The organism is Cupriavidus sp. FW305-F7, from assembly GCF_058782875.1.
This window is the reverse complement of record NZ_JBYSYC010000008.1, coordinates 1-115,343: the sequence shown is the minus strand read 5'-3', so window position 1 is coordinate 115,343 and position 115,343 is coordinate 1. Positions and strand designations below refer to the sequence as shown.

At 67.0% G+C, this 115,343-nt stretch carries 89 protein-coding genes, 1 tRNA gene and 3 pseudogenes (1 of these 93 running past the window's edge); 45 read left to right on the top strand and 48 right to left on the bottom strand.

Annotated features, from left to right (window positions below):
- A protein-coding gene (locus AC3WL8_RS09945) for a bifunctional diguanylate cyclase/phosphodiesterase (RefSeq protein ID WP_035817987.1) crosses the window boundary here: on the top strand, nt 1–2,603 show its 3' portion. It extends 40 nt beyond the left edge of the window; only the last 2,603 of its 2,643 coding nucleotides appear in the window; its start codon lies off the left edge, out of view; the stop codon is at nt 2,601–2,603.
- A 383-nt stretch (nt 2,604–2,986) separates the two neighbouring features.
- On the opposite strand, the gene AC3WL8_RS09940 is transcribed toward AC3WL8_RS09945, so the two are convergent.
- Together AC3WL8_RS09940 and AC3WL8_RS09935 are read right to left on the bottom strand one after the other, a co-directional pair.
- A complete protein-coding gene (locus tag AC3WL8_RS09940; protein WP_211980484.1) occupies nt 2,987–4,306 on the bottom strand; it encodes an McrC family protein in 1,320 nt (439 codons plus the stop codon).
- Complete coding sequence (locus tag AC3WL8_RS09935) at nt 4,303–7,170, bottom strand: DUF8426 domain-containing protein (protein ID WP_492378218.1); 2,868 nt, start codon at nt 7,168–7,170, stop codon at nt 4,303–4,305. The genes AC3WL8_RS09940 and AC3WL8_RS09935 overlap by 4 nt, the downstream gene beginning before the upstream one ends.
- A gap of 296 nt (nt 7,171–7,466) precedes the next feature.
- Here AC3WL8_RS09935 and AC3WL8_RS09930 point away from each other — a divergent pair, with 296 nt between their 5' ends.
- Nucleotides 7,467–8,147, top strand: coding sequence for a PIN domain-containing protein (locus AC3WL8_RS09930; protein ID WP_211980483.1), 681 nt, complete (start codon nt 7,467–7,469; stop codon nt 8,145–8,147).
- A 197-nt stretch (nt 8,148–8,344) separates the two neighbouring features.
- Here AC3WL8_RS09930 and AC3WL8_RS09925 read toward each other — a convergent pair whose 3' ends face one another.
- Together AC3WL8_RS09925 and AC3WL8_RS09920 are read right to left on the bottom strand one after the other, a co-directional pair.
- Entirely contained in the window at nt 8,345–8,584 is a 240-nt protein-coding gene (locus tag AC3WL8_RS09925) for a DUF1484 family protein (RefSeq protein WP_492378217.1), read from the bottom strand.
- Between the two features lie 163 nt (nt 8,585–8,747).
- Nucleotides 8,748–8,969, bottom strand: a pseudogene (locus AC3WL8_RS09920) (transposase); the annotation flags it as partial.
- 142 nt (nt 8,970–9,111) lie between these two features.
- On the opposite strand from AC3WL8_RS09920, the pseudogene AC3WL8_RS09915 reads away from it, so the two are divergent.
- The 3 genes and pseudogenes from AC3WL8_RS09915 to AC3WL8_RS09905 form a co-directional block, all read left to right on the top strand.
- Nucleotides 9,112–9,241: pseudogene (locus AC3WL8_RS09915) on the top strand (IS110 family RNA-guided transposase); the annotation flags it as partial.
- Nucleotides 9,242–9,380: 139 nt separating this feature from the next.
- Nucleotides 9,381–9,755 (top strand): hypothetical protein, encoded by a 375-nt coding sequence (locus AC3WL8_RS09910; protein WP_492378216.1) that lies wholly within the window; start codon nt 9,381–9,383, stop codon nt 9,753–9,755.
- Nucleotides 9,756–10,715: a PD-(D/E)XK motif protein gene (locus tag AC3WL8_RS09905; RefSeq protein ID WP_492378215.1), complete on the top strand. Its 960-nt coding sequence runs from the start codon at nt 9,756–9,758 to the stop codon at nt 10,713–10,715.
- On the opposite strand, the gene AC3WL8_RS09900 is transcribed toward AC3WL8_RS09905, so the two are convergent.
- From AC3WL8_RS09900 to dnaA, 4 genes are all read right to left on the bottom strand, one after another.
- Nucleotides 10,682–10,855: a type I restriction-modification system subunit M N-terminal domain-containing protein gene (locus AC3WL8_RS09900; protein ID WP_249221221.1), complete on the bottom strand. Its 174-nt coding sequence runs from the start codon at nt 10,853–10,855 to the stop codon at nt 10,682–10,684. The genes AC3WL8_RS09905 and AC3WL8_RS09900 overlap by 34 nt on opposite strands.
- A 209-nt stretch (nt 10,856–11,064) precedes the next feature.
- Nucleotides 11,065–13,590 (bottom strand): DNA topoisomerase (ATP-hydrolyzing) subunit B, encoded by a 2,526-nt coding sequence (gene gyrB, locus AC3WL8_RS09895; RefSeq protein WP_492378214.1) that lies wholly within the window; start codon nt 13,588–13,590, stop codon nt 11,065–11,067.
- A 229-nt stretch (nt 13,591–13,819) separates the two neighbouring features.
- A complete protein-coding gene (gene dnaN, locus AC3WL8_RS09890; RefSeq protein ID WP_492378213.1) occupies nt 13,820–14,935 on the bottom strand; it encodes a DNA polymerase III subunit beta in 1,116 nt (371 codons plus the stop codon).
- Nucleotides 14,936–15,303: 368 nt separating this feature from the next.
- Complete coding sequence (dnaA, locus tag AC3WL8_RS09885; RefSeq protein ID WP_153955238.1) at nt 15,304–17,061, bottom strand: chromosomal replication initiator protein DnaA; 1,758 nt, start codon at nt 17,059–17,061, stop codon at nt 15,304–15,306.
- A gap of 818 nt (nt 17,062–17,879) precedes the next feature.
- Between dnaA and rpmH the strand changes: the two genes are divergently transcribed.
- From rpmH to yidC, 4 genes are all read left to right on the top strand, one after another.
- Entirely contained in the window at nt 17,880–18,014 is a 135-nt protein-coding gene (gene rpmH / locus AC3WL8_RS09880) for a 50S ribosomal protein L34 (RefSeq protein WP_008650850.1), read from the top strand.
- 173 nt (nt 18,015–18,187) lie between these two features.
- A complete protein-coding gene (rnpA, locus tag AC3WL8_RS09875; protein WP_085959671.1) occupies nt 18,188–18,652 on the top strand; it encodes a ribonuclease P protein component in 465 nt (154 codons plus the stop codon).
- 10 nt (nt 18,653–18,662) lie between these two features.
- Nucleotides 18,663–18,974: a membrane protein insertion efficiency factor YidD gene (gene yidD / locus AC3WL8_RS09870; protein WP_013958492.1), complete on the top strand. Its 312-nt coding sequence runs from the start codon at nt 18,663–18,665 to the stop codon at nt 18,972–18,974.
- Nucleotides 18,975–18,995: 21 nt separating this feature from the next.
- The gene (gene yidC, locus AC3WL8_RS09865) at nt 18,996–20,663 is read left to right on the top strand and encodes a membrane protein insertase YidC (protein WP_211980482.1); all 1,668 of its coding nucleotides are present in this window, start codon (nt 18,996–18,998) and stop codon (nt 20,661–20,663) included.
- A 106-nt stretch (nt 20,664–20,769) separates the two neighbouring features.
- Here the strand turns inward: yidC and AC3WL8_RS09860 are convergent, their stop codons facing one another.
- The 6 genes from AC3WL8_RS09860 to AC3WL8_RS09835 all read right to left on the bottom strand — a co-directional run bounded on the left by AC3WL8_RS09860 (nt 20,770) and on the right by AC3WL8_RS09835 (nt 26,671).
- Nucleotides 20,770–20,934 (bottom strand): rubredoxin, encoded by a 165-nt coding sequence (locus AC3WL8_RS09860; RefSeq protein WP_035817912.1) that lies wholly within the window; start codon nt 20,932–20,934, stop codon nt 20,770–20,772.
- Complete coding sequence (locus AC3WL8_RS09855) at nt 20,931–21,806, bottom strand: metal-dependent hydrolase (RefSeq protein WP_492378212.1); 876 nt, start codon at nt 21,804–21,806, stop codon at nt 20,931–20,933. Before AC3WL8_RS09855 ends, AC3WL8_RS09860 begins: the two co-directional genes overlap by 4 nt.
- A gap of 47 nt (nt 21,807–21,853) precedes the next feature.
- Nucleotides 21,854–22,816, bottom strand: coding sequence for an alpha/beta fold hydrolase (locus tag AC3WL8_RS09850; protein WP_492378211.1), 963 nt, complete (start codon nt 22,814–22,816; stop codon nt 21,854–21,856).
- A complete protein-coding gene (locus AC3WL8_RS09845) occupies nt 22,813–23,703 on the bottom strand; it encodes an SDR family NAD(P)-dependent oxidoreductase (RefSeq protein ID WP_492378210.1) in 891 nt (296 codons plus the stop codon). The genes AC3WL8_RS09850 and AC3WL8_RS09845 overlap by 4 nt, the downstream gene beginning before the upstream one ends.
- A 61-nt stretch (nt 23,704–23,764) precedes the next feature.
- A complete protein-coding gene (locus AC3WL8_RS09840) occupies nt 23,765–25,339 on the bottom strand; it encodes a flavin-containing monooxygenase (RefSeq protein ID WP_492378209.1) in 1,575 nt (524 codons plus the stop codon).
- A 258-nt stretch (nt 25,340–25,597) separates the two neighbouring features.
- Nucleotides 25,598–26,671, bottom strand: coding sequence for an AraC family transcriptional regulator (locus AC3WL8_RS09835; RefSeq protein ID WP_211980477.1), 1,074 nt, complete (start codon nt 26,669–26,671; stop codon nt 25,598–25,600).
- 114 nt (nt 26,672–26,785) lie between these two features.
- Between AC3WL8_RS09835 and AC3WL8_RS09830 the strand changes: the two genes are divergently transcribed.
- The 7 genes from AC3WL8_RS09830 (at nt 26,786) to AC3WL8_RS09800 (ending at nt 35,188) form a co-directional block, all read left to right on the top strand.
- Nucleotides 26,786–27,391, top strand: coding sequence for a hypothetical protein (locus AC3WL8_RS09830; RefSeq protein ID WP_492378208.1), 606 nt, complete (start codon nt 26,786–26,788; stop codon nt 27,389–27,391).
- A gap of 8 nt (nt 27,392–27,399) precedes the next feature.
- The gene (locus AC3WL8_RS09825) at nt 27,400–28,995 is read left to right on the top strand and encodes a GMC family oxidoreductase (protein ID WP_492378207.1); all 1,596 of its coding nucleotides are present in this window, start codon (nt 27,400–27,402) and stop codon (nt 28,993–28,995) included.
- 268 nt (nt 28,996–29,263) lie between these two features.
- On the top strand, nt 29,264–30,238 hold the full coding sequence (locus AC3WL8_RS09820; protein ID WP_013958482.1) for a TetR/AcrR family transcriptional regulator: 975 nt from the start codon (nt 29,264–29,266) through the stop codon (nt 30,236–30,238).
- 205 nt (nt 30,239–30,443) lie between these two features.
- Nucleotides 30,444–31,340, top strand: a complete 897-nt coding sequence (locus tag AC3WL8_RS09815) for a DUF1571 domain-containing protein (protein ID WP_492378206.1) — start codon at nt 30,444–30,446, stop codon at nt 31,338–31,340.
- A gap of 250 nt (nt 31,341–31,590) precedes the next feature.
- Nucleotides 31,591–32,943: a DUF2957 domain-containing protein gene (locus AC3WL8_RS09810; RefSeq protein ID WP_492378205.1), complete on the top strand. Its 1,353-nt coding sequence runs from the start codon at nt 31,591–31,593 to the stop codon at nt 32,941–32,943.
- 37 nt (nt 32,944–32,980) lie between these two features.
- Nucleotides 32,981–34,261: a DUF2957 domain-containing protein gene (locus AC3WL8_RS09805; RefSeq protein ID WP_492378204.1), complete on the top strand. Its 1,281-nt coding sequence runs from the start codon at nt 32,981–32,983 to the stop codon at nt 34,259–34,261.
- 87 nt (nt 34,262–34,348) lie between these two features.
- On the top strand, nt 34,349–35,188 hold the full coding sequence (locus AC3WL8_RS09800) for an OmpW/AlkL family protein (protein WP_492378203.1): 840 nt from the start codon (nt 34,349–34,351) through the stop codon (nt 35,186–35,188).
- A 65-nt stretch (nt 35,189–35,253) separates the two neighbouring features.
- Here AC3WL8_RS09800 and AC3WL8_RS09795 read toward each other — a convergent pair whose 3' ends face one another.
- The 3 genes from AC3WL8_RS09795 to AC3WL8_RS09785 all read right to left on the bottom strand — a co-directional run bounded on the left by AC3WL8_RS09795 (nt 35,254) and on the right by AC3WL8_RS09785 (nt 41,211).
- Complete coding sequence (locus tag AC3WL8_RS09795; RefSeq protein ID WP_013958477.1) at nt 35,254–36,741, bottom strand: efflux transporter outer membrane subunit; 1,488 nt, start codon at nt 36,739–36,741, stop codon at nt 35,254–35,256.
- A 2-nt stretch (nt 36,742–36,743) separates the two neighbouring features.
- Nucleotides 36,744–39,896, bottom strand: a complete 3,153-nt coding sequence (locus tag AC3WL8_RS09790; protein ID WP_013958476.1) for an efflux RND transporter permease subunit — start codon at nt 39,894–39,896, stop codon at nt 36,744–36,746.
- Between the two features lie 64 nt (nt 39,897–39,960).
- Nucleotides 39,961–41,211, bottom strand: a complete 1,251-nt coding sequence (locus AC3WL8_RS09785; protein ID WP_013958475.1) for an efflux RND transporter periplasmic adaptor subunit — start codon at nt 41,209–41,211, stop codon at nt 39,961–39,963.
- Between the two features lie 615 nt (nt 41,212–41,826).
- On the opposite strand from AC3WL8_RS09785, the gene AC3WL8_RS09780 reads away from it, so the two are divergent.
- Complete coding sequence (locus tag AC3WL8_RS09780; RefSeq protein ID WP_153955225.1) at nt 41,827–42,570, top strand: TetR family transcriptional regulator; 744 nt, start codon at nt 41,827–41,829, stop codon at nt 42,568–42,570.
- A 9-nt stretch (nt 42,571–42,579) separates the two neighbouring features.
- On the opposite strand, the gene AC3WL8_RS09775 is transcribed toward AC3WL8_RS09780, so the two are convergent.
- Complete coding sequence (locus AC3WL8_RS09775; RefSeq protein ID WP_194946867.1) at nt 42,580–43,674, bottom strand: ABC transporter substrate-binding protein; 1,095 nt, start codon at nt 43,672–43,674, stop codon at nt 42,580–42,582.
- Between the two features lie 296 nt (nt 43,675–43,970).
- Between AC3WL8_RS09775 and AC3WL8_RS09770 the strand changes: the two genes are divergently transcribed.
- Together AC3WL8_RS09770 and AC3WL8_RS09765 are read left to right on the top strand one after the other, a co-directional pair.
- Nucleotides 43,971–44,645, top strand: coding sequence for a response regulator (locus AC3WL8_RS09770; protein ID WP_013958472.1), 675 nt, complete (start codon nt 43,971–43,973; stop codon nt 44,643–44,645).
- Nucleotides 44,646–44,647: 2 nt separating this feature from the next.
- Nucleotides 44,648–46,114, top strand: coding sequence for a sensor histidine kinase (locus tag AC3WL8_RS09765; protein WP_013958471.1), 1,467 nt, complete (start codon nt 44,648–44,650; stop codon nt 46,112–46,114).
- 3 nt (nt 46,115–46,117) lie between these two features.
- Here AC3WL8_RS09765 and AC3WL8_RS09760 read toward each other — a convergent pair whose 3' ends face one another.
- The 13 genes from AC3WL8_RS09760 to AC3WL8_RS09700 all read right to left on the bottom strand — a co-directional run bounded on the left by AC3WL8_RS09760 (nt 46,118) and on the right by AC3WL8_RS09700 (nt 62,702).
- Nucleotides 46,118–47,587 carry a dihydrolipoyl dehydrogenase family protein gene (locus AC3WL8_RS09760; protein WP_013958470.1) on the bottom strand — a complete coding sequence of 490 codons (1,470 nt, stop codon included), beginning with the start codon at nt 47,585–47,587 and terminating at the stop codon, nt 46,118–46,120.
- A gap of 67 nt (nt 47,588–47,654) precedes the next feature.
- Entirely contained in the window at nt 47,655–48,551 is an 897-nt protein-coding gene (locus tag AC3WL8_RS09755; protein WP_492378202.1) for a patatin-like phospholipase family protein, read from the bottom strand.
- 22 nt (nt 48,552–48,573) lie between these two features.
- Nucleotides 48,574–48,996 carry a PaaI family thioesterase gene (locus AC3WL8_RS09750; protein ID WP_492378201.1) on the bottom strand — a complete coding sequence of 141 codons (423 nt, stop codon included), beginning with the start codon at nt 48,994–48,996 and terminating at the stop codon, nt 48,574–48,576.
- 50 nt (nt 48,997–49,046) lie between these two features.
- On the bottom strand, nt 49,047–50,105 hold the full coding sequence (locus AC3WL8_RS09745; RefSeq protein ID WP_492378200.1) for an AbrB family transcriptional regulator: 1,059 nt from the start codon (nt 50,103–50,105) through the stop codon (nt 49,047–49,049).
- Nucleotides 50,106–50,229: 124 nt separating this feature from the next.
- Nucleotides 50,230–51,744 (bottom strand): tripartite tricarboxylate transporter permease, encoded by a 1,515-nt coding sequence (locus AC3WL8_RS09740; protein ID WP_492378199.1) that lies wholly within the window; start codon nt 51,742–51,744, stop codon nt 50,230–50,232.
- A 32-nt stretch (nt 51,745–51,776) separates the two neighbouring features.
- Nucleotides 51,777–52,250, bottom strand: coding sequence for a tripartite tricarboxylate transporter TctB family protein (locus AC3WL8_RS09735; protein WP_153955222.1), 474 nt, complete (start codon nt 52,248–52,250; stop codon nt 51,777–51,779).
- A gap of 215 nt (nt 52,251–52,465) precedes the next feature.
- A complete protein-coding gene (locus AC3WL8_RS09730; RefSeq protein ID WP_013958464.1) occupies nt 52,466–53,434 on the bottom strand; it encodes a tripartite tricarboxylate transporter substrate binding protein in 969 nt (322 codons plus the stop codon).
- 326 nt (nt 53,435–53,760) lie between these two features.
- Nucleotides 53,761–54,609 (bottom strand): ChaN family lipoprotein, encoded by an 849-nt coding sequence (locus AC3WL8_RS09725; RefSeq protein ID WP_492378198.1) that lies wholly within the window; start codon nt 54,607–54,609, stop codon nt 53,761–53,763.
- A 163-nt stretch (nt 54,610–54,772) separates the two neighbouring features.
- Nucleotides 54,773–57,970: an efflux RND transporter permease subunit gene (locus AC3WL8_RS09720; RefSeq protein WP_492378197.1), complete on the bottom strand. Its 3,198-nt coding sequence runs from the start codon at nt 57,968–57,970 to the stop codon at nt 54,773–54,775.
- Nucleotides 57,971–57,973: 3 nt separating this feature from the next.
- On the bottom strand, nt 57,974–59,212 hold the full coding sequence (locus tag AC3WL8_RS09715; RefSeq protein WP_492378196.1) for an efflux RND transporter periplasmic adaptor subunit: 1,239 nt from the start codon (nt 59,210–59,212) through the stop codon (nt 57,974–57,976).
- A gap of 259 nt (nt 59,213–59,471) precedes the next feature.
- Entirely contained in the window at nt 59,472–60,137 is a 666-nt protein-coding gene (locus tag AC3WL8_RS09710; RefSeq protein WP_249221219.1) for an MOSC domain-containing protein, read from the bottom strand.
- A 138-nt stretch (nt 60,138–60,275) separates the two neighbouring features.
- On the bottom strand, nt 60,276–61,448 hold the full coding sequence (locus AC3WL8_RS09705; RefSeq protein ID WP_041228251.1) for an MFS transporter: 1,173 nt from the start codon (nt 61,446–61,448) through the stop codon (nt 60,276–60,278).
- Nucleotides 61,449–61,676: 228 nt separating this feature from the next.
- The gene (locus tag AC3WL8_RS09700; RefSeq protein WP_211980463.1) at nt 61,677–62,702 is read right to left on the bottom strand and encodes a D-2-hydroxyacid dehydrogenase family protein; all 1,026 of its coding nucleotides are present in this window, start codon (nt 62,700–62,702) and stop codon (nt 61,677–61,679) included.
- 461 nt (nt 62,703–63,163) lie between these two features.
- Here AC3WL8_RS09700 and AC3WL8_RS09695 point away from each other — a divergent pair, with 461 nt between their 5' ends.
- The gene (locus tag AC3WL8_RS09695) at nt 63,164–65,020 is read left to right on the top strand and encodes a phosphoenolpyruvate carboxykinase (GTP) (RefSeq protein ID WP_492378195.1); all 1,857 of its coding nucleotides are present in this window, start codon (nt 63,164–63,166) and stop codon (nt 65,018–65,020) included.
- Nucleotides 65,021–65,081: 61 nt separating this feature from the next.
- Here the strand turns inward: AC3WL8_RS09695 and AC3WL8_RS09690 are convergent, their stop codons facing one another.
- On the bottom strand, nt 65,082–65,756 hold the full coding sequence (locus tag AC3WL8_RS09690) for a response regulator (protein ID WP_013958455.1): 675 nt from the start codon (nt 65,754–65,756) through the stop codon (nt 65,082–65,084).
- Nucleotides 65,753–67,159 carry a cache domain-containing protein gene (locus AC3WL8_RS09685; RefSeq protein ID WP_492378194.1) on the bottom strand — a complete coding sequence of 469 codons (1,407 nt, stop codon included), beginning with the start codon at nt 67,157–67,159 and terminating at the stop codon, nt 65,753–65,755. Before AC3WL8_RS09685 ends, AC3WL8_RS09690 begins: the two co-directional genes overlap by 4 nt.
- A gap of 407 nt (nt 67,160–67,566) precedes the next feature.
- Between AC3WL8_RS09685 and AC3WL8_RS09680 the strand changes: the two genes are divergently transcribed.
- The 3 genes from AC3WL8_RS09680 (at nt 67,567) to AC3WL8_RS09670 (ending at nt 70,527) form a co-directional block, all read left to right on the top strand.
- On the top strand, nt 67,567–69,636 hold the full coding sequence (locus AC3WL8_RS09680) for a carbon starvation CstA family protein (protein WP_492378193.1): 2,070 nt from the start codon (nt 67,567–67,569) through the stop codon (nt 69,634–69,636).
- A 23-nt stretch (nt 69,637–69,659) separates the two neighbouring features.
- A complete protein-coding gene (locus AC3WL8_RS09675; RefSeq protein ID WP_013958452.1) occupies nt 69,660–69,854 on the top strand; it encodes a YbdD/YjiX family protein in 195 nt (64 codons plus the stop codon).
- Nucleotides 69,855–70,077: 223 nt separating this feature from the next.
- Nucleotides 70,078–70,527 carry a YMGG-like glycine zipper-containing protein gene (locus AC3WL8_RS09670; RefSeq protein WP_013958451.1) on the top strand — a complete coding sequence of 150 codons (450 nt, stop codon included), beginning with the start codon at nt 70,078–70,080 and terminating at the stop codon, nt 70,525–70,527.
- A gap of 294 nt (nt 70,528–70,821) precedes the next feature.
- On the opposite strand, the gene AC3WL8_RS09665 is transcribed toward AC3WL8_RS09670, so the two are convergent.
- Nucleotides 70,822–71,004, bottom strand: coding sequence for a hypothetical protein (locus tag AC3WL8_RS09665; protein ID WP_492378192.1), 183 nt, complete (start codon nt 71,002–71,004; stop codon nt 70,822–70,824).
- A 200-nt stretch (nt 71,005–71,204) separates the two neighbouring features.
- Here AC3WL8_RS09665 and AC3WL8_RS09660 point away from each other — a divergent pair, with 200 nt between their 5' ends.
- Nucleotides 71,205–72,152 (top strand): LysR family transcriptional regulator, encoded by a 948-nt coding sequence (locus tag AC3WL8_RS09660; RefSeq protein WP_492378191.1) that lies wholly within the window; start codon nt 71,205–71,207, stop codon nt 72,150–72,152.
- A 73-nt stretch (nt 72,153–72,225) separates the two neighbouring features.
- Here the strand turns inward: AC3WL8_RS09660 and AC3WL8_RS09655 are convergent, their stop codons facing one another.
- The 4 genes and pseudogenes from AC3WL8_RS09655 to AC3WL8_RS09640 form a co-directional block, all read right to left on the bottom strand.
- Nucleotides 72,226–74,913: a DNA topoisomerase III gene (locus AC3WL8_RS09655; protein WP_211980458.1), complete on the bottom strand. Its 2,688-nt coding sequence runs from the start codon at nt 74,911–74,913 to the stop codon at nt 72,226–72,228.
- A gap of 147 nt (nt 74,914–75,060) precedes the next feature.
- Entirely contained in the window at nt 75,061–75,465 is a 405-nt protein-coding gene (locus AC3WL8_RS09650) for a thioredoxin domain-containing protein (RefSeq protein WP_153956046.1), read from the bottom strand.
- Nucleotides 75,466–75,533: 68 nt separating this feature from the next.
- A pseudogene (locus tag AC3WL8_RS09645) lies at nt 75,534–76,357 on the bottom strand (DNA-processing protein DprA); the annotation flags it as partial.
- A gap of 62 nt (nt 76,358–76,419) precedes the next feature.
- Nucleotides 76,420–77,601 carry a LysM peptidoglycan-binding domain-containing protein gene (locus AC3WL8_RS09640; RefSeq protein WP_211980457.1) on the bottom strand — a complete coding sequence of 394 codons (1,182 nt, stop codon included), beginning with the start codon at nt 77,599–77,601 and terminating at the stop codon, nt 76,420–76,422.
- Between the two features lie 160 nt (nt 77,602–77,761).
- Between AC3WL8_RS09640 and def the strand changes: the two genes are divergently transcribed.
- The 11 genes from def to AC3WL8_RS09585 all read left to right on the top strand — a co-directional run bounded on the left by def (nt 77,762) and on the right by AC3WL8_RS09585 (nt 88,822).
- A complete protein-coding gene (def, locus tag AC3WL8_RS09635; protein WP_013958444.1) occupies nt 77,762–78,268 on the top strand; it encodes a peptide deformylase in 507 nt (168 codons plus the stop codon).
- A gap of 152 nt (nt 78,269–78,420) precedes the next feature.
- Nucleotides 78,421–79,434, top strand: coding sequence for a methionyl-tRNA formyltransferase (gene fmt / locus AC3WL8_RS09630; RefSeq protein WP_211980456.1), 1,014 nt, complete (start codon nt 78,421–78,423; stop codon nt 79,432–79,434).
- Nucleotides 79,435–79,622: 188 nt separating this feature from the next.
- Complete coding sequence (htpX, locus tag AC3WL8_RS09625; RefSeq protein WP_013958442.1) at nt 79,623–80,483, top strand: zinc metalloprotease HtpX; 861 nt, start codon at nt 79,623–79,625, stop codon at nt 80,481–80,483.
- A gap of 133 nt (nt 80,484–80,616) precedes the next feature.
- Nucleotides 80,617–82,038, top strand: coding sequence for a 16S rRNA (cytosine(967)-C(5))-methyltransferase RsmB (gene rsmB / locus AC3WL8_RS09620; RefSeq protein WP_153956042.1), 1,422 nt, complete (start codon nt 80,617–80,619; stop codon nt 82,036–82,038).
- Nucleotides 82,039–82,047: 9 nt separating this feature from the next.
- Nucleotides 82,048–82,950, top strand: coding sequence for a DUF4390 domain-containing protein (locus AC3WL8_RS09615; RefSeq protein ID WP_013958440.1), 903 nt, complete (start codon nt 82,048–82,050; stop codon nt 82,948–82,950).
- Nucleotides 82,947–85,379 carry a sensor histidine kinase gene (locus AC3WL8_RS09610; RefSeq protein ID WP_492378190.1) on the top strand — a complete coding sequence of 811 codons (2,433 nt, stop codon included), beginning with the start codon at nt 82,947–82,949 and terminating at the stop codon, nt 85,377–85,379. The genes AC3WL8_RS09615 and AC3WL8_RS09610 overlap by 4 nt, the downstream gene beginning before the upstream one ends.
- Before the next feature lie 52 nt (nt 85,380–85,431).
- The gene (locus AC3WL8_RS09605; RefSeq protein WP_211980452.1) at nt 85,432–86,142 is read left to right on the top strand and encodes a response regulator; all 711 of its coding nucleotides are present in this window, start codon (nt 85,432–85,434) and stop codon (nt 86,140–86,142) included.
- 52 nt (nt 86,143–86,194) lie between these two features.
- Nucleotides 86,195–86,270, top strand: a tRNA-Phe gene (locus AC3WL8_RS09600).
- 296 nt (nt 86,271–86,566) lie between these two features.
- Complete coding sequence (locus AC3WL8_RS09595; RefSeq protein ID WP_492378189.1) at nt 86,567–87,058, top strand: hypothetical protein; 492 nt, start codon at nt 86,567–86,569, stop codon at nt 87,056–87,058.
- A gap of 107 nt (nt 87,059–87,165) precedes the next feature.
- Nucleotides 87,166–87,786 carry a LysE family translocator gene (locus tag AC3WL8_RS09590; RefSeq protein WP_211980450.1) on the top strand — a complete coding sequence of 207 codons (621 nt, stop codon included), beginning with the start codon at nt 87,166–87,168 and terminating at the stop codon, nt 87,784–87,786.
- Between the two features lie 301 nt (nt 87,787–88,087).
- A complete protein-coding gene (locus AC3WL8_RS09585) occupies nt 88,088–88,822 on the top strand; it encodes an aquaporin (protein ID WP_013958435.1) in 735 nt (244 codons plus the stop codon).
- Here AC3WL8_RS09585 and AC3WL8_RS09580 read toward each other — a convergent pair.
- Nucleotides 88,806–90,431, bottom strand: a complete 1,626-nt coding sequence (locus AC3WL8_RS09580; protein WP_492378251.1) for a carbohydrate porin — start codon at nt 90,429–90,431, stop codon at nt 88,806–88,808. The genes AC3WL8_RS09585 and AC3WL8_RS09580 overlap by 17 nt on opposite strands.
- A 528-nt stretch (nt 90,432–90,959) precedes the next feature.
- Here AC3WL8_RS09580 and AC3WL8_RS09575 point away from each other — a divergent pair.
- The 3 genes from AC3WL8_RS09575 to dinB all read left to right on the top strand — a co-directional run bounded on the left by AC3WL8_RS09575 (nt 90,960) and on the right by dinB (nt 94,286).
- The gene (locus tag AC3WL8_RS09575; protein ID WP_211980449.1) at nt 90,960–92,096 is read left to right on the top strand and encodes a TRAP transporter substrate-binding protein; all 1,137 of its coding nucleotides are present in this window, start codon (nt 90,960–90,962) and stop codon (nt 92,094–92,096) included.
- A 151-nt stretch (nt 92,097–92,247) separates the two neighbouring features.
- Nucleotides 92,248–93,153 (top strand): EamA family transporter RarD, encoded by a 906-nt coding sequence (gene rarD, locus AC3WL8_RS09570; RefSeq protein ID WP_153956038.1) that lies wholly within the window; start codon nt 92,248–92,250, stop codon nt 93,151–93,153.
- Between the two features lie 53 nt (nt 93,154–93,206).
- Nucleotides 93,207–94,286 carry a DNA polymerase IV gene (dinB, locus tag AC3WL8_RS09565; protein ID WP_211980447.1) on the top strand — a complete coding sequence of 360 codons (1,080 nt, stop codon included), beginning with the start codon at nt 93,207–93,209 and terminating at the stop codon, nt 94,284–94,286.
- A 74-nt stretch (nt 94,287–94,360) separates the two neighbouring features.
- On the opposite strand, the gene AC3WL8_RS09560 is transcribed toward dinB, so the two are convergent.
- A complete protein-coding gene (locus AC3WL8_RS09560) occupies nt 94,361–95,380 on the bottom strand; it encodes a DUF2272 domain-containing protein (protein ID WP_492378188.1) in 1,020 nt (339 codons plus the stop codon).
- A gap of 239 nt (nt 95,381–95,619) precedes the next feature.
- Nucleotides 95,620–95,898 (bottom strand): HU family DNA-binding protein, encoded by a 279-nt coding sequence (locus AC3WL8_RS09555; protein ID WP_012354324.1) that lies wholly within the window; start codon nt 95,896–95,898, stop codon nt 95,620–95,622.
- A gap of 1,175 nt (nt 95,899–97,073) precedes the next feature.
- On the opposite strand from AC3WL8_RS09555, the gene AC3WL8_RS09550 reads away from it, so the two are divergent.
- Nucleotides 97,074–97,589, top strand: a complete 516-nt coding sequence (locus AC3WL8_RS09550) for an SET domain-containing protein (RefSeq protein WP_211980445.1) — start codon at nt 97,074–97,076, stop codon at nt 97,587–97,589.
- A 43-nt stretch (nt 97,590–97,632) separates the two neighbouring features.
- On the opposite strand, the gene AC3WL8_RS09545 is transcribed toward AC3WL8_RS09550, so the two are convergent.
- The 4 genes from AC3WL8_RS09545 to phhA all read right to left on the bottom strand — a co-directional run bounded on the left by AC3WL8_RS09545 (nt 97,633) and on the right by phhA (nt 101,629).
- Nucleotides 97,633–99,261: a sensor histidine kinase N-terminal domain-containing protein gene (locus AC3WL8_RS09545; protein WP_371827381.1), complete on the bottom strand. Its 1,629-nt coding sequence runs from the start codon at nt 99,259–99,261 to the stop codon at nt 97,633–97,635.
- A gap of 128 nt (nt 99,262–99,389) precedes the next feature.
- Nucleotides 99,390–100,094 (bottom strand): response regulator transcription factor, encoded by a 705-nt coding sequence (locus tag AC3WL8_RS09540; protein WP_211980444.1) that lies wholly within the window; start codon nt 100,092–100,094, stop codon nt 99,390–99,392.
- Between the two features lie 156 nt (nt 100,095–100,250).
- Nucleotides 100,251–100,550 carry a 4a-hydroxytetrahydrobiopterin dehydratase gene (locus AC3WL8_RS09535; protein ID WP_041228247.1) on the bottom strand — a complete coding sequence of 100 codons (300 nt, stop codon included), beginning with the start codon at nt 100,548–100,550 and terminating at the stop codon, nt 100,251–100,253.
- A gap of 149 nt (nt 100,551–100,699) precedes the next feature.
- The gene (gene phhA / locus AC3WL8_RS09530) at nt 100,700–101,629 is read right to left on the bottom strand and encodes a phenylalanine 4-monooxygenase (protein WP_013958425.1); all 930 of its coding nucleotides are present in this window, start codon (nt 101,627–101,629) and stop codon (nt 100,700–100,702) included.
- Nucleotides 101,630–101,798: 169 nt separating this feature from the next.
- Here phhA and AC3WL8_RS09525 point away from each other — a divergent pair, with 169 nt between their 5' ends.
- From AC3WL8_RS09525 to pbpC, 4 genes are all read left to right on the top strand, one after another.
- Nucleotides 101,799–102,284, top strand: coding sequence for an Lrp/AsnC family transcriptional regulator (locus AC3WL8_RS09525; protein WP_013958424.1), 486 nt, complete (start codon nt 101,799–101,801; stop codon nt 102,282–102,284).
- A 109-nt stretch (nt 102,285–102,393) separates the two neighbouring features.
- Nucleotides 102,394–108,465 (top strand): alpha-2-macroglobulin family protein, encoded by a 6,072-nt coding sequence (locus AC3WL8_RS09520; protein ID WP_492378187.1) that lies wholly within the window; start codon nt 102,394–102,396, stop codon nt 108,463–108,465.
- Nucleotides 108,462–109,166, top strand: a complete 705-nt coding sequence (locus tag AC3WL8_RS09515) for a lysoplasmalogenase (protein ID WP_211980442.1) — start codon at nt 108,462–108,464, stop codon at nt 109,164–109,166. The genes AC3WL8_RS09520 and AC3WL8_RS09515 overlap by 4 nt, the downstream gene beginning before the upstream one ends.
- Entirely contained in the window at nt 109,163–111,388 is a 2,226-nt protein-coding gene (pbpC, locus tag AC3WL8_RS09510; protein ID WP_249221215.1) for a penicillin-binding protein 1C, read from the top strand. The genes AC3WL8_RS09515 and pbpC overlap by 4 nt, the downstream gene beginning before the upstream one ends.
- Here pbpC and AC3WL8_RS09505 read toward each other — a convergent pair.
- On the bottom strand, nt 111,378–112,301 hold the full coding sequence (locus AC3WL8_RS09505) for a LysR family transcriptional regulator (protein WP_041228246.1): 924 nt from the start codon (nt 112,299–112,301) through the stop codon (nt 111,378–111,380). The two genes, pbpC and AC3WL8_RS09505, sit on opposite strands and share 11 nt — an antisense overlap.
- Nucleotides 112,302–112,401: 100 nt before the next feature.
- On the opposite strand from AC3WL8_RS09505, the gene AC3WL8_RS09500 reads away from it, so the two are divergent.
- A complete protein-coding gene (locus AC3WL8_RS09500; protein WP_211980441.1) occupies nt 112,402–113,415 on the top strand; it encodes an aldo/keto reductase in 1,014 nt (337 codons plus the stop codon).
- A gap of 59 nt (nt 113,416–113,474) precedes the next feature.
- Nucleotides 113,475–114,428, top strand: a complete 954-nt coding sequence (locus AC3WL8_RS09495) for a delta(1)-pyrroline-2-carboxylate reductase family protein (RefSeq protein ID WP_013958418.1) — start codon at nt 113,475–113,477, stop codon at nt 114,426–114,428.
- Here the strand turns inward: AC3WL8_RS09495 and AC3WL8_RS09490 are convergent, their stop codons facing one another.
- Together AC3WL8_RS09490 and AC3WL8_RS09485 are read right to left on the bottom strand one after the other, a co-directional pair.
- Complete coding sequence (locus AC3WL8_RS09490) at nt 114,429–115,061, bottom strand: TetR/AcrR family transcriptional regulator (RefSeq protein WP_492378186.1); 633 nt, start codon at nt 115,059–115,061, stop codon at nt 114,429–114,431. It abuts the gene before it with no gap.
- A 140-nt stretch (nt 115,062–115,201) separates the two neighbouring features.
- The coding region (locus AC3WL8_RS09485) for a transposase (RefSeq protein ID WP_492378250.1) at nt 115,202–115,343 on the bottom strand (142 nt) is incomplete at its 5' end.

Sequence of the window (115,343 nt, the reverse complement as noted above, 5' to 3'; positions counted from 1 at the left end):
AGCGCCTGCACCAGGTCTTTTCCCCGTTGAACCTGGCGGCGGCGGCGTGGCTGATTGCAACATGGGCGTTCGCGGCGTTTCAGCTCGTGAGCGAGCGGGACCGCTTGCTGCACGACGCCGCGGAGCGTACCCAGGCGCAGGCCCAGGCGTTCGGCGCGTACTCGAGATCCAGCATCCTGCGGCTGTCCGAGTTCCTCCTCGACCTGCGGGCCAGTTGGCTGGTCGGCCAGCCGGGATTCATCGACATGGTGCGTGAGCGGGAGAACTTGGTGGTGGACCTGTCGTTCCAGGTGTCGGTGATCGACAAGCATGGCCTGCTCATCTACTCGTCCATCGCCCCGCCCGCGCCCGGCCAGAAGGTCGACCTGAGCGGGCGCGAGCATTTCCGGGTCCATCAGAACGCGGGCGGGCGCGACATGCTGTTCATCAGCGACCCGGTGAAGGGCAAGGTCTCGCGCAAATGGTCGATCCAGTTCACGCGCCCCATCCTGCGCGCGGGCAGCTTCGACGGGGTCATCGTGGTCTCGGTCAGTCCGGAGCAGTTCGCCAGCTTTGCGCAGTCGTTCACAAACCGCGATGGCGAAGTGGCGTCGGTCATCAAGACTTCCGGCCAGGTCCTTGCGCGCGTGCCGGCCATGGAGGGCACGCTGGCCAGGGCGGTCAGCAACAGGCCGTACCTCGCCAGCGGGTCGCCCCAGTCTGGTAGTTATCGGGCGGTGTCGGGCTCCGAAGGCGTGGAGCGGGTCTTCGGCTATTACCGTTTGCCGGAGTTCGGGCTCAATTTCGTGGTGGGCGAGTCGGTCGGCCTGGTGCTGGCGCCCTACGAGGTCTATCGCCGCGTTGCCCTGGCCGGTGCCATTGCTTCCACGCTGCTGCTTGGCCTGTTGTACTACAGCCTGCGCCGCTCCATGGGGGAGCGACAGCGCCATATGGAGGAGATGCGGCTGGCTTCGCTGGTCTATTCGTCCAGCAGCGAGGCCATGGTGGTGACGTCGCTCGATGGCACCATCATCGACGTGAATCCGGCCTTTGCCGCCGCCACCGGCTATACAGCCAAGGAGGTCAAGGGCCGCCCGGGCTATATCGTCAGCGGGGCAGGCAATGTGGCAGGGCTGGTCGAGCGCCTGCGGGCCACCGTGGCAGCCAAGGGCAGATGGAGCGGCGAATTCTCGATCCGCCGCAAGGACGGCAGCGAGTTTCCCGCCTACCTGACCGTGGATACCTACCTGGCCCACGCGTATGGCGAGCGCCGCCGCGTTGCGCTGATCCATGACATGACCGAGAAACGCCAGGCGGAGGAAGTCATCCGGCACCAGGCGAATTTCGATGCGCTCACGGATCTGCCCAACCGCCGCCTGTTCTTCGACCGGCTGAGGCAGGAGATCGAGCGTTCGCGCGGCACGCAGGATGTGCTGGCGCTGCTGTTCATCGACCTGGATCGCTTCAAGGAGGTGAACGATACCCTCGGCCACGACCAGGGCGACCTGTTGCTGCTGGAGGCGGCGCGGCGTATTGCGGCATCGGTGCGCGCGTCGGATACCGTGGCGCGGCTGGCCGGCGACGAGTTCACCGTGATCCTGTCCGCTGTGGGCGATGCCGGCGTTGCCGGGGGCATTGCCGAGGCCATCCTGGAGCGGATTGCCGCGCCTTACCACCTGGCCGGCGAGCTGGTGGTGGTGTCGGCCAGCATCGGCGTGGCGACCTACCCCAAGGACGCCGACAACGCCGAGGACCTGCTGGTGTGCGCCGACCAGGCGATGTTTGCCGCCAAGGAGGAGGGCCGCAATCGCTGGAAGGTCTTCACCCAGGCGCTGCTGCAGGCGGAGAGGGAGCGCCTGCGCATCACGCAGGACCTGCGCACGGCGCTGGCGTCCGGCCAGTTCGCGCTGCACTACCAGCCCATTGTCGATCTGCGCACGGGCAAGGTCTGCAAGGCCGAGGCCCTGATCCGCTGGGACCATCCGGCGCGCGGGCCGATCCACCCGGCCGATTTCATTGCCGTTGCGGAGGAATCCGGCCTCATCATCGACATCGGCCGCTGGGTGCTGACCGAAGCGCTGGACCAGCTTGCGCGCTGGCAGGTGCTGCTGGGCAAGGGCTTCCAGATCTCGGTCAACAAATCACCAGTGGAGTTCTGCGCGCCTGCGAGCGGGCCCGAGTCCTGGTCCAGCATGATCGAGCGCAGGAACGTTCCGGTGGGCAGCCTCGTCATCGAGATCACCGAAGGCTCGCTGATGGAGCAGAACGCCGATGTCATGGACCAGCTCTCCCGCTTCCAGGCGGCCGGCATCGAGATCGCGCTCGACGACTTCGGCACTGGCTACTCGTCCTTGTCGTACCTGCGGCGCCTGGACATTGACTACATCAAGATCGACCAGTCCTTCGTCCGCTCGCTGACGCGGGGCCCGGACGACGTGGCCTTGTGCCGCGCCATCATCAGCATGGCGCATGCGCTGCGCATCCGCGTGATTGCCGAGGGCGTCGAGACCGAGTCGCAGCGCGACATCCTGGTGGCTGCCGGCTGCGACTACGGGCAAGGCCACTTCTTCTGTCCGCCGGTGGAGGCCAGCGCGTTCGAGGCCTACGTGAGCGCCGTGACTTGAGGCGGGCGGCGTCCTTCGGTGCCTTGGTCGGGGCTCGTCTGGGCTTCGTGCTTGCGTCTCCAGCCGCGAGTTCTTGTAGGCGATCTCCAACACGCGGGAGAAGTGCTTTTGACTGCGTCGACGGCCCTGCCGAAGAACCCCTTTGCCGTGGCGCAGACCTTCGTAACGACGGGCAGAATCGCAGACGCTATCGGCGCCGGCAGGCTCTGCACGCGGATGCCCGTTGCTACGGAAAGCAGCTGAAGCGTCGAATAGGCGGCAATGACCACGGAGAAGCCTGCCGACACGCCGGTACCAGCCACCAGCTTTAGCGCGGCGTTAAGGCCGTTTGTCAGGATCTCGCTGGTGGCCTTTCGCCTGGCTCCGTGAGTATTTCGCTGCGATCAGTGGATGGGTGTTGAAGGAGTATTGAATCCTATGTAGCTAGGAGCTGCTCTCAACGGAAGCCCAGTCACCCCTCCATCAACCAGGCGCGCCAACTCGAGGTCGAAGGGCAGCACCCAAAGACTAAGGTCAGCACTGAACCGAAAGGCCGGCAATGGATGTTGAAAGGCCTGGCGGCGAGGATAGATAAGCGCCAACTCTCCTTTCCCCGCGAGGTACTTTTGACCGTAGGCATAGAGCTGATAGAAGTCCGCCTGGCTCAGGCCGTAGGCACCTGCCTTATTCCCGGCATCCAGCAACTTCCACTTCGTATCCAGCACCCAACGCTCCCCCTCATGCTCTATCAGCAAGTCCGGGCGCAGTTGGAACATGGTCGCGCCATCGTGCTCGCATAGTGATTGGCGGGAGGCCTGGGCAGTAAGCCGCGCCCCCGCTGCCAAGTCAAGTTGGAGTCGCGCCGCAACATATCGCTCGAACAGCTTTTCCATCGGGAACAGCAAGCTGATGCCGTACGACTTTCCAACGACAGAGAATGGCATCTGGCGCGACAGCACCAGTTCGCACCATGGCTTAACCGCCTGATAGTGCGCCATCAGGCGGTCTGTCCGCCAGCGCTTGAAATCTTCGTCAATGCTCGCGCTTCTAGGAACGTCCTGAAATAGTGCTCGCAACTCCTGCGCAAGCCGCCAACTTGTTGGGTTTTGCGTTTGCTGACAGATGAACTCAACGGCCTGCTTCAGCAGGCGGTTCTCCGCGCGATCTGGCGAGAAGACGTCGTGACGTGTCTGGAAAATGTGCTGGCGCCCCAGAGGCTGACGCATCTGTCGAACGGCATCCAACTGGCCGCGTAGATGGCGCTCCTCCGCCTCAACGCGCAAATAGTCAGACCGCACACCGCGTTTCACTAGATGGTCCAACGCGGACAAGAATTGTGCGATCACCCACTCCGTCAACGGGGAATCAAACCGTTGAAGTGAAGTCTCACCTACCTCGCGAACGGGAAGGTCCATCGCGCCTGCAATCATTCGGCGCAACAGCGCCCGGCTCTTGCCGACGTCGCAGGTTCCATCGTCATGCTTGGGAAGAATCTCCACTCGGGTGCCGCAGGGCGTCTCGACAACGCCGACGTAGTTGTCGAGCCTTAACCAGCGACGATCCTCAACTTGCAGCAGCGACGAGCCTGATGGACTCAGTTCCGCATTCAAGCGGCATAGCCACTCAAAGGCAGTGGCAGATACCTGAGCCCGATCCAGAGAGTTTGCCGCAAGAGGCGCCATCGTCAGCCTGGCGTACTCCCGCACCGTGACAAAAGTGGTCACTCAGCCATGACTCCGCCATGCTCAATGACCCCCGCATACGCTTCAGCGAGCAAGAACGCAGCCTCATTGATCATCCAGCGCTGGTTCTGATCCGTGACGCTTACGCCCTCGCCAAAGAGCTGCGCTACGTTACTTGCAGGCTTCTGAATGAACCGGTGTGCTGCCACCTTCCGATGATCGTTGAGGACCCATTGGATACGCTGCCAATCCTCGAAGAAATATTCCTGAAGCAATGGGATGAGCTTCGACTGAAACACTTCACCCAGAGCCTCTATCGTCGGTGTGTCGACCAGAGACATGAAGTATGCGTGGCCAATGCAATGGTCGCGGTCAAGCAAGAGCTCAATCCGTTCGTTCATGACGCGCAGCATCGCACCCACGTTCACGCCGGAAATCTCCACCGCATCCAGCAGTTCCGGTCTCGGCGGCATCTCGCGGAAGCTGAAGCGGCGCCGCAACGCAAGATCCAACCCAGCCAGTGAGCGGTCCGCCGTGTTCATCGTGCCGATCAAGTAAAGGTTCGCTGGTACGCTGAAGCGCTCCTTAGAGTAGGGCAAGATCACCTCAAGGGCTTCCGCATTACCTGCACGTTTCGAAGGCTCGATCAGCGTGATTAGCTCGCCTAGGACACGTGATACGTTGCCGCGGTTGATCTCATCGATGATCAGGACTTTGGCATCTCGCGGCGCCGGACCTTCATCGTCGGCGGGGGAAGTCGACCGAGCACGGGTTAGGCGTTCGACCAGCGCAGGGAGTATGTTGTTGTAGCCATTGACTAGGTAAGGCTCCAGAGATGACTCGGACACCTTCTCGAACACCCGCTTTTCCTTGATGTCTTCGATGGTTAGCTCACCCCGGCGCACATAGTCCGCAAGCATCTTGAGCATCCGCATGCTGAATGCCAACTCATTTCCGTTTGGCTTCTTCAACTCCAGGACGTCTGCCGATGCGTTCGTGACGCTGTAGGCGCGTCCAAACACCTCACCCACGTGGTATGGTGCACCGCTAGGTACACGCACACCACTAGCTGGCTTCGTCTGAAGCAGCGCTTCCAGCTTCTCCATTTCAATTGCGCCCGGACGAAGCTCATACAGTGTCATCTGACTAAACTGATTTGCCATCAATTGATCCAGCGGCAACGACGGCTTATAGACGCGCAACCACCGAACTGCACGACACTGCCCGTAATTGTCACCTTGCTCGTCGCGCTTCAGGCGTTGGTAGTCCCCGGTAATCTCGCCAATCGCGCGGAACTTAGTATTGCCGTCCGTTACCACGACTAGGTCTCCGATCTTCATCTTGAGTACGAATGTGGAGACGGCGGTGATTGCGTAGGCATCCTCAGCGACGACGGTCCCGGCTTCCTGAAAGCACCTGATGATGTCGTCTCGCGTCTTGCTCCCGCCAAAGTCGATCGTCCCACCGTAACCATGCAGGGCATAGCCCTTGTCGATGCACTCATCAAAAATGTACGCATCGCTTCCCAGCGTGTTGCCCAAGGACATCTTCCATACCCTTCGGCCCTTGAGATCAAGAGGCGCCTCTGCTGCCTTTGTCACCTTCGCGGCGGCCGCCTCACAGAGACTTTTGAAGACGCCATCCACGACCGAGTAGGTTAGCTGCCCGTCTTCAGTATTTTCTGCACGTATGCCTTCCACAAAGTCTTCGTAACTGAAGCTCTGATGAAAAGTGACGAAGCGCACGTGCCCAGCCTCGACGAGCGAATCGAAGTGTCCCTTGATGGCAGCGCGGTCGGAGCGATTCGCAGCGAGAAATTCCGGGGCAAGAATCTCCAACGCCGTGTTGATCGTTTCGTATGTCTTTCCTGTACCTGGAGGACCGAAAAGTATCTGGTTGAGCGGGAGCGATTGATTCATATTCTTGTGTGTATCCGCTGAGTGTTCGACTACATCCGCTTCGTCTGTACTGTCATACGCATCGCATAGAGCCAAGAGGGCCTCCATGTCGGGCACCACGACCTTAACCATGGCGCTGCCCACAGCAAGCGTCGGCGCGTTAGCGGCAATATTGCTGCTCCGCGTTCTAGTCTCCGAATAGGATTCCACGTCCCGTAGTTGCGACCGAATTGAAGCAAGCCAGGAGCCGGCACTGAGATAGATCGTTGTCTTCTTGTTATCGAGCGCGAGGGCGATTTGACGCCCACTGGACGTCGAATATCCAGCCATCTTCTGGGTTGCTGGCTTGACCGGCGTAAAACGGTCAGACTGATCCAGAAATGCCTTGGCCTCGTCAGTGGTGAGCTCGGTGCTAAGCTTGTCTTGGACATTCGCCCACACCGAATCACCGTACTCGAAGATGCCCCAGCCGTTGTCATGCTCCATGAGTTCCCGCTGGAGCGTGGAGACCTTCTTCTGCTTACTTCCCACTGCAGCCTGCAGGTACTCCAGCTTTAGCACAGGCAAAATGGTCGGATGCTGTCGATCCTGATAAAGGAAGGCGAGCTTCCATTTGACGACCTGCCCAAGGTCAACTTCATCGATTGCCTCGAGATTACCTGTGCTGGCGGCGTTGGCAACCTGAACAACTTTGCTGAGGACCTGAGCAAAAGCTGCCTCAGGCGTATCGCCATACTTGGCGTACCACGCGTATTGTTCCCCGTAGTATCGGTCCCCGTCTCGTTTTGCCTCGCCAGGCTTCTTTCGTGAGTAGATCCCAAACTTGAATGCGGACCCTCCCCACACCGATCCCAGCGCTTCGGTTTTCGCCTCAAGCCAGTAAACAAAGCAGTCTTGGTTTCCTGCTTCGCTGTACTGCTGCAAGCTCATACTGGAGAGTTCTTCCAGAGGCCACCGGTTGAGAAATGCATCCCATTGCGCATTGCGAGATTCTATTGGCTCGTTCATTTGGGGGCACAGAATTATTGTTGTGTACTGCCGGCAATTCGAGATCACTAACGTGGCACCCCTGGGGGCGGACCGTTCGACATCGACGACTGCTTTCGCGGAAGTATACTGGGCCAGTCGCTTTTCTGCGTAGCAGGCGAGCTTATCCGCCACGATATTCACCACTCGCCTTGAGGGCGAAGTGAAGGACCGCCTATTTGCAATCCAACTGGAGTGGGGTGTGATGAACCACGTGCGATTCGTCGTACACTTCAGATACGATCCCCTCACCCCCTTCGTTGATACTGGCAGAGGCCATGGCGAAACATCTGCTCCTCGTCGATTTCGAGAATGTATCGAAACTCGACCTATCTCCGCTCGACGATAGCTACGAGACTTTGATCTTCGTAGGAAACAAGCAGCAGCCACCAAAACGGCTCACCAGACAAAATGGGAAATTCTGCCGAATCGACTTTCAGAAGATCGAAGGGAGCGGTCGCAATGCGCTGGACTTCCATATTGCATTTCATTTGGGCCGGACTTTTGAGACCGCACGTGACAGGGTGTGCTTCGTGCTCTCAAACGACAAAGGCTATGACCCGCTGCTGAGCTACCTCAACCAGAATGGCCTCAGTTGCCGGCGGATCAGCAGTCTTGATGAACTCGCGATACCCCCAACCAAAGACACATCACCATCCCCTGCAGATCCGGAACGAACCGTTTGCCCTAAGTGCAAACGCGCAAGCACGATCGAACATCACGGCGGCAGATGGTGTACGTACTGCGGCCGCTTTGCCTCACCGCCAGATCAGCGACAGTTGCCGTCGAGCACACTACGCGATAGCGGCGCACGAGCAAAATCAGTAATCAGGTTTCGGCCCGTCACACTAGGATCAAGATCGGGCCTGCGATGTACACGCTGCAGCCAGCCAATGGCGCCTGGCGACGGGGTGTATGACGATGGGGAATGGACCTGCTGGGGCTGTGTTCGTCGCTAGGTAGGAACAACGAATGCCCTGCGGCAAGTAAACACAATGACGCGCCGGCGCCGTATCGGACTCGCCCTATTCGAGTGAAGCTCCGGGCTTATGGAACGCCACCGTACCAGGATACAAACGGCGCGAGACCAGTTGACTCGCGCCGTTTGCTTTCCAGCGCTGCTCATCCGTTGGGCGGGTAAGCAGGCTCTCCCTCGTCAGACCAATGCCTGCAGGCGGTCGGCGGTGTCGACCAGCTGTTGCCTGAGCGGCAAAAGCAGGGCGTGGAGGCCGATGCTTTGGGGGATGGTGTCGCTCTGCAGCTCCAGCAAGGTCAGGAAGGACTGAAGGCCGGCGGTGACGCGCAGGATGTCGTCAGTGGCTTCGAGGATGCGGCCCTCTAGGGTGACGGCCTCCGCGAGAGCTCCCCCGCCAAGGCCCGCCCGAAGAGGGCGCATGGCGCACGGACGAAAGGATACTACTGATAGCTTCGTCCCGTGCACCGTTGCAGCGTTAAATCACCGGCGCGGTGTTAGTTCTTCAGTCGCGAGGCCGTGCGGGGCATTTGCGACGCGAGGGAGGTGTCAGGAATTCTGTGTGCTGAGGTCGGTTAAATAAATCTCAGCGTAGGGCGTTGGTGAAGCGGTCACCGAAGAGAATGGCGAACTGGTTGGCCGCTTGTTTCCAGGTGATGGGCGGCATCTTCCAATCCTTCTCGATGTTGCGCAAGGCCAGGTACAGCAGCTTGCTGGCGGCTTCGTCGCTGGGGAAGTGGCCCCGGTTCTTGACGATCTTGCGCAGCTGCATGTGCATGCTCTCGATGGCGTTAGTAACCGGCATGATAGGAACCGGTGCCCGTCCTCTCCTCACCGCGTAACTTGGTGTATGGTTCGACCATCCGGGACAAGGGGCACCGGGGAGCACTTCGGGTGGGCAGGCCGTTCATATACGTTGAGCTGCGAGCTCGTGTTAGTAGTTGGCCGCCGAGGCGACCGGCAACACGATCGCCATCGCGAACGTGCTGACAGGTCATGTCGGCAAGGTGATTTGTCGCCAACCCCTTGCAAGTCCGCCTGATCGCTGAAGCCCGCGTGAAGACGGATAAGATCGCAGCTTGGCGGTCTCGACAACGGAGCGGCCGCCAACGATGTAGACCCCGACCGCTACATCGACAAGCGCTCAGGCAAGAAGAACATCCTGTTCGAAAATGTGCCTATTGAGACAGTCATCGATGGACTGCTTGAGCGGCTGCGAATGGGCGACGGAGATGACGCCGTGCTGAGGGTGGGCTGCGTTCTCGCATTGCGACAACTCATAAAGGACGGACAGACTCACGCTGATGTCTTTATTATCGGCGAACTCGTGGCGCAAACTCGTAGTAAGACGAAGGCTGGCGCTATTAACCAGGTTTTCCAGGGCAAGAATCCCGACACTACGGACCGCTCACAGTTGCTGTATAGCGGTGACCGAGACTTTGCATCGGCAAGCCGCGTTTCGTTGCATCTTCGCGCTTTCAATCTGCTGAACGCAAAGACGAAGACGCCGGAGGAGCAGGGCGTGCCATGGTTCGCCATGCACGTGCCGGAATCGCTCAAGAAGCGACTGCTGATACAAGCGGAGGGCGTGTAAGTGCAGGCTTCTCTGTGGCAACAGTTTCAGGCGCTTGGAAAATCTAATGAGGGAGAGGCATCGAGGACAATCCGGTGCGGTGCCGGACAACGGCATCTCCTGCTGAAAGGCGAGCGTGACGAACCGATTCTTTTGCTCGCGACTGCACAAAGGCGCTCGCCCAGGGCGCCTATCAGGCTTAAGCACGTCAGCATCCAGTTTGATGCTCGCTACGAGGTGACCGCCACTGACACCGGGAAATCGTCGAGCGAATGGTTTTGCAAGGTCGCGTGTGATGCCGGCAGCGCGTCGTTGCATGGCTACTTTGTCGAACTACTTGCGGCGACAGCAAACTCTCTTCCAGGTCAACTCGATGACTCAGCGGTTGATGAGGCCGTCGAGGCGCTGATGGAACTGTTCCGAAAAATGGCGACGCCCTCACGGGCATCCATGACGCGGCTCTGGGGAGAGTTGCTTCTCATCAATGCCTCGTCGTCACCACAAAGGATGGTGGACGCGTGGCATGTCGCGCCAACCGACGATTTCGATTTCGCCACTGACGGTTTCGGGATTGAGGTGAAATCGACGACCGGCACACTTCGAGAGCACGAATTTTCGCTGCGGCAGGTCCGGTCCGAACGGCCCGATGACTTCATAGCCAGTGTTGTTCTTCGCAGCAGCGCAGACGGTTTATCGGTCCTAGACCTTGCCCGACGCATCTCGCCGCAACTCTCAGACGCGGGGCAAGCAAAGCTGTGGCAACTGGTTATCGAGACCTTGGGCGACGACGCTGAGTCGACCGAGTGGCAAGCGTTTGATGTGGCGTCTGCGACAGCATCGATTGTGCTAGTGCCAGCTACACTTATACCGGCCCCTTCTATTGCTCCGGGCGATGCTCAGGTCGTGTCGGACGTTCGCTTCAGGGCGCAGATTGGAATTGTCTGCAGTCAACATGCTGTGCCAGTTTCAACTCTCCTTTGAATTCGTAAGGTATGGCCGCCGTTCGGTAGCCGGCCTTCGATGCCCGCACCCGTCGGACGGTTAGCCGCCTTGTTCTCTTCGAGCGTGTGGGCGTCGTCGAGGCGGCGAATGAACAACAGGTAGGTGATTTGTTCCAGCACCTCCGTCGGGTGGAAATGCCTCCAGACCAGAAAGCGTTCCAGATAGCGTCGATTTGGTTTTTGAGTTCAGATTGTGCACGTGCTCGCGGGAATCCGCGGAAGGCGGCGGGACGAACCGCCATATATCCGAACTATCAATAAAAAAGACCCATAAGTTTCTAATCTTATGGGTCTTTTTTTTTCAGGTTATGCGTCTATCTACAGGCAGTTCAAACATCAATATTCCGAGCCACCAACGCATTAGATTCGATGAAATTCCGCCGCGGCTCCACCTCATCCCCCATAAGGGTGGTAAAGATCTGGTCAGCCGCAATAGCATCCTCAATCTGCACCTTCAGCAAACGGCGTTGGGTAACATCAAGCGTAGTCTCAAACAGCTGCTCAGGGTTCATCTCACCAAGACCCTTATAGCGCTGACGCGAAACGCCACGCTCAGCTTCGGCAAGCAGCCATTGCATGGCCCCGTGGAAGTCGTTGACAGTCTGATCGCGCAGCTTTTCGCCTTCACCCCGCTGCACCTTAGTCCCTTCCGGAGTCAGCCCTTGGAAAGTCTTAGCAGCATTGGAAAGCGCGGCGTAATCAGCACCATGAACAAAGTCCGCATCCAGATGCGACAGCCGCACGTTGCCATGATGGCGCCGCGCAATCATCAACCGATGCTTATCCGTCTTCTCATCAAACTGCGCATAGACGTCAGCGGTACCGTCGTCATTCACGGCAGCCCCAATCAACGTCTTGGCATGCATCTCAGCCAGCTTAGCCTTCAGCGCCACGGCAGACGCCTCAGCGGCAGCAGCGCTATCGAGATCCAGCGCCACCCCATCAGCAATCGCGCGCAGGGCATCGGTATCAACCACACGTGACAGGCGAGAGATCACGCCTTCAGTCAGCTGATACTGCCGCGCCAACTCAGTCAGCGCATCCCCATTGATCTCCGTACCATCCGGCCGCACCAGCACAGCCTTCTCCATCGCCAGCTTCAGCAGGTAGGCATTGAGCTCGACATCGTCCTTGATATAGCGCTCTTCCTTGCCGTGCTTGATTTTGTACAGCGGCGGCTGCGCGATATAGACATAGCCGCGCTCGATGATGTCGGGCATCTGACGGTAGAAGAACGTCAGCAGCAGGGTGCGGATGTGCGAGCCGTCCACGTCAGCATCGGTCATGATGATGATGCGGTGGTAGCGCAGCTTGTCCAGGTTGTAGTCGTCCTTGCCGATGCCGGTGCCCAGTGCGGTGATCAGCGTCAGCACTTCCTGGCTGGACAGCATCTTGTCGAAGCGGGCGCGCTCTACGTTCAGGATCTTGCCCTTCAGGGGCAGGATGGCCTGGAACTTACGGTCGCGGCCTTGCTTGGCGGAGCCGCCTGCGGAGTCGCCCTCCACCAGGAAGAGTTCTGACAGGGCGGGGTCTTTTTCCTGGCAGTCGGCCAGCTTGCCGGGCAGGCCCATGCCGTCCATCAGGCCCTTGCGGCGGGTCATTTCGCGGGCCTTGCGGGCGGCTTCGCGGGCGCGGGCGGCGTCTACGATCTTGCTGCAGATGATCTTGGCGTCGCCCGGGGTTTCCAGCAGGAAGTCGCTCAGGGCCTTGCCGACGAGTTCTTCCACGGGCAGGCGCACTTCGGACGAGACCAGCTTGTCCTTGGTCTGCGAGCTGAACTTGGGCTCGGGCACCTTGACGGAGAGCACGCAGGACAGTCCTTCGCGCATGTCGTCGCCGGTGGTTTCCACCTTGGCTTTCTTGGCGACTTCATTCTCTTCGATGTACTTGTTGATGACGCGGGTCATCGCGGCGCGCAGGCCGGTCAGGTGGGTGCCGCCATCCCGCTGCGGGATGTTGTTGGTGAAGCAGAGCACCTGCTCGTTGTAGCCGTCGTTCCACTGCATGGCCACTTCCACGGCAATACCGTCTTTTTCGGTGTTGGCGTAGAAGATGGTAGGGTGCAGCACGCTCTTGGAGCGGTTGATGTACTCGACAAAACCCTTCACGCCGCCGGAGAAGGCAAAGTCTTCCTCCTTGCCGGTGCGCTGGTCGACCAGCTTGATGTGCACGCCGTTGTTCAGGAACGAGAGCTCGCGGATGCGCTTGGAGAGGATCTCGTAGTGGAACTCGACGTTGGTGAAGATTTCTTCGTCGGCCAGGAAGTGCACTTCGGTGCCGCGCTTGTCGGTGGCGCCGATGATCTTCATCGGCGAGACTTCAACGGACTGGCCGTCGGGGCCGGTCACGGTCTCGACGATGCGGTTCTGTACGTCGCCCTTGGCGAATTCGATCAGGTGGACCTGGCCGTCGCGGCGCACGGTCAGGCGCAGCCACTTGGACAGGGCGTTCACGCAGGACACGCCCACGCCGTGCAGGCCGCCGGACACCTTGTAGCTGTTCTGGTTGAACTTGCCGCCGGCGTGCAGCTCGGTCATGGCGATTTCCGCCGCGCTGCGCTTGGGTTCGTGCTTGTCGTCGAACTTGACCAGGGGCGGGATGCCGCGGCCGTTGTCGACGATGGAGATCGAGTTGTCGCTGTGGATGGTGACCTGGATCTCGGTGCAGTAGCCGGCCAGCGCTTCGTCGATGGAGTTGTCCAGCACCTCGAAGACAAGGTGGTGCAGGCCGGTGCCGTCGGAGGTATCACCGATATACATGCCCGGGCGCTTGCGTACCGCCTCCAGGCCTTCCAGGATCTGGATCGAAGAGGCTCCGTAGGTGTTTTCCTGCTGCGGGTTCTGCTGTTCGGTCATGTCTTTCTACTCACGGCAATGGCGGAATTCGGGCCGGGCCGGCATAGCGGCGGGGCGCGAAAGGGTCCGCATGGCGGGTTACTAAAAACGGCAAAAGGGGCGGATCGTCGTTTCGATCCTGCCCCCGCTGCGGGATGGTCATCCCCAGGACGTCCCGGCCTGGGCCAGGTGTCGTTGCGTGCCGTTTGCTGCTCCGGTTCTTGTCTGGTCTGGTCCTGTTACCGGATCATCAGATGCGCATCGGCATGACGACGTACTTGAAGTTGTCGTCTTCCGGCACGGTAATCAGCGCACTCGAATTCGAGTCGCCGAGGCTGACCTGCACCTGCTCGCTCTTCAGGTTGGCAAGCACGTCAAGCAGGTAGGTCACGTTGAAGCCGATATCGAGCGCGTCGCCCGAGTAATCGAGTTCCAGCTCTTCCTGCGCCTCTTCCTGGTCGGCGTTGGTGGAGCTGATCTTGAGCATGTGCGTGTCGAGGATGCAGCGCACGCCCTTGAATTTGTCGGTCGTCAGGATCGCGGTGCGTTGCAGCGCCTGCTGCAGCCGCACGCGGTCGATGGCGAAGGCGTTCTTGTAGCCCTTGGGGATCACGCGCTGGAAGTCGGGGAACTTGCCTTCCACCAGCTTTGAGATCAGTTCGATATTGGCGAACGTGAACTTGACCTGGTTGGCGGCCAACTGCACCCGCACCGGATCGTCGTTGTCTTCCAGCAGGCGCTGCAGTTCCAGGATGGTCTTGCGCGGGATGATGACTTCCTGGCGCGCGCCCACGCCGACGGCTTCGGTTTCCAGCTCAACGCCGCAGTACGCCAGGCGGTGGCCGTCGGTGGCGACTGCCATGACTTTCTTGCCTTCCACCACCAGCAGCATGCCGTTCAGGTAGTAGCGGATGTCCTGCTGCGCCATGGCGAAGTGGACCATTGCCAGCAGGTGCTTGAAGGTCTTCTGCGGCAGGCTGACGCTGGCGTTGAATTCGCTGGCTTCGGCAACGGTCGGGAATTCCTCTGCGGCCAGCGTCTGCAGTGCGAAGCGGCTCTTGCCGGATTGCACGGTCATGCGCTTGTCGTTGAGCGACAGGGCCACGTCGCCGTCAGGCATGGCGCGCAGGATGTCCAGCAGCTTGCGCGCGGCCACGGTGGTGGCAACGCCGTCGCTGCCAACGCCGCATTCGGCGTGCGTGGTGATCTGGATCTCGATGTCGGTCGAGAGGAAGGATACGTTGGACCCGGACTTGCGAATCAGCAGATTGGCCAGGATCGGGAGGGTGTGGCGGCGCTCCACGATGCCGCTCACGATTTGCAGCGGACGCAGCAGATTGTCTCGCGAGGTTTTGACCAATTGCATTGAATTTATCCTTCGTCGTTTGTAATCGGCGACCGCAGAACGCAAACAACTCCAAATTCACTTAGGAATCAAGGAGTTAATGTGCCATTGTACCAAGGATAAGCCGCTGCGGTGAAGCGGGGCGGGACCGGCCGGCGGGCCAGCTGTGCACAAAAAGCCACGCTGGCGCAAACCGCACTTGCCATCCCGTCCCGACTCACCGCAAAGCCTTATCAGTGGCCATTTTCCGGACACTTGCCCCGGCGACGCTGACGTTAATTCCCCAGGCGCCACGGGATGTCCGTGGCGCGCACCCTACAGTATGCCAGCCCCGAGGGGCCGACCCTTCAAAACGCCTTCCCGGGGGTACCCCGGGCATCGGCCATGCATCAGCCCTTGAGCGTTTGCTCCAGCACGTGTAACTCGTGGTTCAGCTGCGCGTCCTTGCTGCGTTCGTCGGCGATCTTGCGCACGGCGTGCAGCACGGTGGTGTGGTCGCGGCCGCCAAAGAGCTCGCCGATTTCGGGCAGGCTCTTCTGCGTCAGCTCCTTGGCCAGGTACATCGCAATCTGGCGCGGCCGTGCAATATTGGCAGGCCGCTTTTTCGAGTACATGTCAGCGACCTTGATGTTGTAGAAATCCGCGCAGGTCTTCTGGATGTTCTCCACAGAGATCTGGCGGTTCTGCACGGTCAGCAGGTCCTTGAGCGCTTCGCGCGTCACCTCGATGGTGATGTCCTTGCCGTGGAAGTTGCTGAACGCCAGGATCTTGCGCAGCGCACCTTCCAGCTCGCGCACGTTTGAGCGCAGGTGCTTGGCGACGAAGAAGGCAACCTCTTCGGGCACGTTGACGCTTTCCGCGGCGGCCTTCTTCATCAGGATGGCCACGCGCATTTCCAGCTCGGGCGGCTCGATGGCCACGGTCAGGCCCGAGTCAAAGCGCGAGATCAGGCGGTCGTCGATGCCGCTGATTTCCTTGGGGTAGGTATCGCTGGTGATGATCACCTGCGCCCGGTTGGCAATCAGGGCCTCGAAGGCATAGAAGAACTCTTCCTGCGTGCGGTTCTTGCCGGAGAAGAACTGGATATCGTCGATCAGCAGCAGGTCCAGCGAGTGGTAGTAGCGTTTGAACTCGTCGAACGCCTTGCGCTGGTACGCCTTGACCACGTCGGAGACGTACTGCTCGGCGTGGATGTAGCGGATGCGCGCGCGCGGGTTCTCCAGCAGCATGTAGTTGCCGATGGCGTGGATCAGGTGAGTCTTGCCCAGGCCCACGCCGCCATAGAGATACAGCGGGTTGTACGACTTGCCCGGGTTGTTGGCCACCTGGATGGCCGCGGCACGAGCCAGCTGGTTGGCTTTACCAGTGACGAAGTTGTCAAAGGTCAGGATCGGGTTCAGGCGCGAGCGCTCATGCACCGTGTCGCTGGGCTGGTGGCCGGGCATCGGCGTGGCGCCGCCCATCTGCTGGTGGGGCTGATGGGACGGGTGCGGCTGCTGGGGTTGCTGCGGCTGCACGCGGTAGGAGCGGGCGCTGGCCTCGGCGGGGTCCATGTGGACCACGTCGATCTCGCCCATGTCGGCGCCGTGCTGCGGGTGATGCTGGCCGGGGTGCTGGCCGCCCATGCCTGGGGCCTGCGCACGCGCGCCGGCCGGGACCGGGGCTGCGGAGGGCATGCCGACCGGATTGCCGTACTGCGGCTGGCCCATGCCGTACGCGGCTGGGGTGGGGTACTCGCCATAGCCAGGCTGGCCGGGCATGGCAAACGGGGCCTGGCCGCCCATCGGCTGGGCGCCGGGATAGCCGGCCATGCCCGTACCCGGTGCTGCGTGGCCGTCCATGCCGCCCGGGCCCATGCCGGGCTGGGCCGGCTGCATATAGGCAGCGGCACGGCCCGACGCGGCGGGATCCAGCACGAACTGGACGCTGACCTGCGCTTCCCAGTACTCGCAGGCAAGTGCGGTGATGCGCCCCGAAAACTGGCTCTTGACCCAGTCCAGCTTGAAACGGTTGGGCGCGGCAATGCGCAGCGCGTGCGTTTCTTCATCGAACGCAACGGGCGCCAGCGGCTTGATCCACGTTTTGAACTGTTGCGGCGTCAGCTCGCGCTCTAATTGCGCTGCTGCCGCCTGCCAGAAATCTTGCATTGTTTGTTTTTTGGTAATCGTACCCGGCCGCAATTAAGCGGTTCCCCCGGCACGCCACAAGCAGCATCTACGCCGCGCGATCCGGGCCATCCTTACCGTATTAGGAATCAGTTCCGTCCGGTGAGACCTCCGCAGCATGCCAATGCAGCCGCCAGCGAACCTTCAGGTTCGCTGCACTGGCGTGCGTTCAGTCATGCGTTGCCGCGGTGGGAGCCCGGGTTGCGCCTGCGCCACGCAGCCCGTGTTGTGTTTGGACCCGGATTGTACCCCCGCCCCTGAGTTATCCACAAAGGATAAGTCTGTGGACAACTTGTGCAAATGCAGTGGATTTGTGTGCACAACCCTTGCTGTGATGCGGCTTTCCGGGGTGCGGAAACGGGCAAAATCTCAGGCAAAACAGGGACTTCGCCTGTGGATGACTGCGATGGAGGTGGCCCTCGGGACACATGCAGTTACCCACCGATCATTGTGGACAATGGCGCACCACGGGCCCCAGGGCGCTGTGGCAATTGTGCCCTTGCACACAGACTTGTGCCTTGACAGCGCCGGAGAAAATCGTTTAAATGGCGGGTTCTGCGATGCGGCAGGGGATCACGTATGCGCATCGCCGGGTCTGGCCTGTTCGTGCCGTCCGCGCCCACAGGCCACCCCGCCTGCAGCGCGCGCCATTCGGCCGGCAGCAAAGACAGAACCAGAATCGTCGGATACGCCGCGGCAGTTTCTTGCTTGCGGCAGCCCCATGCGAACCATACGCGGCGGCCACGGCACCCCGGCACCGGCCGGAGTCGGGCGAGCCAAGATCAACCAGAGAGTGCAACATGAAACGTACCTACCAACCTTCCGTTACCCGCCGCAAGCGTACCCACGGTTTCCGCGTGCGCATGAAGACCCGCGGCGGCCGTGCCGTCATCAACGCACGCCGCGCCAAGGGCCGCAAGCGCCTGGCCATCTGAGGCCCGGGCGACCGGCCTGACGGCGCGCCCGGCGCCGGCTGCAGCGTACCGCAGCCGTGCCGCGCAGCCGTCAATGCCCACCGCCTCGGCTTCAGGTCGGCCGGCCGCTTGCCGCAGGGCGCCGCTTTTGCGCCAGCAGTAGTATTCGCCAGCGCTCACCAGTGTCACCCAGCGTGTCAGCCCATGCCTTCCCCAAAGCCGCGAGGCTAACAAAGACGGATGAGTTTTCATCCGTTTTTGCTTTGCGGCCCCGGCGGCGCAGCCCGCATTTCGTGCTCTACGTGCGCGCCAATGACCGTCCGGAAGGCCGGCTTGGCGTGGTGGTCGGCAAGAAGTTCGCGCCGCGCGCGGCTGAGCGCAACCTGGTGAAGCGCATGGCGCGCGAGCTGTTTCGCCAGCGCCGTGAGCACCTGGCGGGGCGCGATGTGCTGCTGCGCCTGCAAGCCAAGTTTCCGCGCGCGGAATTTGCGACGCGCGCGGCGGTCCGAAGGGCATGCGCGGCGGAAATCGCCAGCCTGCTCGACGTAGCGGCCAAGCCGCTGCCGCCACCCGCACCGCCTGCCTCGCCTTCGGCACCGCCACCCGCGGCGCCACCGGCGAGCCCCTCGCAAAGCCAGCCACCAGGCCTTCCGGCCTGAACCGCCTGCCATGAAGCGAATCCTGCTCGCCCTGCTGCGTATCTACAAGATCGCCCTGAGTCCTTACCTGGGCTCGCAGTGCCGCTTCCTGCCGACCTGTTCCGACTACGCCCGCGACGCCGTCATCCATTACGGCGCCGCGCGCGGCAGCTGGATGGCCGCCTGCCGGCTGTGCCGCTGCCATCCTTTCGCCCAAGGCGGGTATGATCCCGTGCCGGGCACGCAAGCTGACGACACTGCCAGGCCGGACACCCACGCGGGCCGTTCCGTCCATGCCGCCGCAGGCCATGCGCCTGTTGCGATCCGTCTGCCCAGACCCTGATTTCTCCGACCACAGCCAGACATGGATATCAAACGCACCATCCTCTGGGTCATCTTCTCGATGGCCCTCGTGCTGCTCTACGACAACTGGCAGCGCTCCCAAGGCCATGCGTCGATGTTCTTCCCGAGCACGACGCAACAGGCCGCTTCGGCGCCCGCCGCCAGCGGCGCTGCCGCCCAGGGCGACGTGCCCAAGGCCAACGTGGCGCCAGGCGCAGCGGGTACCGCTGCCCCGGCCGCGCCGCAGGCCGCGGCCCAGCCCGCCGGCGAGAAGATCGTGGTAACCACCGACACGGTGCGCGCCGAGATCGACACCGCCGGCGGCATCGTGTCGCGCCTGGAGCTGCTCAAGGAGCATGAGAAGGACGGCAAGCCGGTGGTGCTGTTCGAGCGCGACAACGTGCGCACCTACATGGCACGCTCGGGCCTGATCGGCGGCGACCTGCCCAACCACACCACGGTGTTCACCGCCGCCCCTGGCCCGCGCTCGCTGGACGGCGCCGAGCAGCTGGAAGTGGCGCTGACCGCTGAGAAGAACGGCGTGAAGCTGGTCAAGACCTATGTGTTCCACAAGGGCACCTATGTGGTCGACACCAAGTTCGCGGTGACCAACGCGGGTGCCGCGCCGGTCTCGCCGACGCTGTACCTGGAACTGGCGCGCGACGGCAGCAAGGTCGAGCAGTCGCAGTTCTACAGCACCTTCACCGGCCCGGCCATCTACACCGACGCCGACAAGTACCACAAGATCAGCTTTGAAGATGTGGCCAAGGGCAAGGCCAGCGTGCCGGCCGCCGCCAACAATGGCTGGGTGGCGATGGTGCAGCACTACTTTGCCTCGGCCTGGATCCCGCAGACCAGCAAGGAGCACAGCTTCTACGTCCAGCAGATCGACCCGAACCTGTACCGCGTGGGCGTCCAGCAGCCGCTGGGTGAACTGGCCCCGGGCGCCACGGTGACCACCGATGCACGCCTGTTCGCCGGCCCGCAGGAAGAGCACATGCTCGAGAAGATCGCCCCGGGCCTGGAGCTGGTGAAGGACTATGGCTGGCTGACCATCCTGGCCAAGCCGCTGTTCTGGCTGCTGGAGAAGCTGCACGGCTTCCTGGGCAACTGGGGCTGGTCGATCATCGCGCTGACGGTGCTGATCAAGCTGGTGTTCTTCCCGCTGTCGGCGGCAAGCTACAAGTCCATGGGCAAGATGAAGGACCTGCAGCCGCGCATGACGTCGATCCGCGAGCGTTACAAGAACGACCCGCAGAAGATGAACCAGGAGATGATGGGGCTGTACAAGACCGAGAAGGTCAACCCGCTCGGCGGCTGCCTGCCCATCGTGATCCAGATCCCGGTGTTCATTGCGCTGTACTGGGTGCTGCTGTCGTCGGTGGAAATGCGCGGCGCGCCGTGGCTGGGCTGGATCCATGACCTGTCGGTGCCGGATCCGTTCTACATCCTGCCGATCGTGATGGCCGTGTCGATGTTCGTGCAGACCAAGCTGAACCCGACCCCGCCGGACCCCGTGCAGGCCAAGGTCATGATGATCATGCCGCTGGTGTTCTCGGTGATGTTCTTCTTCTTCCCGGCCGGCCTGGTGCTGTACTGGGTGGTGAACAACATCCTGTCGATCGCCCAGCAGTGGCAGATCAACCGCATGCTCGGCAAGGGCAAGGCGGCAGTGGTGGCCAAGAGCTGAAGCTGTTGCAAGTTGCGGTAAGCGAAAAGCCCGGCAGTGATGCCGGGCTTTTTGTTTGATGGATCGGGGTGCTGACAGCCATCACCCCTCATTGGCCACCGCCCGCCTATAGCGCAACCATGTCGAAATCCGCTTTTGCCATGCCGCAGTCCGGGCAGCTCCACTCCAGCGGGACCGCGCCCCACGGTGTGCCGGGCGCGATCCCGTGCTCGGGCATGCCGAGCGCTTCTTCGTAAACGAATCCACAGATACGGCACTGCCAGATGGTCATGTGGCCCCCCGCAGCGAGGGCGCACGGGTAGAGACGCCGGCGGCGCGCGCGGTGTCTTCGATCTCTTCGACCAGCGGGGCGATGCGTGCCAGTTCGGCGCGGTTGTCGTCGTCCCACGGATGGAAGCCCGGGCGGAAGTAGCTGAGCCATTCCGGGATCATCTTGGGCAGCACGGCGGGCGAAGCCCACAGGAAGCGCAGCACGCCGCCAAACCCGGTCAGCTTGTTGCGGCAGCCCTTGTCGCCCATCACCAGCGCGATGTGGAACACGAACACCATGGCCCAGAACGTCACGGTGGTGGTGAGCATGGTGAAGGTGCGCAGGAAGTAGCGGTAGGGGCCGGGCTTCATCACCGTGTTCCAGACATCGTAGGCCACGGCCTTGTGCTCGGTTTCTTCCAGCGCGTGCCAGGTCCACACCTGCCGGTAGCCGGTCTCAGAGGCCGCGCCCATGTGGCGCGGATCCTGCAGCAGGCCACCGGCCAGCATCGCGGTGTAGTGCTCCAGCGCGATGGTGTGGGCCAGCTGCCAGGACTTGGGCAGGATCTTGCGCAGCAGGTCCAGCAGTTTCCACACCGTGCGATCCAGCGCCGCGGCGGGCAGGCCGGCGTCTTCCATCAGCCGGTTGTAGAGGATGTGCTCGCGCGTGTGCATCGCTTCCTGGCCGATAAAGCCGGCGATGGCGCGGCTCAGTTCGGGGTCTTTCACCTGGTCGCGGTAGTTGCGCACGCTGTCCATGAAGAAGCGCTCCCCGGCGGGGAAGAAGATCGACAGCGCGTTGATGAAATGGGTGATGTGACGGCCCCGTTCGTGCCAGTCGCTGATGCGTTCTGGCGGCAGGTGGGGACGCACGTCGCGGCGGACTGGCATCATGGCGGTCTCCTTGGGTGAAGGCCGGCGCGTGTTGCGCCGGTGGGAATTCATTGGGCTGCCAGGAACGGCAGCAGGTCTGCGGCCACGCGTTGCGGGTCTTCTTCCATCGGCACGTGGCCAAGCCCCGCGTAGCGGCGCAGCTGCGCACCGGGGATGCGCTCGGCAAAGGCCTGCGCGTGAGCGGGCGGGATCCAGCGGTCGCGCTCGCCCCACAGCACCAGCGTGGGCGCGCGCACGCTGCCGAGCAGGTGGGTGTCAAGCTGGGCAAAGTCGAGCTTGGGCACCATCTTGCCGACGGCCTCGCGGCTGCCTTCGGCGTAGAAGAAGTCGACGTAGCGGCGGAAGGTGGACTCCGGCACGCGCGAGGCATCGCCATAGACATCGCGCGTGGCGGCGCGGATGATGAACTCGGGCAGCATCCACGGTGCCGACCAGCGCACCGGCGCATGGCGGAACAGGTCGATGTAGATCGGCAGCCGCATCGGGAAGCCGGCGGCGTCGATCAGCACCAGCTTGTCGACCGCATCGGGCCGGCGCACCGCCAGGTCCCACGCGATCAGCCCGCCCAGCGAGTTGCCGATGATGCTGGCGCGGCGCACGTTCACCGCAGCCAGGAAGGCATCGATGAAATCGCGGTAGCGGTGCACGTCCATGGTTTCGATGCGGCCGCGCGCATCGCGCAGCGGCCCGGTCAGCCCGAACGGGGCGATGTCCAGCCGCAGCACGCGATAGCGCTGCGCCAGCACCGGCACAATCCCTTGCCACGTATGCAGCGAAGCGCCGAAGCCGTGGATCAGCACCAGGATCTCGCCGTCGGCGGGGCCTTCGTCGGTGTAGTGCACCATCGCATCCAGCACGCGCACCCAGCGCGAGGCCGGCAGCGCATGGCGCTGCGCCAGCGTGGCGCGCGACAGGCTGAACAGCCCTACGCGGCCTTGCCCGAACCAGCGCGTCAGTGCCCCCGGTGGCGCCAGCAGCGCGGCATCCTGTTCTATCGCGAGCCGGTTCACGGGCGCTCTCCCTGGCCAACCGAGGCCGGTGCCGCAGCGGGGCCCAGATCGCGCTTGCGGCGCGTCTCGCGCACCACCAGTGACTGGTAGGCAGCCGGCAGCAGCCGCGCCATGGCATCGGCGGCATAGGCGTCGGGTCCGATCAGCACGCGCCGGCGGTTGCGGCGCACGCCTTCCAGGATCACGCGCGCGGCCTTATCGGGCGAGGTGATGAAGAACTTCTCGAACTCATCCTTGCCGTGCTGCGCGTCGCGCACCAGGAAGCCGTTGACGCTGGATGACACGCGGCTGGCCTGGGCGATATTGGTCTTGATGCCGCCCGGGTGCACAGTGGTGGCCGACACGCCGCAGTCCATCAGGTCCAGCTCCTGCCGCAGCGATTCGGTGAAGCCGCGCACCGCGTACTTGCTGGCGTTGTAGGCGCCCATGCCGGGCTGGGCGAAGATGCCGAAGATGCTCGACGTATTGACCACGTGGCCGTCGCCGCTGGCCTTCAGGTATGGCAGGAAGGCCTTGGTGCCATACACCACGCCCCAGAAGTTGATGCCCATGATCCATTCCAGGTCGTCGTAGCTCATGCCCTCGACGGTGCTGGATAGCGCCACGCCGGCGTTGTTGAAGATCAGGTTGATGCGGCCGTGCGATTCGGCGGCCGCGGCGGCCCACGCATAGACTGCGGCGCGGTCGGCCACATCCACGGTGTGTTGGGTGATGCGGGCCTGCGGTGCGGCGGCCATGGCCTGGGCCACCGTCTGCGCCAGCCCGGCCTCATTGCGGTCTGACAACGCCAGGTGGCAGCCCTGCCGTGCCAGGGCCACCGCCAGCGCGCGGCCGATGCCCGAGCCGGCGCCGGTGATCGCGGCAACCTTGTTGCGGAAGTCCTTCATGTCCGGTCTCCTTCCGGTGATGTCGTTCTTTTGGGTGTGAATCGGGGGGAATGCGTGTGCGTCAGGCACCGGCGACCGTGGCGATATCGGCCGACCCGGGCTGCATTGCGGTCTCGTCCGGCAATGCGCGCCGCACCGGGTACAGGTCGTAGTCGGTCATGCGAAAGCTGGCCGTGGCGCGGCGAAACTGCCAGGTGAAGCCCGGCCACAGCGTGGTGTTGCGGCCGCTGCGCGGGTCGATGTACCAGCTGGCGCAGCCGCCGGCGGACCAGATCGCATGGCCCAGCCGCGCCTGCAGCCGTTCGTTGAAGCGGCGCTGCACCGGCTCGCGCACGTCCACCGCCTGCACGCCTTCGCGGCGCATCTGCTGCAGGGCGTCCGCGATGTAGGCCACCTGCGACTCGATCATGAACACCATCGAGCTGTGGCCCAGGCCGGTATTGGGGCCCACCACGAAGAACAGGTTGGGGAAGCCCGCCACGGTGGTGCCCAGGTAGGCCTGCGCGCCGTCGCGCCAGGCATCGACCAGGTCCACGCCGTCAAGGCCGGAGATCACGCCGCGCGGCATCGGGTCGGTGGCATGGAAGCCGGTGCCCAGGATGATGCAGTCCGCGGGCCGGCGCGTGCCGTCGCGCAGCACCACCGCGTCGCGCTCAACGCGGGCGATGCCGGTGGTGACCACGTCCACGTTGTCGCGCGTCAGTGCCGGGTAGTAGTCGTTGGAGATAAGCACGCGCTTGCAGCCGATGGTGTAGTCCGGCGTCAGCGTTGCGCGCAAGGCGGGGTCGCGCACCTGCCTGGCCAGATGGCCGCGTGCGACGCGCTCCACCACCTTCATGATCTTCGGATGCAGCACAAAGCCCAGCACGCGCGATTCCAGCATCCAGTAGATGCCGGTGCGCACCAGCGTCTGCGTGAACGGCAGGCGGCGGAACAGCCAGCGCTCGGTCGCGCTGACCTCGCGGTCCGGCTTGGGCATGATCCACGGCGGGGTGCGCTGGTACAGGTCCAGCTGCGCCACCTGCGGCGCGATCTGCGGCACGAACTGGATCGCGCTGGCGCCGGTGCCGATTACGGCCACGCGCTTGCCGGCGAGCGCATAGGCGTGGTTCCAGTGCTGCGAGTGGAAGCACTCGCCCTCGAACGAGTCCAGACCGGGGATATTGGGGTAGGAAGGCCGGCTCAGCCCGCCCATGCCGGAGACCAGCACGCGCGCCCGGACCACCTTGCCGTCGGCCATCTCCAGGCGCCACACCTGCGCGGCTTCGTCCCAGGCGGCGTGGTGCAGTTCATGGTGCAGGCGCAGGTGCGGGCGCAGGCCGAAGCGGTCGGTGCAGCCTTCCAGGTAGGCGCGGATCTCCGGCTGGGTCGAGAACATGCGCGACCAGTCCGGGTTCGGCGCGAAGGAAAAGGAATACAGGTGCGACTGCACATCGCAGGCGCAGCCCGGGTAATGGTTGTCGCGCCAGGTGCCGCCGACGGAGCCGGCCTTCTCGAAGATCAGAAAGTTGCGCTCGCCGCGCTCGCGCAGCCGTATCGCCATGCCGAGGCCGGCAAAGCCACTGCCGATGATGGCAATGTCTGTGTGCTCAAGGGCAGGGGATGCCTGCTGCGGCAGCTCCGCGGGTGCATTCATGGGCGCTCCTCACCGTTATTACAGTGTTTATTGTGACATTGATGGATGTCATCGTAGGAAGCGCAGGGCACGTGGTCAATGCCGTGAGTTGAAGGATGGTTCTAATTTTTTGGGATTTCCAGAGGCGTTTGACGCACATGAAACAAGGCGATGCCGCCCCGGAGGCGCTTGCGCCGTGGGATTCGGTCGTGCGTTTGAAACCGGGAGATTTTTTTCAGGTTTCGCGGATCACGAAGGCGTGGCCGCAACATTCAGGCACTAGGCGGCCTGTCCCTTGCGCCGCCAGCCGTGCGGCGTTTCACCGGTCCAGCGCTTGAAGGCGTGGGTGAAGGCACTCTGCTCGGAATAGCCGAGCCGCATCGCGCACTGCGCCAGGCTGATGCCGGGATCGGCAAGATACTGCTGCGCCAGCGCGCGCCGCACGTTATCCACAAGCTGTGAATAACTGATGCCCTGCGCCTGCAGCCGCCGCTGCAGGGTGCGCACGGGCATGCCCAGGTGCGCTGCCACGTCGGCAATCGGCAGTTCGCCCTGCGGCAGCCGCCCGCTGATATAGGCACGCGCCTGCGCCAATGCGTCGGCCCCGGCCGGCACGATCTGCTGCAGCTGGGTATCGGCGATGCGCGTCATCTGCGCCTGCATGCCCGCGTCGGCCTGCAGCGACGGCAGGTCCAGCAAGGCCCGTTCGATATGCATGGCATGGCGCGCGGCGTTGAAGACCACGGGGCAGCCGAACACCTCGGCATGCAGCCGGGTATCGGCGGGCGCGGGATGCGGGAATTCCACCTGCGTGGCCACGTGCTGCTCACCGATCAGCCAGCGCGCGAACACCACCCAGGTTGCCATGTGCAGCTCATGCGCATGGCGCGACAGCGGGCCATGCCGGGCTTCCCAGGTCATGCAGGCGGCATGCGGCGTTTCAATCAGGCGGGTGCCGCCGATATCGTTGGCCAGCACCTCATAGCGGATGCCTTGCAGGATGGCGTCGCGCACGGTGGGCGTGGTCAGCACCACGTAGCCCATCTCGGCATAGTGGCGCGGCGCGAAGGCGGCGCCGGCGCGCAGGCCGACATCGGGATCGCCGGTGACCTGCTCCAGCCAGTCGAGCAGCGCCAGGTAGGCCGCGCCGGGAATGCGCGTGGCGGTCTGCGCACCGGTGGCGTGCAGCAGCTCGGGCGGCACGCCGACGGCGCGCAGCTGTTCGGCCGGGGCAATGCCCTGGCGCGCGCCGTGGTCGAGCACGGCGCGGAGGTAGGCGAGCGAGACGGTGCCCGATGCGGTGCCCGCTGGCGCACCACTGGCACCGCCGTCGGGCTGGTTGGCGCGTGGCATCAAATCACCTGTCGTGCGGGATCAAGACCGGGCACCGATCTTTATCCAAACTCCGGGTAGCGTCAATGCGGGCCTGCCCCGCCTGAATACAAGAGACCGACGCATGGAGACAATATGCCCCCCAATCATCCACACCGCCGTGCGGATGCCGATGCCGAGGCGCTGCACGCGCTGACGCGGCGCGGCTTCCTGAAAGTCGGCCTCGGCTTCTCGGCCGCGCTGGCCTGTACCGCGCTGGTGCCGTCGCTGGCCGGCTGCTCGTCGGCCCATCCCGCGCCGCAGGCCGGCATGACCTGGCTGCGCCCGGAAGACGTGGCGATGCTCCGCGCGCTGCTGCCGGCCATCGTCACCGAACTGGCCGAATCCCCGCCGCAGCGGCGCGCGACCCTTGAGCAGGACGCGCTGCGCAATATCGACGCAACCTGCGCCGCGATGGGCGCGGGCGCGCAAGCCGAGTTGCGCAAGCTGTTCGGCCTGCTTGCCAGCATGCCGCTGCGCTGGGCGCTGACCGGCATCCGCCAGGACTGGAGCGCGGCCACGCCCACGCAGGTGCAGGCCTTCCTGGCGCGCTGGCGCGCCAGCCGCCTGGCCACGCTCAATGCCGGCGCGGTGGTGCTGGTCAAGCTCACCAGCGTGAGCTACTACGTGTTGCCGGCCGCGTGGGCTGGCAGCGGCTATCCCGGCCCCAACGCGGCCGTCTACAAGGCGCTGCACGCCTGATCCCCGACATGGCCATCGACAATCTCTACGATGCCGGCATCGCCGCCGGCTGGAAGGTACTGGACGCCGCAACCTTCACCACCACGCGCACGCTGGATGCCGACGTCGTCATCGTCGGCAGCGGCGCGGGAGGCGGCATCAGCGCCGAGGCGCTCAGCCGCGCGGGCCTGCGCGTGGTGCTGCTGGAAGAGGGGGCGCTGCGCACCTCGGACAGCTTCCGCGACATGGACGAGAATCGCGCCTATCGCGAGCTGTACCAGGAGGCCGCGGCCCGCACCACTGCCGACGGCGCCATCGCCATCCTGCAGGGCCGCTCCGTCGGCGGCAGCACCACGGTCAACTGGTCATCGAGCTTCCGCACGCCGCCGCAGACGCTGGCGCACTGGGCCACGCATCATGCCGTCACCGGCCACAGCGAGGCCGACATGGCGCCGTGGTTCAGGAAAGTGGAAGAGCGCCTGGGCATCGCGCCCTGGGCGATGGCGCCCAATCCCAACAACGATGTGCTCAAGCGCGGCTGCGAGACGCTAGGCTGGGAATGGCATGTGATCCCGCGCAATGTGAAGGGCTGCTGGAACTCCGGCTATTGCGGGCTGGGCTGCCCGGTCAATGCCAAGCAGTCGATGCTGGTATCGACCATCCCCGCGGCACTGGCCAGCGGTGCGACGCTGGTGCACCGCGTTCGCGTGCGCACGCTGGACCATGACGGCAAGCGCGTGCAGTCGGTCACGGGCGAGGCGCTGGGCGCCGATGGCTACACGCCCACCGGCGTCGGCGTGATCGTGCGGGCCAGGCACTTCATCGCCGCCGGCGGCGCCATCAACACGCCGGCGCTGCTGCTGCGCTCGCGCGTGCCGGACCCGCATGAGCGGCTGGGATTGCGCACGTTTATCCATCCGGTGAATATCACCATCGCCAAAATGCCGGAGCGCATTGATCCCTATTATGGCGCACCGCAGTCGATCGCTTCCGACCACTTCCAGTGGAGGGACGGCGCGACCGGGCCGATGGGCTACAAGCTGGAGGTGCCGCCCTTGTTCCCCGGCATCAGCGCGGGCGTGGTCAACGGCGTGGGCGAGGCGCTGCGCCGCGACATGGCGCAACTGCCCCATACCAACGCCATGCTGGCACTGCTGCGCGACGGCTTTGTGCCAGAGAGCACGGGCGGGCGCGTGCGGCTGGCGCCCGACGGCAGCCCGCTGCTGGACTATGAGATGAGCGACTACGCCTGGGACGGCGTGCGGCGCGCATGGCTGAGCATGGCACAGGCGCAGTTCGCTGCCGGTGCGGCGCGCGTGCGGCCCGCTCACCTGGACGCCGCCGAGTACCGCAGCTGGCCCGAGGCGCGCGACGCCATCGCGCAGTTGCCGCTCAAGCCGTTCCGCACCGCGCTGTTCACCGCGCACCTGATGGGCGGCTGCGGCATGAGCGACGATGCGCGCGGCGGCGTGGTGGACAGCCATGGCAACCACCACCAGCTGGCCAACCTGTCGGTGTTCGACGGTTCGGTGTTTCCGACCAGCGTGGGGGCCAACCCCCAATTGTCAGTGTTCGCGCTGACGGCGCAGAATGCGGACGCGCTGGCACGGAGCCTCACGTCATGAGGTATTGGCCGCGCAAGCCTGCAATGTCCTGCATTGCAGGCATCCGGCATGCCTGCTCCATGCAGGCGGCGGGCGACATTGTTGTGCGATTCCCCACACCAGTGGCGCAATTAGAATGCCCACTCCAATTCAGGTCTTGTGAAACGCTCGAAGCGGTGGATAGGCTTCGTACAGCTGTTTCAAGCATCCGTATGCCGTCAGAGCAGGGAGCGGAACAGCGTAGCAAATTGCTAAGGGGTTTACGGCAGCAACGAAGAGAGACGCCCCCATGAAGACCGGCAAAAGCTCGGCTGGAGACACCAAGGCCCGGATTCTCGACGCCACGGAAAAGTTGTTTACCGAGGTCGGCTATGAAGCCACCTCGCTCAGGCAAGTCACGTCGCGCGCCATCGTCAACCTGGCCGCCGTGAACTACCACTTCCGCAGCAAAGACATCATGATGCACGCGGTACTGAGCCGGCGGCTGGATCCGCTCAACGCGCGGCGCCTGGCGCTGCTCGATGCGTGCGAAGCGCGCTGGCCCGGCAACAGCATCCGCTGCGAGCACGTGATGGGTGCACTGTTCGTGCCCGCGCTGCAGATGGCACGCGACCCGTCGGTAGGCGGGCCGTCGTTCCTGCGGCTGCTCGGGCGCGTGTATTCGGACACCTCGCCCTTTATCCAGCAATACCTGCTGGAGCACTACGCCCCGGTGTACGGGCGCTTCTTCGACGCCTTCTCGCGCGCCATTCCGGGGCTGCCGCGGCATGAGCTCGGCTGGCGCCTGCAGTTTGCGCTCAAGGCGCTGGCCGGCGTGCTGGCCGGCGAAGAGCTCACCAGCCTGCTGCCGGTGTTCACGCAGGGCCGGCAGATGAGCGATGCGCACGTGCTGGCGCAGCTCACTGCCATGGTGGAAGCCGTGCTGAACGTGGCGCAACCCAGTGCGGACGACTTCTCGGCCCTGCAGTCGGTATTCGAGCTCGGCGAGCAGCAGCAGGCCGAGCAGCGCGCCAGCAGGCTGGCCGCGGCGCAGTCTGCCGATGAACTTAGTGCAAGTTGCGCCGCGATGGCGGCAACCATGGACGATGCAGCCAGCCAAACCGCCGCCGCCCTCGGCAAGGCCCGCATCAGCGCACGCACCGTGCGCAATGAGGGCACCAAACGCTCAGCCGTGACCAGCATGCCGGTCCGCGCGCGCGAGCAAACCGTGAGCTTCCCCAGCAACCCGCTGGATGACTGGATGCGAATGCGCACCAGGACATAGCGACGCGCGCCGCGCCCGGTTACCGCCGGGCCGGCGCCACCGCCCTCACGCAAAACTGAAACGTCGATCCATCCAGCGAGGCCACGCACAGGCCCCGCGGACCCCGTGCGCCTTATTGGATTTTCCAAGAGCGCGGCGGTGGTCCCGTTCGCCCTGCGCTGCCCGCGCTCCGCCTCCTGGCGGACATCTTGAGGAGGAAGCTGCCATGTCGATCCAACCGCTTTACCTTGCCGCCGTCGCCGGTGCCGTTATCGGACTGCTGGCTGCGCCACTGGCCATTCCCCCCGTGGCCATGGCCCAGACGGCCACCACCACCGCCGCCGCGGGCACGGGCTATGACGGCCAGACATCCGCACAGCAAGCCGCACTGTTCTCGCGCCAGGTCGCCAGCGGCGAACTCGCGCGGTTGTCCGATGAGCAGGTGCTGGCCGTGTTCCAGGCGCTGCAGCCGGATGCGCTGCTGAAATGGGCCCGCGCCGAGATGAACCGCTATCCCGAGTACGAGTACTGGATGTCGCGCCAGGAACGGCTCAACAACCAGTGGCAGGACCAGCCCGCGAGGATGCAGATCCGCTACCGCCATCAGCCGCGCCAGCTCTATGCGAAGTGGTTGCCCGGCGGCGCGCAGTCGGGCCAGGAAATCATCTACGACGAAACCCGCCGCAAGGACGAGATGTACGGCCACCTGGGCGGCGTGCTGGGCTTCACCTCGATGTGGATCGGACTGGACGGCACGCTGGCGCGCTCGCAGTCCAACCACACTGTGCGCGACCTCGGCTTCCAGTTCGTGCTGTCGATGCTGGAGCGCGACGCGAAGTCGCTGCGTGCCGCCGGCCTGCCCGAGAAATACAGCAAGGCCGAGATCGTGCAGGAGCAGGGCGTGCGCATGGTGGCGCTGACCTGGGACCTGCCGGCCGGCGCGCCGCAGTACTACGCCAAGAAGGTGCAGCTGATGCTGGACCTGAAGCATCCCTATGTCCGCGTGGAAACCGCCTGGGATGCCGACGGCAACATGGTCGAGAAGATCGTGTTCGACAAGCTGGTGCGCAAGACCTTCGAGGCCTCGGCATTCGATCCCGCCAATCCTGACTATCGCTTCTGAAATGTGGCAAAGCGGCGCGCACCGTGCGTTTGAATCGGTGGCCGCGCCGCTTCGCCGCGCAGTCCGTGCAACACCCGCAATCCACCGCCACATGCGGCATGCACGCCAGGCGCGCCTGTTTGGAACGGCCGCTCTATTGACGCAAAAACACGCGAGCGGCGAGAGTCGCCGCACCCGGGAGGGATCCGGCCGCAGAGCCGGACACCAGATCCAGAACCAGGGGTCGCCAGAAAAAATCAGGAGACAGGCAATGACCATGTCGATGCTTCGACGCAACACTTTGGTTTTGACAGGGGTGAGCCTTGCCGCGGCGCTGGCCGGCTGCGGTGGCGGCGGCGACGAAGAGGCGCCGCGCGCCAGCACGCAGGCACCGCCGCAATGCGCGAACACGGGCACGTGCCCCACGCAGGGACCGGTCACCATCGGCGGCCCGCCGGGGTCGTTGTGCCCGGCGGCACTGGACTACAGCACCACCTTCACCGGCGGCTCCGGCGCGGGTGAACTGGTCAAGCTGCGCTTCGACACCGCGGCACGCACCTACCAGCTGGAGATCATCGAGTCGCCGGTGCCCAAGCAACCCGGCAGCGTGAGCCCGACGCGCGCGGGCGTGACCTTTACCGGCACCTTTGCCAACATGACCTCGCTGCCGACCGCCGAGCAGAACCGCTGCGCAGTTGCGCTGCAGACAGCCACGGCGTCCGACGGCACCTCGCAGGCCAATATCGACAGTGCCAGGCCGCCGGTGATCTTCCTGGGTAATGGCGTTGCCGGCGGCGGCATCCCAGGTGCCACCATCTCCTATCCAGGCGTGCTTGGGCTGGGCGCGATCCCCGCCACCACGTTCCCGTTCTACCCGGTACTGGCATTCGCACAGACCGAGACCGATTTCACCAGGGTGGCCGGCAGCTACAACCTGCTGGGCTACCACCAGGTGCCGTCCGGCGGCTCGCTGACTTCGTCGAGCCACTTCACGCCTGCGACCGCGCAGACCACCGAGACGCTCAACGCCGACGGCAGCTGCACCGTCGTGGCCGGCAGCTGCCTCAGCACTGGCAACAGCTGGAAGCTGCGCAGCGCCGACGGTGCCTTTGAAAGCAGCAATGCTGATGGCAGCCGCCGTTACCCGTCGTTCCAGAGTGCGGCCATCACCAACAACAACGCCAGCCGCGCCAAGGGCCTGATGGTGGTGGGCAAGCTCAACGGCGCGCTGGTGCCACTGCTGGTGCGCACCGGCTACGCGCAGATCTCGCTGCTGCCGCTGACGGTCAATGTCGACGACGAGTCGGGGCTCGCCCTGATGGCGCCGGCGAAGTCGCTGGCCAGCGGCCAGCTCGACGGCGGCTATATCGGCTCGGGCAGCGATTTTGTCTACACCGCCTCGCTGGTCAAGGGCGCGCGCGTGGAGCTGCTGGACCCGATGACGATGAACCAAACCGGCGCCTTCCAGCTCGACTTCACGCAGAACGCGCCGGGCATGATCGCCACCACCGACAACAGCGGCACCAGCGGTGCGCTGATCGCCAGCGGGCGCGTGTTCAGCCACCTGTCCGGCACCGGCAGCGCCAGCCCGACCTTCCGCGTCGGCGTGCTGGCAGCACCCTGAGTCCACCAAGAAGACACAAGACCGAGGAGACCACACCATGCAACCCCATCGAATGATCCTGCTGCGGGCCTCGCGCCCATCCACGGTGCCGGCGCGTGCGCTGGCCGTGGCCGCCACTGCCATGCTCGCCGCTTGCGGCGGCGGCGGCGGCGATGACGCGCCGTCCACGCCGGCCGCGGTGCAAACGCGGCTGTGCCCGGCATCGCTCGACTACTCCACGACCTTCACCGGCGGCACCGGCTCCGGCGAGTTGGTGAAGGTGCAGATCGACACCACCAGGAAGACCTGGCAGGTGACCTTCCTCGATTCTTCCGTGCCGCGCCAGACCGGCACCGTGCAGCCCACGCGCAGCGACCCCACCAACGGCCAGAACGTGATGCGCGGCACGCTGAAGGCAGAAACGGGGTTGCCGACCGAGAAGCTGAACCAGTGCGCGTTCGAGCTGAGCGGGGCCAGCCTCGATCCGAACCGTCCCGCCAAGCTCTTCGTCGGCGAGGGCGTGATGGGCGGCACCATCCCCGGCGCGCGCATCCAGTTCAACGGCGTGCTGGGCGCCGGCGCGGTGCCGGATACCACCTTCCCGTATTTCCAGTTCATCGGCTTCGCGCAGACCGAGACCGACCTGTCGAAGATCGCCGGGCAATACAACGGCACGGGCTTCCACGAGGTGCCGTCCAAGCAGTTCAAGACGGTGGCGCAGGACTACCGCATGGCACTGGCTGCGGATGGTTCATTCACCGTCTGCGACAACGCCACCAACACGTGCGAGCGCAAGGGCAACAACTTCGTGCCGCAGGCCAACGGCGCGCTGCTGTCGACCAACTACAAGGCCGAGAGCCAGCCGCCCACGCTGGGCAACACGCTGGGCAAGGCCTACCTGATCGTGGGCAAGCTGCGCGGCCAGCTGGTGCCGGTCATGATCCGCGTGGGCTATGCCAATGACTCGCTCGCCAACGGCCCGCTTGGTGCCGATGACGAGATCGGCATCGGCATGATGGCGCCGGCGGTGGCGGTCACCGAAGGCGCGGTCAACGGCGAATACGTCGGCGTCGACAGCAACTTCAACTACCGCGTGACCGCGCTGGTCGGCGCCGCCGCCACCATGATGGATCCGTTCCGGCCGTCCGATGCTTCGCTGGCGATTCCCTACCGGCTGGACTACTCGCAGCAAGTGCCGGGCGTGGTCCGTACGTCGCGGCGCGAGGCGCCCGCGGGTTCGGCGCCGACCGGCAAGCTGATGTTCACCGGCGGCGTGTTCGGCTTCCTGGAACAGCGCGACAGCGGCCCGTACTTCACCGTCGGCGCATTCGTGCAGTAAGCACGCTACCAGGCCCGGGCCATCGCAGCCCGGGCCACTGCACCACGACTCGACCAAACAAAGACATCCACTGCCGGGGGACACAAGATGAAAACCATACGCCTCACGCTCACGCTGATGCTGGCCGCGCTGGCCAGCTTCGCCCTGCCTGCCCATGCCCAGAAGAAGGGCGACAACGTGGTATCCGCCGGCTGGTTCTATATCCAGACCCATGGCCAGAGCGGTCCGCTGACCACCACCTTGCTCGACGTGCCGATCAACTACCCGCTGGGCCTGCCGTCCAGCTTCACCGCGCCGGGCAGCAGCCTCTCGTCGTCCAATGCCAATACGCTGGGGCTGACCTTCAGCCACTTCGTCACCGACCATATCGCGGTCACCGCGGTGGGCGGCATCCCGCCGGAATTCAAGCTCTATGGCCACGGCGAACTGATTCCGCCGGGCCCGGCCGGCGCGCTCGGCCGCCAGAGCCTGGGCGACCCCGCGCTGAACCCCATCATCACCAAGGCGCGGCAGTGGAGCCCGGCGGCGATGGTGCAGTACCACTTCCTGGATCCGGGCACGCGTTTCCGCCCGTTCCTGGGGCTGGGGGTGTCGTACAACTTCTTTACCAACATCGAGGTCAATCCGGCGTTTGCGAGTTCGGTCAACAACAACCTCGGCGCGATCCTGGCGGCGGGGGCGGGCATCCCGGGGCCGACGTCGGTGAGTGCGGATGCGTCGTCGTCATGGGCGCCGGTGTTCAATATCGGTGGCACTTATAACTTTGACGAGCATTGGGGCGTGACGGCCGCGGTGACTTATATCCCGCTGAAGTCGACGTCGTCGATGACGATCAAGGCGGCCGACGGGACAGTGCTGTCGACGTCGAAGACCAAGCTGGAGCCGAATCCGCTGGTGTTCTTTTTGGCAGCTTCGTACAAGTTCTGAGGCTGAAAAAAAACGACGCGCCTGAGCGCGTCGTTTTCTATTGCTGCAACGGCAAGCGGCAACCCTTACTGCGTCACCGTCCCCTGTTGCGCAGGCGTCCCCTGCTGCGCCACCGCACCGCTCTCCTGCAAGCCACCACCCAGCGACCGGTACAAATCGATCGCGTTGTTCAGCCGCAGCTGCCGCGCCTGGATCAGTGCCTGCTCGGCGGTGAACAGCTGGCGCTGCGCATCGAGCTCGTCCAGGTAGCTGGCAATCCCGCTGCGGAAGCGCACGCGCGCCAGTTCGTAGCGCGCGGCTTCGGCATTGCGCACTTCTTCCTGGCCGGCCACCTGGTCTTCCAGCGTGCCGCGCGCCACCAGCGCATCCGCCACTTCCGCGAAGGCCGTCTGGATGGTCTTCTCGTAGTTGGCCACCTGGATGTTCTTGCGCACATTGGCCAGGTCCAGGTTGGACTTGTTGCGGCCATAGTCGAAGATCGGCAGCGTCAGTTGCGGCGCGAACGACCACGCCTTAGTGCCGGCATCGAACAGGTTCGAGAACGTCGGGCTGATCGTGCCAATGCTGGTGGTCAGCGTGATGCGCGGGAAGAACGCCGCGCGTGCCGCGCCGATATTCGCGTTGGCCGACAGCAACTGCTGTTCGGCCTGGCGGATGTCCGGGCGTTGCTCCAGCAGGTCCGAAGGCAGGCCCGCGGGAATATCGCTGATGATGCGTTCGTCGGACAGGCGCATCGGCTCGGGCAGGTTCTCGATGCTGCCGATGGGCTTGCCCACCAGCACTTCGAGTGCGTTCTGCGCCTGCGCGCGCTGGCGTGCGAGCTGCGCGGCGGCGACACGCGCCTGGGCCACCAGCGACTCGTTGTCGCGCAGGTCCAGGGCGGACGTGGCGCCGACGTCGAAGCGCTGCTTGGCGAGCCCATAGGTGCTCTCGCGCGCCTTGAGTGTGTCCCGTGCAATCTCGTATTGCTCGGCGAAGGAACGCTCGGACAGGTAGGCCTTGGCCACTTCCGACACCAGCGAGATATACGCTGAACGATGCGCCTCTTCGGTGGAGAAGTACTGCGCCAGCGCCGCGTTCGACAGGCTGCGCACGCGGCCGAAGAAGTCCAGCTCGTAGGACGAGATGCCGAGGCTGGCCGAGTAGACTTGCGATACCGCAGGCTGGCCCAGAACCGATACCCCCGTGGCAGCGTTGGTGCTGGCACGGGTATAGCCAGCATTCGCGTTCACCGTCGGCAGCAGGTCGGCGCGCTGCACCTGGTACTGCGCGCGCGCTTCCTCGATGCGCAGCGCGGCGGTGCGCAGGTCGCGGTTGTTTTCCAGCGAGGTCGCGATCAGCGACTGCAGGCGCGGGTCGCGGAAGAACTCGCGCCAGCCGATGTCGACAGCGCGGCGGGTCTCGCCGCTCTTCGCCTCGGCGGTGGCGTAACCCTCGGGCGCCACCGGGAAGCTGTCTGCCACCGGCGGGGCAGGGCGATCATAGTGGGGGGCCAGCGTGCACCCCGTCAGAACGCCGGCCACCAGCAGCAGTGTGGTCAGTGTCTTGGTCATATTCAGATTTCCTCTTTCGGCTCGTGCCACTTCTGGTCCAGCATGCGCTGGCGCGCACTGCCCTTGAAGCGCTTGCGCACCACGACGAAGAAGACCGGCACCAGGAAGATCGCCAGCACCGTGGCCGTGATCATCCCGCCCATCACGCCGGTACCGATGGCGCGCTGGCTGCCCGAGCCCGCGCCGGTGGCGATCGCCAGCGGCAGCACGCCCAGGATGAACGCCATCGACGTCATCAGGATCGGTCGGAAACGCAGGTGCACCGCTTCCAGCGTGGCTTCGATCAGGCCCTTGCCCTGCGCCTGCAGGTCCTTGGCGAATTCCACGATCAGGATGGCGTTCTTCGCCGACAGGCCGATGGTGGCGATCAGGCCCACCTTGAAGTACACGTCGTTGGGCATGCCGCGCAGCGTCACGCCGAGCAGCGCACCGAGCACGCCCAGCGGCACCACCAGCAGCACCGAGAACGGGATCGACCAGCTTTCATACAGCGCGGCCAGGCACAGGAACACGATGATCAGCGACAGCGTGTACAGGATCGGTTCCTGCGAGCCGGCCAGGCGTTCTTCATAAGACTGGCCGGACCACTCGAAGCCGAAGCCCGGCGGCAGCTTGGCGAAGTTCTCTTCCATCACGCGCATGGCTTCACCGGTACTGCGGCCCGGCGCGGCCTGGCCCGCCAGCTTCACCGCCGGCATGCCGTTGTAGCGCTCCAGGCGCGGCGAGCCCATCACCCACTTGGAGGTCGCGAACGCGGCAAACGCCACCATGTCGCCGTTGCTGTTGCGCACGCGCAGCTTGGTCAGGTCGTCCGGCAGGCGGCGGTCTGAGCCTTCTGCCTGCACGATCACCTTGCGCACCCGGCCTTCATAGATGAAGTCGTTGACGTAGTTGGAGCCGAACGCAATCGACAGCGTCGAGTTGATGCTGGCCACCGTGACGCCGAGCGCCTTGGCCTTCTCGCGGTCGATGTCGATCTGCAGCTGCGGCGCGTCTTCCTGGCCTTCCGGGCGCACGCCCATCAGCACCGGGCTCTTGGCCGCCATGCCCAGCATCATGTTGCGCGCTTCCATCAGCTTGGCGTGGCCCTGGCCGGTGCGGTCCTGCAGGCGGAAGTCAAAGCCCGAGGAGTTGCCCAGCTCGGAAATCGCCGGCGGGTTGAGCGGGAAGATGATCGCGTCCTTGATGAACGAGAGCGCGCCGAAAGCACGGCCGACCAGCGCCTGCGCGGTCTCGCCGGCGCCGGTGCGTTCCTTCCAGTCCTTCAGTCGCACGAACGCGATACCGCCGTTCTGGCCGCGGCCGAAGAAGGAGAAGCCCGCCACCGTGATCATCTGGTCCACCACCTTGCTTTCCTTCTGCAGGTAGTAGTCCTCGATCTGCTTGAGCACGCCGATGGTACGGTCCTGGGTCGCGCCGTTGGGCAGCTGCACCACGGTGATCATGTAGCCCTGGTCTTCGTCGGGCAGGAACGACGACGGCAGGCGCTTGAACAGCACCACCACGCCGACGATGATGACCGCGTAGATGATCAGGTAGCGGCCGGTGCGCTTGAGGATGCGCGCCACCACGCCCTGGTAGCTGGTCGACGCGCGCGCGAAGGTGCGGTTGAACCAGCCGAAGAAGCCCGTCTTCTCATGATGATGGCCGGCTTCGACGGGCTTGAGCAGCGTCGCGCACAGTGCCGGGGTCAGCGTCAGCGCCAGCAGCGCCGAGAACGCCATCGACGAGATCAGCGACAGCGAGAACTGGCGATAGATGTTGCCCACCGAGCCCGAGAAGAACGCCATCGGGATGAACACCGCGGTCAGCACCAGCGTGATGCCGATGATGGCGCCGGTGATCTGGCCCATGGCCTTGCGCGTGGCTTCACGTGGCGAGAGTCCTTCCTCGCTCATGATCCGCTCGACGTTCTCGACCACCACGATGGCATCGTCCACCAGGATACCGATGGCCAGCACCATGCCGAACATGGTCAGCACGTTGATCGAGAAGCCGAACGCCAGCAGCGCGCCGAACGTGCCCAGCAGCGCGATCGGCACCACCAGGGTCGGGATCAGCGTGGCGCGGAAGTTCTGCAGGAACAGGTACATCACCAGGAACACCAGCACCACGGCTTCCAGCAGCGTCTTGATCACTTCCTCGATCGAGATCTTGACGAAGGCCGAGGTGTCGTAAGGCACCGAGTACTGGTAGTCCGCCGGGAAGGTCTTGGACAGCTCTTCCATTTTGGCGCGCACCGCGGTGGCCGTGGCCAGCGCGTTGCCGGTCGGGGCCAGCTTGATGGCGATGGCCGCCGACGGCTTGCCGTTGGTGCGGGCCAGCGTCGAGTAGTCGGCGCCGCCCAGTTCCACGCGGCCCACGTCCTTGATACGCACCGACGACCCGTCCGGGTTGGTGCGCAGCAGGATGTTGCCGAACTGCTCCGGCGTGGTCAGGCGGCTTTCGGTGGTGACGGTGGCGTTGAGCTCGGTGCCCTTGGGCGAGGGCGTGCCGCCCAGCTCGCCCACGGCGACCTGGATGTTCTGCTCGCCCACCGCGGCGGTGACGTCGGTCGGGGTCAGGTTGTAGCCGGTCAGCTTGGCCGGGTCCAGCCAGATCCGCATGGCGTACTCGGTGCCGAACAGGTCGGCCTGGCCCACGCCCGGCACGCGGCGGATCGAGTCGATCACCTGCGCCGAGACATAGTTGCCGAGCTGGATCGCATCAGCCGTGCCGGACTTGGACGACACGGTCAGGAACATCATGTAGTTGTTCCCGGCCTTGTCCACGCGCACGCCCTGCTGGCGCACTTCAGCCGGCAGGCGCGCTTCCACGCGCTTGAGGCGGTTCTGCACTTCGACCGAGTTCAGGTCGACGTTCGACCCCGGCGCGAAGGCGATGGTGATGCTCGCCAGGCCGGACGACTCGCTGGTGGAGTTGTAGTAGAGCAGGTTAGGGGCGCCGTTAAGCTCCTGCTCGATCACCGAGGTGACGGAATCCTCCAGCGTCTTGGCCGACGCACCCGGGTAGGTGGCGGTGACCGAGATCGTCGGCGGGGCGATGTTCGGATATTGCGCGATCGGCAACTGCAGGATCGCCAATATGCCGCCCAGCACGATGATCAGCGCGAGCACCCACGCGAACACCGGCCGGTCGATAAAAAACTTGGCCATAAAACTGGCTCCCTCTTGGTCTAGCGGTCTAGCCGTATTTGCCGTATTGGTGGTACGGCAGGGTTCAGCCTTGCTTGGCGTCAGACTTGGCTTGCTGCTGGCTCTCGGCCTTGGGGGCCGAGGCCGGCGTCGCCGGGGCGGAGGCCGTCGCCGCGGCCGGTGCCGAGGCCCCGGCCGGCTTGAACGGCACGGCCCTGGCCGGCGCACCGACCTTGATCTTCTGCAGGCCCTCGACGATCACCTTCTCGCCGCCCTTCAGGCCTTCGGTCACCACCCAGCTGTCGCCAATGGCCTGCGGCGCCTTGACCGGCACCGCCGCGACATTGCCGTCCGTGCCCACCACCATCACGCTGGCACCCTGCGCGCCACGGATCAGGGCCCGCTGCGGCACGGTCAGTGCGTTCTCATCCACGCCCTGCTCGATCTTCACGCGCACGAAGGTGCCCGAGAGCAGTTCGCGCTTCGGGTTGGGGAACTGCGCGCGCAGCGTGATCGCGCCGGTGGTCGGGTCCACGGTCATGTCAGAGAACAGCAGCTTGCCGGTCTGTTCGTACTCGCGGCCGTCTTCGACATACAGGTGCACCTTGGCGCCCCCGTTCATGCCCTTGACCATGCCGGACTCGATGGCGCGGCGCAGGCGCGTGACTTCCGAAGCCGGCTGGGTGAAGGTGACCCACATCGGGTCGACCTGCTCCACCAGCGCCAGCTTGGTCGCCTCGCCCTTGCCCACCAGCGCGCCCTCGGTCACCAGCGCGCGGCCGGCACGGCCGCTGATCGGCGCGGTCACGGTGGTGTAGCCCAGATTGATCTGGGCGGTGCGCACCGCCGCCTTGGCCGAAGCCACGTCGGCATTGGCCTGGCCGGCGGAGGCCACGGCGTCGTCGTACTCCTGCTTGCTGACCGCGTTGACGGCCACCAGGGGCTTGTAGCGCTCGGCCTTCAGGCGCGCCGACACGGCATTGGCCTCGGCGCGTTGCAGCGCGGCCTGGGCCGAAGCCAGCGTGGCCTGGTAGGGCGCCGGGTCGATGCGGAACATCACCTGGCCGGCCTTCACTTCGCCGCCTTCGGTGTAGTTGCGCGACAGCACGATGCCTTCGACGCGAGCACGCACTTCGGCCGTGCGGATGCCTTCCAGGCGGCCCGGCAGTTCATTGACGACGGCGACCGGCGACGGCGTCACGGTCACCACACCCACTTCCGGCGGGGGCGGGGGGCCGCCTTCGGCCTTCTTGTCGCCACAGGCAACAAGCGCCACGGCAGACAGCGCCGCTAGTGCATAGGCTGCAACGCAACGGATACGTTGGGACTTCCTCATCGATAACCCCATGATGGCAATTTGAGATCTGCCGCATCGTCCCGACCTGTCATCCGACAAACGGAAACGACACAGCACGCCGCACGGTTTGCGGCGGACAAAAGCGTGATGCTAGCCACAAATCGCGGCGTCGCAATGTCAAATGCGACGAACGGTGGCTTTTATGTAACGACTGGATTCATGACCGGCTGGCCTGCGGCAGGGATTGCCAGCTGTGCTGGGTATGTCACAGAAGGCGGCTGGCCGAACGCCGGGCAAGCGCGTATTATATATACATTCAAGCATGTATGTTAAGTTGATGTTGCAGAAGGGCCTTTCGGCGCACAACCGGCGCCGCGGGGCCGCGGCAATACGGATCCCGAGCCCGGTCAAACCCAACCGATCGGTCCGAATTGCGTCCTACCCGTTCGGAATCACGGCGCAAACCGCCGGCTCAGGTTAGGATGCGCGCCGTCGTGTCGGCTCGCAGGCTGCAAGCACTTTGGCATGTGACGACAACGACCCGCCGGCGCATGCGCCGGCCCGTGCGGCTGCCTCAGCGGCCGCACCAGGGAGAACCAACAAGGCTGGCCATGACGGCTCCATCGCGTCATGCCGCCGGCACCAGAGACAAAAATGGTCAGACGTACCAAGGAAGAGGCGCTTGAAACGCGCCACCGGATTCTCGACGCGGCCGAAGCCGTGTTCCACGCCCGCGGCGTGGCACGCCCGTCGCTGGCCGACATCGCCGAGGCGGCGGGTGTCACGCGCGGCGCGATCTACTGGCACTTCAAGAACAAGAGCGATGTGTTCGCCGCCATGTGCGACCGCGTCAACCTGCCCGTGGAAGCGCTGTGCGACCCCGAGCGGCTCGCGCGCCAGGAAGACCCGCTGGGGGGAATCCGCGACATCTGCGCCTATGTGATGCGCCAGACCGTGGTCAACCCGCGCTGGCGCCGGGTGTTCGAGATCATCTTCCACAAGTGTGAAATGGTGCAGGACAACGGCGCCATCTTCGAGCGCCAGCGCCAGTCGCACCAGGACGGCCTGATCAAGATGCGCGAACACCTGCGCCTGGCCCTGGAGCGCGGCCAGCTGCCCGCCGACCTGGACCTGGACCTGGCCGTCAACGCCTTCCATGCCGCCATCGGCGGGGTGCTGGCGCACTGGCTGTTCTCGCCCCAGGACTTCGACCTCGACGCCAACGCCGAGCGCATGTCCGACGCCTTTATCGATACCCTGAAGTTCTCACCGGCGCTGCGCCATGGCTACGTGCCGCGCCCGATGGCGGCGCTGGACCGGGAACTGTCCACGCTGTGCCAGCAGGCCTGCCCGAACGCCCAACCGGGCGGGCTCGAAACCGGCGACCTGGTGCCCTGAGCGCCGCGCTTAGCCGCGCATGGCCTCGCGCCAGCGCGCCAGGAAGGCGCGCTTGCGCATCGCGTCCTGCGCGGCCAGCAGGCCCGGGCCGACGCTGATCGGCTTGAGCGCGTAGCCCAGCCGCTCCGACAATGCCGCCGCGGTGTGCACGCTGTCGGTATCGGTGCGGATGGTATAGAGCTGCGAGGTGGACTTGGCCAGCAGCGCCTGGCCCTCGCGCGAGAGCAGGTAGTCCAGCCACAGCCGCGCCGCATTGGGCCGCGGCGCGCGCCGGGCAATAAAGGCCACCCGCGACATCACCAGCGTGTAGTCGCGCGGGGCGATCACGTCGATGGCCGCGCCGCGCTCCATCAGCGACAGCGCGTACGAACCCAGCAGGTTGTAGCCCATCACCAGCTCGCCGCTAGCGATGCGCTCGATCATCTCGGCCGTGGACGCCGACAGTTGCACCCCGGCGCGCCCCAGCGCCTGCGCCAGGTACCAGAACTCACTGCCCATGCGCGCGTCCTGCTGCGCAAGCAGGTAGCCCACGCCCGAGCGCTCCACGTCATAGGTCACCACCTTGCCATGCCAGCGCGGCGCGTGTTCCTGCAGCAGCCGCGCCAGCCCGCTGCGGCTGCGCGGCGGGCGCATGCCGGCCAGGTGGTGGCGGTTGTAGACGATCACCGCGGGCTCGAAAGTGGTGCCCCAGGCCTCGTCGCGCCATACCGCCCAGCCGGGCAGGCCGGCGCGCTCGGGCGAGGCGTAGCGCTGCGCATGGCCGTCGTTGACCAGCTTGATCTGCAGGTCCATCGCCGTGCTCCACAGCACGTCGGCAAAGGCCGCATCGGGCGCGGGCCGCTTGCCGCCCAGCGCCGCGGTCTCGGCCAGGAAGCGCTGGTTCAGATCGATCGTGTTGAGATCCTGGTAGTGCACGCGGATGCCCGGGTAGCGCGCCTCGAACGCGGCGATCAGCGGCTGCGCCACTTTCAGGTCGGTCGATGCATAGACCGTGACCATGCCTTCGCGCATGGCGCCGGCGATGGTGGCGTCATACCCGGACGGATACCCCGGCGGCGGCGCCGGCGGCCTAGACTGGGCATGAAGGGGCCATGCGGCCGGCAAGGTGGCGCCAGCCAGCAGCGACGCGCCCAGCAGGCGGCGGCGCTGCGCCGAGGCAGGCGGCTCGCAGGCGCACGGCAGGGACGGCGGGGGTGGACGCGTGGGCACGGTGGTCGGAAACGGAAGAACTGCCTGTGGAAGGGAGCGGGCGCGCGGACAACACGCGCCGGGACCAGCGGGGCGGGGGTATTATAGGCGCCCGCGGCGGGCGCGCTCCATCGGTGCAGCCCCCTGTTATCCGGACGTTTTCCGCCGCCGCAACCGAAATATGGACCAAACCGGCAGAGGAGGAGACCGGCATGCGCATCCTGCTGGTGGAGGATGAAATCGAACTGGCACGCTGGGTCGCCCGCGCGCTGGAGCAGGGCGGCTTTGTGATCGAGCACGTCGCCGACGGGCTGCAGGCCGAGGCCCGCCTGCAGGCGGAGGAATACGACGCGGTGCTGCTCGACCTGCGCCTGCCCGGCAAGGACGGGCTGGCCGTGCTCAAGTCCATGCGCGGGCGCGACGACCGCACCCCCGTGCTGATCCTGACTGCGCAGGACACGCTGGACGAACGCGTGCGCGGCCTGAACCTTGGCGCCGACGACTACCTGCCCAAGCCTTTTGCCATTGCCGAGCTGGAAGCGCGGCTGCTGGCGCTGATCCGGCGCAGCCGCGGGCGCGCGCATCCGCGCCTGCAGTGCGGCACGCTGGTATTCGACGGCGAGACCCGCAGCTTCACGCTGGACGGCGCTCCGCTGGCGCTGACCCCGCGCGAATCGACCCTGCTGGGCGCGCTGCTGGCACGCAGCGGCCAGCCGCTGACCAAGGCGCAGCTGCTCGACAAGGTGTTCTCGCTCGACGCCGATGTCTCTCCCGACGCGATCGAGGTGCTGGTCTACCGGCTGCGCAAGAAGCTGGCCGGGCACGGCGTCACCATCGTCACGCTGCGCGGCTTCGGCTACTTGCTGGAGCCTGAGGCCGGGCGCTAATCATGCACTTGCGGATGTGGCCGCGCCATCCGGTGCTGCTGTGGCGCCGCGGCAGCCTGCGCCGGCAACTGCTGTTGCTGCTGGTGCCGGCGCTGGCGGCGATGATGGCGATCGACACCTGGCTGACCTACGGCACCCTGCGCGACGCGGCCAACACGGCTTATGACCGCTCGCTCTATGGCTCGATCCGCGCCATCGACAATGCCATCGGCATGGCCGGCGACAGCGTCCAGCTCACCCTGCCCGACGCCGCCATGGAAATGTTCGAGACCGCGGCGCAGACCCATGTGTTCTACCGCGTGTCGACCGAGCGCGCCGGCCAGGTCGAGACCGTCACCGGCTACGACGACCTGCCGCTGCCGGCCGGCAACCTCGTCAACAACCAGCCGCGCTTCTACGACGCCGAATACCGGGGCGAGGCCGTGCGCATCGCCGCCATGGCGCGGCCGGTGTACCGGCCGGATGCGCGCATGCGCGTGATCATCCAGGTGGCCGAGACCGCCGAGCCGCGCACCACGCTGATCGGTACGGTCTGGCGCAGCGCGCTGGCGCGCGACCTGCTGCTGATCCTGCTGAGCGCCGGCATCCTGGTGGGCGGCGTCACCTACGTGCTGCGCCCGCTGGCGCGCGTGCGCGACGATGTGGAAGCGCGTTCGCCGGACGACCTGACACCGCTTACGTTCGAGCGCGTGCCCGCCGAGGTGCGCCCGCTGGTCGACGCGGTCAACCTGCATGTGTCGCGCTCGGCGGCAATGGCGCAGTCGCAGGCCCAGTTCATCGCCGATGCCGCGCACCAGCTGCGCACGCCGCTGGCCATCCTGAAGACCCAGGCCGAATACGCCCAGCGCCAGCTGCGCGCGCCCGACCCCGAGGCCGCGCGCCAGGCCGCCGGCGAAGCCGTGGGCGGCATCGTCACCCAGCTGGAGCAGGCCGCGCGCCTGACCAACCAGCTGCTGGCGCTGGCGCGGGTACGCCAGCACCACGGCGAAGCCGCCCAGGAAGCCGATGGCATCGACATCATCGACGCTGTCACCGTGGCCGAACAGGTGGCGCTGGACTACCTGCCGCTGGCGCGCGGCAAGCAGCAGGACTTCGGCTGGGAGCCGGTGGCGGGGCTGAAGCTGCCGGTGCGCGCCGACCCCGCGCTGCTGCGCGAGGCGCTGGCCAACCTGGTCCACAACGCGATCCAGTACTCGCCGCGCGGCAGCCGCATCACGCTGTCGGCCACGCGCGCCGACCAGACCGCCTGCCTGGTGGTGGAAGACGATGGCCCGGGCATTCCGGCCGAAGAGCGCGAAAAAGTCTTCGCGCGCTTCTACCGGCGCGTGGGCAATGCGGAGCCGGGCTCCGGGCTGGGGCTGGCCATCTCGCGCGAGATGGCGGCGCGGTTTGGCGGCACGGTGGAGCTTGGCGATGGGCTGCAGGGCACCGGCGTGCGCGCGGTGCTGAAGCTGCCCATCGGTGAATAACGCCTAACCAAACAACTCTTCTGCCACCGTCGGATGCAGCTGCACCGTGGTCTCCAGGTGCGATTCGCGCACGCCCAGCCGCAACGCCACGGCCAGCGTCTGCACGATCTCGGGCGCGGCGTCGTCCATCAGGTGCGCACCCAGCACGCGCCCGCTGCGCGCATTCAGCACCAGCTTGAACATCGACTGGTGGGCCGTGCCGCCAAAGCGGTTTTCCAGCGAGACAAAGCGCTTGACCACGGTGCGGATGCGTTCGGGCTTGCCGGCGGCTGCGATCGCCTGGGCCTCGGTCAGGCCCACGGCGCCGATGGCGGGCTCGCAGAACACCGCGGTGGGCACGAAGTCGAAATCGGCGCGTTCGCCGCGCCGGCCGTACAGGCGGTCGGCCAGCCAGCGGCCCTGTGCGGTGGCCACCGGTGTCAGGTGCAGGCCGTCAATGGCGTCGCCGAGCGCGTAGATGCCGCGCACGTTGCTGCGGAACTGGCGGTCCACGCGGATGCCGCCCTTGTCGCCAAAGTCCACGCCAACCGCCTCCAGCCCGAAGCCCTGCACGTTGGAAATGCGCCCGATCGCCGCCAGCGCGGCCTGCGCACGCACGGCCTCGGTCTGGCCGGGGCGGTCGGTGGGGCGGTAGCAGACTTCCACCGCGCCGTTGGCCTGGCTCAGCAGGTGCACCCTGGCGTTCAGGTGCAGGCGCACGCCGCGCGCGGTCAGTGCATCGGCCAGCGACCGGGAGATGTCGTGGTCGAAGTGGGGCAGCAGCCGGTCGCCGGCAACGATCAGGTCTACCTTGACGCCGTAGCGCGACAGGATCGAGGCCTGCTCCACGCCGATGTAGCCGCCGCCGATGACCGCGATCGAACCCGGCACGGTCTGCCAGGTGAAGACGTCGTCGGAACTGGCGGCCAGTTCGCCGCCGGGGACTTCGAGCGCGCGCGGGCGCGCGCCGGTGGCAATCAGGATGCGGCGCGCGTGGATGGTCTCGTCGCCGACGCGCACTTCGCCCTTGCCGGTGACCAGCGCATCGCCGCGCAGGATTTCCACGCCGGATTCGTGCAGGCGCTGGGTGTAGCCCGCGTTCAGCCGCGCGACTTCGGCGTTGACGCGGACGATGGCGTCGCGCCAGTCCTCATGCCCGCCCGTGTGCGACAGGCAGCCCGACAGGATCGCCGACCAGCCGGCGCCGTAGGACAGCATCTTCTTGGGCACGCAGCCGCGGTTGACGCAGGTGCCGCCGATGGCATCGCGCTCGACCAGGATCACGCGTGCGCCGTGCGCGGCGGCGCGCCGCGCGCAGGCCACGCCGCCCGAGCCGCCGCCGATCACCACCAGGTCTGCCTTGCGCACCTTGTCGTTGCGCCGCGTGCGGCCGTTGCGCACGCGCGGCACCTGCTCCACCGGCGGCGCCGCGCTGACCTCGCGGGCGCGCCGCGGTTCCTTGGCCCCGGCGGGGGTTGTCTGGCGCTTAGTCATCCATGCCTCCTGTCGCGGCACGCGGGCCGCATCGACAACAATCAGGCCAGCGCCAGCAAACGAAACACTAGGCAGCGGGCCGCAGTTCGGTATTCAGGATCGACGGCCACTCGCGCAGGAAAGTTTCCCCGTCGCGGCGGCCCAGCTCATAGGCGTGCGTCATGGCATCGGGCCGGGTGTAGTCCCAGCTCGAGATCGGCACGCGCTGCGAGGGCTGCAGGTACAGGCGGCGCTGGCCGCCTTGCTCAAGCACGAAACGGCGCGGGCGCGGATACAGCCGTGTCACCAGCACCAGCACATTGCCCGGGGTGGCATCGAGCGCGTCCACGGGCACATTGTCGACCAGCCCGCCGTCCAGCACCGGGCGGCCGCTGCGGCGCAGCACCGGCGTGAACGGCGGCGTGGAGGCCGACTGCAGCAGCAGGTCGGCCAGTTGCTCGGGCGAGGCGCAGTCCTGCGCGCGCACGAACTCCGGGCGGAAGCCCAGCTTGCGCCCCAGCCGCGGGTGCAGCGTCTTGAGCACATGCTTGTCGATGTTGTACGCCAGCAGCCCCGCTGCCACCGCCAGGCGCGGGCCGCTCCAGCGCGGGATATGGGCCACGCCGATGCGGATTTCCGGCGCCTGCTGCAGGTGCGAGAGGCGCCCGTCGGCGAAGATCGTCAGCAGCGCGGTGCGGTAGATGCCGTAATGCGGGAACACGCGCTCATTACGCAGCAGGTTGCCCCAGTAGACATTGCGGCGGTTGTTGGACAGCACCTCGCGGTAGTAGTCCATGGTCTGGTGCGAGTCGTGCGCATAGACCATGCACGCCGTCGCCGCGCCGGCCGAGATCGCGGCGATCACGCGCGGGCGCAGCTGCAGTTCCGGCGCGACTGTGTCCCACCAGCCCGCCTGCCACCAGCAGCGGTTGCCGCCGCCTGCAAAGACGATCTGGTCGAAGGGATTGGCGTGGCCGGAGGTCATGGACGCTGGCGTTGCGAGCGGATCAGAGCAGGGTGTAGGTGGTGGTGGCCTGCACCGCCAGCTTGCCGTCGGGGCCGGTCAGCTCGATCTCGCCGAACACCACGGTCTTGCCCAGGCGCAGCACGTTGGCGCGCACCAGCACGTCGCCGTCGATCACCGGGCGCATGAAGTTGGTGGTGAGTGTGACCGTGGTCATCGGGCGGAAGGCGCCCAGCGCGCTGGCCACGGCGATGATCATGGCGGTATCGGCGGCGGACATCAGCACCTGGCCGCAGACCACGCCGCCCGCATGGCGGAACGACTCGCTGAACGGCAGGCGCAGCGTGACGCCCTGGGCATCGACGGCTTCGGCGCGCAGGCCGAGCTGGCGCACCCATGGCGCCAGCACGCGCTCCAGCGTGGCGTCGATATCGGTGAGGCTGAATTGCGGTGCGGCTTCGGACATGGCGCTCCTGGTTCTGGCTGGCCGCACCGTAGCCGTCCTGTGGCGGACCGCTACTCTGTCTCCTCCGGCGCGACGCGATGTTTGAGGCAATGATACAGGGGGCCGGTGGCCAGCACCACGAAGGCCATCCGGATCACGTGGAACGCGGTCACCAGCGGCACCCCCACCTCCAGCACCTTGGCGGTGATGCACATCTCGGCAATGCCGCCCGGCGTGGTGCCCAGGATCACCGTGGCCGGGTGCGCGCCCGACACCGCCGACAGCCCCCAGCCCACCAGCGCCGATACCACCAGCGCCAGCACGGTGTAGAGCGCCACGCCCGACAGGAAGCGCGGCGCGGTATGCAGGAACTCGCGCGAGAAGCGCACCCCCAGCGAGACCCCGATCAGCAGCTGGCCGGCACGGCTCATCCAGGTGGGGATCGCCGACAGTTCGATCCCGGATGCAGTCAACACCGCTGCGGCCAGCAGCGTGCCGATCACGAACGGGTTGGGCATGTTCAGCCGCTTCACCAGCAGCGCCACGCCCAGCGTGATGGCGATCAGCGCCAGCAGCCCCGGCGCGCTGACCACGCGCGGGCCGGGGATATAGGGGTCGAGCCCGTGGATGCCGCCGTACTGGAAGATCGCCGGCACGGTCACCACCACCATCAGCACCCGCAGCGAATGCGCGGCCGCCACCTGGTCGATGCGCGCGCCGTTGCGCTCGGCCAGGTTGGCCATCTCCGAGGCGCCGCCGATGGCGGTGGAGAAGAACGCGGTCTTGAAGGCCACGCCGGTGGTCCGCCGCAGCAGGATGGCGCCGCCCGCGCCCAGCACCAGCGCGAACAGCGAGCCGGCAATGATGTAGGGCAGGTACTCCACCAGCCGCGCCACCACGTCCGGCGTGAAGTAGAGCCCGAGCGACGCGCCGATCACCCACTGGCCCGCATTGCGGGCCTGCGACGGCGCCCGCAGGTCGGCCCCGGCCATGCGCGCGGCGGCCACGGACAGCAACGGGCCGATCATCCACGGCAGCGGGGTATGCAGCGCGGTGCAGAGCAGGGCGGCGGCCAGCCCGAGTGCCAGCGTGGGCAGCGCGGATAGCCAGGGGTTGGAGAAGAGACGCATGTGACAGCGGCCTGGCGCGGGAGCGCCGGCGGCTTGTTGTTCTGGAAGACGGACGACGAAAGACAAGAGGCCCGCACACCATTGGCGTGCGGGCCTCGCAAAGCTTACCGCAAGATCGCGCGCATCATGCCGCGTTGTCGGCCTGCGCGTGCGCCGAGGTGCGGGTCGCGTGCCAGCGCAACAGGCGCGGGATCACCACCACCGCCACGGTCAGCGCCAGGATGGTGGCCGAGATTGGCTGGCGCAGGAACAGGGTCCAGTCGCCCTGGCCGATCGACAGCGCATTGCGCAGCTGCTTCTCGGCCATCGGCCCCAGGATCATGCCCACGATCACCGGCGCGGTGGGGAAGTCGAAGCGGCGCATCACCATGCCCAGCAGGCCGACCACGAACAGCAGCAGCAGGTCGAACCACGACTGGCGGATGCCGTAGGCGCCCAGCCCCGCGAAGATCAGGATGCCGCCGTACAGCAGCGGCGTGGGCACGCGCAGCATGCGCACCCACAGCCCGATCGCCGGCAGGTTCAGCACCAGCAGCATGACGTTGCCGATATACAGCGACGCCAGCAGGCCCCACACCAGGTCGCCCGAGGTCTGGAACAGCATCGGGCCCGGCTGCAGGTTGTAGTTCTGGAACGCGGCCAGCAGGATCGCGGTGGTGTTCGAGGTCGGGATGCCCAGCGTCAGCAGCGGCGCCAGCGTCGCGGTCACCGCGGCGTTGTTGGCGGCTTCGGGGCCGGCCACGCCTTCGATCGCGCCGACCTTGCCGAACTCTTCCTTGTGGTCCGACAGCTTTTTCTCGGTGGCATACGACAGGAAGGTCGGGATCTCGGCGCCGCCGGCGGGGATCAGACCAAACGGGAAGCCGATGAGGGTGCCGCGCAGCCACGCAGGGACCGAGCGCTTCCAGTCCGACTTGTTCATGTGGACCGAGCTGAGCTTGTTGAACGAGCCCGCCGGCTGCGGGAAGAACGCGTTGAACAGCGCCTCGCCCACGGCGAACAGGCCCACCGCCACCACCACGATGTCGATGCCGTCGTACAGCTCCTGCACGTTCATCGAATAGCGGGTCTGGCCCGACAGCGAATCCATGCCGATCAGGCCGATGCCCAGGCCCAGGAACAATGCGGTCATGCCGCGCAGCAGCGACGAGCCCAGCACGGCGGAGACCGTGGTGAAGGCCAGCAGCATGATCATGAAATACTCGCCCGGGCCGAACTGCAGCGCCACGTCCGCCGCCACCGGCGCGAACATCGACAGCAGCACGGTGGCGATGGTGCCCGCCACGAACGAGCCGATCGCCGCGGTGGCCAGCGCCGGGCCGGCGCGCCCGTTCTTGGCCATCAGGTTGCCTTCCATGGCTGTCACCATGGTGGAAGACTCGCCCGGGGTGTTCATCAGAATCGAGGTGGTCGAGCCGCCGTACATCGCGCCGTAGTAGATGCCGGCGAACATGATCAGCGCCGCGGTTGGTTCCACCTTGGCGGTCAGCGGCAGCAGCATCGCCACCGTCAGCGCGGGGCCGATGCCGGGCAGCACGCCGATGGCGGTGCCGAGGAAGCAGCCCACCAGGGCCCACATCAGGTTGATTGGCGTGATCGCGACGGCAAAGCCGTGCATCAGCAGGTTGAGGGTATCCATTCGAAGACTCCTTGCTGGTCGGGCGGGCGGGCTCAGAAGCCAGCGATGGGCAGCAGCGGCAGGTTGATGCCGAGCAGGAATTCAAACAGTGCCCACATCGGCACCGTGATGCACAGGCCGATCAGCGCATCGCGCACGATGCGGCGGCTGCCATAGCCACGCGCCACGCACACCATCAGGAGTGTGGAAGCGAACACGAAGCCAAGCGTGCCGATCAGTGCCATGTTCAGCACCAGGCCCGCGGCCACCCACAGGAAGCCGCCGAAGTTGTGCGGCGCGTCCGGCAGCTCGGCATCTTCTTCCGGCATGTTGCGGAAACCGCCGCGTACGCCCTGCCACGTCAGCAGCGCGCCGCACACCGCCAGGCCGACGGCTACCAGCGTGGGCATGAAGCGCGGCGACAGGCCGGCATAACCCTCTTCGCCGGAAATGCCGGACAGCCCGAGGAAGAAGAACAGCGAGAGCGCCAGCACGGCAATGCCGATGGCGAGGTGCGAGGGTTTCATGGAGACTCCTTGGCCTTTGTCGCCAGCAGGGGCGCTGGCGTCCGCGACGCTGGCAGGTGCTGCCCGCGCGGCGGCAGGGCCCGGCGACGTATGGTTATTTGTCTGGTATCGCAGGTGGACACCGGGCCCTGCGCCGTTTTCCTGCCGCCGGGTTCACCGGCGGGGTTGGCAGGCACGACAGGTAAAGCGGGTTGAAGCGGTGCTGCGGGCGGTTCTTACTTGGCCACGCCCAGTTCACGCAGCGAGCCGCCCAGGCGGGCCGATTCGCTGTCGACGAACTTGCCGAACTCGTCTCCGGTCAGCAGGAACGGGGTCCAGTCGTTCTTCTGCAGCGTGTCCTTCCAGGACTTGCTCTCGGTGGCCTTGACCACGGCGTCGATCATGGCCTTGCGCTGCTCGGCGCTGATGCCGGGCGCGCCGTACACGCCGCGCCAGTTGTAGATCTCGACGTTCACGCCTTGCTCCTTGAGCGTCGGGATATCGGCGGTGCGGTCCTTGGAGGTCACCGCCAGCGCGCGCATCTTGCCGCTCTTGATGAAGGGCAGGAATTCCGACACGCCGGCAATGCCCACCGTCACGTGGCCGCCCATGATCGAGGCCGAGGCTTCGCCGCCGCCCTGGAAGGGTACGTAGTTGATCTTCTTGGGATCGACGCCCGATTCCTTGGCAATCAGGCCGGCCAGGATGTGGTCGATCGAACCCTTGGAGCCGCCGCCCCAGCTGACGCTGCCCGGGTTGGCCTTGAGCTGCGTGGTCAGGTCCTTGACCGACTTGATCGGCGAGCTGGCCGGCACGGTGATGACCATGGTGTCGGCGAACAGGCGCGCGATCGGGGTGGCGTTCTTCAGCGTGACCGGCGGCTTGTTGGTCTCGATCGCGCCCACCATCACGGCGCCCACCACCATCAGCGCATTGGGGTTGCCCTTGTCGGTATTGACGAACTGGGTCAGCGCGATGGTGCCACCGGCGCCGCCCTTGTTGTCATACGAGGCGGTCTTGGCCGTGCCCGCGGCAATCATCGCGGCGCCCAGCGAGCGGCCGGTCTGGTCAAAGCCGCCGCCCGGGTTGGCGCCGATCATGACCTTGACGCTGTCCAGCGCAAAGGCCGGCGCGGCGGCGAAGGTGGCGGCAACGGCGGCCGATGCCATCACGGCATGGGCCAGGCGGGAATAGGTACGGCGCATAGCGGTCTCCTGGTTGTACCGGGGATGCGCCGTGCCAGCCTGCTGGCAGCCGCGATCCGACCCGGGCGTTCCGGCTGCCACTGCGTTGCGAGGACGGGAAGGTAGCCCGGGGGGACTGTGCGAAAGGCGCAGTGCCGGTGCTTGTCTCCTGTCCGGCGCGGCGGGGCGTGGCCGGGACTGTTCTTGGATTTTTGGTGAACGTCAGACCGGAATTACCGGTCATGGGGCGGATTCTAGGCGGCGGAAACTGTCAAAAGGCTGTCAATTGGGGGGAGAATGGGTCGGGGTTTACGTGGATGGCGCATTGCAGCGCGGGCGCAGGCCCGTCAACCCGCCGGCTTCGCCTGCAGGCATGGGTCCTTGCGCGCCACCGCCGGCACCACCACGGCCATGTCGAACTCGCCGTCGGCCGGCGGGTTTTCCACATACCCCACGCTGACCACCTGCGCCACGCCCGCCCCCAGCCAGCGCGGCACGCCGATGTCGCGCCGCACGTGGCCGTTGCCTGCGATCAGCACCGCGCCGCGCAGCGCGTAGGGGCGCAGCGTCTGCGCCATCACCGCATCGCGCGCGGCCTGCGCCGCCAGCATCCCGGGCAGCATGGCCTTTGGGAAATTGCCGCAGTGGCCCAGGTCGAGCACCGCCGTCTGCGCCGCCACGAGGTCGTCGGGCAGCGCACCGGACAGGCCCAGTTGCTGGCGCTCGCCGGCCGGGAACAGGCTGTCCAGTCCGCCGCGCACGATTTTGCCGGCGTCGGCGCGCGACAGGTTGGCCGCCACCAGCGGCAGGTCGTACTGCAACGCCAGCGCCACCACCGGCCGGTACAGCGGCCATTGCCAGGCACCGCCGCCGGCCTGAGCGATCAGGTAGTCGGCATCGCGCGGGCGCTCGCGGCGGGCGCGCTCGATATCCCCCTGGCGCTCGCGGTCAAACTGTTCCATGGCGATGGCCGGGCGCCAGCCTTGCTCGACGGCACGCGTCAGCGCGGCCAGGCGTTGCTGCTGCGCGGCGGCGTTATCGTGGACCTCGCCCAACAGCACGTAAGACTTGCCGGCAAAGGCGGCGCTGACCGCCTCGGGCGCGGGGCGGGTGGCCGCGCAGCCGGTGGCGAGCACAGCGACAGCGGCGGCCAGCATGCCGGCACGCATGTTTGCGACAGGAAAACGGAGTGACATCACGCGGTTCCTTTCCTTACCTCGTTGTCGTGGCGGGGTTGGCGGCCTGCGCTCCCGCTTGTTGCCCGGGTTGGTGATGATGGTCACGTCGTCGACCCTGGCCGGCGCCTCGAAAGCAAAGAGGCCGCAGCAAAGCTGCGGCCACCTCTTGCCTGCCGGTGCCTCAGTGCTGGTGCACCGTCTCGCCCGGCGCCTTCTCCGGCAGCTTGTTCCCCTCCGAATCGATCTGCAGCGGCCCCGTCCCGGAGAACCGGTCCAGCGCGAGGTAGATCACCGGCGTGATGAACAGCGTAATCACCTGCGAGAACAGCAGGCCGCCGACCACGGCCAGGCCCAGCGGCTGGCGCAGCTCGGCACCGGCGCCTAAGCCGAGCGCCAGCGGCAACGCGCCCATCACCGCGGCAAAGGTCGTCATCATGATCGGCCGGAAGCGCAGCAGGCACGCCTGCCGGATCGCCTTGGCCGGCGGCATGCCCTGTTCACGCTGCGCGGCCAGCGCGAAGTCGATCATCATGATGGCGTTCTTCTTGACGATGCCGATCAGCATCAGCACGCCGATCACCGCGATCAGCGACAGCTCCACGTTGAAGATAAACAAGGTCAGCAACGCGCCCACCGCCGCCGAGGGCAAACCCGCCAGAATGGTCAGCGGGTGGATATAGCTTTCATACAGCACGCCCAGCAGCGTGTAGATCACCGCGATGGCCGCCACCAGCAGCACGATCTGCGTGGTCTGCGACGACTGGAACACTGCCGCGTCGCCGCCCCAGCTGGTGAAGATCGAGCTGGGCATGGCGATCTCCTGCCGGTAGCGGTCGATGCGCGCCGAAGCATCGCCCAGCGCCGCGCCCGGCGCCAGGTTGAACGACACCGTCACCGAAGGCAGCTGTCCCTGGTGGTTGACGGCGATCGGCCCGACCCGGCGCTCGGTGGTGGCGAAGGCGGAGATCGGCACCATCTGGCCGGTCTTGCTGCGCACATAGAGCTTGGAGAACGCGCTCTCGTCGGTGCGGTCGACATCGGCCGCCTGCAGGATCACGTAGTAGTTGTCGATCGGCGTGTAGATGGTCGACACCTGCCGCTCGCCGAAAGCGGAATAAAGCGCGGTGCGCACGTCCTGCATCTGCACGCCGAGCGCATTGGCCTTGTCGCGGTCGATCGACAGGTGCGCCTCCAGCCCGGACTGCTGCGAATCGCTGGTGACGTCGCGGAAGATCGGATCGGCGCGCATCTTCGCCATCAGCTTGTCGGAGGAGTCCTGCAGCTGGCCGGCCTTCACGCTCTGCAATGTGTACTGGTAGCGGCTCTTGCTCTGGCGCCCGCCCAGCTGCAGGTTCTGCACCGGCGCAAAGTACACCGCCAGCCCCGGCACCCCTGCAACATCGCGCCGCAGCGACTCGATCACCCTGGGCATGGCCTCACGTTCGCCACGCGGCTTCAGTTCGACAAACATGCGCCCGGTGTTGATGGCCGGCGACGGGCCGCCGCCGATGGCGACCACGATGCTCTTGACCGCGGGGTTGGCGCGCATGCGCTCGGCGGCGTCGCGCAGGCGCTCGGCCATGGCGTCGAAGGAGATGTCCTGCGGGCCTTCGGCGTTGACGCGGATCTGGCCGATGTCTTCCTCAGGGAAGAAGCCCTTGGGAATGGTGACGAAGAGCACGGCGGTCAGCACGAACGTCAGCCCTGCGACCGCCAGCACGGTGCGGCGATGCGTCAGGCACCAGTCCAGCCCGCGCGCATAGCGGTGCAGCGTGAACTCGAACAGGTTCTCGAACCACTGCGTGGAGCGCATGCCGAAGGTCTGCTTCTGCGCGATGGCGGGCTGCGCTGGCACGTGGTCGCCGTAGGCATGGTGCGATTCATCCACCGGCACGTTCTCGGCCGACAGGAAACGTGCGCACAGCATCGGGATCAGCGTCAGCGACACCAGCGCCGACACCAGGATCGCCAGCGACACCACCGCCGCGAACTCATGGAACAACAGCCCGATCACGCCCGGCATGAAGAAGATCGGGATAAACACCGCCACCAGCGAGATCGAGATCGACAGGATGGTGAAGCCCATCTCGCGCGAACCCACCAGCGCGGCCTTGAGCGGCGCCACGCCGTCCTCGATATGGCGCACGATGTTCTCGAGCATGACGATGGCGTCGTCCACCACCAGGCCCACCGCCAGCGTGATGGCCAGCAGCGAGACGTTGTCCAGGCTGTAGCCAAACGCCTTCATCAGCGCCACCGTGCCGATCAGCGAGATCGGCAGTGACACCGTGGGGATCAGCGTGGCGGCGGCGCGGCGCAGGAACAGGAAGATCACCATCACCACCAGCGCCACCGTCAGCGCCAGCGTGAACTGCACGTCGTGGATCGATTCGCGGATCGAGTTCGAGCGGTCGTTGACCACCGCGACATTGACCGAACCCGGCATCTGCGCGATCAGGCGGGGCAGGGCGGCCTTGATGGCATCGACCACCGCCACGGTGTTGGCGTCGGGCTGGCGCAGCACCGCCAGCACGATCGAGCGCTCGTTGTTGAGCCAGCTGCCAGTCTTGATGGTCTCGACGCTGTCCTCAATCTCGGCCACGTCGGACAGCCGCACCAGCGCGCCGTTGGGCTGGCTGGCGACGATGATGTTGCGGAAGGCGTCGGCGCTGGTCAGCTGCCGGTTGGCCTGGATGGTCAGGGTCTGGCGCGCGCTGTCGAGCGTGCCCACCGGCGTGTTGGCGTTGGCGCGGTTCAGCGCCGTGGCCAGCTCGTCCAGCGTCAGCCCGCGCGCGGCGAGCGCATCCGGGTGCGCGCGCACGCGCACCGCAAAGCGCTTCTGCCCGAAGATCTGCACCTGCGCCACCCCCGGCAGCGTGGCCAGCGTGGGCGAGATCAGGTTGTCGCCGAAGGCGTTCAGGTCCGCCAGGCTCATCGCCGGCGAGTTGATCGCCAGCAGCAGCACCGGCGCATCGGCCGGGTTGACCTTGCGGTACGACGGCGGCACCGTCATCTCGATCGGCAGCGAACGCTGGGCGCGGAACAGCGCCGCCTGCACGTCGACGGCCGCGTCGTCGATATTGCGGTCGTTGTTGAATTCAATGGTGACGCTGGAGTTGCCGAGCGTGTTCGACGAGCTGATCACCGACACGCCCGGGATCGTCGCAAACTGCTTTTCCAGCTGCGTGGCGACCGATGCCGCCATGGTCTCGGGGCTGGCCCCGGGCAGGGTCGCGGTGACCTGGATCACCGGCGAATTGAAGCTGGGCAGCGCGGCGATGGGGATGGTCGGGTACAGCACGATGCCGGTGACCACCACGGCCAGGCACAGCAGCACCGTCATCACCGGACGGCGGATGCAGAGTTCAGACAGCGTCATGGCTCAGTGCCCCGCGGTGGCGCTGGCCGGGCGGGCGGCGGCGGCCGAGGCACCGGCGGCCGGGGCTTCGCGCACCAGCGCGCCGGGGCGCAGGTTCTGCGTGCCCTCCACCACCACGCGGGCGCCGGGCTGCACGCCCTCGACCACAGCGGCGGCGGCCGTGGTGGTCACCACCTGCACCGGCACGCGCGCGACCTTGCTGTCGGGCTGGACCACATAGACAAAGCGGCCTTCCGGGCCGGTCACCACCGCCTGCGGCGGCACCGACAGCGCGCCCTTGAGGGTCTGCACCACGGCGTTGACGTTGGCATAGGTGCCCGGCCACAGCCGCTGCTCATCATTGTCGAACTGCGCCTTGACGCGGATGGTGCCGTACTGCGGATCGACGGTGTTATCCACAAAGGTGATCCTGCCGGTCACCGGCGTCTTGCTGCCGTCGTTGGGCAGCGCGGTGACCTGCACCGGGCCCGCGTGCAGCGCCTCGCGCAGCGCGCCCAGTTGCCGCTCGGGCAGGCTGAAAGTGACGGCGATAGGCTGCACCTGGGCAATGATGACCATCGGCTGGGTGCTGTTGGGCAGCACCAGCGAACCCGGGAAGGCGTTGATCACGCCGGTGCGGCCGCTGATGGTGGCGCGGATGGCGCCGTAGCTGACCGCCACGCGGCTGGCGTCGATGGCGGCCTGGTCGGCGCGCACGGTGGCGGCAAAGCCATCCACCTTGGCCTGGGCCGTGTCGACCGCGCTCTTGGAGATGAAGTTGCGCTGCAGCAGCTCCTGGCTGCGCGCGAGCGTGCGGCGGGCATCGGCCAGGTCAGCCTGGTCGCGCAGCAGCTGGGCCTGCGCCTTGGCCAGGTTGGCCTCGTCCATGCGGGTATCGAGCGAGAACAGCAGGTCGCCCGGCTTGACCGTCTGGCCTTCCTTGATATGGACGGTGCGCACGGTGCTGGACACCTGCGGGCGCACCTCGACGGTGGACAGCGCGGTGACATTGCCGTTGGCCGTGACCTGCAGCGGCACGTCGCCCTGCTGCACGCGCGCAGTGGACACCACCACGACTGCCGGCGCCTTGGGCGCCGGCTTGGGCGCGAACCAGATACGCCACGCAAACCAGCCCAGCCCGGCAATGACCAGCAGCACGGCCACCACCGCCCACGGCGACACGCGGCCGCGCCCGGTTCCGGTGGCCGCCCTCCAGTTGCTGTCGACGAAGCCCTTGGGCTGGTCGATCCTGTCAGATTTCATATTGTGTGGACCCTCTGCACCGCGTCTTCGCGCCACTCCCCGTGATCGCCCGGCTGGTTGTGTCCAGATGTTGCCGGTGCGTGTCGCGCAAAGACTCTACTGATACCGCGCTTCGCCCGCCGGAGCCAGCGCCGCGTATTACAGTCCGTTACAGGGTTGCAAGGGTCTGGTAATGCCCGGCGCCGGCAAACGCCGTCCGGGCCACAGGGGAAGCCGGAGATGTGTGTAGCGGGGCGCTTGTATGGTTAGACAAACATTATCAGAAAAGCTGCCGCCGGCCATCGCGGCGCCACTGATTGACGCTGTCCACCGACAGTTCGCGTGGCCCGGCCTGCACAACCACAACATCGCCGGCGCGCACTTCTCCCTTCAGCACCACGCTCAGGTAGACCCCGGAGTAGCCGCTCTGGATCATGTCGCGCACCGCGTGGCGGTAGCCCAGCGCGGCGTTGAACTTGTAGCAGGGCTTGCGCGGCGACTCCACCCGCAGCAGGGCCGTGCCCACGCGCACCAGGTCGCCGATCCAGAGTTGGGATTCAAGCAGCCCCTCCAGGGTCAGGTTCTCGCCCATGGCGCCAAACGGCAACGGTGGGCCTGACTCGGGCTGCCCGCAGGCGCGGCGGCGCGCATTCCACCACGGGTAGTGCTCGAAAGGATAGGCGTAGACCGCCTTATCCAGCCCGCCGTGCACGGTCAGGTCGCCCTGTTCGTCGCCGGCCAGGCCCAGCGGCTGCACCTGTACCCGCAACGGGTGCAGCAGGGTGCTGACAGGGTGCTTGCGAATGCCCGACAGCACCACCGCCTCGGTGCCCGCCCCGGCCACCACCAACGGGATGGCCTTGGCCATGCTGACCGCCAGCACACGCGCAAGGCCCGGCCGAGGTCTGGATTCGCTCACGTGCGCCCCCGCTTCGTGGTTGTTCATCCGGTTGTGGAAAGGGCTGTGGATAAGCTGCGGATATGCCTGAGGATAACGGGGCGGATAACACTGTGGACAAGTGCTTGGTGCGGTCCCTCACAAGGAACCCGGCGGCGGGGAGCCGCCTCGGGGTTCAGCCCGGCATCACGCCTGCTGCGCCGCCTGCGGCCGCTGCCACTGGCAGCCCAGCGCCCGGGCGCGCTGCGATACCGCCAGCGCCACCAGCATGAGCGCCGCCGCACCCCAGTGCAGCGTATCGGCGCCGGCCAGCGTATAGATGGCAGCCCCGGCCATGGCGCCGGCCGCCTGGCCCAGGTAGATCGACGAAGAATTCAGCGAGATCGACACCGATGCCCGCTCAGGCGCCAGCAGCACCAGCCGCGCCTGCTGCGCGCTGTTGGTGGCAAATCCGCCCACGCCCCACAGCATGAACAGCAGCACCAGCGCCACGCTGCCCAGCCCGGCCAGCGGCCACAGCACCATGGCCGTGATCGAGGTCAGCAGCGTGACCTGCACGATCCGGCTGGGCGTGACCCGGTCCATGCGCGACGCCGCCATGGCATTGCCGAACACGCCGCAGGCGCCGTAGGCCAGGAACATCAGGCTAAGCGCGCCGCCGCTGATGCCGTACACATCGCGCATCAGCGGGGCGATATAGGTAAACACGGTGAACATGCCCGCCGATGAGATCATGGTGGTCAGCACCACCAGCATGATCGGCTTGTGGCGCAGCACCGCACCCCAGGCCTCGCGCCCGGCCGGCGGCACGATCAGCCCGCGCGGCAGCGCGCGCCAGACCGCCGCCGAGACCAGCAGCGCCAGGGCACCGACCAGCGCCATGCTGACGCGCCAGCCCAGTGTGCTGGAAATCCACGTGCCCAGCGGCACGCCCACCACGCTAGCGATGCTCCAGCCAAGAAACACGAAGCTGATGGCGCGCCCGCGCGTCTGCGCGTTGACCAGCAGCGGCAGCGTGGCGGCGGTCTGGGGCGTATAGATGGCCGCGCCGATCGCGGTCAGGAAGCGGATCGCCATCAACGCCGCAAAGCTGGGCGCGAACGCGGCGGCCAGGTGCATCACCCCATAGACCAGCAGCGACCCGGCCAGCAGCAGCCGGCGGTCGATGCGCGAGCCCAGCGTGGCGAACAGCGGTGCGCCAATGCAGGTGGCCAGCGCAAACACCGAGATCAGCTGCCCGGCGCTGGCCGCGCCCAGCCCGAAATCGGCGGCAATGTCGTTCAACATGCCGGTAACGATCATCGCACCGGTGCCAATGACGAAATTGCCGACGCAGAGCGTCACTAGCCTGGGGTCCATGCCGGCCTTGGGAATAGGGATTGGCGCAGGAGGGCGCCTTGTTGTTGTCTGGGCTGCCGCGGGCCGTGGCAGGCCGGGCGGTAAGGGAAGTCCCGAGTGTAGCGGTTTCGTGGAATTCGCGTTTTCCAGAGAAAATGCCCGGCCAGATGTGAAACACCCCTGTCCCGCATGGCGGAACAGGGGTGGTGTCGGGGCGGGCTGTCCGGAGGGAATCCGGCCGCTGGTGACTCAGCGCGTCAGCACCGGCGCCAGCGCCTTCGGGTTGACGATGCAGTCATGGTTGCCGGCCAGCACGTCCAGGATGTTCTGGAACGCGGTGCGGAAGTACAGCTCGTAGCTGTCGCGCTCCACATAGCCCAGGTGCGGCGTGCAGATGCAGTTTTCCATGCGCAGCAGCGCGTGGCCCTGCAGGATCGGCTCGGACTCGAACACGTCGATCGCCGCCATGCCCGGGCGGCCGCGGTTCAGCGCGGTGACCAGCGCGTTCTCTTCCAGCAGTTCGGCGCGGCTGGTGTTGACGAACAGTGCCGTGGGCTTCATGCGCGTCAGGTCAGTCTGCTTGACGATGCCGCGGGTGTCGTCGTTCAGGCGCAGCTGCAGCGACAGCACATCGCTGTCGGCAAACAACTGCTCCTTGGATTCGGCCACGCCCAGCCCGTCGGCACGGGCGCCTTCCAGCGACGCCTCGCGGCCCCAGACCAGCACCTTCATGCCAAAGGCCCGGCCATAGCCGGCCAGCAGCCGGCCGATCTTGCCATAGCCCCAGATCCCCAGGGTCTGGCCGCGCAGCACCTGGCCCAGGCCGAAATTGGGCGGCATCGTCGTCGATTTCAGCCCCGACTGCTGCCAGGCGCCGTGCTTCAGGCTGGCGACATACTGGGGGATGCGGCGCTGGGCGGCCATGATCAGCGCCCAGGTCAGCTCGGCCGGCGCCACCGGTGAACCCACGCCTTCGAGCACGGCCACGCCGCGGTCGGTGCAGGCGTCCAGGTCGATATGGTTGCCGGGGCCGGCGCCGACCCGGCCGGTCTGGCTGATGATCTTGAGTTTGGGCAGTTTTTCCAGCAGTTGCCGGGTGATGCGAGTGCGTTCGCGGATCAGCACCACGGCTTCGACGTCTGACAGGCGTGCGGCCAGCTGGCCCACGCCCTTGACGGTGTTGTTGAACACCTTGACGTCGTGCCCCTCCAGCAAGCTGAAGCAAGGCAGCTTGCGCACGGCATCCTGGTAATCGTCGAGTACGGCAATCTTCATCGGCAACTCTGGTTGTCTAACGGTCTTGTGCCGGTTGGTGCGCGCGGCCACCAAGCTGCGCGCCGGCCAACAGTATTGTTGAGAAATATCGAAAAACCCCACGCCGGCCGGTGGCAGCGATTGTTGCACAGCAAAAAACAGGGGGGTGCGCCAGTGGTATCCTTGCCCGTTCCGGTGCCGCCGCGGATTGTCGGTCGAGCCTTGCTCCCGTCACGCGATCGCACCCGGACAAAGTCCGGCCAGCACGCGCAGCCACCCCTGCGCGCGCGAAGCGCAACTGTAGCGCAGCCGCAGGGACCGCCGCGACCTTTTGCATAAACGAGGCCGCCGCGGAGTTGTAACGGGATGTGTCGATCCGAGTGTGACATCACTCCGGGGGTGTGACGGCCCCATCTGCCCGCTGGCCAGGCTTTGCAAGGATTCCTTCCCTTCCTTCCCTTTACGAATCTGGAGTCTGCAGTATGAACCACCCCACGATGCAAGGTACGGCGCCCGTCAATGCGCCGGCCTGGGTCAAGCACCCCAAGCTGGTGGCCTGGGTCGCTGAAATCGCCGCCCTGACCAAGCCCGACCATATCTATTGGTGCGACGGCTCGCAGGAAGAATATGACCGCCTGTGCGAGCAGATGGTCGCCGCCGGCACCATGAAGCGGCTGAACCCGGCCAAGCGCAAGAATTCCTTCCTGGCACTGTCGGACCCCTCGGACGTGGCGCGGGTGGAAGATCGCACCTTTATCTGCTCCGAAAAGCAGGAAGACGCCGGCCCCACCAACAACTGGACCGAACCCGCCGAGATGCGCCAGACGCTGAACGGCCTGTTCGAGGGCTGCATGCGCGGCCGCACGCTGTACGTGGTTCCGTTCTCGATGGGCCCGCTGGGCTCGCCGATCGCCCATATTGGCGTGGAACTGTCCGATTCGCCGTACGTGGCGGTCAATATGCGCATCATGACGCGCATGGGCCGCGCGGTGTACGACGTCCTGGGCACCAACGGCGAGTTCGTGCCGTGCGTGCACACTGTCGGCAAGCCGCTGGCCGCCGGCGAGCAGGACGTGGCCTGGCCGTGCAACCCGACCAAATACATCGTCCATTTCCCGGAAACGCGCGAGATCTGGTCGTTCGGCTCGGGCTACGGCGGCAACGCGCTGCTGGGCAAGAAGTGCTTCGCGCTGCGCATTGCATCGACCATGGGCCGCGATGAAGGCTGGCTTGCCGAGCACATGCTGATCCTGGGCGTGACCTCGCCCGAGGGCAAGAAGTACCACGTGGCAGCGGCCTTCCCGTCGGCCTGCGGCAAGACCAACTTCGCCATGCTGATCCCGCCCAAGGGCTTCGAGGGCTGGAAGGTCACCACCATCGGCGACGACATCGCCTGGATCAAGCCGGGCCAGGACGGCCGCCTGTACGCGATCAATCCGGAAGCCGGCTACTTCGGCGTGGCCCCGGGCACCAGCGAGAAGACCAACTTCAACGCGATGGCGACGCTCAAGGAAAACGTCATCTTCACCAACGTGGCACTGACCGACGACGGCGACGTATGGTGGGAAGGCATGACCAAGGAAGCGCCCGCGCACCTGGTCGACTGGCAGGGCAAGGACTGGACCCCGGAAATCGCCAAGGCCACCGGCGCCAAGGCAGCGCACCCGAACGCCCGCTTCACCGCGCCGGCGTCGCAGTGCCCGTCGATCGACGAGAACTGGGACAACCCGGCCGGCGTACCCATTGATGCGTTCATCTTCGGCGGCCGCCGCTCGACCACCGTGCCGCTGGTGACCGAGGCCCGCAACTGGACCGAAGGCGTCTACATGGCCGCCACCATGGGTTCGGAAACCACCGCCGCGGCCGCCGGCCAGCAGGGCGTGGTGCGCCGCGACCCGTTCGCCATGCTGCCGTTCTGCGGCTACAACATGAGCGATTACTTCGGCCACTGGCTGCAACTCGGCCAGAAGCTGGAAGCCGCGGGCGCGAAGCTGCCGAAGATCTACTGCGTCAACTGGTTCCGCAAGGACGCCGACGGCAACTTCGTGTGGCCGGGCTTTGGCGACAATATGCGCGTGTTGTCGTGGATGATCGACCGCGTCGAAGGCAAGGGGCAGGGCGCCGAGCACGTGTTCGGCACCACCCCGCGCTACGAGGACCTGAACTGGAATGGCGTGGACTTCACGCCGGCGCAGTTCACGCAGGTGACTTCGATCGATCGCGATGCGTGGCAGCAGGAGCTGGCGCTGCATGACGAGCTGTTCACCAAGCTGCGGCATCGGCTGCCGCAGGCGCTGGCCGAAGTGCGCGCGGCGCTGGGCAAGCGGCTGGACGGCTGATCGCCACGGTTCGCGTAGTTCGCGATAAAGACGCCCGTCTCTTCAGAGACGGGCGTTTTTTTTATTCCCTCTCGCTGTCCCCCAACGTCTCCACCGCATACTTCACCAGGCCCGCCCGCCCCTCGATCCCAAGCTTGCGCTTCAGGTTCAGCCGGTGCGTCTCCACCGTGCGTACCGACACCCCCAGCTGCGCCGCGATCTCCTTGTTGGCCAGGCCCCGCCCGATACCGCGCAGGATGTCGCGCTCGCGCGGCGTCAGCGCATCCAGCGGCCCTGCGGCGGGGCTCTGCTCGGCCATGCCGCGTGCAATGCGAGCGCTGTAGAAGACCCGTCCGGCCAGCACGGACTGGATCGCCGCCATCAGCTCGTCGGCGGGCGCGTCCTTGAGCACATAGCCGCGCGCACCGGCGCGCACCGCCTGGCGCACATACTCCAGGTTGTCGTGCATCGACACGATTAGCACCGCCAGTTCCGGATAGCGGTCATGCAGCGCCGCGGCCAGGGCGATGCCGCCCATGCCGCGCATGCCGATATCGGTGATGACCAGGTCGGGCAGCTCGGCGGCGCCGGCGCGGTCCAGCCACGCCAGCGCGGCTTCGCCGTCGTCGGCTTCGCCCACCACGCGCAGGCCGGGCTGCAGCGCCAGGTGCATGCGCATGCCGTCGCGCACCAGCGCATGGTCGTCGATTAGCAATACGCGGGCGGGCACTTCGGCGGAGTCGGCTAGCTGGGTCATGACGGCGAGGGTCCTGCTGAAACGGGATCGTGCGCAATGGCCGCGGGCCTGGCCAGCGGCAGTGAAGCGACCAGCTGGGTGCCGCCCATGCCCGAAACGATGTCGAACTGCCCGCACAGCGCGGCGATGCGCTCGCGCAGGTTGCGCAGGCCGATGCCGCGCTGCGGGTCCTCCTGCATGCGCGCCACGTCGAAGCCATGCCCGTCGTCGCGCACGGTGAGGCGCGTGGCATCGGCATCAAAGGCCAGCGCCACCGCGACCCGGCGCGCGCCGGCATGGCGCTCGACGTTGGTCAAGGCTTCCTGTGCGATGCGGAACAGCGCCGTGGCCTGCTCGTCGGGCAGTTCGCGCGGGGTGCCGCTCTCGGTCACTGCAATTTCTAGCCCGCTGCCGCCCTGCATCTCGCGCGCCAGGTGCTGCAGTGCCGCGTACAGGCCCAGGTCGTCGAGCAGGGCGGGGCGCAGGTTGCGCGCCACGCGGCGCACTTCATTGAAGACGGTATCGAGCCGGTTCAGCGCCATGCCCAGCACCGGCGCCACCGCGGCGCCTTCGGCCGGGGCCAGGCGCAGGCGGTTGGTGGCGGTTTCCAGCACCAGCTTGACCGACACCAGCAGCTGGCTGATGCCGTCGTGCAGCTCGCGCGAGAGCCGGGCGCGCTCTTCTTCCTGCGACTGCACCACGCGCTGCGCCAGCTGGCGCAGCTTGGCGTCGGCCTCGCGGTGCTCGCTGACGTTCAGCGCCAGGCCGCTGGCGGCGACCAGCAGGATGCTGATGCCGGCGATCACGCCGATCCAGGCCATGGTCGCGCGGATATCGGTCTCGGCGCGCGCATCCAGCTGGCGCAGCGTGCTTTCCACGTCATCCAGGTAGATGCCGGTGCCGAGCATCCAGCCCCATTCGGGCACTGCCACCACATACCCAAGCTTGGGCGCCAGCTGCTGCGACGAGGGCTTTCTCCACAGGTAGCGCACCGCGCCGCCACCGCCCTTGGCCGCGGCGATCAGCTGCTGGATGGTCAGCGCACCCTGCGGGTCGCGCAGCGTCCACAGGTCCTGGCCGACCAGTTCGGGCTGGCGCGGGTGCATCAGGTTGCGGCCCTGCAGGTCGTACAGGAAGAAGTAGCCGTCGGGGCCGTAGTCCAGGCGCGCAAGTGCTTCCATCGCAGCCTGCCGGGTGGCGGCGTCGCTGCGCCCGGAGCGCACCAGCGGCGCGATCGCGCTCTGCGCCAGTTCTACGTAGTGGCGCAGCTCAGTTTCCTTGCTCTGCAGGTAGGCGGCCTCGACCAGCGCGCGTTCATGCTGCGCCAGCTGCGTGGCCTGGAAGCGCACGGCAAGCGCGATGCCCAGCATGGCCACCGCCAACGGCGCCACGGCGAGCAATAGGATCTTCTGGCGGAGTTTCATACAAGTGAGGGGGACCCGGGGGTAAACACCGATGCCGCGCAGGCGGCATGCCACCGTCGATTTGCGTAGTACTACGCAGAAGTGCTGCGTAGTTACGCGCTTGTGCGGGGTTTGGCGGGTGTCAATACTACACGCCGGACGCGCCGCCGCCCCAGCAGGGCGCATGCGCGGACGCAGCTGGTGCACTGTCCACACCCGGACGGTGCACCGCCTGCCTGCAAGACGAGATCCGGAAACGACGACACAACCGGGCGCGCAGCAGCTATCCCAGGAGACACCCTCACCGCCGGATTGCACCCGCTGCCCGCCCTCGGCGCACCCCCGCTGCCGATCCTGCCAGTTGCCTGTTACCAGTCCTTCGCCGCCGCAGGCTATCCAAGACATCCCGGTCTGAGGAGACCTTCACTATGAATCGCATCGGAGAACACCTGGTGTGGCTGGCCGTCGCCGTGCTCGGCGCGTTTGCCTTCGGCACCGTCGCGCTGGCGCGCGGCGAGGCCGTCAGCGCGCTGTGGATCGTGGTTGCCGCGCTCTGCATCTACCTGATCGCCTACCGCTACTACAGCCGCTTTATCGCCGACAAGGTGATGCAGCTCGATCCCAAACGCATGACGCCCGCCTGGCGCCACAACGACGGCCTGGACTACGTGCCGACCAACAAGGCGGTGCTGTTCGGCCACCACTTCGCGGCGATTGCCGGCGCCGGCCCGCTGGTCGGCCCGGTGCTGGCCGCGCAGATGGGCTATATGCCAGGCATGCTGTGGATCCTGGCCGGCGTGGTGTTCGCCGGCGCGGTGCAGGACTTCATGGTGCTGTTCATCTCCACGCGCCGTGACGGCCGCTCGCTGGGCGACCTGGTCAAGTCCGAAATGGGCACGGTGCCGGGCATGATCGCGCTGTTCGGCTGCTTCATGATCATGATCATCATCCTGGCGGTGCTGGCGCTGATCGTGGTGAAGGCGCTGGCCGATTCGCCGTGGGGCACCTTCACCGTGGCGGTGACGATTCCGATCGCGCTGTTCATGGGCATCTACACGCGCTATATCCGCCCGGGCCGCATCGGCGAGGTGTCGGTGATCGGCTTCGTGCTGCTGATGCTGGCCATCATCGGCGGCCAGTACGTGCATGAAAGCGCCACGCTGGCGCCGCTGTTCACGTACGACGGCAAGGCGCTGACCTGGATGCTGATCATCTACGGCTTTATCGCCGCCGTGCTGCCGGTGTGGCTGCTGCTGGCGCCGCGCGACTACCTGTCGACCTTCCTGAAGATCGGCACCATCATCGCGCTGGCCATCGGCATCCTGATCGTCGCGCCGGAGCTGAAGATGCCGGCCTTCACGCAGTTCGCCAAGGGCGGCGGGCCGGTGTGGTCGGGCAACCTGTTCCCGTTCCTGTTCATCACCATCGCCTGCGGCGCGGTGTCGGGCTTCCACGCGCTGATCTCGTCGGGCACCACGCCCAAGCTGCTGGAGAATGAGTCGCACGCGCGCTTTATCGGCTACGGCGCGATGCTGGCCGAGTCCTTCGTCGCCATCATGGCCCTGGTGGCCGCCTCGGTGATCGAGCCGGGCGTGTACTTCGCCATGAACAGTCCGGCCGCCGTGATCGGCACCACGCCGGAAGCGGTGGCGCACGCGGTCTCGACCTGGGGCTTCGTGGTCACCCCGGACGTGCTGGTGCAGACCGCCAGGGATGTCGGCGAGAACACCATCATCTCGCGCGCCGGCGGCGCGCCCACGCTGGCGGTGGGCATCGCCCACATCCTGCACCAGGTGGTGGGCGGCCAGGCCATGATGGCGTTCTGGTATCACTTTGCCATCCTGTTCGAGGCGCTGTTCATCCTGACCGCCGTCGATGCGGGCACCCGCGCCGGCCGCTTCATGCTGCAAGACCTGCTGGGCAGTTTTATCCCGTCGATGCGCAAGACCGACTCGCTGGTTGCCAACCTGACCGCCACCGCGCTGTGCGTGGCGGCCTGGGGCTACTTCCTGTACCAAGGGGTGGTCGATCCGCTGGGCGGCATCAACACGCTGTGGCCGCTGTTCGGCATCTCCAACCAGATGCTGGCCGCGGTGGCGCTGGTGCTGGGCACCTGCGTGCTGGTCAAGATGAAGCGCGGCCAGTACGCCTGGGTCACGCTGGTGCCGACCATCTGGCTGCTGATCTGCACGCTGACCGCCGGCTGGCAGAAGCTGTTCCACGCCGACCCCAAGGTCAGCTTCCTGACCCACGCCGCCAAGTTCAGCGCCGCCATCGCCGAAGGCAAGGTGCTGGCCCCGGCCAAGTCGATGGAGCAGATGCACCGCATCGTCTTCAACGACTACCTGGACGCCGGCCTGTGCGCGCTGTTCATGCTGGTGGTGCTGTCGATCGTGTTCTACGGCTTCAAGACAGCGATGCAGGCGCGCGCCGCCTCCCGCCCGACGGCCAAGGAAACGCCGTTCGAGCCGCTGCCTTCGGGCGCCTCGGCCCAGTAACCCAGGGATCACAGGAGCCCGCCATGCTGGAACAACTCGGAACCATGGGACGCTACCTTGGGCAGTCGCTGCGGCTGATGGTCGGGCTGCCCGACTACCAGACCTATGTCGCGCACATGGAAAGCACCCACCCGGACCGCGAGCCGATGAGCTACGAAGCCTTCTTCCGCGAGCGCCAGGAGGCACGCTACGGCGGCGGGCAGGGCAAGTGCTGCTGAGCACACGCTGAACGCAGCCGTCCTGCGGGCCGGCGGCATACAAAGCAGACAGGCGATCACATGATCGCCTGTCTTTTTATGAAGTGTTGCGTGTTTGCCGCGCTTTTGTAATGCACGGATACCGTTTCTGTAGCGGGTTACAGGCCTTTACAGGTGGTTACAGCAAGGGCGCGGCTCCCTCTCTACACTTGCGACACATCATGGCAATTAGAGGAAAAAAGATATGACTCGCCATCCCGTTCGCAACCTGACCATTGCCCTCGCCCTGGCGGCCTGCGCGCTGCCGGCCGTCGCGAGCGACATGAACAACGCCCTGGGCGGCGCACTCGGCGGCGTCGCCGGTGCCGCGGTGGGCGGCGCGCTGGGCGGCAGCACCGGCGCAGTGATCGGTGGTGCAGTAGGCGGCGGCGCCGGTGGCGCAGTGACCTCCAACCGCCGCGAGCGCACCGGTGCCATCATCGGCGGCGCGCTGGGCGGTGGTGCCGGCACCGCAGCTGGCAACGCCATGGGCGGCCGCACCGGTGGCCTGATCGGCGCCGGCCTTGGCGGCGGCGCGGGTGCGGCGCTGGGCGGCAATGTCTCGCGCAGCAACTCGTACGACAATGACCGCCGCTATTACAACAGCAACTACAAGCGCAAGAAGCACAAGCATCATCACCACTACGACGACTAAGAAGTCGTAGGTGGGTCAGCAAAACGGGCCGTCATGGCCCGTTTTTCATTTGCGGCGTCTGGCATAATCATTCGCCAGTGGTTGCAAACCCGCCGGATGCAGAAACAAAGAAGCCCGCAACCGGAACCGGTGCGGGCTTCTTCTCCAATAAAGGCGGAGAGGCTGCGAGGCGCTCCCCCAAGGACCTGTGGAGACCAGGTTTGAAGCAGGCGGGGCCGCACAAGGGGAGGAAGCGGCCCCGGGATCGCGCTGCCAGGCCGCCCGGGGAGGCGGGCCAGAGGCAGCCAGGCGGCCTTACAGCGGCGCGCGATCGGTAGTGGTGTCGTACTTGGCACCGTCGGTGTACGGATCGAACTTGGCTGCCTTGGCGCCGTCGGTGAACACATCGAACTTGCCGTTCTTGGCAAAGGCCGGTGCGGCCGACAGGGCGGCGGCGAGGGTGGCGACAGCGATCAGGGCGTAGCGGTTGGTTTTCATGATTCAGGCCTTCTCTATTGCATGGATGCCTGAACCGTCACTTCGACGAAAGACTATGTTGCGTTGCGGCATCCGATGGCTAGATATTAGGCATTTCCCTCATATCAATAAATATCAGGATCCACAATGATTAGTTTTGATTCGAACAATAAAATAGGCTGATTACGTAAGAATTCAGCGCAGAACCGGGAGACTGTGTCATGGATCGCCTGCAATCGATGCGTGTGTTTTCCAAGGTGGTGGAACTGGGAAGCTTCGCGCGTGCAGCGCAGCAGCTGGAAATGTCCAACGCAGTGGTGACGCGCTACGTGGCCGACCTGGAGAGTCATCTGGGCACGCGCCTGCTCAACCGCACCACCCGCAGCCTGTCGCTGACCGACGCCGGCGAAACCTACCTGCAGCGCTGCCAGCAGATCCTGGAAGACGTGGAAGAAGCCGAAAGCGTAGTCACGGCGCGCAGCCAGTCGCTGTCCGGCACGCTGCGACTGGTCACCCCGGTGATGTTCGGCCTGCACCTGTTGCCGGAATTGCTGGCGCGCTTCCAGCAGCTGTACCCGGACGTGGTGTTCGACGTGATCCTGTCGGACCGCAACGTCGATATCGTCGAAGAAGGCCGCGACGTCGCCGTGATGCTGTCCGACCTGGGCCTGGGCTCGCACCTGGTGGCGCGCCCGCTGCTGTCGGCCGAGGTGATCCTGTGCGCGTCGCCGGGCTACGTGGCGGCGCATGCGCCGATCCGCCATGCCCATGAACTCAGCCACCACCGCTGCATTGCCATGCGCCTGCCCAGCGCCGAGCACGAATGGACGCTGCTGGGCCCGGAAGGCGAGGTGACCGTGCCGATCCGCCCCGGGCTGATGTGCAGCAATGCCGAGCTGGCCCACCAGGCGGCGCTGGCCGACATGGGCGTGGCCATGCTGTCGTCCTACCTGGCGCGCCCCAATATCGAATCCGGCAAGCTGGTGCACGTGCTGCCGCAATACCAGCTGCCGCGGCGCGATGTCAGCGTGGTCTATCCGAGCCGCAAGTTCTTGCCGACCAAGGTGCGCGCCTTTATCGACTTCCTTCTCGAAGAAGGGCAGGTACGGGGCAAGGAAGCGCAGCCGGCGCCATCCGCCAGCCACGGCGCGCAAGCCGTGCGCACCTGAGCGCCTGCCTGGCCGAGCCACCCAAAGCAAAACGCCCGGCGATGCCGGGCGTTTTGCCGTGACGCGCTGACGCTTACTCGCCGGCGGCTGCCGCGCGCGACTTCTTGGCCGCGGCGGTCTTGGCGGGGGCCTTCTTGGCCGCCGCTTTCTTGGCCGGTGCCTTGGTGGCCGGTGCCTTGGTGGCCGGCGTCTTGGCCGCGGCCTTCGCTGCCGTCTTGGTTGCCGGCGCCGCCTCGGCCGTGCCATTCGACGCCGCCTTGGCCGTGGTCTTCGCCGCCGTCTTGGCGCCCGCCTTGGGCTCGCGCGCCTCGAACTCGAAGCCGATCTTGCCGTCCGGCTGCTTGACCAGGAAGGCCTTGAAGTTGCGGCCGGTGCGCGACGACTTGAACCCCGTCAGCAGGTCGGTCTTGCCGTCGGTGAGCAGCTTGCCGATCTGCTCGCGGCTGATTTCCTGCTGCAGGATGATCTTGCCGGTGGTGAAGTCGCAGCTCTTGGGGCTGGTCGTGCTGTTCTCGCAGACATACTTCATGCCGTGCTCGAACACCGAGCCGCCGCACTTCGGACAGGTGCCCACCGGCTCCTGGCCGCTGAAGTCGACCGGCTCGCCGTCGTTGTCGTCGTCGTTCTGGCCGAAGTCGAATTCCATCTTGTAATGGCCTTCGTCGTCCTTGCCCAGCTTGAGGATGGCGGCGAACGGACGGCCCATCTTGCTGCGGAAGCCCTGCAGCGGACCGATTTCCTTCTTCAGCAGCAGCTCCTCGACCTCCTCGATCTCGAACTGGCGCCCGCCCGGGATCTTGCTGATCGAGAACTCGCACGCGGTGCAGGCAAAGCGGCGGTAATTCTCCTTGACCTGCCCGCCGCATTGCGGGCACGGCGTGTCCAGCGTGGCGTAGTCGCCCGGGATGGTGTCGCTGTCGTATTCCTTGGCGCGCTTGACGATCTGCTGCGTCATCTGCGCGATCTCAAGCATGAACTCGTCGCGCTTCATGCGCCCGCGTTCGATCTGCGAGAGCTTGTGCTCCCATTCGCCTGTCAGCTCGGCCTGCGTCAGTTCCAGCACGCCCAGGCCGCGCAACAGCGTCATCAGCTGGAACGCCTTGGCGGTCGGAATCAGCTCGCGGCCTTCGCGCACGAGGTATTTTTCCGTCAGCAGGCCTTCGATGATGGCCGCGCGCGTCGCCGGCGTGCCCAGGCCCTTGCCGGCCATAGCTTCGCGCAGCGCGTCGTCGTCCACCAGCTTGCCGGCGCCTTCCATTGCCGACAGCAGCGTGGCTTCGTTGTAGCGCGCGGGCGGCTTGGTGGTCAGGCCGACGCTCTCGACCTTGTCGGTCTTGACCTTCTCGTCCTTGGCCACCGGCACCAGGTTGGCGGCGTCCTTGTCGCCCTGCGCCTCGCGGCCGTAGATCACCAGCCAGCCCGGGTTGACCAGCACCTTGCCTTCGGTCTTGAAGTGGTGGCCGGCGACTTCGGTGATGCGGGTGGTGACCTGGAACTCGGCCGCCGGGAAGAACACCGCCAGGAAGCGGCGCACCACCAGGTCGTACAGCTTCTGCTCCGGCTCGGACAGGTTCTTGGGCGCCTGCAGCGTCGGGATGATGGCGAAGTGGTCGCTGATCTTGCTGTTGTCGAAGATCTTCTTGTTCGGCTTGACCCAGCCCTGCGCCAGGATCTTCTTGGCGTGCGGCAGGTAGTTGGGCGAGCTGTCGGCCAGCATGTCCATGGTCTGCTTGACCGTGTCCAGGTAGTCCTCGGGCAGCGCGCGCGCATCGGTACGCGGGTAGGTCAGGACCTTGTGCTTCTCATACAGGGCCTGCGCCAGGCCCAGTGTGTTCTTGGCCGAGAAGCCGAAGCGCGAGTTGGCCTCGCGCTGCAGCGTGGTCAGGTCAAAGAGCGCCGGCGACTGCTGCGTCGACGGCTTGGATTCCTCGGTGACCGTGCCAGTCTTGTCGCGGCAGGCGGCGACGATGCTCTTGGCCTCGGCCTCGCTCCACAGGCGCGATTCGCGCGCCTCGGGATCGAACTCGCTCTTCTTGAACTTGGGGTCGAACCAGCGGCCTTCATATAAGCCGGCGGCGGCGATGAACTCGGCCCGCACTTCCCAGTAGTCGCGCGGCACGAAGTGCTTGATCTTCTCTTCACGCTCTACCACGATCGACAGCGTCGGCGTCTGCACGCGGCCCACGGTGGTCAGGAAGAAGCCGCCGCCCTTGCTGTTGAAGGCAGTCATGGCGCGGGTGCCGTTGATGCCGACCAGCCAGTCGGCCTCGGAGCGGCAGCGCGCGGCGTCGGCCAGCGGCAGCATGTCTTCGTCTTCGCGCAGGCTGGCGAACCCATCGCGGATCGCCTGCTGCGTCATCGACTGCAGCCACAGCCGGCGCACCGGCTGCTTGGCCTTGGCCTGTTGCGCGATCAGCCGGAAGATCAGTTCGCCTTCGCGCCCCGCGTCACAGGCGTTGATCAGGGCGGTGACGTCCTTGCGCTTGATCAGCCGGTTCAGCACCTTCAGGCGCGACTCGGTCTTGGCGATCGGGCGCAGGTCGAAATGCGGCGGGATCACCGGCAGGTTCGCGAAGCTCCACTTGCCGCGCTTGACCTCGTATTCGTCCGGCGCGGCGATCTCGACCAGGTGGCCAACGGCGGAGGACAGCACGTAGTCGTCGCTCTCGAAATACTCGTCGTGCTTGGTAAACCCCCCGAGGGCACGGGCGATATCCGCCGCGACCGACGGTTTTTCCGCGATGATGAGGGCTTTTGACATGGGAAGGGTCCTTGCGAGCTGCATCCGGCAACCCGCGAATTGCACTACAAACGAAGTAATCAGAACGCCGGGGGGCTATGAGGCGCCAATAATAAGCGCGGTTTCAACGGCGGTGCAAGCAAGCTCCGCCGCCGCCCTTAGCGCCGCCTAGGCGGCGCTGCTCCCCCCGGCAAGCAACCAGTCCAGCACCTGCGGCACGTCTTCGGCACTCGCCGGCATCGCCGCACTGCGGCTCAGCATGCGTTCCAGCACCTCGATGTGCGGCAGCAGGGTGCCATAGAACTGGGGCGTGCCACCCGACGCAGGCTGCACCAGCAGCGTCGGGAAATTCTCAATATCGATATCGCCAAGCGCATCCGCATGCGTCTCGATGTCGATCCAGACGAAGCAATCCTCCGGATGGCGCGCGGCCAGCGCCGTCAGCGCCGCCAGGTAGTCCCGGCACGTGCCGCACCACTGCGCGCACAGGCAGGCCACCAGACGGCCCTGCGGCCGCGCCGCCAGGCACCCGGCAATGGCGCCGGCGTCACGTTCTGGAAAGTAAACGGTCATGGCATCGGAAACATGAGGCGCCCGCGACACGCGGGCTGCCGGCGATTGTATCGGTATTGCGCTGCGGCTCACCCAAGCCGCCGGAACAGGTTTCCCGGTAGACGCTCGGCGTGCCCGGCCAGTTCCAGTTCCAGCAGGCGCGCCGCGGCGGCTTCCGGCGGCTGGCCGCTGCGCTCGCACAGCGCATCCAGCGTAACCGGATCGTAGCCGAGAGCGGCCAGCAGGGGGTCGGCGTAGCCAGCAAAGTCAGAAAGATCTGGTTGCTCCGGTACGGACGCGGAAACGCGCCTGGCAGCCGGGCAGGCAGGTGCCGGCAGCAGGTTGATCTCTTTCAGCACGTCCTCCACGCGCTCTACAAGCTTGGCGCCCTGGCGGATCAGCAGGTGGCAGCCTGCTGACAGCGGCGCGTGGATCGAGCCCGGGACCGCAAATACCTCGCGCCCCAGCTCGCCGCAAGCCGTGCGGTGATCAGCGAGCCCGAGCGCGCCGCGCGGGGCCACTTGGTACGCCAGCGCCAGGTTCTCGGCCGGATAGACCCGGCCGGCCCCCCTACCCGTAACAGCGACGGTACCGCCGCAGCCCTGCAGCCCGCCGGCATGGGCGGCGGCATCGACGCGCCCAGCGCCAGCCCCGAAACCACCGCCAGCCTCGACTCGGACAGCGCCCGCCCGAAGGCCTGCGCATCGCGCCTGCCCTGCTCGGTGGCGCCGCGCGCGCCGACGATGGCCACCGAAGGACGCGCCAGCAGCGCGGGATCGCCTTTGATATATAGCAGCGGCGGCGGGTCGGGCAGGTCGAACAGGCGGGCAGGGTAGGTGTCGTCGCCGATCGTGACCACATGGTTGCCGGGTGTGCCGAGCCAGGCGAGGGTGCGTTCGACCAGTGCCGGCAGCGCCGGCATGGCAAAGGGAAGCGGCGGCCGCCGGGGCCGCCTGCGATGTCGCCAAGACCGGCTCAGCGCGGCGAGGTCGCCCGGTCGCCGACCGCGATCACGTTGGAGGCGTCGGTGACCAGCGCATACGACACCCCCGGGAACACGCGGAAGACAAAGGCCAGGCCGTAGCGTTCGTCGGGCAGGCGGATGGCGCGGTTGCTGTCGGTCTTGTCGGCCACGGTCTCGCCGGCGCGCGACAGCGCCAGCACATGCCCGGGCTCCACCCCGGCCTGGCTGCCGAGGTTGAGCACCACCACCTGCCTGGCGCCGCCGAACTCGACCCCGCCATAGACCTTGGCCACGCGGCCGTCGAACTGCGTATCGGGCGCGTGCGGCACGTAGCGCAGCGCTTCGCGCGCGGGCTGCGGCATCAGCAGCGTGCCCACGCCCATCTCTTGCCTGGCCTGCGTGACCTGCATAGTCGAGACCGCGTCCGGGCCCTGCGCGCCGCGCGCCAGGCGCACGTTGCCTTCGTATTCGGCCTCGTAGCCGAGCACGGCATTGGTGACGGGGTCGCGCACCGGGGTGACCGGGCGGTAGGCCTGCCAGTCGCTGCCTTGCGGCGCGTCGGCGGGGATGCCGCGCGCGTAGCCGGTGTCGTCGCGGCCAAGGATGACGCGCGACTCGGACACGGCGACGATGCGCGCTGAGGTGGCCAGCGTGTCCTGGTCGACCACCAGCGGCCGGATCAGGAAGGGCTCGATATCGGCGGCCGCGATGCTCTGGATGGCGGCGCCATCGGCGGCGCCGCCGCGCATCTGTGGCGACAGGCGCACCGTGCCGCTGCCGCCCGGCGTGGTCGACAGCCAGGCACGGCCGTCGCGCTGGATCAGGTACAGGATCTGTCCCGGATAGATCAGGTGCGGGTTGCGGATCTGTTGCCGGTTCATGCCCCATAGCTCAGGCCAGCGCCATGGCTGGCGCAAGAAGCGGCCCGAGATCCCCCACAGCGTGTCACCCATGCGCACGGTGTACTGCGACGGCGCATTGGGAGACAGTTCTGAAACGGGGATACCCTGTTGGGCCGTGCGCTGGGCTTCGGCCTGCTGTGCCGGCGTGACCGTCAGGTCCGCGGCCAAGGCCGGAAGCGTGGCCGCGGCAGTGAAGCCAGCAGCACTCAACAACGCACAAGCAAACTTAGGGGTGAACGCGTGCAGCCTGCGGCCCGACGCCGCCTGGTGTTCTTTGGTAAGATCGCGCATTTTCCTGACCGGCCGGTGGTTCGGCCGGATTGACCCGGGAGAGCGCGCCTGTTGCGGCGCGCCTTGAATTTTTGTACTTGCGCCCCGATTCTGCATGTAAACACCGGCCGCCGCAACGCGGTCCGGTTGCCGGCAGCAGCCGGCGTTGCGCCTGAGCATCATGGCAAAACTCGATATCCTGACCTACCCCGATCCCCGCCTGCACACCGTTGCCAAACCCGTTGCGGCGGTGGACGACCGTATCCGCCAGCTGGTGAAGGACATGGCTGAAACCATGTACGAAGCGCCCGGCATCGGGCTGGCCGCCACGCAGGTCAACGTGCACGAGCAGGTGGTGGTGATCGACGTCTCGGAAACGCGCGACCAGCTCCAGGTCTTTATCAACCCGGAGATCATCTGGGCCAGCGACAACCGCAAGGTGTGGGAAGAGGGCTGCCTGTCGGTGCCCGAGGTCTATGACCGCGTCGAGCGCCCCGACCGGGTGCGCGTGCGCGCGCTCAACGAGAAGGGCGAAAGCTTCGAGCTCGAAGCCGACGACCTGCTGGCGGTCTGCATCCAGCACGAGATCGATCACCTGCGCGGCAAGGTCTTTGTCGAGTACCTGTCGCCGCTCAAGCTCAACCGCATCAAGAGCAGGCTGCAGAAGCGCGAGCGCACCCGCATGTAAGCGGCGTCCTACCACAAAGATGTAACAGCCCGCCCGGAATCCCGGCGCCAGCGCGCGGCACCCGCGCGGGGTCTGTTATCTTTATGACTTCCGAAGAACAAAAGCACCGGCCGCGATAGCGGCCGGTTCTGCTTCAGGCCACGGAACCTGCCATGTCCCAAGCCAGACCCCTGCGTGTCGCCTTTGCCGGCACGCCCGAGTTCGCGCGCGTCGCGCTGGAAGCCATCCACGCCGCCGGTTTTCCCGTTGTGGCGGTGCTGACGCAGCCTGACCGCCCCGCCGGCCGCGGCATGCAGCTGCAGGCCAGCCCGGTGAAGCAGTTTGCCGCCGCCAGCGGCCTTGGGCCAGTGCTGCAGCCGCGCTCGCTGCGCCGCCAGGGCAAGTACCCGGAAGACGCCGCCGCGGCCATCGACGCGCTCGCCGGCACCGCCCCCGACGTGATGGTGGTGGCCGCCTACGGCCTGATCCTGCCGGCCGAGGTGCTGACCCTGCCGCGCCTGGGCTGCCTGAATATCCACGGCTCGCTGCTGCCGCGCTGGCGCGGCGCAGCGCCGATCCACCGCGCCATCGAAGCGGGCGATGCCGAGACCGGCATCACGCTGATGCAGATGGACGAAGGCCTGGACACCGGCGACATGCTCACGCGCGAGGCCGTGCCGATCGGCCCGGACGACACCACCGGCAAGCTGCACGACACCCTGGCCGCGCTGGGCGCGCGCATGACCGTGGCAGCGCTGCAGGAACTGGCCGCCGGCCGCGCGCTGGCCGCCACGCCGCAGCCGGCCGAAGGCGTCACCTACGCCGAGAAGATCGCCAAGGACGAGGCGCCGCTGGACCTGCGCCGCCCGGCCGCGGCGCTGGCCAACCAGGTGCGCGCGTTCAACCCCTTCCCGGGCGCGACGGTGCAGGTCGGCGATACCGTGATCAAGTGCTGGCAGGCCGTGCCGCTGGCCGCCGCCAGCAGCCTGCCGCATCTGCCCGGCACGGTGCTGGCGGCCGACGCCGCCGGCGTCCTCATCGCCTGCGGCGAGGGCAGCGCACTGCAGGTCACCGAGCTGCAGAAGCCGGGCGGGCGCCGCCAGCCGGCGCAGCAGTTCCTGCAAGGGCTGCCGCTGCCGCCGGGCACGCGCTGCGCGGTACCCGGCAACGGCGCCGCACAGGCATGATCGGGCAGGCCTTTGCCGCACATGGCAACATAAGTGCCGGTGGAACCGCCCGGCGGGCGCGACCGGCCACGGCTCCCCCTGAAACCGTTGAACAGCCGTTGAATTTTCGGGTATCACCCCCTATCTAACGGTCATCGCGTCCGCTTTTCCCCCGGGACGCGGCTCACGATTACACGGAGATCACCGCAATGTTCAACTGGGTCAAGACCTTCATGCTGATGGCGGCCATCACGGCGCTGTTCATCGTCATCGGCGGCATGATCGGCGGGCGCAGCGGCATGATGATGGCGCTGCTGCTTGCGCTGGGCATGAACTTCTTCTCCTACTGGTTCTCGGACAAGATGGTCCTGCGCATGTACAACGCGCAGGAAGTCGACGCCGGCAGCGCGCCGCAGTTCTACGGCATGGTGCAGGAACTGGCGCAGCGCGCCGGCCTGCCGATGCCGCGCGTGTACCTGATCAACGAAGACGCGCCCAACGCCTTTGCCACCGGCCGCAACCCGGAGCACGCCGCGGTGGCGGCCACCACCGGCATCCTGCGGGTGCTGTCCGAGCGAGAACTGCGCGGCGTGATGGCGCATGAGCTGGCGCACGTGCGCCACCGCGACATCCTGACCTCGACCATCGCCGCCACCATGGCCGGTGCGATCTCGGCGCTGGCGAATATGGCAATGTTCTTCGGCGGGCGCGACGAGAACGGCAACCGCAGCAACCCGATCGCCAGCATTGCCGTGGCGATCCTGGCCCCGCTGGCGGCATCGCTGATCCAGATGGCAATCTCACGCGCACGTGAGTTCGAGGCCGACCGCGGCGGCGCCGAGATCAGCGGCGACCCGCAGGCGCTGGCCAGCGCACTGGACAAGATCCACCGCTACGCCCAGGGCATCCCGTTCCAGGCGGCAGAAGAACACCCGGCCACGGCGCAGATGATGATCATGAACCCGCTCTCGGGCGGCGCCATCGCCAATCTGTTCTCGACCCACCCGGCCACCGAGGAGCGCATCGCGCGCCTGATGCAGATGGCCCAGACCGGCACCTATCCCGCCTGAGCGGCCGGAAATCCGGGGCAGGGCCCCCGCACAGGGTAAACTGCCCGCTGTTCCGCATGGACCGGCGGGCTTTTTTTTGTGCCCGTGCCGGCCTGCTTCCCGATTCCAACACCTGACCCGCTGCCTGACCGATATGCGCCTGCCTCCCGATTCGCTTGCCTTCCAGATGCTTGGCGCCGCCACCGCGGTGCGCGCCGTCAGCGAAGGCACAGCCTTGCCCCAGGCGATCGAGGACGCCGCCGCACAGCTGCGCCTGGACCGCGTGCGCGATGCCGCCACGCGCGGCGCGCTGCAGGACATCGCCTATCGCACCATGCGCCAGTTCGGCACGGCACGCGCACTGGTGACGAAGTTGGTCACGCGCCCGCCGGGCGCGCAGGTCGATTCGCTGCTGGCCGTGGCACTGGCGCTGCTGCTGGAGCACGCGCCGGGCCCGCGCGACAAGCAGGACAGCGCGGACAAGGCGCGCCAGGACGCGGACGCCGGCCGCCCGGGCTACAGCACCTTCACGGTGGTCGACCAGGCGGTCAGCGCCGCCGCCTCCGAACCCAAGACTGCGCATGCGCGCGGCCTGGTCAACGCGGTGCTGCGCCGTTTCCTGCGCGAACGCAAGGCGCTGCTGGCCGACGTCAACCGCGACGAGCAGGCGCGCTGGAACCTGCCGCCGTGGTGGCTGCGCATGCTGCGCGAGGCCTACCCGGACCAGTGGATGGCCCTGGCCGCCAGCGCCAACGTGCGCCCGCCGATGACGGTGCGCGTCAACACCGCGCGCGTGTCCGTGCAGCAGTACCAGACCGATCTTGCCAACGCCGGCCTGGCTGGCCATGTGGTCGGCCCGCAGGCCGTGCGCCTGGTGCGCGCGGTGCCGGTGACGCAGTTGCCGGGCTTTACCGAAGGCGTGGTCTCGGTGCAGGATGCCGGCGCGCAGCTGGCCGCGCCGCTGCTCGAGGTGGCCGACGGCATGCGCGTGCTGGATGCCTGCGCGGCGCCCGGCGGCAAGACCGGGCACCTGCTGGAACTGGCCGATATCGACGTCACCGCGGTGGAAAGCGACCCGCAGCGCACCACCCGCATCGGCGAGAACCTGGCGCGCCTGGGCAAGCAGGCCAGGATCGTAGTCGGCGATGCCAGCCGGCCCGCCGACTGGTGGGACGGCCAGCTCTTTGACCGCATCCTGGCCGACGTGCCGTGCTCCGCTTCGGGCATTGTGCGGCGCCATCCCGATATCCGCTGGCTGCGCCGCGAGACCGATATTGCCAAGCTCATCACCGAGCAGCGCCGCATCGTCTCGCAACTGTGGCCGCTGCTCAAACCGGGCGGCATCCTGGTCTATGTCACCTGTTCTATTTTCCCAACGGAAGGCGAGGAGCAGGCGCGCTGGTTTGGTGCCCAGCTGGCAGATGCGATACGATTGCAGGCGCCGGGGCAGCTGCTGCCCGGCACTCATACCACGCAAGCAGCCGGCGCCAATGGCGAAAAGGACGCCACGGCCGGCACCAGCCTGCCGTCGGATCACGATGGCTTCTTCTACGCCCGCTTCCAGAAACGCGCCTGATCTGATCCGATGCTGAGCACGCCGCGCCTGTCAGACTTCCGCGTCATGTTGAACACGAACGTGGACACTGCCGCGGACCAGGCGTGCCCGCGTCTGCGCCCCGGCGGCGCGGGCAGGCGTGGCCTGCTGGCGCGGTGGTGGCTTGCACTGGTGCTGGCGCTCGCCTCGCTACTGTGGTTGCCGCCCGCTGCGCGCGCACAGGTCATCGAGGCCACCGACGCGCGCATCGAATTCCAGGATGGCGGCTTCGAGCTTGCCGCCAGCTTCGACTTCGACCTGCCACCCGTGCTGGAAGACGCATTGCACAAGGGCATCTCCCTCTATTTCGCGGTCGACTTCCAGCTCTCGCGTTCGCGCTGGTACTGGTTCGACGACAAGCCGGTCAACACCACCCGCAGCGTGCGCCTGTCGTACCAGCCGCTGACGCGCCAGTACCGTGTCTCCACCGGCGGCCTGCAGCTGCCATTCACGCGCTTGAAGAGCGCGCTGCAGTTCATCCAGCGCGTGCGCGGCTGGCGCGTGTTCGAGCGCAATGCGGTCAAGCCGGGCGAGACCTACCACGCCGAAGTGCGCATGCGGCTGGACCTGTCGCAACTGCCCAAGCCGTTCCAGATCAACGCCGTCAACACGCGTGAATGGAACCTGGCCTCCGACTGGCGGCGCTTTGTCTATACGGTGCCGACGGACCTGAACCCACCGCCGCCACCGCCGCCACCGCCGCCGCCCGCAGCACCGCCGCCGCCCGCGCCGGCCCCAGGCCCCGCATCGCCGGCGCTGCCGGCATCGCCCGCCGTACCCGCGCCTGCGTCGGCGCCGGCCGCTGCCATTGACTCGCGCGGCCTGACCATGCAGACGGTGTCGTATGGACTGTCGCCCGCACTGCTGGTGCAGCCCGCATCGAGCCAGCCATGAACAACTCGCTGTGGGACAGCCGGTTCCGGCGCGTGCTGTACCGCGTCGTGGCCGGGATCATCGTCTTCCTGGCGCTGGTGCTGGTGGGCCTGCTGGCCGGGGCATCGGCCAACACCGAATTCTTCGATCGCTATTTCACGCTGCTGTTCAAGGTGAACCTGGTGATCGGCGCCCTGCTGGTGCTGATCGTGGGTGCGCTGGCGCTGACGCTGTGGCTGCGCTATCGCCGCGGCAAGTTCGGCACGCGGCTGATGACCAAGCTCGCCGTGTTCTTCGGCGTGGTGGGCGTGCTGCCCGGCGTGCTGATCTACCTGGTCTCGCTGCAGTTCGTCTCGCGCAGCATCGAGTCCTGGTTCGACGTGCGCGTGGAAACTGCGCTCGAGGCCGGCCTGAACCTGGGCCGCGCCACCATCGACAGCTCGCTCGCCGACCTGCAGGTCAAGGCACGCCTGATGGCCGAGCAGCTCGCCGGCGCCTCCGGCGTGGCCACCTCGCTGCAGCTGAACCGCCTGCGCGAGCAGTATGGGGTCCAGGAAGCCGCCATCTTCACCGGCAGCGGCCGCGTGCTGGCCACGGCGTCCAGCAACTATGCGTCGCTGGTGCCGGACCTGCCTTCCGGCGTGCTGGCCGAACAGGCACGGCTGGCCGGTGGCTACGCGGCGGTGGAGGGCGGCACCGACCCGTCAGGTGACGGCAGCCCGAGCACCGAGCGCGCCGACAGCAGCCACCTGTACCGGCTGCGCGTGATCATTCCACTGGGCACAAGCCCTACCACCGCACAGACTGACGCGGCAGGCGGCAGCGCCCCGCGCGCGCTGGCCAAGTCGCCGCGCTGGGCCGGCTCCGGCCTGTCCGTGGAGCGCCGCCCGGAGGAATCGCCGTCGAGCGGCTTCGGGCTGGTCGGCGAGACCGTGCGCGAAGAGCGTTACCTGCAGGTGCTGCACCCGGTGCCGGCGGTGCTCGCGCGCAATGCCGACGAGGTCCAGCGCGCGTACCAGGAATACCAGGAGAAGGCACTGGGCCGCACCGGCCTGCGCAAGATGTATATCGGCACGCTGACGCTGACGCTGTTCCTGGCCGTCTTCATCGCGGTGATGCTGGCGCTGCTGCTGGGCGGGCAACTGGCGCGGCCGCTGCTGATGCTGCTGCAGGGGACCAAGGAAGTGGCCGAAGGCGACCTCTCGCCCAAGCGCGAACTGAAGAGCCGCGACGAGCTCGGCATGCTCACGCAGCAGTTCAACCAGATGACGCGCCAGCTGGCCGAGGCGCGGCTGGCGGTGGAAGAGAACCGCACCGCGCTGGAGCAATCGAAGGCCTACCTGGAAAGCGTGCTCCAGAACCTGACCGCAGGCGTGCTGGTGTTCGACCGCCGTTTTGTGCTGATTACCGCCAATCCCGGCGCGGAGCGCATCTTCCGCCAGCCGCTCAGCGCGGTGCTGGGCCTGCCGGTGGAGCAAATTCCTGGCATGGGGCCGTTCGGCGAGATCGTGCGCCAGGCCTTCTCGGACCAGAACACCAGCGAGGTGCTGGGCGGCGCCGAGCACTGGCAGAAGCAGATCGAGCTGCCGCAGGGCGAAGAACAGCCGCTTACGCTGCTGGTGCGCGGCGCACGCCTGCCCGGCGGCGAGCGCGATGAGCCCGGCTACGTGATCGTGTTCGACGATATCTCCGATGTGATTTCCGCTCAACGCTCGGTGGCCTGGGGCGAGGTGGCACGGCGCCTTGCGCACGAGATCAAGAACCCGCTGACGCCGATCCAGCTCTCGGCCGAGCGCCTGCAGATGAAGCTCTCGCCCAAGCTCGAGGGCACCGACGCCGATGTGCTCAAGCGTGGCGCCGCCACCATCGTCAACCAGGTGTCCGCGATGAAGCGCATGGTCGATGATTTCCGCGACTACGCGCGCACGCCGCCCGCGGTGCTGCAGTCGCTGCAGCTCAACAGCCTGGTGGCGGAGGTGCTGCACCTGTACGGCATCGATGATCCCGCGGTGCACGAGCATCCGGTGATCCATCCGACGCTGGGCACCGCGCTGCCCGAGATCAAGGGCGATCCGACGCAGTTGCGCCAGGTCATCCACAACCTGCTGCAGAACGCACAGGATGCCGCCACCGAGAACGTCGCGGCCGGTAGGGCGGCGCCCCATATCACTCTGCACACCGAGACTGTAGAATACAAAGATTCTGCCGGCGAAAACCGCCAGGCCGTCAAGCTCACCATTGCGGACAATGGTCCCGGTTTTGCACCACGAATCCTGAGCCGTGCGTTCGAGCCCTATGTGACCACGAAAGCCAAGGGCACGGGCTTGGGGCTCGCGATGGTAAAGAAGATCATTGACGAACACGGTGCGCGAATCGAGTTGCGCAATCGCATGGAAGGTGCGGAGATCGTCGGTGCACAGATCTCGATCCTGTTCGTTAAACTGACATAGTCAACAATGGCGTCCGGTCCCGGAACGCTGCGGTGGGGTTAAGAGGGGAAGTATGGCAACGATCCTCGTAGTCGATGACGAAATGGGAATCCGGGAGCTGCTCTCGGAGATCCTCAGCGACGAAGGCCACGTGGTTGAACTCGCGGAGAACGCGCTGCAAGCGCGCGAATACCGCGCGGCGGGTACGCCCGACCTCGTGCTGCTCGATATCTGGATGCCCGATACCGATGGCGTGACCCTGCTCAAGGAATGGTCCGCGCAGGGACAGCTGACGATGCCCGTCATCATGATGTCGGGCCACGCCACCATCGACACGGCGGTCGAGGCGACCAAGATCGGCGCGCTCAATTTCCTTGAGAAGCCGATCGCACTGCAGAAGCTGCTGTCCGCGGTCGAGCAGGGCCTGGCCCACGGCATCGAACGCCCGCGCAGCGGCACGGCCGCCACCGCCGCGCCCGCCGCGGCGCCGTCGGCCGAACCCGGTTTGGCCGACGCCGTGCCCGAGGCCACCGCCGAGGCCGCCCCCAACGGCAACCCCGCGCGCGTGCCCGAGGCCGAGATGCAGTTCTCCTTCGACATGCCGCTGCGCGAAGCGCGCGACCTGTTCGAGCGCGCCTACTTCGAATACCACCTGCTGCGCGAACACGGCAGCATGACCCGCGTGGCCGAGAAGACCGGGCTGGAGCGTACCCACCTGTACCGCAAGCTCAAGCAGCTCGGCGTCGAACTGGGCCGCAACAAGCCCGAGCCGGCCGAGCAGTGACGCACATGACGCTTGACTGACCAAAAAAGTCCAGTTATAGTTTCCCTTCTTTGGCCCGGTAGCTCAGTCGGTAGAGCAGAGGATTGAAAATCCTTGTGTCGGCGGTTCGATTCCGTCCCAGGCCACCAGAACAAGAAAAGCCCGGCTCCCGCAGCCGGGCTTTTTGCATTGGGATGCAGTGTCATAAACGCGCCCGGATTCCCGTCCCCGTGCTGTCGCCGCAACGGCGAAACACTTCCCGACACAACGCCAGCAACGCGCAACAGCCAACCCAGAAGTAAATATCTTCTACTTGGCAGCCGATATATGTATCTCTACGATGCCCTGATGCGCTGCCGCCCGGCGGCGTGGACCGAGCCGGCCAAGCCGCACCCATAACGCGGACATCCGGCCCAGGGCTATCACTTTCTTACCGGGGGGTCTGATGGATACGTTGATCGGAACGGACAACCGCTGGCCGCCGCAGACTGCGGGCGACGAGCGCGGCTTGTGGAAGAGCACCATGGCCGCGGCCAGCCACGCGCTGGGGGCGGCGGGGCGGGTGCAGCAGGCGGTCTCGCAGACGCTGAAGCTGCAGCACAAGATCCGCGCGCTGCGCGACGAGCTGCACCAGATGGAGGCCGAGCGCGACGTCTACCGCGAGCTGCATGCGCGCACGGTCGAGGAGCTGCACCAGGCGATTGACCGCAGCCCGGCAGAGATCCGGCGGCTGCGTGCAGAGACCGAGGCCATGCAGGTGCGCCACCGCGCCTACAAGCTGCTGGCGCAGCACTACATGCGCCTGGGCACGCCGATCGATCCCGCAGCATTTGCCGAGCAGCGCAGCCGCGTGCAGCAGCACATCCTGTTCCAGCGCCGCAAGGGCATTCCGGTGGCACAGATCCGCGTCGAGGACATCGCGTTCCTGCTGCGCTGAGGCGCGCTGCGCCCGTGAAGCCATTCGCTTTGCCGCGATGGGCCAGGCTGCACTAACATGGCGGCAGCGAAGCATCCCGCGCTCGCATCCGACACTGCCAGGCCACCATGCTCGACATCCAGAACTACACCAGCTTCGTGCTCGCCATTCTGGTGTTCCAGCTGATCCCCGGCCCGGGCACGATCGCCATTCTCAACGCCACCGCGCGCAATGGCGTGGCGGCCGGCATGGGCGCGGTCTGCGGCACGCTGCTGGGCGACTTCGTGTACATGCTCGCCGCGGTGGCGGGACTGGCGGCGGTGATGCGGGCCAATCCGCTGCTTTTCCACAGCTTGCAATGGTTCGGTGCCGCGTACCTGTGCTGGATGGGCGTGCAGCTGCTGCGTACACGCTTTGCCGCGGACGCCGGCGTGCCCGAGCCGCGCAAGTCAGCGCGCGTATACCTGCGCCAGGGCTTCACGGTGAGCCTGACCAACCCCAAGGTGGTGCTGTTCTTTGTCGCGTTCTTCCCGCTGTTCCTGCGCCCGGATGCGTCGCCGGCCACGCTGGCGGCGATGATGGCACACGTCACGGTGCTCAGCCTCGCCTACCAGGCGGCGCTGGTGCTGGCGGGCAACGCAGTGGCCAGCCGGCTGCGGGCGCTGCCATTCGCGCGCACGCTGGCAACGCGACTGGCCGGGATCGCGCTGGTCGGCTTCGGCCTGCGGCTGGCGGCCAGCAACCGGTAACGGCCCGCGGCCCGCGGCCCGCGGCCCGCGCGGCGATTCGATACCGCGCGTCTGCACACAACAAAGCGGCCACGCATTGACGCGCTCCGTGCGCGAGCGGAACACTGTCGCGTCCGCGCTCACCGCGTGTGCGCGGGCTTGCTACTGAACCGCCACCGTTCGAGGCGTCGTCTCAGGCGACGTTGTCCATCTTGCCGCTGCACGTTTTCCTTACTGCCTTTGCCGCGATCTCGCGGTCGCTCTCGTATCCCGTTCGTTGCTCCGCTTTATCGCTGCTGCGCGCCGTCAACGGAGCGCAGCGATGAGTACGCTCGCACGCCGCCTGGTGGCCGAAGGCCTGGGCACGGCGCTGCTGGTGGCGATTGTGGTGGGCTCCGGCATCCGTGCCGAGCGCCTCGCCGCCGGCGATACCGCGCTGGCGCTGCTGGCCAATTCGCTGGCGACCGGTGCCGGGCTGGTGGCCTTGCTGGTGTCGCTTGGCCCGGTCTCGGGCGGGCATTTCAATCCGGTGGTCAGCCTGTCGGCGCTGCTGCAGGGCGCGCTGCCGCCGCGCGATGCGCTGCGCTATGTGCTGGTGCAGGTGACGGGCGGAATCTGCGGCGTGCTGGCCGCCCATGCGATGTTCGGCGAGCCGGCGCTGGCCTGGTCGGCGCAGAGCCGCACCGGCGCGGCAATGTGGTGGAGCGAGTGCGTGGCCACCTTCGGCCTGGTCGGCGTGGGCATCGGAACGCTGCGCAGCCGGCCGCAGCTGGTGCCGTTCGTGGTGGCAGGCTATATCACCGCGGGCTACTGGTTCACGTCGTCGACCTCGTTTGCTAACCCGGCGCTGACCATCGCCTGCGCGCTGACCGATACCTTTACCGGGATCCGGCCGCAGGACGTGCCGGGCTTCGTGCTGGCCCAGATCGGCGGCGGGCTGACTGCCACGCTACTGTTCCACTGGCTGTGCCGCAAACCCGGTGCGGCCGCCACTGCTGCCACGGCACAGGCCGACTGGCGCGCTGCGCCCGCCAGCGCCCCTACCAGCGCCGATTGAGCTGCACGCCGAAGATCGAGCCGCTCGGCTGCGAGGCCCACGCGTCGGCCGGCGCGGTGTAGCCGATGCCGTCGACGTCGCTGGCACGGCTATAGGTGTAGAAGGCGCGCAGGTTGGCATTGCCCGCCGACTTGCCCAGTGTCAGCGTGGGCGCCACGGTCAGCGCGGTGCGCTGGCCGCCGACGCCGAAGCCGGACGAGATCTGGTCGTGCGAGACCTCGAAATTCAGGCGGAACTGGTTGCTCGCTACGTAAGCAGGACGCAAGCGCGTGGTGGTCCACTGCAGCGTGCCGACCGGCGACCGGTCAAACTGCAGACTTTGCTCCACCGCGCCGCTCAGCCCTGAGCGGCCCTTCCATTCCATCGATTCGGCCACGCGCGTGCGCGACAGCGCCGGTCCCATGCCGGTGTAGCCGGTCATGGCGTTGCGCGCTCCCGATCCGAACTGCACCCCGAGCCGGTTGGTGCCGAACAGCACGCCTTTCTGCTCGTGCAACGCAGACGCCCACCATGCGCCGCCGGGATCTTGCACCAGCGGCTGCGCCTCCACCCGCGTGAAGCCGAGCTGGATCGAACCCTGTTCGTTGGTGTTGATGGGCGCGGTGCGCAGTGAGTGGTAGCTGGGCAGGTTCTGGCCGTTCTGGTCCGCGCGCGCGGTGTACTGGTAGCTCAGGCCGACATCGCCGATCACCTTGGCGTTGTCCACGCCGAAGCGCATCGCCGTGGAATTGGGCGGCAGCAGGCCGGACGACAGCAGGAACGGCGCATTGTCGCGCCGGCCGGCCCACATGGTGGCGCCGTCCAGCACTGCCAAGCCGCTGACGGCGGTATAGAACTGCGGCACCAGGGCATACGGATCGATCGCCTGGGGGCGGCCATTGACCGTGGTGGCGTCGGTGCCGCGCGCCTGCGCGATCAGCATCACCTGCGCACCGCCGTCCAGGTCCAGCACCGATTCGCGGATCTTGACCTCGCCGGCGCTGCGGCAGGCCAGGCCGTTGCCGATGCCGGTGGAGAGCGCGCCGCCGGGGCAGGCGCGCATGGTTGCCGGGCGTTCCTCGGCCGCGGCGCGGCCGCTGTAACCGAGGCGCCACACGGAATCCCCGGCGGGGTCCTCGGCGGGCAGCTGCGAGTGCAGTACCGGCGGGGCATCCGGCGGTGTGTCACCGGTGGCGCTGTCCGCCGGCTGGGCGGGCGCTTCGGCCTGGAACTGGCCGAGCCGGGGCGGGAACAGCACCAGTGGTGGCGGCGGCTGGGGTGGCGGTTCGGGCGGGCCGACGAAGTCGGGGTCGGCAGCCGGGGAGGTACGGGCCAGGGTTGCCGGCGCGCTGCCGTCAGGCTGCACGGCAGGCTGGGCCGCCGGCTCGCCCGTGATGCCTGGCGCCGGTGCCACTGGCACGGTCACGTTGGCCGTGGGTGCCGCGTCGCCGGCGATCAGCGCCGCCAGCGGGTCCTCCGCGCCTGCCGTGGCCGGCGTGGCAGGCCGGGCGGTTTGCGCCGGACCCGCGGTCACCGCCGGGTGCGGTTCGATGCGGGGTGGCGGCGTGGTGGCACTGGTGGTCGCATCCCCGGTCTGCGCGCACGCGACCAGGCCCCACGCGGCCAGCACGGCAAAACCGAGGCGGCGCAGGGGCAGGCCACCGCGCCCGGCAGGGCCGGGACAAGGCGGTGTGGCGGGAATTAGACGGGAGACCGGCGGCAATTCGGACAGCAATTCAGCAAGCAACAACGATGGCCGGAGCGGGCAAGGGCTCCGGAGGCGGGACTGTTTTTTATCAGCCGACCCATTTGACCGCAAGCCGGGTTACAAAATCCATCACACCGTGCGCTGTCTCACAATGCGAAAAACCCCCGGATATGGCGCGATTGACTAGCGAAAACCCGCACTTGCACGGTACCCCGTGGCGAAAGAGCCACCGCTATAATCGGCTGGCTTGTCTTTCGGGTAAGACAGCCCTTTACCGTGGCCCGCGTCCGGCGCCCGGCATGCGGGGCACGCCGCCGTGCCCGTTCGCAACAGGCACAGCGTTGCGCAGGCCGCCGTACCCCGGCGGCTGGTGCGTCACGGTCCGGCGCGCGGCATCATGCAAGCCGCGAGCCTGCATCCGAATCAATATCTATAAGAGGAGAAGTGGAGATGGAACGTCGTTCCTTTCTGTTGAAAGCGTCGGCCGTGGCCGCCACCGGGGCACTGGCCGCGTGCGGCAAGGGTGAAGAGAAGGCAGCGCCCGCCGCCGCCAGCGGCCCGGCAGCGCCGGCCGTGGTCGGCAGCAACCCGGCCGTGGAATGGCGCCTGGCCTCGAGCTTCCCCAAGTCGCTCGACACCATCTTCGGCGGTGCCGAACTGCTGTCGGCCCGCGTCAAGGAACTGACCGAAGGCAAGTTCAACATCAAGGTCTTTGCCGCCGGTGAAGTCGTGCCGGGCCTGCAGGTGCTGGACGCGGTGCAGAACAACACCGTGCAGATCGGCCACACCGCCGGCTACTACTACTTCGGCAAGAACCCGACGCTGTGCTTTGACACCACCGTCCCGTTCGGCCTGACCGCACGCCAGCAGAACGCCTGGATGCTGCAGGGCAACGGCATGAAGCTGATGCGCGAGTTCTTCAAGGAATACAACGTCGTCAACTTCCTGGGCGGCAACACCAATGCGCAGATGGGCGGCTGGTTCCGCAAGGAAATCAAGACCGTGGCCGACCTGCAGGGCCTGAAGTACCGCATCGCCGGCTTTGCCGGCGTGGTGCTGTCGCGCCTGGGCGTGGTGCCGCAGCAGATCGCCGGCGGCGACATCTACCCCGCGCTGGAAAAAGGCACCATCGACGCGGCCGAGTGGGTGGGCCCGTACGATGACGAGAAGCTGGGCTTCTACAAGGTGGCGCCGTACTACTACTACCCGGGCTGGTGGGAAGGCAGCGCGCAGCTGTCGTTCTACGCCTCGGCCACCGAGTACGAGAAGCTGCCGGCGCTGTACAAGCGCGCGCTGGAAACCGCCACCATCGAGGCGCACACCAACATGATGGCCAAGTACGACACGGTCAACCCGCAGGCGCTGGCCCGCCTGCTGGAAAACGGCGTCAAGCTGCGCCCGTTCTCCAAGGAGATCATGGAAGCGTGCTTCAAGGCGACCCAGGAAGCCTATGCCGACGAAACCGCCAAGAACCCGTCGTTCAAGAAGATCTACGACGACTGGCGCGTGTTCCGCAACAACCAGGCCGCCTGGTTCAACGTGGCCGAGCAGGGCTTCGCCCAGTTCAGCTTCGCGCGCAAGCTGTAAGCGGCACACTGCACCGGGCCGTCCGCGGCCTGCCGCAAACCCCATGTTCCCTCGGGAGCATGGGGTTTTTTGTTGGCCACGGCACGCGGGCGCCCGCCGGGCGGGGATCGCGCGGCGCCGGTAGAATCGCCGGCATCTACCGGAAATCCCTATGCAACTCGGCATTCTCTACGCCCTCCTGGCCTACGTCATCTGGGGGCTGCTCCCGCTCTATATCAAATCGCTGCCCGGTATTGCGCCGCTGGAGATCCTGCTGCACCGGATGGTGTGGTCGCTGGTATTCCTGGGCCTGATCCTGACGTGGCGGCACCAGTGGGCGTGGCTCGGCCGGGTGCTCAAGGACCGGCGCCTGCTCCTGTCGTTCACCGCCAGCGCGGCGCTGCTGTGCGCCAACTGGTTCCTCTATATCTGGGCGGTGTCGGCTAACCGCGTAGTCGATGCCAGCCTGGGTTACTTCATCAACCCGCTGTTCAGCGTGCTGCTGGGCGTGGTGTTCCTGCACGAGCGGCTGCGCCTGGTGCAATGGCTGTCGATCGCGGTCGCCGCGGCCGGGGTGGCTTGGCTGACGGTGGCGGCAGGCCAGTTACCGTGGATCGCGCTGGGGCTGGCGGCCAGCTTCGGCGGCTATGGCCTGCTGCGCAAGACCGGTGCACTGGGTGCGCTGGAAGGGCTGTCGCTGGAGACGCTTTTGCTGTTCCCGCTGGCCGCGGCGGCGCTGGCCTGGCTGTTCGCCACCGGCCAGGACAGCTTCACCCACGCAGCGCCGGGTACGCAGTGGCTGCTGCTGCTGGCGGGACCGGTGACGGCGGTGCCGCTGCTGTTCTTTGCCGCCGGCGCGCGGCGCATTCCGCTGTCACTGCTGGGCCTGCTGCAGTACACCGGGCCGACGCTGCAGCTGCTGCTGGGCGTATGGCTGTGGAACGAACCGTTCCCGGTGCAGAAGCAGGTCGGCTACGCACTGATCTGGCTGTCGCTGGCCTTGTATGCGGCCGAGGGGCTATGGATGAATACGCGGCAGAAGCCCGCAGCCATCCAATCCATCAATGAAGCCAACTGAAAATCAAACGATTTCATTCATCGCACGGATAACCGATACGGTGCCTGGCCACCATGTCTGCCCCGCCTGATGCCACGCCCGCGGTCCAGCGCAAGATCATTCATTGCGACTGCGACTGTTTCTATGCCTCGGTCGAGATGCGCGACGAGCCGTCGCTGCGCGGCCGCCCGATGGCCGTGGGCGGCTCGCCCGACCGGCGCGGGGTGATTGCCACCTGCAACTATGAAGCGCGCGCCTTTGGCGTGCGTTCGGCGATGCCATCGGCACAGGCGCTCAAGCGTTGCCCGGACCTGCTGATCGTGCGCCCGGCAATGGACAAGTACCGCGAGGTCTCGCGCCAGATCTTCGCGATCTATCGCGAATACACCGCGCTGGTCGAACCGCTGTCGCTGGACGAGGCCTACCTGGACGTGAGCCTGTGCACCCGCCACGCCGGCAGCGCCACCCGCATCGCCGAGGAAATCCGCCAGCGTGTGCGCGATGAAGTGGGCGTGACGGTATCGGCTGGGGTGGGGCCGAGCAAGTTCGTGGCCAAGATCGCCAGCGACTGGAACAAGCCCGACGGGCTGTTCGTGGTCAAGCCGGCGGCGGTCGATGGCTTTGTCGCCGCGCTGCCGGTGGAGCGCATCCACGGCGTGGGCAAGGTCACCGCGGCCAAGCTGCGGCGCCTGGGTGCCGAGACCTGCGGCGACCTGCGGCCGTGGTCGCCGGACCGGCTGCACCGCGAGTTCGGTGTCTTCGGGGCGCGGCTCTACAAGCTGTGCCGCGGCGTCGACGAGCGCGAGGTCACGCCCGAGCGCGAGCGCAAGTCGATCAGCGTGGAAGAGACCTATGCCGACGACCTGCCCGACCTGCAGGCCTGCATAGCCGAGCTGGAACCGCTCGTCGCCATGCTCGAAGCCCGCATTGACCGGGCTCAGGCACATGACACCATCGACAAGCTGACCGTGAAGCTGCGCTTCTCTGACTTCCGCCAGACCACGGTGGAATGCCGCGGCCACGCGCCGGACCGCGCCGTCTACGCGCGCCTGCTGGCCGAGGGCCATGCGCGCCGGGGCTTGCCGGTGCGGCTGCTGGGGGTGGGGGTAGGGACCAGCGACCGGGATACGTCGCAGCTGGAACTGTTTGACTGAGCGCAGGATTATTCCGGCGAATAATCAAATCACATGAAATCGTGATGCCTTGATAAATGGCATCAATAAACCAGCTATTGCAGGTCGTTGCGCATCACCAGCAGCCACGGCATATGCGAATTGGTGACGCCGTCGACCCGGCCCGAATCGCCCAGCTCGATCTCCTCCATCGACACCGACTGCTGGACATTGCCGCCGATGGCACGCACCACGCGCGTGGCCAGATCCACGCCGACCACGATGTCGCAGTGCATGGGCGTGGTGCCGAAGCCGATTTCGGCGATGTCCTCGAGATAGCGGTCGCGCCCGCGCCCGGCGCAGATGATGTCGCCGGGCCGGGGCATGGCGGGGACGGGCTCGATATGGAAGGCCGGCCTGGGCAGGATGCCGTCGCGGGCATCGACCACGTACATCGAGTGCGACTGCCCGGTCAGGAACTGGCGCTCGTCCAGCCCCGCCTTGCGCAGCACCCATGAGATAAACACCGCCGACCAGGCCCAGGACCCCCGCGTCACCTGCCGGCAGCTGGGCGCTTCGCCGACGATGCCCCAGTAGCGGCGCGCCAGCGTGCAGCCCAGGGGCGTGGCTTCCATGCCGGTGCCGTCCGGAAAGGACAGGCAACTGGCAGCGGGTGGCGGGTTGCCGTTGGTTTTGGATTCGGTGTCGGTGGTGGCGGCAGCGGGTGCCCCGGCTGCCTCTGCGGGGGACGCTGGCTGGGCCTCCAGGATCCCTGGCAGTGGCGCAGGCAGCTCCGGTGCGGGCACCGGGCTGTAGGTGACGCAGGACGTGTCGTCCCGGCCCAGCCGCACCACCTGCCCGCCCCAGCGGGCCCATTCCTGCGTGGCGATTTCGACGATGCGTTCGCGCGGCGTGGCGCCCGGGCGCGTCTCCGGCCTTTCGGTGTCGGGCAGGGCGCGCGCCTGCGGCCGCACCGGCTCGCTGACGGTGGTGCAGGCAGTCAGCAATGCCAGCGCCACGGCAACGCAAGCCGCGCGCATGGTGCCCGCAGCCTGTGGAGAAAGCTGTGGAACCGGCTGTGGAAAGCGCTGTGCATAACGCTGTGGAGATCTGCGGCGCGGCGGACGGGCGAGCATGGAGGCCCCATGTGGCACGGCACCCGGTCCGGCCTGTCAAGGCCACGGCTGGGCGCCTGTTGGAAGACTTCGCGCGCGATCGCCCCGAAGGCGGATTCAGCGATGCGGCGGATACTGCAGAAGATCAGCTTACCGCTGTGGATAACGTCCCCCGCCTGGCGCTCGCCTGCGCCCTCGGGCACCGGGCGGCGGCATGGCGGGGTCTGACAATTCGGGCCCTGCAGTGCAGCCCGTCAGGCTCACTGGTTGACAGCGTCCTTGAACTTCTGGCCAGCCTTGAACTTCACGGTCTTGGCTGCTTCGACCTTGATTTCTTCGCCGGTACGCGGGTTGCGCGCCATGCGCTCGCCACGCTCGCCCTTGCTGAACGTGCCAAAGCCAATGAGGCTCAGCGTGTCGCCCTTGGCCACTGCGTCCATGATGGCCGACAGGGTCACGTTCAGTGCCTGTTCTGCCTTGGCCTTGGTCAGACCGTCCACCCCGGCTGCGATAGCGTCGATCAGTTCGGTTTTCGTCATGCTTCACTCCGTATCGAGTTGATAAAACACAGGCGTCCGCATGCCGGGCGGCCTGGCTGGCACCGCTTCGGCAAAGACGCCGCGGGCCACATGATACCGTGTCGGGCAAGGCGCACCGGGAACAGATTGTTACCTGGCAGTTTCCGCGAGGCCGCGCCAGGCTGGGCTTCGCGGCAAATCGACTCAGCCGGGTGCAGCCATGGCAAGTGGCTGAAGGTGACGAAAGCGCCCTAAGGTGACAGGGCAGGGCACCGGGGTTCGTGCAACGCGAGAGGGCATGTGCCCTTGACCATCCGTCGCCAGAGCCCCTCAGAGGCCCTCTGCGCACGCTCAGGCGTATTGGACAGGGCTGGAGAGCCAGCGTCGGCCAGAAGCGCTTGCAGGCGCTCTGGGAGCCTCGGATGCACGAACTGCACTATGTTGCATGTTGTCGGGCATGGGCCTGGCGGCGAACCGCGCGGCTATTCGGCGCATGCATGGCGCCTTGGGGGTCGGTTACGGCCCGGCCCCAGATCCTGTCGCCAGCGTATACGCGCAAGCTGGTGTGATTGGGCGTATACGCCCGAGGTATACACCCCAGATCAAACCCAAAACCACCAAGTCTCTCGCTATTGCGTCGTTTACGGCCCCGGCCATTCGGATGAAGCCTTTCGGGGCCTTCCTTCTTTCGCTGACGTGCCTGGCTCGTTCTTTCGGTTTACCTTTTTCTTTCATGTATACAAATAGTAGTAGTAGGTAAACACCCGCCCCCGCTGTGGAAAACCGTGTAAACGTCTTTCGCTTCAAAGGTTTACGTAAACGAGAAGTGGTCGTATCCAATGTTGGCCGAGGTGGATGACTCAGCCCGATGGGCGAGGCCGGTGCCGAACCCCCTCCGACTTATGCCTGAGGCATCCCCATGCCAGCCCCAGGCAGCCCACATCCAATCCGCGTGCTTGTCCACAGTTCCGGGCGGGGTTATCCACATACGCGCAGGTAAACGCGCGTCGCGGCTGGGGTGTAAACGGGGTGCCGTATACCTGTCGGCTGCACCCAAAGGCGTATACGGTGAGGGCGCCGGAAAAAGGACGTTACGTATACGTGTCACGGTTGCACCGGTATCATCCTCGATCGCGCCGGAACGGCCGGCACAGCGGGCCACTCAGGCACAACAGGCGACGAGCACGGAAAGGCAAATGGCGGACAAGGCAAAGCGCAAGGCAGCAGGCGAGGGCAGGAAGAAGACGGCGAGCGACCGGATCGAGGTGCGCCAGTCAGGCGTGCACGGCAAGGGCGTCTATGCGATCGGCCCGATTGCCGAAGGCGAACGCGTGATCGAGTACAAGGGCGAGCACATTTCGTGGAAGAAGGCGCTGGAGCGTCATCCGCACGATCCCAGCGATCCCAACCACACTTTCTACTTCAGCCTGGACGACGGCAGCGTGATCGACGCCAAGTACGGCGGCAACCGCGCGCGCTGGATCAACCATGCCTGCGAACCCAACTGCGAGGCGCGCGAGAAGAAGGGCCGCGTGTTTATCCACGCGCTGCGCGATATCGCCCAGGGCGAGGAACTGTTCTATGACTACGGCCTGGTCATTGACGCGCGCTATACGGCCAAGCTGAAGAAAGAGTTCGAGTGCCGCTGCGGCAGCCCGCAATGCCGCGGCACCATGCTGGCGCCGAAGGAAAAGAAGAAGAAGGACAAGTAAAGCGCGCGTCTCGACCCGCGCCGCCGCCAGCGCAGCAGCGGGTTCAGGCCACCGATCCTGGCGGTTCGCAGGGGATCCGGATCACGAAGCGCATGGTCGGCCGCCGTTCCGGCGCGCCGCCCGCCGCCGGTGCATCGCCAGCCGCACCCGGCACCGGCGGCACGTCCTCGATGCGGATGGTGCCCTGGTGCAGCGTCACGATCTCATGGACGATGGCCAGCCCCAGCCCGGCGCCGCCGCTGTGGGCCGCCCGCCCGCCGCCCGGCTCGGGGGCGCGGTCGCCACGGAAGAAGCGCTTGAAGACTTCCTCGCGCCGCTGCGGCGGGATGCCGGGGCCATTGTCTTCCACCATCACCACCGCCATGCCGCGGTGACCCATGGCCTCGCCGCCGGCGCGCACCGTGATGCGCCCGCCCGCGGGCACGTACTTCACCGCGTTGTCGATCAGGTTGGACAGGGCCTCGCGCATCAGCAGCCGGTTGCCGCGCACCACCGCGGGCGCGCTGCCGGTGAAGGTGGGGCCGGGCAGGATCTCGAAGCCCAGGTCGATGCGTTGCGCCAGCGCCTGCGGCACCCATTCGGCGCCGATCTCGAAGGCCAGTTCGGCCAGGTCGAAGTGTTCCACCGGACCGAGACGCTCCAGCGACAGCCCGGGCTCGGCGCGCGCCAGCGACAGCAACTGGTTGGACAGCCGCACCGCGCGGTCGGCGGCGGTCTGCACCTCGCGCAGCGCATGCCGGGCGACTTCCAGCGAATCGGCTTCCTGGGCCCGGTCGGCATGCAGCTTGACCGCGGTCAGCGGCGTGCGCAGCTGGTGCGCCGCATCGGCAATGAACTTGCGCTGCGCGTCGAGCGCGTCGCGCAGCCGCGCCAGCAGCGCATTGAGGCCGCGGATCAGCGGCGCCACCTCGGCCGGCACCTGGGTCTCGTCCAGCGCGGCGAGCGAGCGGGCAGTCTGCCGGTTGAGCTTGTCGGCCAGGATCTGCAGCGGCACCAGCTCTTCCTTGAGCACGTGCGACAGGATCAGGCTGCCGACCAGCAGCAGCAGGATCAGCGGCACCGACACCGACAGCAGGATCTCGTTGGCGGCGGTCTCGCGCCGGTCCAGCAGCTCCGCCACCTCCACCACGATGGGCCCGCGCGCGGCTTTGCCGGCCTCGCTGGTGCCAAGTTCGTCCACCGCGGCGCTGGGCAGCATCACCGGCAGCCGCACCGCGCGCACCTGGCGGCCGCTGAACCAGGCATAGAACAGGCGCGCGTCGTGCAGCGTGGTCTGGCCGGTGCCGTAGCCCAGCCAGGTGTCCATGCCGCCGATCAGCCCGTCGGGGCCGTGGATGCGCCAGTAGATGCGGTCGGTGCCCTCGGCCTCGACCAGCGTCTGCGCGATCATCGGGATGTCCTGCTCCAGGCGCGGGCCGGCAATGCGGATCTGCTGGGCGATGTTGTTGGCCACGCCATACAGCGCGCGGTCGAATACCTGCGTGGTGTAGTGCGCCGCCAGCCAGTACGACAGCGAGCCGCTGGTCAGCACCAGCGCAAACAGCGGCGTGGCCAGTGCGCGCAGCAGGTGCGCGCGCAGGCTGATGTTGGAGCCGGGGCGGGAGGCCTGGCGCGTCGCCGCGGGCGCAGGGGTGGCGCCCGCGGCGTCAGCCGTGGCGGAAGATGGGGGCACGTTCCGCGTTGCGATGCGGGAGGCCGTGCGCCAGGAAATCCGGGAGGAGGTGCGGGAGCGAGGCCACATTGCCGGCTAGGCCGAAGGACAGGGCCGCGTGTCGGATAACCGCGGCGGCCGGAGCGATTTCATTGTCCGGCGCGGATCTGCAGCAGGTAGCCGAAGCCGCGCACGGTGACGATCTCGACATCGCTGTCCTCGAGCTTCTTGCGCACGCGGTGCACATAGACCTCGATCGCGGTGTCGCCCACAGTATCGCCGCCTTCGCCGGCGGGGTGGGCAAAGGTAGCCAGGTGGTCCTGCAGCTGCGCCTTGCTGACCACGCGGCCCTGGCGCTGCAGCAGCAGTTCCAGCACCGCGAACTCGCGCGGCGACAGCTCCAGCGGGCGGGCGTCGATAAACATGCGGCGGTCGTTGCCCGACAGCCGCAGGCGCCCCAGGCGCACGTCGCGCTCGGGTGCGGCCTCGCCCTGCTGGCTGCGGCGCAGCAGCACGCGCACGCGGGCTTCCAGCTCGGGCAGGGCGAAGGGTTTGATCAGGTAGTCGTCGGCGCCGGCGTTCAGCCCCGAGAGCTTGTCTTCCAGCTCGTCGCGCGCAGTCAGGATGATGACCGGGGTGGTGCGGTTGCGGGCGCGGTAGCGCGCCAGCAGGGTCATGCCGTCGATGCCGGGCAGGCCCAGGTCCAGGATGACCAGGTCGTGCTGCTCGCGCTGCAGATGTTCGGTGGCATAGACGCCGTCGTGGACGACGCGCACCTGGTGGCCGGCACGGGACAGGCCGGCTTCGACGCCGCTGGCAATCTGGCGGTCGTCCTCGATCAGCAGGATACGCATGGCGGCAGCTCGGGCAGGAAGTTGGGCATGGCTGGAGGGAAGGCCTCTTGGCGCACACGGAAGGTGCGGGCCTGCCGCAGATTGTACTAGGCGCAGGCGCCCGGTTCCTTACGGATTGCCTACAGCTGCCCGATCCGGCTGCCGCCGCGCCCGCGCTTAGTCGGTCACCGCGTCGGCGGCGCGCTCGATGAAGTGGGCCAGGTCGATGTCGCGCTGGGTCAGGCCGTTGGCATCGTGCGTGGACAGCGTGATGTCGACCCGGTTGTAGACGTTGAACCATTCCGGGTGGTGGTCGGCCTTCTCGGCCTGGATCGCCACGCGGGTCATGAAGCCGAAGGCGGCATTGAAGTCATGGAAGGTGAAGCGCTTGAAGATCGCGTCGCGGTCCTGGACGGTGGTCCAGCCGGGCAGGTCTGCCAGCAGCGTGGCACGGGCTTGCGGGGAAAGCGGAGTCATAGGGGGCTCGATCTGGTCGTAACGAAAACGAAGGCCGCAAATCAATGCGGAAAGCCGGCCCGCCCGCGCCGTGGCGGCGGGCATGCCGGCATTGTTTCACAAAGCGGGAAGCGGGGCAGGGCGCGCCGGGTTTGCCGGCGAGGGCCGGATCAGATGTCTTCGGTATCGGCCCAGCCTTCGCGGGTGCCGACATTGAGCACCTGGTCGCCCGGGGCTACGTCGCCCGCGCCAAGCGTCGGCTGCGCGCGCAGTTCTTCGTACAGTGGCGCAAAGTCCGGGCGGGTGGCGTCGAACAGCTGTTCGAAACTGTCGATCACGAAGTAGGTCTTCTGGAAGGTGTCGATGCGGTAGCGCGTGCGCATGATGCGGCGCACATCGAAGCCGATCCGGTTGGGGCTGGCCGAATCCAGGCTGTAGATCGACTCGCCCTGGCTCGACAGGATGCCCGCGCCGTAGATGCGCAGGCCCTGCGGGGTGCGGATCAGGCCGAATTCCACCGTGTACCAGTACAGCCGCGACAGCATGTCCAGCGCGCCCAGCCCGGCCGCCTTCAGGCCACCCTTGCCGTAGGCCTCCATATAGTCGGCAAAGACCGGGTTGATCAAGAGCGGCACATGGCCGAACACGTCGTGGAAGCAGTCCGGCTCCTGCAGGTAGTCCAGCTGCTCGGGCTTGCGCATCCACCAGCTGGCCGGGAAGCGGCGGTTGGCCAGGTGCTCGAAGAACACCTGGTCCGGCACCAGGCCGGGCACGGCCACGACTTGCCAGCCGGTGGCGCGCATCAGGGTTTCGTTGAGCTGGTCGAAATCGGGGACGCGGTCCTTGTCCATGCCCAGCGTGGCCAGGCCCTGCAGGAATTCATCGCTGACACGGCCCTGCAGCATCGCGGCCTGGCGCTCGTATAGCTTGCGCCAGATGGCGTGGTCGGTGCTGGTGTAGCGGTGCACCGGCTGGGCGATGGTGAAGTCCGGGCGCAGTTCCTGGCCGGACAGCAGGCCGGCGTCGAACTGTTCCTTGAGCTTGTCGGTCAGGGTGCCCTGGAAGGCGCCGGGGGCTTCGGTGGCCGTGGCGATGGACATGGTGCGCGTCTCCTTGTAATGCGTGCTTGCTGCATCGGCGGCAGCATGAATGCGGATTTACTGCGTAGTTTAGACAGCCGAGCGCGCAGAAAGGCCGCAAAATCCGCTTGTTTTGGTGTGGTGGCGCATATAATGTGCATCGTTCAAATAAAGAGTGCGGAATTTGTGTATGGCTGCCTCCGGCGTCTCCCTGGACCCCTTCGACCTCGCGCTGCTGGCCGTCCTGCAGGCCGACGGCCGCACCACTCACCAGCAACTGGCCGAACGCGTGCACCTGTCGCCCAGCCAGGTCGGGCGCCGGCTGGCGCGGCTGGAAGCCGACGGCGTCATCACCGGCTACCGCGTCAACCTGTCCTCGCAGGCGCTGGGCCTGGGGGTGATGGTCTTTATCAGTGTCAAGCTGGCCCACCATGCCGACACCATCATCGAACGCTTCCGCGAAGAGATCCTGTTGCTGGAAGAGGTGCAGGAGTGCTATTCGGTGGCCGGCGAGGCTGACTACCTGATCCGCGTGGTTGTGCCAGACCTGCCCACGCTGGCCGAATTCACCATGAAGCGGCTGATGCGCGTGCCGGGTGTGGAAAGCGTGCGTTCGAATATCGTGCTGACCGCCATCAAATGCGACGGGCCCTTGCCGCTGTCGCACCTGCGCTAAAACTTTTCCTGCGGCGCGTTGCAGGTTTGCGTGCCGGTCTTGCGCTCCTGTGGCGTGCGTGTCACCCTCGCCGGGTGCCGCAAACGTGGCGGGAACGGAGGATGGCAGGATGAAGGGAATCGTCGCCCGAGCCGATCGGGGTCTTGGCAGGTTGCCAATGCAATCGCATGAGTGGCGCGCAGTCCTGGCCCTGGTGGCCACGCTTGGAATCCTGGCCGCCGGCGGCGCGCAGGCCGCGCAGGTGACCCGCTTCTCCCCCGAAGGCACGGTCGGGCAGGTCAGGCAGGTGGCGATCCGCTTCGACGAGGCCATGGTGCCGATGGGCGACGTCCAGGCCACCGCGCCCGCGGCGGTTTCCTGCACTGGTGCCGGCACCGGCGGGCAGGCCCGCTGGATCGATGCGAAGAACTGGGTCTACGACTTTGCCAGCGACCTGCCGCCGGGCGTGCGCTGCACCGTGCGCATGCGTACCGGCCTGCGCAGCGTGGCCGGCACCGCCTATGCCGGCCGCCCGGAGTACCGGTTCGAGACCGGCGGCCCGACGGTCGTCTCCAGCCGGCCTGCGGGCGGCGAGATCGAGGAAGACCAGGTCTTTGCGCTGCGCTTCAACGGCGCCGCCACCGCGGCCTCAGTGCGCGAACACGCCTGGTGCCAGGCGCAGGGGCTGGGCGAGCGCATCCCGGTGCGCCTGCTCGCTGACAAGGAGCGCGATGCCGTGCTCGACGCCATCCACTGGGAACGCATCGCCAAGCAGGCGCCAGATGCCGTGCACCTGCTTGCCTGCCAGCAGCGGCTGCCGGCCGCGGCGCGGGTGCAGCTGGTGCTGGGAGCGGGCATTGCCACCCCCTCCGGCGTGGCCACGCGCGATGAGCGCCGCTTTGACTACACCGTGCGCGACCCCTTCACCGCCAGCTTCAGCTGTGAGCGTGAACACGCGCAGTCGCCGTGCACGCCGCTGCGGCCGATGTCGGTCAGCTTCTCCTCGCCGGTGCCGCGCAAGCTGGCCGAGAGCGTGGTGCTGAAGACGCCGTCCGGCCCGCGCGCGCCGCAGTTTGATCCCAACCTGGCGCCGGACGCCAGCGTCAGCGCGCTGACCTTTGCCGCGCCGTTTGCGGAGAAGGCCCAGTTCACCATCGAAGTGCCGCGCAACCTGAAGGACGACAGCGGCCGCTCGCTGGCCAATGCCGACCTGTTCCCGCTCAAGGTGGCCACCGCATCGATGCCGCCGCTGGCCAAGTTTGCCGCGGCGCCGTTTGGCGTGGTGGAACGCTTCGGCGAGCTGCCGCGCGGCAAGGCGCCGGCCGACTACCCGCCGCTGCTGCCGGTGACGCTGCGCAACGTCGAGGCTGACCTCGCCGTGCGCGGCGTGCAGGCCGGGGCCGGCACCGTGATGAAGCTGCGCGTGGACGACGACACGGCCGTGATGCAATGGTTTGGCCTGGTGCGCCGCATGCATGAGGCCAGCTATACCCGGCCCGAGCTCGACGCCGTGCTGGCGGGCCGCTCGCCGTATCGCGTCAACAACCCGCGCAATGCGGTGTCGATCGAGACGCGTTCGGTGTCTCTGCTCGAGCGCGCCCCCGGCGTGCAGAAGCTGGCCGTGCCCAAGCCTTCGGGCGATGCGCCGCGGCCGTTCGAGGTGGTGGGCATCCCGCTGCCGGAACCGGGCTTCCATGTGGTGGAGATCGCCTCGCCGATGCTGGGTGAGTCGCTGCTGGGCAAGCGCGCGCCGATGTACGTGCGCACCGCGGCGCTGGTTACCAACCTGGGCGTGCATTTCAAGCTGGGCCGCAGTGCCGGCAATGAAGACGATGGCAGCCGCACCGGGCTGGCCTGGGTCACCGCGCTGGACGATGGCAAGCCGGTTGCCGATGCCGCCGTGGCGGTGCGCGACTGCAGCGGCCGCCTGCTGGGTGAAGGCCGTACCGACGCCAGCGGCGTGGTGCGCTTTGCCAGGCTGGCGGCCGCGCCCGAAGGCGCCTGCGACCAGAACGGGCTGTCGGGCTATTTCGTCTCTGCCCGCATCGGCGTCGGCCACCCGCAGGCACGCGGCAAGGCCGACATGGCCTTCGTGATGTCGGACTGGAACCGCGGCATCGAGAGCTGGCGCTTCAATGTGCCGACCGACACCAGCACCGCACCCACAGTGCGCGCCCACACCATCTTCGACCGCACGCTGCTGCGCGCCGGCGAGACCGTGTCGATGAAGCACCTGATCCGTGCCGAGACCGCGCAGGGCTTTGCCCTGCCGCCGGCCAGCCGTCCGCTGCCCACGCGCGTGGTGATCCGCCATGAAGGCAGCGGCCAGACCTACGAGCTGCCGCTGCAATGGCGCCATACGGCGACCGGCGGGCGCAGCGCGGAGAGCACCTTCCAGGTGCCGCCGGCGGCCAAACTGGGGGTCTACAGCGTGGAGCTGCAAACGCAGAAGGGCGAAGGCGCGCAGGACAATGGCGGCGCGCGCAGCTACACCAGCGGCAGTTTCCGGGTCGAGGCATTCCGCTTGCCGGTGCTGGCCGGCACGCTGCAGGTGGCTGGCAAGGCGGGGCCCGTGGTCGCGCCTGCCGAACTGCCGGTCGGCGTGGAGATCCACTACCTCTCCGGCGGCGGCGCGGCCGGGCTGCCCGTGCGCGTGTCCGCGCTGCTGCGCGACAAATACGTCAGCTTCCCCGGCTATGACGAGTTCTCGTTCAACCCGCCGCGCGCCCAGCGCGAAAGCGCCAGCGGCGACGAGGAGATGGATGAGGGCGAGCAGAGCGAAGCCAGTGCCGACGGCCAGAAGCTGGTCGCCGACAAGCTGCCGGTGACGCTCGACAAGAACGGCAACGGCACCGTCACGCTGCGCAAGCTGCCCAAGACCGAAGCCCCGCGCGACTTGCTGCTCGAAGCCGGCTTTGCCGACCCCAACGGCGAGATCCAGACCCTGCGCCAGACCGTGCCGGTGTGGCCGGCGGCGGTGGTGGCCGGCATCCGCACCGATGGCTGGGTCTCGGTCAAGCAGAAGCTGGCCGTGCACGGCGTGGTACTGGACGTCAACGGCAAGCCGGTGGCGGATGCGCCGGTCAAGATCAACGCGCGGGCACGCATCACCACCTCGGCGCGCAAGCGCGTGGTGGGCGGCTTCTACCGCTATGACAACCGCTCCGAGACGCGCGACCTCGGCACCGTGTGCGAGACCCGTACCGATGCGCAGGGCCGTGCGCGCTGCGACGTGGCGCTGGAGCAGGCCGGCCAGATCGAACTGGTGGCGAGCGCGCGCGACAAGGACGGACGCACCGCGCAAGCGGCCTCGACGGTCTGGGTCACGCGCCAGGGCGAGCTCTGGTTCGGCGGCGAGAACCATGACCGCATCGACCTGCTGCCGGAGAAGAAGTCCTACGCGCCGGGCGACACCGCGGTGTTCCAGGTGCGTATGCCGTTCCGCCACGCCACCGCGCTGGTGGCGGTGGAGCGCGAGGGCATCTACCAGACGCAGGTGGTCGAGCTCCACGGCAGCGATCCCACCGTGCGCGTGCAGGTGAAGCCGGAGTGGGGGCCCAACGTCTACGTGTCGGTGCTGGCGTTGCGCGGGCGCCTGCATGAGGTGCCCTGGTATTCGTTCTTCACCTGGGGCTGGCGCCAGCCGGGAGAGTGGTGGCGCGCGTTCCGCAGCGAGGGCCGCGAATACGCCGCGCCGACGGCGCTGGTGGACCTGTCCAAGCCGGCCTTCCGGCTGGGGCTGGCGGAGATCCGCGTCGGCAATGCGGGCCACCGGCTCGACGTTACCGTGACACCGGACAAGGCCAGCTATCCGGTGCGCGGCAAGGCGCGCGTGGCGATCCAGGTGAAGCTGCCAGACGGCAAGCCTGCCGCCAACGGCGAAGTGGCGCTGGCCGCGGTGGACCAGGCGCTGCTGGAACTGATGCCCAACACCAGCTGGGACCTGCTCGATGCGATGCTGCAGCGGCGCGGCTACGGCGTGGAGACGTCGACCGCGCAGATGGAAATCATCGGGCGCCGCCACTACGGGCGCAAGGCGGTGCCGGCGGGCGGCGGCGGCGGCAAGAGCCCCACGCGCGAGCTGTTCGACACGCTGCTGGTATGGAACCCGCGCGTGCAGCTCGACGCGGAGGGCCGCGCCAGCATCGAGGTGCCGCTCAACGATTCGCTGACCAGCTTCCGCATCGTCGCGGTGGCGGACCTCGGCCTCGGCCGCTTCGGCACGGGCAGCGCCACCATCGCCGCCACGCAGGACCTGCAGGTGATTTCCGGCCTGCCGCTGCTGGTGCGCGAGGACGACCGCTACCGCGCCATGTTCACGCTGCGCAATACCACCAGGCGCGCGATGACGGTGCAGGCCAGCGCGCGCGGCACGCTGCTCGGCAACGAGACCAGCCTGCCGGTGCAGACCGTGCAGATCCCTGCCGGCGAAGCGCGCGAGATCGGCTGGGACGTGACCGCGCCCGCGCTGCTGGCGTACTCGCGCAGCGGCACGGTGACGTGGGAAGTGCAGGCGAGCGAGCAGGGCACGGGTGGCGCGGCCGACCGCATCAAGGTGTCGCAGCAGATCGTGCCGGCCGTGCCGGTGACGGTGCAGCAGGCCACGCTGGCGCAGGTGTCGCCGTCGCTGTCGGTGCCAATTAAGGCGCCGCCGGGTGCCCTGGCGGATCCGGCGGGCAAGGTGCGCGGCGGGCTGCAGGTCAACTTCCAGTCGTCGCTGGCGGGCGGCATGCCGGGCGTGCGCGAGTGGTTCCGCAACTACCCGTTCACCTGCCTGGAGCAGCGCGCATCGAAAGCGATCGGCCTGAACGACACCGCCGCGTGGGACGCGCTGATGACGCAGCTGCCGTCCTATCTCGATGCCAACGGGCTGGCCTCGTACTTCCCGCTGAACGCCGACGGCGACTTCGGCAGCGAAGTGCTGACCGCCTACCTGCTGGCGGTCACCGACGAGGCCGCGCGCGCCGGGCTGGCGCTGCGCATCCCCGACGCGCAGCGCACGCAGATGGAGCGCGGGCTGACTGACTTCGTCGAAGGCCGCATCCGCCGCGACAGCTGGGCGCCGGTGGCCGGCACGCAGTACCTGGAAGCGCGCAAGCTGGCCGCGCTCGAGGCCCTGTCGCGCACCGGCCATGCGCAGGCGCACATGCTGGGCTCGATCCAGATCCTGCCGGCGCAGTGGCCGACCTCTGCGCTGCTGGACTGGACCTTGCTGCTCACGCGCATGCAGGACATCCCGCAGCGCGAGCAACGCCTGGCCGAGGCGCAGCAGCTGCTGCGCTCGCGCCTGACGGTGCAGGGCACGCGCCTGGCGTTCTCCACCGAGCGCAACGACAACTGGTGGTGGATGATGGCCGGCGGCGACACCAATGCCGCGCGCCTGCTGGCGCTGGCGTCGGAACTGCCGGGCTGGAAGGAAGATGCGCCGCAACTGGCCACCGGGCTGCTGGGCCGGCAGGTGCATGGTGCCTGGGGCACCACCACTGCCAATGCCTGGGGCATGCTGGCAGTGACGCGCTTCTCGCAGGCGTTCGAGAAGACGCCGGTGGCGGGCACCACACGGGCGAGCCTGAGCAATGCGGCCGACGCCTCACGCAGTTTCGACTGGGCGCGCGCGCAGCGCACCGACGGCGTGGCCCAGGGCAGCATCGACCTGCCGTGGCCGACCGGAGCCGACGGCGGCACGCTGCAGGTGGAGCACGCCGGCGCCGGCCATCCGTGGGCCACGGTGCGGGCGCTGGCGGCGGTGCCGGTGACCGCGCCGCTGGCCGCGGGCTACCGCATCAAGCGCACCGTGACGCCGCAGGAGCAGGCGGTGAAGGGCAAGTGGTCGCGCGGCGATGTCTACCGAGTCAAGCTGGAGATCGATGCGCAGGCCGACATGACCTGGGTGGTGGTCAGCGATCCGGTGCCTGCCGGCGCCACCATCCTCGGCAGCGGCCTGGGCCGTGACTCCCAGATCGCCACGCGCGGCGAGCAGCGCAAGGGCGCGGCCTGGCCGGCCTACACCGAGCGCACGCCGCAAGCCTACCGCGAGTACTTCGGCTACCTGCCCAAAGGCACGGTATCGGTCGAATACACGGTGCGGCTGAACAACGCCGGCGACTTCGCGCTGCCGCCCACGCGCGTGGAAGCGATGTACGCGCCCGACGTGTTCGGCGTGGCGCCCAATGCGCGGCTGGCAGTGGGGGCGCGCCCATGAGCTGGCTGTCGATGATGATGCCGGCACGCGTGCGCGAGTGGTGGATCGCGGGCACGCTGGCCGGCATCATCTACGGCGCGCTGCTGGTGCAGGTGGCGATCGAGCTGCCTGACGGCGCGCCGCTGACCGGGCATATCGCCATGCAGCCCGCATGGAAGACCGCGATGGCGGTGCTGCTGGCACGCGCCGCGTGGTTCCACCGGCCGCTTGTGGAGCGCCGCTGGCTGGTCACGGCGCTGCTGTTCTCAGCCCTGGGCGACCTCCTGCTGGCGCTGCCGACGCTGACGTTTTCGTTCATGGGCGGGCTTGGCGCCTTCCTGCTGGCGCACCTGGCCTACCTGCGCGTGCTGGTGCCGCTGGCGGGCGACACGCGCCCGCACCGGCTGATTGCGTGCGGCGCCATGCTGGGCGTGGCAGGCACCATGCTGGGCCGCTTCTGGCCCAATATGGGCCCGCTGACGGTGCCGGTGGCGATATACGTGGGCGTGCTTGCGGCGATGGCCTGCAGCGCGCTGGTGGCGCGCCTGCCCACGCCGCTGGCGGCGCTGGGGGCGCTGTGCTTTGCCGCCTCGGACATGATGATCGGCATCGCGCGCTTCCTGGTGCCGTTCGAATCCTTCCAGCTTGGCATCTGGTGGACCTACGCCGCGGCGCAGGTGCTGCTGGTGGCGGGCATCGTGGCGGGACGCAGGCAGACATGAAGCAGCGCAGTATTCGCATGGTGCTGGTGACGGCGTTGATCTGGTCCGCACCGGCCATGGCCCTGCCGTCTTTCGAGCAGGTTCGTACCGACTGGCGCAGTGCCGACGTGGTGGTGCTGGACCGCCACGGCGACACCGTGGGGCGCGTGCGCGACGACTTCCGCGCGCGCCGCGGCGACTGGGTCGCGCTGGCCGATACCTCGCCCGCGCTGCGCACCGCCATCGTGCTGTCGGAGGACCGGCGCTTCTATGCCCACAGCGGGGTCGACTGGCACGGCGTGGCGGCCGCGGCCTGGGCCAACCTGTGGAACACGCGCACGCGCGGCGCCTCGACGCTGACCATGCAGCTGGCGGGCCTGCTCGATGAGGACCTGCGCCGGCCGGGCGTGCCGGGGCAGGGCCGCAGCTTCACGCAGAAGCTGGGGCAGGCCGCGGGCGCGGCGGCGCTGGAGCGTAGCTGGAGCAAGGACCAGATCCTGGAGGCCTACCTGAACCTGGTGCCGTTCCGCGGCGAGCTGGTGGGCCTGTCGGCGATGTCGCAGGTGCTGTTCGGCAAGTACCCGGAAGGGCTCAACGCGCGCGAATCGGCACTGGCGGTGGCGCTGGTGCGTGCGCCCAATGCCAAAGCCGCTCAGGTGGCAAGCCGCGCCTGCGGCATCCTGCGCGAGATGGGCCTGCCGCGCGAGTGCGATGGCCTGGAAGGCTTTGCGCAACTGGCGCTGCTGCGTACCGGGCCGGTGGCGCAGCGCGCCGCGGCGGCCGCGCCGTCGGCGGCGTCGCCGCAACTGGCACCGCACCTGGCACGGCGCCTGGTCAGCGAGGCGCGCTCGCAGCTGGCTGCGGGCGTACCCATGCCTGCGCGTATTACGTCCACGCTCGATGCCCGCCTGCAGCGCGCGGCTGCCACCAGCCTGGACCGGCACCTGCGCGAACTGGCCGGGCGCAATGTCGAGGACGGCGCGGTGGTGGTGATCGACAATGCCAGCGGCGACGTGCTGGCCTATGTGGGCTCGTCGGGCACGCTGTCAGGCGCCGCGCAGGTGGACCACGCGGCGGCGCTGCGGCAGGCGGGCTCGACGCTCAAGCCCTTGCTGTATGAGCAGGCGCTGGAAGAGAAGCGGCTGACGGCGGCCTCGCTGCTGGACGACCGGCCGGTGAACCTGCCGGTCGGCGGCGGGCTCTACGTGCCGCAGAACTACGATCACCGCTATGCCGGCTGGGTCAGCCTGCGCGCGGCGCTGGCCGCGTCGCTGAACGTGCCCGCGGTGCGTACGCTGGTGATGGTGACCCCGCACCGCTTCCACAAGCGGCTGGTGGCGCTTGGGCTGCCGCTGACCGAGGCCGGCGACTACTACGGGTTCAGCCTGGCGCTGGGCAGCGCCGATGTGTCGCTGCTGGCACTGACCAATGCGTACCGGGCCCTGGCCAATGGCGGGCGCTACGCGCCGCCACGGCTGCGGGAAGGGGCCGCGGCCGCATCGATGACAGCGGTGATGCAGCCAGGCGCGAGCTACGTGATCGCCGACATCCTGTCGGACCGCCATGCGCGCGCGCGCACCTTCGGCCTGGACAGCCCGCTCACCACGCGCTTCTGGACCGCGGTGAAGACCGGCACCAGCAAGGACATGCGCGACAACTGGTGCATCGGCTGGTCGCAGCATTACACCGTGGGCGTGTGGGTCGGCAATGCCAGCGGCGCCAGCATGCACGAGGTCTCGGGCGTATCGGGCGCAGCGCCGGTCTGGCACGACGTCATGGAAGCGCTGCACCGCGCGCGCGCCAGCCAGGCGCCCGCTATGCCCGCCGGCGTGCAGCGCGTAGCGCTGAGCTTCGACGACGGGCTGGAGCCAGCGCGCGATGAAGTCTTTCTGGCCGGCACCGCGATCCGGCGCGTCAGCGTGAGCGCACCCGCCGCGCGCCCGACCGCACCCGTGATCGCCAATCCTGCCGACGGCACCGTGTTTGCGCTGGACCCCGACATGCCGCCCGCGGCGCAGCGTGTCTGGTTCCATGCCGAGGGCGTGGCCGGCCAGACCGCGCGCACGGTCAGCTGGCGCATGGACGGCAAGCCGCTGGGGCGCGGCGGCGAGGTGGCATGGCTGCCGTGGCCGGGGCGGCACCAGGTGGAGCTGCTCGATGCGTCAGGCAAGGTGGTGGACCGCATCGGCATCGAAGTGCGCGGCGCATCAGTGCGCGCGCCTGTGCCTGCGGCTAGGCGCTGAGGCCGGCGCGCGCTTTCAGGAAATCGACGAATATGCGCAGCTTGGGCGGCATCAACACGCGGCCCGGGTAGTACAGGTAGAAGCCGTCGAACGGCGGCAGCCAGGCGTCGAGCACAGTGACCAGCCGGCCGCTGTCCAGCGCCGGCTGGATATGGACCGGGAATTCGTAGATCAGCCCCATGCCGTCGAGCGCCGCCTGATGCAGCAGGGTCTTGTCGTTGGCGATTAGCGCTGGGCGCGTGGCCACGGTAACGGTGCGGCCGTCCTCGACGAACTCCCAGCGATAGACGCTGCCGTGCGGGCCAAAGCGGTACTGCAGGCCGGCATGCGCGTGCAGGTCGCGCGGATGGCGCGGCGTGCCATGGCGGGCAAAGTAATCGGGCGAGGCGGCCACCACCATGCGCAGCGGGCCGGTGACGGGGATCGCGACCATGTCACGCTGCAAGGCTTCGCCCAGGCGCAGCCCCGCGTCAAAGCCTTCGGCCACCAGGTCGGCGAAACGGTCGTCGGTGATCACGTCGACGGTGATGGCGGGGCAGGCGCGCATGAAGTCGGCCAGCAGCGGCCGCAGCACCAGCGCGCCGGCGGTGGTCGGGGTGGTCAGCCGCAGCGTGCCGGCTGGCATGTCGCGCTGCTGGCGGATATCGTCGGTGGCGGCGCCGATTTCTGCCAGCGCCGGCTCCACGCGCGCCAGCAACGCGGCCCCGGCTTCGGTCAGGCCGACGCTGCGGGTGGTCCGCTGCAGCAGCCGCACGCCCACGCGCGCTTCCAGCTGGCGAATGGTCTGCGAGACCGCCGAGGGGCTGACCGCCAGCGCAGCCGCGGCGGCGGTAAAGCTGCCGAGCCGCGCCACGCGCGTGAACGCGGCCAGCGCGGGCAGGGAATCGATATCGATTGTGAAGTCTGGCTTCATGATACATGCAGCGTAGCACGCTGTTTCCGCGCGGGTCGAGTGCCCATACTTGCTCCATCCGATGCACCGCCGGTGCCCGACCGGCCAACAGGAGCCCTCGATGACCGCGAACGCCATTTCCACTCCATTCCGCCAGCTGGGCAAGACCGGTCCCAGCGTCTATCCGCTCGGCCTCGGCTGCATGGGCATGAGCGACTTCTATGGGGCGCATGACGACGCCGAGTCGATCCGCACCATCCATCACGCGCTGGAACGCGGCATCAACCTGCTCGACACCGCCGATATCTACGGCCCGCACACCAACGAGGCACTGGTGGGCCGCGCGATCGCCGGGCGGCGTGGCCAGGTCGTGCTGGCGACCAAGTTCGGCCTGGTGCGCGACCCGGCCAACCCGGCCACGCGCGGTGTCAATGGCCGCCCCGACTATGTGCGTGCCAGCTGCGAGGCTAGCCTGAAGCGGCTGGGCACGGACCATATCGACCTGTACTACCAGCATCGCGTGGATCCGGCGGTGCCGGTCGAAGAGACCGTGGGGGCCATGGCGGACCTGGTGAAGGCCGGCAAGGTACGCTGGCTGGGATTGTCCGAAGCCAGTGCCGCCACGCTTGAACGCGCCCACCAGGTGCACCCGATTACGGCGCTGCAGAGCGAGTATTCGCTGTGGACCCGCGACGCGGACGAGGACGGCATCCTTGCGGCCTGCGAGCGCCTGGGCATCGGCTTCGTGCCATACAGCCCGCTGGGCCGCGGCTTCCTGACCGGTGCGATCCGCAGCCCGGAGGATTTCGACGAGGACGACTTCCGCCGTACCAACCCGCGCTTCATGGGCGAGAATTTCGCGCGCAACCTGGCGCTAGTCGACAAAGTGCGCGCGCTGGCCGCGGACAAGGGCTGCACGCCGGCGCAGCTGGCGCTGGCCTGGGTGCTGGCGCGCGGGCCGCAGGTGGTGCCGATTCCCGGCACGCGCCGCATCGCCAACCTGGACGACAACCTCGGTGCGCTGGCGGTGCGGCTGGATGCGCAGGACCTGGCCGGCACCGACGCCGTATTCCCGGCCGGCGCAGCGGCGGGTACGCGCTATGCCGCACAGGTGATGGCGTTGCTGGCGCGCTGAAGCGCATGGCCGGGCATGCGCAATAATGGCGCTTCGCAACATCTTGCCGGAGCCAGAGCATGTCCCTCGTCCCCCTCGATGCCGCCAGCACGGCGGCGCGCCTGCCGTATCCCGAACTGGCGCAGGCCATCGCCGACATGCTGGCCGAGCTGCGCGACGGCACCGCCATGGCGCCGCCGCGCATTGCGCTGCCGGTGGGCGATGCGCAAGGTGGCGAAGGCACGCTGCTGGTGATGCCCGCGCGCAACCGCAGCCTGGTGATGACCAAGAACATCACCGTCCATCCCGGCAACCCGCAGCGCGGGCTGCCCAATATCCTCGGCGAGGTGGTGGTGGCCGACGCGCACACCGGCCAGCGCATCGCCATGCTCGACGGCCCCACGGTGACGGGACGGCGCACCGCGGCCGTGTCGCTGCTGGCGGCGCAATGTTTTGCCGCGCGCACGGACGGCGAGCTGCTGGTCGTCGGTGCCGGGGTGCAGGCATTGACGCACCTGGAGGCCTTCGTGGCCGGGCTGGGCGTGCGCAAGGTGTGGCTGCATTCGCGCACGCGCGACAAGGCCGAGGCGCTGGCTGCGCACGCGCGCACGCTGGGCGTGGAAGCACAGGTGGCCGAGTCGGCCGCGGCGGTATTGCCGCGTGTATCGATGGTGGTCACGGTCACGTCCAGCCGCAGCCCGGTGGTGCCGGACCTGGACAGCGGCCTCTGGCGCGACGATCACTTCATTGCCGCAGTCGGTGCGTTCCGGCCGGACATGTGCGAACTGCCGCCGGCGCTATGCCACGTGGCCGCGGATAGCGGCCGGCTGCTGGCCGATACCCTGTTCGGTATCGAGGACGAGGCCGGCGACCTGCTGCAGGCCGGCATCGACTGGGCCGACGTGCAGCCGTTCGAGACCGCGATCCTGCGGGCCGATGCCATCCGTGCGCGGGCTGGCAGCCCGCTGGTGTTCAAGAGCGTGGGCTACGCGCTGTGGGACCTGGCCGCTTGCGTGCTGGCCAGCCGCGGATGATTACTCGCCGCCGTCCCTGGCGCGCAGCCAGTCGGTGAACAGCTCGCGCGCCGGTGCCAGGAAGCCGGCGATCGGTTCGCTGCGGTCGCTGGCATACCAGTGGCAGTAGCAGCCGTGGATGGTCGCCACCATCAGGCGCGCCATCGGCGCGGGCAGCGGGCGCCCGGGTGAGGACAGCGCATCGACCAGGTCCTGCATATGCGCGTCCCAACTGCGGCGGATCTCCTCGCGCACGCTGGGCGGTACGCTGCCTGAGAACAGCAGGGCCAGCACGACACCCTTGGCTTCCGGATTGGCCGTGAAATAGTCGGCCACCCGGTCGAAGGCGTTTTCCAGCCGCCGCGCCGCGGTCTTGCCCCGGTGCGGCTCTGCGCCCAGCCCCTCGCCGATATCCCGGAACAAGCTGGTTGCGGCTTCCGCCAGCAGCATTTCCTTGCTGCCGAAATGCCACAGCAGGCTGCTCTTGGCCACGCCGGCCTCGGCGGAGATCTGGTCGAGGGTCACCTCGGCGTAGCCGTGCGCGCTGATCAACCCGCGCGTCACAGCAATGACGCGTTCGCGGGTTTCCAGACCGCGGCGGTTCTTGGTGACGGAGGCTGGAGGCTTTTGTGCGGCCGGGCGGGTCGGTGGCATGGGCGGGGGCGAAAGACAGGTGGTGCCGGCGGCAAATCAGGAATATTCGGGCCGGATGCCTATTTGACCAGGTGCGCGGCAAGCCTCGGCCTTTAGGCCGGAGAAGGATAGCGCGGACGCCGTCGGCGTCCTTTCGGCGGCTAATGCGGCGTCTGTTGTTGCTCAATGTATTGGCGGATGATCTCGATGGGCGCACCGCCGCAGCTCCCTGCGAAGTAAGACGGCGACCACAGCGCACCGCCCCATAGCTTCTTGCTGATGCTCGGGTAGTTCTTCTTTCGG

Coding starts and splice junctions, on each gene's coding strand:
- AC3WL8_RS09780 (WP_153955225.1), top strand. CDS start 41,827: ATGGTCAGACGTACCAAGGAAGAGGCGCTTGAAACGCGCCACCGGATT.
- gyrB (WP_492378214.1), bottom strand. CDS start 13,590: ATGACCGAACAGCAGAACCCGCAGCAGGAAAACACCTACGGAGCCTCT.
- yidC (WP_211980482.1), top strand. CDS start 18,996: ATGGATATCAAACGCACCATCCTCTGGGTCATCTTCTCGATGGCCCTC.
- AC3WL8_RS09515 (WP_211980442.1), top strand. CDS start 108,462: ATGAGCTGGCTGTCGATGATGATGCCGGCACGCGTGCGCGAGTGGTGG.
- AC3WL8_RS09560 (WP_492378188.1), bottom strand. CDS start 95,380: ATGCTCGCCCGTCCGCCGCGCCGCAGATCTCCACAGCGTTATGCACAG.
- AC3WL8_RS09770 (WP_013958472.1), top strand. CDS start 43,971: ATGCGCATCCTGCTGGTGGAGGATGAAATCGAACTGGCACGCTGGGTC.
- AC3WL8_RS09575 (WP_211980449.1), top strand. CDS start 90,960: ATGGAACGTCGTTCCTTTCTGTTGAAAGCGTCGGCCGTGGCCGCCACC.
- AC3WL8_RS09535 (WP_041228247.1), bottom strand. CDS start 100,550: ATGACTCCGCTTTCCCCGCAAGCCCGTGCCACGCTGCTGGCAGACCTG.
- AC3WL8_RS09765 (WP_013958471.1), top strand. CDS start 44,648: ATGCACTTGCGGATGTGGCCGCGCCATCCGGTGCTGCTGTGGCGCCGC.
- AC3WL8_RS09840 (WP_492378209.1), bottom strand. CDS start 25,339: ATGAATGCACCCGCGGAGCTGCCGCAGCAGGCATCCCCTGCCCTTGAG.
- AC3WL8_RS09505 (WP_041228246.1), bottom strand. CDS start 112,301: ATGAAGCCAGACTTCACAATCGATATCGATTCCCTGCCCGCGCTGGCC.
- rpmH (WP_008650850.1), top strand. CDS start 17,880: ATGAAACGTACCTACCAACCTTCCGTTACCCGCCGCAAGCGTACCCAC.
- AC3WL8_RS09815 (WP_492378206.1), top strand. CDS start 30,444: ATGTCGATCCAACCGCTTTACCTTGCCGCCGTCGCCGGTGCCGTTATC.
- AC3WL8_RS09825 (WP_492378207.1), top strand. CDS start 27,400: ATGGCCATCGACAATCTCTACGATGCCGGCATCGCCGCCGGCTGGAAG.
- AC3WL8_RS09665 (WP_492378192.1), bottom strand. CDS start 71,004: ATGAAAACCAACCGCTACGCCCTGATCGCTGTCGCCACCCTCGCCGCC.
- AC3WL8_RS09605 (WP_211980452.1), top strand. CDS start 85,432: ATGGCAACGATCCTCGTAGTCGATGACGAAATGGGAATCCGGGAGCTG.
- AC3WL8_RS09715 (WP_492378196.1), bottom strand. CDS start 59,212: ATGAAATCTGACAGGATCGACCAGCCCAAGGGCTTCGTCGACAGCAAC.
- AC3WL8_RS09595 (WP_492378189.1), top strand. CDS start 86,567: ATGGATACGTTGATCGGAACGGACAACCGCTGGCCGCCGCAGACTGCG.
- AC3WL8_RS09540 (WP_211980444.1), bottom strand. CDS start 100,094: ATGCGTATCCTGCTGATCGAGGACGACCGCCAGATTGCCAGCGGCGTC.
- AC3WL8_RS09830 (WP_492378208.1), top strand. CDS start 26,786: ATGCCCCCCAATCATCCACACCGCCGTGCGGATGCCGATGCCGAGGCG.
- AC3WL8_RS09695 (WP_492378195.1), top strand. CDS start 63,164: ATGAACCACCCCACGATGCAAGGTACGGCGCCCGTCAATGCGCCGGCC.
- AC3WL8_RS09710 (WP_249221219.1), bottom strand. CDS start 60,137: ATGAACAACCACGAAGCGGGGGCGCACGTGAGCGAATCCAGACCTCGG.
- AC3WL8_RS09650 (WP_153956046.1), bottom strand. CDS start 75,465: ATGACCGTTTACTTTCCAGAACGTGACGCCGGCGCCATTGCCGGGTGC.
- AC3WL8_RS09675 (WP_013958452.1), top strand. CDS start 69,660: ATGCTGGAACAACTCGGAACCATGGGACGCTACCTTGGGCAGTCGCTG.
- pbpC (WP_249221215.1), top strand. CDS start 109,163: ATGAAGCAGCGCAGTATTCGCATGGTGCTGGTGACGGCGTTGATCTGG.
- AC3WL8_RS09835 (WP_211980477.1), bottom strand. CDS start 26,671: ATGCCACGCGCCAACCAGCCCGACGGCGGTGCCAGTGGTGCGCCAGCG.
- rsmB (WP_153956042.1), top strand. CDS start 80,617: ATGCGCCTGCCTCCCGATTCGCTTGCCTTCCAGATGCTTGGCGCCGCC.
- AC3WL8_RS09795 (WP_013958477.1), bottom strand. CDS start 36,741: ATGACCAAGACACTGACCACACTGCTGCTGGTGGCCGGCGTTCTGACG.
- AC3WL8_RS09660 (WP_492378191.1), top strand. CDS start 71,205: ATGGATCGCCTGCAATCGATGCGTGTGTTTTCCAAGGTGGTGGAACTG.
- rarD (WP_153956038.1), top strand. CDS start 92,248: ATGCAACTCGGCATTCTCTACGCCCTCCTGGCCTACGTCATCTGGGGG.
- AC3WL8_RS09495 (WP_013958418.1), top strand. CDS start 113,475: ATGTCCCTCGTCCCCCTCGATGCCGCCAGCACGGCGGCGCGCCTGCCG.
- AC3WL8_RS09800 (WP_492378203.1), top strand. CDS start 34,349: ATGAAAACCATACGCCTCACGCTCACGCTGATGCTGGCCGCGCTGGCC.
- AC3WL8_RS09690 (WP_013958455.1), bottom strand. CDS start 65,756: ATGACCCAGCTAGCCGACTCCGCCGAAGTGCCCGCCCGCGTATTGCTA.
- AC3WL8_RS09500 (WP_211980441.1), top strand. CDS start 112,402: ATGACCGCGAACGCCATTTCCACTCCATTCCGCCAGCTGGGCAAGACC.
- AC3WL8_RS09860 (WP_035817912.1), bottom strand. CDS start 20,934: ATGACCATCTGGCAGTGCCGTATCTGTGGATTCGTTTACGAAGAAGCG.
- AC3WL8_RS09520 (WP_492378187.1), top strand. CDS start 102,394: ATGAAGGGAATCGTCGCCCGAGCCGATCGGGGTCTTGGCAGGTTGCCA.
- AC3WL8_RS09740 (WP_492378199.1), bottom strand. CDS start 51,744: ATGGATACCCTCAACCTGCTGATGCACGGCTTTGCCGTCGCGATCACG.
- AC3WL8_RS09550 (WP_211980445.1), top strand. CDS start 97,074: ATGGCGGACAAGGCAAAGCGCAAGGCAGCAGGCGAGGGCAGGAAGAAG.
- AC3WL8_RS09555 (WP_012354324.1), bottom strand. CDS start 95,898: ATGACGAAAACCGAACTGATCGACGCTATCGCAGCCGGGGTGGACGGT.
- AC3WL8_RS09685 (WP_492378194.1), bottom strand. CDS start 67,159: ATGAAACTCCGCCAGAAGATCCTATTGCTCGCCGTGGCGCCGTTGGCG.
- AC3WL8_RS09755 (WP_492378202.1), bottom strand. CDS start 48,551: ATGACCTCCGGCCACGCCAATCCCTTCGACCAGATCGTCTTTGCAGGC.
- AC3WL8_RS09705 (WP_041228251.1), bottom strand. CDS start 61,448: ATGGACCCCAGGCTAGTGACGCTCTGCGTCGGCAATTTCGTCATTGGC.
- fmt (WP_211980456.1), top strand. CDS start 78,421: ATGTCCCAAGCCAGACCCCTGCGTGTCGCCTTTGCCGGCACGCCCGAG.
- AC3WL8_RS09585 (WP_013958435.1), top strand. CDS start 88,088: ATGAGTACGCTCGCACGCCGCCTGGTGGCCGAAGGCCTGGGCACGGCG.
- AC3WL8_RS09680 (WP_492378193.1), top strand. CDS start 67,567: ATGAATCGCATCGGAGAACACCTGGTGTGGCTGGCCGTCGCCGTGCTC.
- AC3WL8_RS09730 (WP_013958464.1), bottom strand. CDS start 53,434: ATGCGCCGTACCTATTCCCGCCTGGCCCATGCCGTGATGGCATCGGCC.
- AC3WL8_RS09925 (WP_492378217.1), bottom strand. CDS start 8,584: ATGCGCCCTCTTCGGGCGGGCCTTGGCGGGGGAGCTCTCGCGGAGGCC.
- AC3WL8_RS09750 (WP_492378201.1), bottom strand. CDS start 48,996: ATGTCCGAAGCCGCACCGCAATTCAGCCTCACCGATATCGACGCCACG.
- htpX (WP_013958442.1), top strand. CDS start 79,623: ATGTTCAACTGGGTCAAGACCTTCATGCTGATGGCGGCCATCACGGCG.
- AC3WL8_RS09640 (WP_211980457.1), bottom strand. CDS start 77,601: ATGCGCGATCTTACCAAAGAACACCAGGCGGCGTCGGGCCGCAGGCTG.
- AC3WL8_RS09490 (WP_492378186.1), bottom strand. CDS start 115,061: ATGCCACCGACCCGCCCGGCCGCACAAAAGCCTCCAGCCTCCGTCACC.
- AC3WL8_RS09785 (WP_013958475.1), bottom strand. CDS start 41,211: ATGAGGAAGTCCCAACGTATCCGTTGCGTTGCAGCCTATGCACTAGCG.
- AC3WL8_RS09610 (WP_492378190.1), top strand. CDS start 82,947: ATGAACAACTCGCTGTGGGACAGCCGGTTCCGGCGCGTGCTGTACCGC.
- AC3WL8_RS09590 (WP_211980450.1), top strand. CDS start 87,166: ATGCTCGACATCCAGAACTACACCAGCTTCGTGCTCGCCATTCTGGTG.
- def (WP_013958444.1), top strand. CDS start 77,762: ATGGCAAAACTCGATATCCTGACCTACCCCGATCCCCGCCTGCACACC.
- AC3WL8_RS09790 (WP_013958476.1), bottom strand. CDS start 39,896: ATGGCCAAGTTTTTTATCGACCGGCCGGTGTTCGCGTGGGTGCTCGCG.
- AC3WL8_RS09670 (WP_013958451.1), top strand. CDS start 70,078: ATGACTCGCCATCCCGTTCGCAACCTGACCATTGCCCTCGCCCTGGCG.
- dnaA (WP_153955238.1), bottom strand. CDS start 17,061: ATGCAAGATTTCTGGCAGGCGGCAGCAGCGCAATTAGAGCGCGAGCTG.
- AC3WL8_RS09655 (WP_211980458.1), bottom strand. CDS start 74,913: ATGTCAAAAGCCCTCATCATCGCGGAAAAACCGTCGGTCGCGGCGGAT.
- AC3WL8_RS09700 (WP_211980463.1), bottom strand. CDS start 62,702: ATGAAGATTGCCGTACTCGACGATTACCAGGATGCCGTGCGCAAGCTG.
- AC3WL8_RS09725 (WP_492378198.1), bottom strand. CDS start 54,609: ATGTCACTCCGTTTTCCTGTCGCAAACATGCGTGCCGGCATGCTGGCC.
- AC3WL8_RS09810 (WP_492378205.1), top strand. CDS start 31,591: ATGACCATGTCGATGCTTCGACGCAACACTTTGGTTTTGACAGGGGTG.
- AC3WL8_RS09910 (WP_492378216.1), top strand. CDS start 9,381: ATGGGCGACGGAGATGACGCCGTGCTGAGGGTGGGCTGCGTTCTCGCA.
- AC3WL8_RS09820 (WP_013958482.1), top strand. CDS start 29,264: ATGAAGACCGGCAAAAGCTCGGCTGGAGACACCAAGGCCCGGATTCTC.
- phhA (WP_013958425.1), bottom strand. CDS start 101,629: ATGTCCATCGCCACGGCCACCGAAGCCCCCGGCGCCTTCCAGGGCACC.
- AC3WL8_RS09525 (WP_013958424.1), top strand. CDS start 101,799: ATGGCTGCCTCCGGCGTCTCCCTGGACCCCTTCGACCTCGCGCTGCTG.
- AC3WL8_RS09805 (WP_492378204.1), top strand. CDS start 32,981: ATGCAACCCCATCGAATGATCCTGCTGCGGGCCTCGCGCCCATCCACG.
- AC3WL8_RS09930 (WP_211980483.1), top strand. CDS start 7,467: ATGGCGAAACATCTGCTCCTCGTCGATTTCGAGAATGTATCGAAACTC.
- dnaN (WP_492378213.1), bottom strand. CDS start 14,935: ATGCAATTGGTCAAAACCTCGCGAGACAATCTGCTGCGTCCGCTGCAA.
- dinB (WP_211980447.1), top strand. CDS start 93,207: ATGTCTGCCCCGCCTGATGCCACGCCCGCGGTCCAGCGCAAGATCATT.
- AC3WL8_RS09735 (WP_153955222.1), bottom strand. CDS start 52,250: ATGAAACCCTCGCACCTCGCCATCGGCATTGCCGTGCTGGCGCTCTCG.
- AC3WL8_RS09745 (WP_492378200.1), bottom strand. CDS start 50,105: ATGCGTCTCTTCTCCAACCCCTGGCTATCCGCGCTGCCCACGCTGGCA.
- yidD (WP_013958492.1), top strand. CDS start 18,663: ATGAAGCGAATCCTGCTCGCCCTGCTGCGTATCTACAAGATCGCCCTG.
- AC3WL8_RS09845 (WP_492378210.1), bottom strand. CDS start 23,703: ATGAAGGACTTCCGCAACAAGGTTGCCGCGATCACCGGCGCCGGCTCG.
- AC3WL8_RS09760 (WP_013958470.1), bottom strand. CDS start 47,587: ATGACTAAGCGCCAGACAACCCCCGCCGGGGCCAAGGAACCGCGGCGC.
- AC3WL8_RS09720 (WP_492378197.1), bottom strand. CDS start 57,970: ATGACGCTGTCTGAACTCTGCATCCGCCGTCCGGTGATGACGGTGCTG.
- AC3WL8_RS09935 (WP_492378218.1), bottom strand. CDS start 7,170: ATGAACGAGCCAATAGAATCTCGCAATGCGCAATGGGATGCATTTCTC.
- AC3WL8_RS09855 (WP_492378212.1), bottom strand. CDS start 21,806: ATGATGCCAGTCCGCCGCGACGTGCGTCCCCACCTGCCGCCAGAACGC.
- AC3WL8_RS09615 (WP_013958440.1), top strand. CDS start 82,048: ATGCTGAGCACGCCGCGCCTGTCAGACTTCCGCGTCATGTTGAACACG.